This window comes from Heyndrickxia camelliae, assembly GCF_002844575.1.
Taxonomy (GTDB): domain Bacteria; phylum Bacillota; class Bacilli; order Bacillales; family Bacillaceae_C; genus Margalitia; species Margalitia camelliae.
In genome coordinates this window covers 519,042-634,384 of sequence record NZ_PIQO01000001.1, presented here as the reverse complement: position 1 = coordinate 634,384, position 115,343 = coordinate 519,042, and the positions used below count along the sequence as shown (strand labels likewise).

General features: G+C 36.3%; 114 protein-coding genes and 1 other annotated feature (2 of these 115 cut by a window edge). Of the genes, 3 read left to right on the top strand and 111 right to left on the bottom strand.

What is annotated here, in order from left to right; all coding sequences use genetic code 11:
- From fliR to CWO92_RS03020, 33 genes are all read right to left on the bottom strand, one after another.
- Positions 1-308 carry the 5' portion of a flagellar biosynthetic protein FliR gene (gene fliR / locus CWO92_RS03180; protein WP_101352719.1) on the bottom strand. 469 nt of this gene lie to the left of the window's left edge, so only the first 308 of its 777 coding nucleotides appear in the window; its start codon is at positions 306-308; its stop codon lies off the left edge, out of view.
- Between the two features lie 4 nt (positions 309-312).
- Positions 313-582, bottom strand: a complete 270-nt coding sequence (gene fliQ, locus CWO92_RS03175; protein ID WP_101352718.1) for a flagellar biosynthesis protein FliQ — start codon at positions 580-582, stop codon at positions 313-315.
- A 15-nt stretch (positions 583-597) separates the two neighbouring features.
- The gene (fliP, locus tag CWO92_RS03170) at positions 598-1,263 is read right to left on the bottom strand and encodes a flagellar type III secretion system pore protein FliP (protein ID WP_101352717.1); all 666 of its coding nucleotides are present in this window, start codon (positions 1,261-1,263) and stop codon (positions 598-600) included.
- Positions 1,256-1,930, bottom strand: a complete 675-nt coding sequence (locus tag CWO92_RS03165; protein WP_233269756.1) for a flagellar biosynthetic protein FliO — start codon at positions 1,928-1,930, stop codon at positions 1,256-1,258. The genes fliP and CWO92_RS03165 overlap by 8 nt, the downstream gene beginning before the upstream one ends.
- A gap of 67 nt (positions 1,931-1,997) precedes the next feature.
- Entirely contained in the window at positions 1,998-2,360 is a 363-nt protein-coding gene (locus tag CWO92_RS03160) for a response regulator (RefSeq protein ID WP_101352716.1), read from the bottom strand.
- A 20-nt stretch (positions 2,361-2,380) separates the two neighbouring features.
- Positions 2,381-3,565: a flagellar motor switch phosphatase FliY gene (gene fliY / locus CWO92_RS03155; protein WP_101352715.1), complete on the bottom strand. Its 1,185-nt coding sequence runs from the start codon at positions 3,563-3,565 to the stop codon at positions 2,381-2,383.
- Positions 3,552-4,550 carry a flagellar motor switch protein FliM gene (gene fliM, locus CWO92_RS03150; RefSeq protein ID WP_101352714.1) on the bottom strand — a complete coding sequence of 333 codons (999 nt, stop codon included), beginning with the start codon at positions 4,548-4,550 and terminating at the stop codon, positions 3,552-3,554. The genes fliY and fliM overlap by 14 nt, the downstream gene beginning before the upstream one ends.
- A 35-nt stretch (positions 4,551-4,585) precedes the next feature.
- Entirely contained in the window at positions 4,586-5,011 is a 426-nt protein-coding gene (gene fliL / locus CWO92_RS03145) for a flagellar basal body-associated protein FliL (protein WP_101352713.1), read from the bottom strand.
- Positions 5,001-5,222, bottom strand: a complete 222-nt coding sequence (locus tag CWO92_RS03140; RefSeq protein ID WP_101352712.1) for a flagellar FlbD family protein — start codon at positions 5,220-5,222, stop codon at positions 5,001-5,003. The genes fliL and CWO92_RS03140 overlap by 11 nt, the downstream gene beginning before the upstream one ends.
- A 47-nt stretch (positions 5,223-5,269) precedes the next feature.
- Positions 5,270-6,064, bottom strand: a complete 795-nt coding sequence (flgG, locus tag CWO92_RS03135; RefSeq protein ID WP_101352711.1) for a flagellar basal body rod protein FlgG — start codon at positions 6,062-6,064, stop codon at positions 5,270-5,272.
- 103 nt (positions 6,065-6,167) lie between these two features.
- Positions 6,168-6,566 carry a TIGR02530 family flagellar biosynthesis protein gene (locus CWO92_RS03130; protein ID WP_101352710.1) on the bottom strand — a complete coding sequence of 133 codons (399 nt, stop codon included), beginning with the start codon at positions 6,564-6,566 and terminating at the stop codon, positions 6,168-6,170.
- A gap of 14 nt (positions 6,567-6,580) precedes the next feature.
- Complete coding sequence (flgD, locus tag CWO92_RS03125; protein ID WP_101352709.1) at positions 6,581-6,994, bottom strand: flagellar hook assembly protein FlgD; 414 nt, start codon at positions 6,992-6,994, stop codon at positions 6,581-6,583.
- Between the two features lie 9 nt (positions 6,995-7,003).
- On the bottom strand, positions 7,004-8,323 hold the full coding sequence (locus tag CWO92_RS03120; RefSeq protein ID WP_101352708.1) for a flagellar hook-length control protein FliK: 1,320 nt from the start codon (positions 8,321-8,323) through the stop codon (positions 7,004-7,006).
- Positions 8,324-8,352: 29 nt separating this feature from the next.
- Positions 8,353-8,943, bottom strand: coding sequence for a MotE family protein (locus CWO92_RS03115; protein ID WP_101352707.1), 591 nt, complete (start codon positions 8,941-8,943; stop codon positions 8,353-8,355).
- A gap of 8 nt (positions 8,944-8,951) precedes the next feature.
- Positions 8,952-9,398: a flagellar export protein FliJ gene (gene fliJ, locus CWO92_RS03110; RefSeq protein ID WP_101352706.1), complete on the bottom strand. Its 447-nt coding sequence runs from the start codon at positions 9,396-9,398 to the stop codon at positions 8,952-8,954.
- On the bottom strand, positions 9,395-10,720 hold the full coding sequence (gene fliI / locus CWO92_RS03105; protein WP_101352705.1) for a flagellar protein export ATPase FliI: 1,326 nt from the start codon (positions 10,718-10,720) through the stop codon (positions 9,395-9,397). Before fliI ends, fliJ begins: the two co-directional genes overlap by 4 nt.
- Positions 10,717-11,478 (bottom strand): flagellar assembly protein FliH, encoded by a 762-nt coding sequence (gene fliH, locus CWO92_RS03100; RefSeq protein ID WP_158175631.1) that lies wholly within the window; start codon positions 11,476-11,478, stop codon positions 10,717-10,719. Before fliH ends, fliI begins: the two co-directional genes overlap by 4 nt.
- Entirely contained in the window at positions 11,471-12,484 is a 1,014-nt protein-coding gene (gene fliG, locus CWO92_RS03095; RefSeq protein WP_101352703.1) for a flagellar motor switch protein FliG, read from the bottom strand. Before fliG ends, fliH begins: the two co-directional genes overlap by 8 nt.
- A gap of 11 nt (positions 12,485-12,495) precedes the next feature.
- Positions 12,496-14,082 carry a flagellar basal-body MS-ring/collar protein FliF gene (gene fliF, locus CWO92_RS03090; RefSeq protein ID WP_101352702.1) on the bottom strand — a complete coding sequence of 529 codons (1,587 nt, stop codon included), beginning with the start codon at positions 14,080-14,082 and terminating at the stop codon, positions 12,496-12,498.
- Between the two features lie 70 nt (positions 14,083-14,152).
- Positions 14,153-14,482, bottom strand: a complete 330-nt coding sequence (gene fliE / locus CWO92_RS03085) for a flagellar hook-basal body complex protein FliE (RefSeq protein WP_101352701.1) — start codon at positions 14,480-14,482, stop codon at positions 14,153-14,155.
- A gap of 83 nt (positions 14,483-14,565) precedes the next feature.
- Complete coding sequence (flgC, locus tag CWO92_RS03080) at positions 14,566-15,012, bottom strand: flagellar basal body rod protein FlgC (protein ID WP_101352700.1); 447 nt, start codon at positions 15,010-15,012, stop codon at positions 14,566-14,568.
- Between the two features lie 2 nt (positions 15,013-15,014).
- Positions 15,015-15,407 carry a flagellar basal body rod protein FlgB gene (flgB, locus tag CWO92_RS03075; protein ID WP_101352699.1) on the bottom strand — a complete coding sequence of 131 codons (393 nt, stop codon included), beginning with the start codon at positions 15,405-15,407 and terminating at the stop codon, positions 15,015-15,017.
- A 377-nt stretch (positions 15,408-15,784) separates the two neighbouring features.
- Positions 15,785-16,564 carry a GTP-sensing pleiotropic transcriptional regulator CodY gene (gene codY, locus CWO92_RS03070; protein ID WP_101352698.1) on the bottom strand — a complete coding sequence of 260 codons (780 nt, stop codon included), beginning with the start codon at positions 16,562-16,564 and terminating at the stop codon, positions 15,785-15,787.
- Between the two features lie 113 nt (positions 16,565-16,677).
- On the bottom strand, positions 16,678-18,075 hold the full coding sequence (hslU, locus tag CWO92_RS03065; protein WP_165786594.1) for an ATP-dependent protease ATPase subunit HslU: 1,398 nt from the start codon (positions 18,073-18,075) through the stop codon (positions 16,678-16,680).
- 101 nt (positions 18,076-18,176) lie between these two features.
- The gene (gene hslV, locus CWO92_RS03060; protein ID WP_101352697.1) at positions 18,177-18,719 is read right to left on the bottom strand and encodes an ATP-dependent protease subunit HslV; all 543 of its coding nucleotides are present in this window, start codon (positions 18,717-18,719) and stop codon (positions 18,177-18,179) included.
- 184 nt (positions 18,720-18,903) lie between these two features.
- On the bottom strand, positions 18,904-19,806 hold the full coding sequence (gene xerC, locus CWO92_RS03055; protein WP_437177497.1) for a tyrosine recombinase XerC: 903 nt from the start codon (positions 19,804-19,806) through the stop codon (positions 18,904-18,906).
- 256 nt (positions 19,807-20,062) lie between these two features.
- Positions 20,063-22,135 carry a type I DNA topoisomerase gene (gene topA, locus CWO92_RS03050; protein WP_101352695.1) on the bottom strand — a complete coding sequence of 691 codons (2,073 nt, stop codon included), beginning with the start codon at positions 22,133-22,135 and terminating at the stop codon, positions 20,063-20,065.
- Positions 22,136-22,396: 261 nt separating this feature from the next.
- Entirely contained in the window at positions 22,397-23,269 is an 873-nt protein-coding gene (dprA, locus tag CWO92_RS03045; RefSeq protein WP_101352694.1) for a DNA-processing protein DprA, read from the bottom strand.
- 98 nt (positions 23,270-23,367) lie between these two features.
- Positions 23,368-24,270, bottom strand: coding sequence for a succinate--CoA ligase subunit alpha (gene sucD / locus CWO92_RS03040; RefSeq protein ID WP_101352693.1), 903 nt, complete (start codon positions 24,268-24,270; stop codon positions 23,368-23,370).
- A gap of 18 nt (positions 24,271-24,288) precedes the next feature.
- Positions 24,289-25,449, bottom strand: coding sequence for an ADP-forming succinate--CoA ligase subunit beta (sucC, locus tag CWO92_RS03035; protein ID WP_101352692.1), 1,161 nt, complete (start codon positions 25,447-25,449; stop codon positions 24,289-24,291).
- Positions 25,450-25,640: 191 nt separating this feature from the next.
- A complete protein-coding gene (locus CWO92_RS03030) occupies positions 25,641-25,934 on the bottom strand; it encodes an EscU/YscU/HrcU family type III secretion system export apparatus switch protein (RefSeq protein ID WP_101352691.1) in 294 nt (97 codons plus the stop codon).
- Positions 25,927-27,519 carry a TP0910 N-terminal domain-containing protein gene (locus CWO92_RS03025; protein WP_101352690.1) on the bottom strand — a complete coding sequence of 531 codons (1,593 nt, stop codon included), beginning with the start codon at positions 27,517-27,519 and terminating at the stop codon, positions 25,927-25,929. Before CWO92_RS03025 ends, CWO92_RS03030 begins: the two co-directional genes overlap by 8 nt.
- 17 nt (positions 27,520-27,536) lie before the next feature.
- Positions 27,537-29,423 (bottom strand): terpene cyclase/mutase family protein, encoded by a 1,887-nt coding sequence (locus tag CWO92_RS03020; RefSeq protein ID WP_101352689.1) that lies wholly within the window; start codon positions 29,421-29,423, stop codon positions 27,537-27,539.
- 247 nt (positions 29,424-29,670) lie between these two features.
- Between CWO92_RS03020 and CWO92_RS03015 the strand changes: the two genes are divergently transcribed.
- On the top strand, positions 29,671-30,834 hold the full coding sequence (locus CWO92_RS03015) for an iron-containing alcohol dehydrogenase (protein WP_101352688.1): 1,164 nt from the start codon (positions 29,671-29,673) through the stop codon (positions 30,832-30,834).
- Positions 30,835-30,867: 33 nt separating this feature from the next.
- Here CWO92_RS03015 and rnhB read toward each other — a convergent pair whose 3' ends face one another.
- The 24 genes from rnhB to CWO92_RS02895 all read right to left on the bottom strand — a co-directional run bounded on the left by rnhB (position 30,868) and on the right by CWO92_RS02895 (position 53,652).
- Positions 30,868-31,635 (bottom strand): ribonuclease HII, encoded by a 768-nt coding sequence (gene rnhB, locus CWO92_RS03010; protein ID WP_101352687.1) that lies wholly within the window; start codon positions 31,633-31,635, stop codon positions 30,868-30,870.
- A gap of 15 nt (positions 31,636-31,650) precedes the next feature.
- Positions 31,651-32,511 (bottom strand): ribosome biogenesis GTPase YlqF, encoded by an 861-nt coding sequence (gene ylqF, locus CWO92_RS03005; RefSeq protein WP_101352686.1) that lies wholly within the window; start codon positions 32,509-32,511, stop codon positions 31,651-31,653.
- Positions 32,512-32,532: 21 nt separating this feature from the next.
- On the bottom strand, positions 32,533-33,069 hold the full coding sequence (gene lepB, locus CWO92_RS03000; protein ID WP_101352685.1) for a signal peptidase I: 537 nt from the start codon (positions 33,067-33,069) through the stop codon (positions 32,533-32,535).
- Positions 33,070-33,300: 231 nt separating this feature from the next.
- The gene (gene rplS / locus CWO92_RS02995; RefSeq protein ID WP_101352684.1) at positions 33,301-33,642 is read right to left on the bottom strand and encodes a 50S ribosomal protein L19; all 342 of its coding nucleotides are present in this window, start codon (positions 33,640-33,642) and stop codon (positions 33,301-33,303) included.
- Between the two features lie 179 nt (positions 33,643-33,821).
- The gene (gene trmD, locus CWO92_RS02990; protein ID WP_101352683.1) at positions 33,822-34,553 is read right to left on the bottom strand and encodes a tRNA (guanosine(37)-N1)-methyltransferase TrmD; all 732 of its coding nucleotides are present in this window, start codon (positions 34,551-34,553) and stop codon (positions 33,822-33,824) included.
- On the bottom strand, positions 34,550-35,062 hold the full coding sequence (rimM, locus tag CWO92_RS02985) for a ribosome maturation factor RimM (RefSeq protein ID WP_101352682.1): 513 nt from the start codon (positions 35,060-35,062) through the stop codon (positions 34,550-34,552). The genes trmD and rimM overlap by 4 nt, the downstream gene beginning before the upstream one ends.
- A gap of 13 nt (positions 35,063-35,075) precedes the next feature.
- Positions 35,076-35,462, bottom strand: a complete 387-nt coding sequence (locus tag CWO92_RS02980; protein WP_101352681.1) for a YlqD family protein — start codon at positions 35,460-35,462, stop codon at positions 35,076-35,078.
- Positions 35,463-35,701: 239 nt separating this feature from the next.
- Positions 35,702-35,935, bottom strand: coding sequence for a KH domain-containing protein (locus CWO92_RS02975; RefSeq protein ID WP_101352680.1), 234 nt, complete (start codon positions 35,933-35,935; stop codon positions 35,702-35,704).
- A gap of 13 nt (positions 35,936-35,948) precedes the next feature.
- On the bottom strand, positions 35,949-36,221 hold the full coding sequence (rpsP, locus tag CWO92_RS02970; RefSeq protein WP_055740439.1) for a 30S ribosomal protein S16: 273 nt from the start codon (positions 36,219-36,221) through the stop codon (positions 35,949-35,951).
- A 174-nt stretch (positions 36,222-36,395) separates the two neighbouring features.
- A complete protein-coding gene (gene ffh / locus CWO92_RS02965) occupies positions 36,396-37,736 on the bottom strand; it encodes a signal recognition particle protein (RefSeq protein WP_101352679.1) in 1,341 nt (446 codons plus the stop codon).
- 12 nt (positions 37,737-37,748) lie between these two features.
- Complete coding sequence (locus CWO92_RS02960; protein WP_199256865.1) at positions 37,749-38,081, bottom strand: putative DNA-binding protein; 333 nt, start codon at positions 38,079-38,081, stop codon at positions 37,749-37,751.
- Between the two features lie 132 nt (positions 38,082-38,213).
- Complete coding sequence (ftsY, locus tag CWO92_RS02955; RefSeq protein WP_101352677.1) at positions 38,214-39,203, bottom strand: signal recognition particle-docking protein FtsY; 990 nt, start codon at positions 39,201-39,203, stop codon at positions 38,214-38,216.
- Positions 39,204-39,368: 165 nt separating this feature from the next.
- Complete coding sequence (gene smc / locus CWO92_RS02950) at positions 39,369-42,947, bottom strand: chromosome segregation protein SMC (protein WP_101352676.1); 3,579 nt, start codon at positions 42,945-42,947, stop codon at positions 39,369-39,371.
- 40 nt (positions 42,948-42,987) lie between these two features.
- Entirely contained in the window at positions 42,988-43,728 is a 741-nt protein-coding gene (gene rnc, locus CWO92_RS02945) for a ribonuclease III (protein ID WP_101352675.1), read from the bottom strand.
- 362 nt (positions 43,729-44,090) lie between these two features.
- A complete protein-coding gene (locus tag CWO92_RS02940) occupies positions 44,091-44,324 on the bottom strand; it encodes an acyl carrier protein (RefSeq protein ID WP_055740445.1) in 234 nt (77 codons plus the stop codon).
- Positions 44,325-44,451: 127 nt separating this feature from the next.
- Entirely contained in the window at positions 44,452-45,195 is a 744-nt protein-coding gene (gene fabG, locus CWO92_RS02935) for a 3-oxoacyl-[acyl-carrier-protein] reductase (RefSeq protein WP_101352674.1), read from the bottom strand.
- Positions 45,196-45,228: 33 nt separating this feature from the next.
- Positions 45,229-46,167, bottom strand: a complete 939-nt coding sequence (gene fabD / locus CWO92_RS02930; protein ID WP_101352673.1) for an ACP S-malonyltransferase — start codon at positions 46,165-46,167, stop codon at positions 45,229-45,231.
- Between the two features lie 20 nt (positions 46,168-46,187).
- Entirely contained in the window at positions 46,188-47,165 is a 978-nt protein-coding gene (gene plsX / locus CWO92_RS02925; protein ID WP_101352672.1) for a phosphate acyltransferase PlsX, read from the bottom strand.
- A gap of 7 nt (positions 47,166-47,172) precedes the next feature.
- Positions 47,173-47,769, bottom strand: coding sequence for a transcription factor FapR (fapR, locus tag CWO92_RS02920; RefSeq protein WP_101352671.1), 597 nt, complete (start codon positions 47,767-47,769; stop codon positions 47,173-47,175).
- A 92-nt stretch (positions 47,770-47,861) separates the two neighbouring features.
- A complete protein-coding gene (gene recG, locus CWO92_RS02915) occupies positions 47,862-49,910 on the bottom strand; it encodes an ATP-dependent DNA helicase RecG (protein ID WP_101352670.1) in 2,049 nt (682 codons plus the stop codon).
- Positions 49,903-50,790 carry an L-serine ammonia-lyase, iron-sulfur-dependent, subunit alpha gene (sdaAA, locus tag CWO92_RS02910; protein ID WP_101352669.1) on the bottom strand — a complete coding sequence of 296 codons (888 nt, stop codon included), beginning with the start codon at positions 50,788-50,790 and terminating at the stop codon, positions 49,903-49,905. Before sdaAA ends, recG begins: the two co-directional genes overlap by 8 nt.
- Positions 50,791-50,856: 66 nt before the next feature.
- Positions 50,857-51,519 carry an L-serine ammonia-lyase, iron-sulfur-dependent subunit beta gene (gene sdaAB / locus CWO92_RS02905; RefSeq protein ID WP_101352668.1) on the bottom strand — a complete coding sequence of 221 codons (663 nt, stop codon included), beginning with the start codon at positions 51,517-51,519 and terminating at the stop codon, positions 50,857-50,859.
- Between the two features lie 87 nt (positions 51,520-51,606).
- On the bottom strand, positions 51,607-53,271 hold the full coding sequence (locus tag CWO92_RS02900) for a DAK2 domain-containing protein (RefSeq protein ID WP_101352667.1): 1,665 nt from the start codon (positions 53,269-53,271) through the stop codon (positions 51,607-51,609).
- 18 nt (positions 53,272-53,289) lie between these two features.
- On the bottom strand, positions 53,290-53,652 hold the full coding sequence (locus CWO92_RS02895; protein WP_101352666.1) for an Asp23/Gls24 family envelope stress response protein: 363 nt from the start codon (positions 53,650-53,652) through the stop codon (positions 53,290-53,292).
- 458 nt (positions 53,653-54,110) lie between these two features.
- On the opposite strand from CWO92_RS02895, the gene rpmB reads away from it, so the two are divergent.
- Entirely contained in the window at positions 54,111-54,299 is a 189-nt protein-coding gene (gene rpmB, locus CWO92_RS02890; protein WP_101352665.1) for a 50S ribosomal protein L28, read from the top strand.
- 120 nt (positions 54,300-54,419) lie between these two features.
- On the opposite strand, the gene spoVM is transcribed toward rpmB, so the two are convergent.
- The 16 genes from spoVM to CWO92_RS02810 form a co-directional block, all read right to left on the bottom strand.
- Positions 54,420-54,500 (bottom strand): stage V sporulation protein SpoVM, encoded by an 81-nt coding sequence (gene spoVM / locus CWO92_RS02885; RefSeq protein WP_055740456.1) that lies wholly within the window; start codon positions 54,498-54,500, stop codon positions 54,420-54,422.
- 202 nt (positions 54,501-54,702) lie between these two features.
- A complete protein-coding gene (locus tag CWO92_RS02880) occupies positions 54,703-55,359 on the bottom strand; it encodes a thiamine diphosphokinase (protein WP_101352664.1) in 657 nt (218 codons plus the stop codon).
- 56 nt (positions 55,360-55,415) lie between these two features.
- Positions 55,416-56,063 carry a ribulose-phosphate 3-epimerase gene (gene rpe, locus CWO92_RS02875; RefSeq protein WP_101352663.1) on the bottom strand — a complete coding sequence of 216 codons (648 nt, stop codon included), beginning with the start codon at positions 56,061-56,063 and terminating at the stop codon, positions 55,416-55,418.
- 1 nt (position 56,064) lies between these two features.
- Positions 56,065-56,952 (bottom strand): ribosome small subunit-dependent GTPase A, encoded by an 888-nt coding sequence (rsgA, locus tag CWO92_RS02870; protein WP_101352662.1) that lies wholly within the window; start codon positions 56,950-56,952, stop codon positions 56,065-56,067.
- Between the two features lie 112 nt (positions 56,953-57,064).
- Positions 57,065-59,062, bottom strand: coding sequence for a Stk1 family PASTA domain-containing Ser/Thr kinase (gene pknB / locus CWO92_RS02865; protein ID WP_101352661.1), 1,998 nt, complete (start codon positions 59,060-59,062; stop codon positions 57,065-57,067).
- Entirely contained in the window at positions 59,056-59,826 is a 771-nt protein-coding gene (locus tag CWO92_RS02860) for a Stp1/IreP family PP2C-type Ser/Thr phosphatase (RefSeq protein WP_101352660.1), read from the bottom strand. The genes pknB and CWO92_RS02860 overlap by 7 nt, the downstream gene beginning before the upstream one ends.
- Positions 59,827-59,981: 155 nt before the next feature.
- Positions 59,982-61,313, bottom strand: coding sequence for a 16S rRNA (cytosine(967)-C(5))-methyltransferase RsmB (gene rsmB, locus CWO92_RS02855; protein ID WP_199256864.1), 1,332 nt, complete (start codon positions 61,311-61,313; stop codon positions 59,982-59,984).
- Positions 61,309-62,253 (bottom strand): methionyl-tRNA formyltransferase, encoded by a 945-nt coding sequence (gene fmt / locus CWO92_RS02850; RefSeq protein WP_101352658.1) that lies wholly within the window; start codon positions 62,251-62,253, stop codon positions 61,309-61,311. The genes rsmB and fmt overlap by 5 nt, the downstream gene beginning before the upstream one ends.
- Positions 62,250-62,735, bottom strand: a complete 486-nt coding sequence (gene def / locus CWO92_RS02845; protein ID WP_101352657.1) for a peptide deformylase — start codon at positions 62,733-62,735, stop codon at positions 62,250-62,252. The genes fmt and def overlap by 4 nt, the downstream gene beginning before the upstream one ends.
- Before the next feature lie 36 nt (positions 62,736-62,771).
- Entirely contained in the window at positions 62,772-65,177 is a 2,406-nt protein-coding gene (gene priA / locus CWO92_RS02840; protein ID WP_101352656.1) for a primosomal protein N', read from the bottom strand.
- Positions 65,164-66,381: a bifunctional phosphopantothenoylcysteine decarboxylase/phosphopantothenate--cysteine ligase CoaBC gene (gene coaBC, locus CWO92_RS02835; protein WP_101352655.1), complete on the bottom strand. Its 1,218-nt coding sequence runs from the start codon at positions 66,379-66,381 to the stop codon at positions 65,164-65,166. Before coaBC ends, priA begins: the two co-directional genes overlap by 14 nt.
- A gap of 295 nt (positions 66,382-66,676) precedes the next feature.
- Positions 66,677-66,889, bottom strand: a complete 213-nt coding sequence (gene rpoZ / locus CWO92_RS02830; RefSeq protein WP_101352654.1) for a DNA-directed RNA polymerase subunit omega — start codon at positions 66,887-66,889, stop codon at positions 66,677-66,679.
- Between the two features lies 1 nt (position 66,890).
- The gene (gene gmk / locus CWO92_RS02825) at positions 66,891-67,505 is read right to left on the bottom strand and encodes a guanylate kinase (RefSeq protein ID WP_101352653.1); all 615 of its coding nucleotides are present in this window, start codon (positions 67,503-67,505) and stop codon (positions 66,891-66,893) included.
- Positions 67,506-67,516: 11 nt separating this feature from the next.
- Positions 67,517-67,780, bottom strand: a complete 264-nt coding sequence (gene remA, locus CWO92_RS02820) for an extracellular matrix/biofilm regulator RemA (protein WP_101352652.1) — start codon at positions 67,778-67,780, stop codon at positions 67,517-67,519.
- A gap of 59 nt (positions 67,781-67,839) precedes the next feature.
- Positions 67,840-68,715, bottom strand: a complete 876-nt coding sequence (locus CWO92_RS02815) for a YicC/YloC family endoribonuclease (protein ID WP_101352651.1) — start codon at positions 68,713-68,715, stop codon at positions 67,840-67,842.
- 102 nt (positions 68,716-68,817) lie between these two features.
- Positions 68,818-71,496, bottom strand: coding sequence for a cation-translocating P-type ATPase (locus CWO92_RS02810; protein WP_101352650.1), 2,679 nt, complete (start codon positions 71,494-71,496; stop codon positions 68,818-68,820).
- 237 nt (positions 71,497-71,733) lie between these two features.
- Between CWO92_RS02810 and CWO92_RS02805 the strand changes: the two genes are divergently transcribed.
- Positions 71,734-73,443: an Rqc2 family fibronectin-binding protein gene (locus tag CWO92_RS02805; protein ID WP_101352649.1), complete on the top strand. Its 1,710-nt coding sequence runs from the start codon at positions 71,734-71,736 to the stop codon at positions 73,441-73,443.
- Between the two features lie 297 nt (positions 73,444-73,740).
- Here CWO92_RS02805 and pyrE read toward each other — a convergent pair whose 3' ends face one another.
- The 38 genes from pyrE to CWO92_RS02615 form a co-directional block, all read right to left on the bottom strand.
- Positions 73,741-74,361 (bottom strand): orotate phosphoribosyltransferase, encoded by a 621-nt coding sequence (pyrE, locus tag CWO92_RS02800; RefSeq protein WP_101352648.1) that lies wholly within the window; start codon positions 74,359-74,361, stop codon positions 73,741-73,743.
- A 1-nt stretch (position 74,362) separates the two neighbouring features.
- A complete protein-coding gene (gene pyrF, locus CWO92_RS02795) occupies positions 74,363-75,076 on the bottom strand; it encodes an orotidine-5'-phosphate decarboxylase (protein ID WP_101352647.1) in 714 nt (237 codons plus the stop codon).
- Complete coding sequence (locus CWO92_RS02790) at positions 75,063-75,986, bottom strand: dihydroorotate dehydrogenase (protein WP_101352646.1); 924 nt, start codon at positions 75,984-75,986, stop codon at positions 75,063-75,065. Before CWO92_RS02790 ends, pyrF begins: the two co-directional genes overlap by 14 nt.
- Entirely contained in the window at positions 75,983-76,762 is a 780-nt protein-coding gene (locus CWO92_RS02785; RefSeq protein ID WP_101352645.1) for a dihydroorotate dehydrogenase electron transfer subunit, read from the bottom strand. The genes CWO92_RS02790 and CWO92_RS02785 overlap by 4 nt, the downstream gene beginning before the upstream one ends.
- The gene (gene carB, locus CWO92_RS02780) at positions 76,759-79,971 is read right to left on the bottom strand and encodes a carbamoyl-phosphate synthase large subunit (RefSeq protein ID WP_101352644.1); all 3,213 of its coding nucleotides are present in this window, start codon (positions 79,969-79,971) and stop codon (positions 76,759-76,761) included. The genes CWO92_RS02785 and carB overlap by 4 nt, the downstream gene beginning before the upstream one ends.
- Positions 79,964-81,055: a carbamoyl phosphate synthase small subunit gene (locus CWO92_RS02775; protein ID WP_101352643.1), complete on the bottom strand. Its 1,092-nt coding sequence runs from the start codon at positions 81,053-81,055 to the stop codon at positions 79,964-79,966. The genes carB and CWO92_RS02775 overlap by 8 nt, the downstream gene beginning before the upstream one ends.
- Entirely contained in the window at positions 81,052-82,338 is a 1,287-nt protein-coding gene (gene pyrC / locus CWO92_RS02770; protein WP_101352642.1) for a dihydroorotase, read from the bottom strand. Before pyrC ends, CWO92_RS02775 begins: the two co-directional genes overlap by 4 nt.
- A gap of 1 nt (position 82,339) precedes the next feature.
- Positions 82,340-83,233, bottom strand: coding sequence for an aspartate carbamoyltransferase catalytic subunit (locus CWO92_RS02765; RefSeq protein ID WP_101352641.1), 894 nt, complete (start codon positions 83,231-83,233; stop codon positions 82,340-82,342).
- A gap of 143 nt (positions 83,234-83,376) precedes the next feature.
- The gene (locus tag CWO92_RS02760; protein ID WP_101352640.1) at positions 83,377-84,690 is read right to left on the bottom strand and encodes a solute carrier family 23 protein; all 1,314 of its coding nucleotides are present in this window, start codon (positions 84,688-84,690) and stop codon (positions 83,377-83,379) included.
- 155 nt (positions 84,691-84,845) lie between these two features.
- Entirely contained in the window at positions 84,846-85,388 is a 543-nt protein-coding gene (gene pyrR / locus CWO92_RS02755; RefSeq protein WP_165786593.1) for a bifunctional pyr operon transcriptional regulator/uracil phosphoribosyltransferase PyrR, read from the bottom strand.
- Between the two features lie 235 nt (positions 85,389-85,623).
- Positions 85,624-86,529, bottom strand: coding sequence for an RluA family pseudouridine synthase (locus CWO92_RS02750; protein WP_101352639.1), 906 nt, complete (start codon positions 86,527-86,529; stop codon positions 85,624-85,626).
- Positions 86,495-87,016 (bottom strand): signal peptidase II, encoded by a 522-nt coding sequence (gene lspA / locus CWO92_RS02745; RefSeq protein WP_437177504.1) that lies wholly within the window; start codon positions 87,014-87,016, stop codon positions 86,495-86,497. The genes CWO92_RS02750 and lspA overlap by 35 nt, the downstream gene beginning before the upstream one ends.
- A 97-nt stretch (positions 87,017-87,113) precedes the next feature.
- Positions 87,114-87,395, bottom strand: coding sequence for a hypothetical protein (locus CWO92_RS02740; RefSeq protein WP_101352637.1), 282 nt, complete (start codon positions 87,393-87,395; stop codon positions 87,114-87,116).
- Positions 87,396-87,528: 133 nt separating this feature from the next.
- Complete coding sequence (ileS, locus tag CWO92_RS02735; protein WP_101352636.1) at positions 87,529-90,291, bottom strand: isoleucine--tRNA ligase; 2,763 nt, start codon at positions 90,289-90,291, stop codon at positions 87,529-87,531.
- Positions 90,292-90,381: 90 nt separating this feature from the next.
- Positions 90,382-90,613 (bottom strand) — a binding site (T-box leader).
- Between the two features lie 95 nt (positions 90,614-90,708).
- The gene (locus CWO92_RS02730) at positions 90,709-91,215 is read right to left on the bottom strand and encodes a DivIVA domain-containing protein (protein ID WP_101352635.1); all 507 of its coding nucleotides are present in this window, start codon (positions 91,213-91,215) and stop codon (positions 90,709-90,711) included.
- Positions 91,216-91,407: 192 nt separating this feature from the next.
- The gene (locus CWO92_RS02725) at positions 91,408-92,184 is read right to left on the bottom strand and encodes a YlmH family RNA-binding protein (RefSeq protein WP_101352634.1); all 777 of its coding nucleotides are present in this window, start codon (positions 92,182-92,184) and stop codon (positions 91,408-91,410) included.
- Positions 92,185-92,235: 51 nt separating this feature from the next.
- Positions 92,236-92,496, bottom strand: coding sequence for a YggT family protein (locus CWO92_RS02720; RefSeq protein ID WP_101352633.1), 261 nt, complete (start codon positions 92,494-92,496; stop codon positions 92,236-92,238).
- Between the two features lie 5 nt (positions 92,497-92,501).
- A complete protein-coding gene (locus CWO92_RS02715) occupies positions 92,502-92,951 on the bottom strand; it encodes a cell division protein SepF (protein WP_101352632.1) in 450 nt (149 codons plus the stop codon).
- Between the two features lie 123 nt (positions 92,952-93,074).
- Positions 93,075-93,743 carry a YggS family pyridoxal phosphate-dependent enzyme gene (locus CWO92_RS02710; RefSeq protein WP_101352631.1) on the bottom strand — a complete coding sequence of 223 codons (669 nt, stop codon included), beginning with the start codon at positions 93,741-93,743 and terminating at the stop codon, positions 93,075-93,077.
- Positions 93,733-94,569 carry a peptidoglycan editing factor PgeF gene (pgeF, locus tag CWO92_RS02705; protein ID WP_101352630.1) on the bottom strand — a complete coding sequence of 279 codons (837 nt, stop codon included), beginning with the start codon at positions 94,567-94,569 and terminating at the stop codon, positions 93,733-93,735. Before pgeF ends, CWO92_RS02710 begins: the two co-directional genes overlap by 11 nt.
- A 102-nt stretch (positions 94,570-94,671) precedes the next feature.
- Positions 94,672-94,950, bottom strand: a complete 279-nt coding sequence (locus tag CWO92_RS02700; RefSeq protein WP_101352629.1) for a YlmC/YmxH family sporulation protein — start codon at positions 94,948-94,950, stop codon at positions 94,672-94,674.
- A gap of 168 nt (positions 94,951-95,118) precedes the next feature.
- Complete coding sequence (gene sigG, locus CWO92_RS02695; RefSeq protein ID WP_101352628.1) at positions 95,119-95,895, bottom strand: RNA polymerase sporulation sigma factor SigG; 777 nt, start codon at positions 95,893-95,895, stop codon at positions 95,119-95,121.
- A gap of 202 nt (positions 95,896-96,097) precedes the next feature.
- Complete coding sequence (sigE, locus tag CWO92_RS02690) at positions 96,098-96,817, bottom strand: RNA polymerase sporulation sigma factor SigE (protein WP_101352627.1); 720 nt, start codon at positions 96,815-96,817, stop codon at positions 96,098-96,100.
- 68 nt (positions 96,818-96,885) lie between these two features.
- Positions 96,886-97,818, bottom strand: a complete 933-nt coding sequence (spoIIGA, locus tag CWO92_RS02685) for a sigma-E processing peptidase SpoIIGA (RefSeq protein ID WP_321207751.1) — start codon at positions 97,816-97,818, stop codon at positions 96,886-96,888.
- 229 nt (positions 97,819-98,047) lie between these two features.
- Positions 98,048-99,181 carry a cell division protein FtsZ gene (gene ftsZ, locus CWO92_RS02680; RefSeq protein WP_101352625.1) on the bottom strand — a complete coding sequence of 378 codons (1,134 nt, stop codon included), beginning with the start codon at positions 99,179-99,181 and terminating at the stop codon, positions 98,048-98,050.
- Positions 99,182-99,465: 284 nt separating this feature from the next.
- Positions 99,466-100,749 (bottom strand): cell division protein FtsA, encoded by a 1,284-nt coding sequence (gene ftsA, locus CWO92_RS02675; RefSeq protein ID WP_101352624.1) that lies wholly within the window; start codon positions 100,747-100,749, stop codon positions 99,466-99,468.
- Positions 100,750-100,900: 151 nt separating this feature from the next.
- Complete coding sequence (locus CWO92_RS02670) at positions 100,901-101,263, bottom strand: small basic family protein (protein ID WP_101352623.1); 363 nt, start codon at positions 101,261-101,263, stop codon at positions 100,901-100,903.
- A gap of 74 nt (positions 101,264-101,337) precedes the next feature.
- The gene (locus tag CWO92_RS02665; protein WP_101352622.1) at positions 101,338-102,048 is read right to left on the bottom strand and encodes a DUF881 domain-containing protein; all 711 of its coding nucleotides are present in this window, start codon (positions 102,046-102,048) and stop codon (positions 101,338-101,340) included.
- Between the two features lie 20 nt (positions 102,049-102,068).
- Entirely contained in the window at positions 102,069-102,779 is a 711-nt protein-coding gene (locus CWO92_RS02660; RefSeq protein WP_101352621.1) for a DUF881 domain-containing protein, read from the bottom strand.
- Positions 102,754-103,536: a cell division protein FtsQ/DivIB gene (locus tag CWO92_RS02655; RefSeq protein WP_101352620.1), complete on the bottom strand. Its 783-nt coding sequence runs from the start codon at positions 103,534-103,536 to the stop codon at positions 102,754-102,756. Before CWO92_RS02655 ends, CWO92_RS02660 begins: the two co-directional genes overlap by 26 nt.
- 268 nt (positions 103,537-103,804) lie before the next feature.
- On the bottom strand, positions 103,805-104,902 hold the full coding sequence (murG, locus tag CWO92_RS02650) for an undecaprenyldiphospho-muramoylpentapeptide beta-N-acetylglucosaminyltransferase (protein ID WP_101352619.1): 1,098 nt from the start codon (positions 104,900-104,902) through the stop codon (positions 103,805-103,807).
- Positions 104,903-105,211: 309 nt separating this feature from the next.
- The gene (gene spoVE, locus CWO92_RS02645; protein WP_101352618.1) at positions 105,212-106,312 is read right to left on the bottom strand and encodes a stage V sporulation protein E; all 1,101 of its coding nucleotides are present in this window, start codon (positions 106,310-106,312) and stop codon (positions 105,212-105,214) included.
- A 133-nt stretch (positions 106,313-106,445) separates the two neighbouring features.
- A complete protein-coding gene (gene murD, locus CWO92_RS02640) occupies positions 106,446-107,801 on the bottom strand; it encodes a UDP-N-acetylmuramoyl-L-alanine--D-glutamate ligase (protein WP_101352617.1) in 1,356 nt (451 codons plus the stop codon).
- The gene (mraY, locus tag CWO92_RS02635) at positions 107,802-108,776 is read right to left on the bottom strand and encodes a phospho-N-acetylmuramoyl-pentapeptide-transferase (protein ID WP_101352616.1); all 975 of its coding nucleotides are present in this window, start codon (positions 108,774-108,776) and stop codon (positions 107,802-107,804) included. It lies immediately after the preceding gene.
- Positions 108,777-108,778: 2 nt separating this feature from the next.
- Entirely contained in the window at positions 108,779-109,231 is a 453-nt protein-coding gene (locus CWO92_RS02630) for a hypothetical protein (protein WP_101352615.1), read from the bottom strand.
- Positions 109,228-110,694, bottom strand: coding sequence for a UDP-N-acetylmuramoyl-L-alanyl-D-glutamate--2,6-diaminopimelate ligase (locus CWO92_RS02625; protein WP_101352614.1), 1,467 nt, complete (start codon positions 110,692-110,694; stop codon positions 109,228-109,230). Before CWO92_RS02625 ends, CWO92_RS02630 begins: the two co-directional genes overlap by 4 nt.
- Positions 110,695-111,171: 477 nt before the next feature.
- Positions 111,172-113,085 carry a stage V sporulation protein D gene (locus tag CWO92_RS02620; RefSeq protein ID WP_101352613.1) on the bottom strand — a complete coding sequence of 638 codons (1,914 nt, stop codon included), beginning with the start codon at positions 113,083-113,085 and terminating at the stop codon, positions 111,172-111,174.
- A gap of 114 nt (positions 113,086-113,199) precedes the next feature.
- A protein-coding gene (locus CWO92_RS02615) for a penicillin-binding protein (protein ID WP_101352612.1) crosses the window boundary here: on the bottom strand, positions 113,200-115,343 show its 3' portion. It continues 97 nt past the right edge of the window; 2,144 of the gene's 2,241 nt are visible here — the last part of the coding sequence; the start codon falls outside the window, past its right edge — the gene reads right to left on this strand; the stop codon is at positions 113,200-113,202.

The following is a 115,343-nucleotide window of genomic DNA, read 5'->3' as shown; positions in this document are numbered from 1 at the left end:
GAGAATCCCATTTGGAAATCTATAAAACCTCCGGCTATTTGAACTGCTGAAAAAATTAAATATGCGATAAAACCAATAAACAGGCCAACCATTGCTTCCTTTATAATCAGCATAAAGTACTTTCCATCGATCGCTAATGGATGAATATCTATAGAATAATACATTAACCACGCTAATACAGCAGCAAAACCAATGCGGTGCACAGCAGGAATCGTTTTATAAGAAAATAACGGCATAGTGACAAAAAAAGCCGAAACTCTCATGAATATTAATAAAAAAATCGAAAATGAAGGAATTAGATTTTCCATTTTCCTATCCTATAAACCTAGTTAAATTGGAAAAAATATCACTTGCATAAGATAATATGTGACTTAGCATCCACGGCCCAAAAAAGACTATGCCAACCAAAACCGCAACTATTTTCGGAACAAAAGCTAGAGTCTGTTCTTGTATTTGTGTTGTCGCTTGAAAAATACTAACAATTAAACCGACTAACAGTGCGATGATTAGTAATGGACCAACTGTAATTAATGTAATATAGATTCCCTTTTCTGCTATGGAGACAACCATTTCTTCACTCATAAATTTTCACCTACTCTAAAAGCTTTGTAACAATGATTTGACTACCAAGTACCATCCATCTACCAAAACAAACAATAAGATCTTAAATGGCAAAGAGATCATTACAGGCGGCAGCATCATCATGCCCATAGACATTAAAACACTAGCAACCACCATATCTATTACTAGAAAAGGAATAAAAATCATAAAGCCAATTTGAAACGCTGTTTTTATTTCACTTATTGCAAATGCCGGTACAAGTGCAGTCATAGGGATATCTTCTATTTTTTTCGGCTGTTTTGCATGGGAATAATCCAGAAACAACTGTAAATCCTTTTCCCTTGTATATTTGCTCATAAATTCCTTAAATGGTACAGAGGCTTTATCATATGCCTGTTCTAACGTAATTTTATTATCAAATAGTGGAGTGAGTGCTTGATCGTTCACTTGATGAAAGGTCGGCGCCATGATAAAAAAGGTCAAGAACAGAGATAAGCCAATAATTACTTGATTAGGAGGCATTTGCTGTGTAGCAAGAGATGTCCTCACAAACGATAAAACTATAACAATTCTTGTAAAGGAAGTCATTAATATTAGAATTCCCGGTGCAACAGAGAGAACGGTTAATAATAGAAATAATTTCACAGCCGTAGAAACATGTTCTGGTGAACTATTATTAAAAATACTCATAAACTCATTCATCTGAACGTTTCTCCTTTTTGTCCAATTCTCTCATCATATTCTTTCTATCTTTTTTAATATTTGATAATTGTTCCTTTAATAAGCTTTGAAAAGACTGCCCTTGCTGCGATGGTTCCGATTTCCTTTTTAAATCATTTATGCGTTTGGATAGTTTACTAACAATATCTCTTGGCTCCATAGACCTTTCCATTTCTGCATCATACTGCTGGATAAGATCATCTATTTCTTGTTGGTCATCAATTTCTTTAAGCAACCGAATATCTTCACCAACACCCAAAATTAATATCCGTTTCCCTGCTTTTACAATCTGTAAAGAACGGTTTCCACCAAGCGAGGTACCGCCAAAATTTTGTACAAACCTATTTTGCTGATAGGACCTACTTTTCTTATTAATAAATCTCAGTAAATAGTATAATAATGCGATAACAAGTATAAGTGCAAAAATCATTTTTACCACGTCCAGAAAGGATACTACTGGACTTCCGGAATCAGCCTTGGTTTGACTTTTCTTTTCAGTGTTGTTGTTGCTTTTTTGAGTTTGTTGTTCTTTATTTTTTTGAAACATTTGATTCACATAAGTTGTCTCTGCATGGACAGTTTGGTATTGTCCATACAGAGGAATAAAAAGAAAGATGACCATTAATATTTTTAATAAATTTCTAAACAATCTACTAGACACCTTCTTGTTTACTGGCATATTTATTTTAAAATGGATTGAATTAGGATTGTTTCTATTAAGCTAATGTTTTTTGAATTGCTTCAATTACTCGATCTGCCTGGAATGGTTTAACAATAAAATCCTTGGCACCAGCTTGGATTGCGTCGATTACCATTGCCTGTTGACCCATTGCAGAGCACATTATTACCTTTGCATTCGGATCAAATCCTTTGATCTCCTTCAATGCAGTAATACCATCCATTTCAGGCATAGTAATATCCATAGTTACAAGATCTGGTTTTAATTCCTTATATTTTTCCACTGCTTGTGCACCATCTGATGCTTCCCCAACCACATCAAAGCCATTTTTTGTTAATATATCCTTCACCATCATTCTCATAAATGCTGCATCATCAACGATTAAAATTCTGTTTGCCATTTTTCTTTCCCTCACTTACATCATTTTAATTTTTTTATTCTGTCTGTTTGACTAACAATTTCCGTAATTCTAACACCAAAATTCTCATCAATTACAACAACTTCCCCTTGTGCGATGAGTTGGCTATTTAACAATATATCGACTGGCTCACCAGCAAGCTTATCAAGTTCAATAATTGAACCTGAACCAAGTTCTAAAATATCTTTGACTGTTCTTTTGGTCCGCCCTAGTTCTACTGTTACTTGGAGCGGAATATCTAAAAGCATATTAAGATTCTTTGTATCCGGAGCTTGTACAGGTACCTCCTGGAAATTCGAAAAAACAGCAGGTTGAACATTTACATTACTTTGCGGATTTTCCTTTGTTTTACTTGGAGAACTCGCATATGATGTGTCCGACATAGGACTACTTTCAATAGAAGCTTGAGATACAGTACCCATAGATTCTATTGTTTCTTGTTTCATAGATTGAGATCCTTCGAGATTTGTATTATGCTGTTCGACATTTGCGCTTGTCTGATTAGTCTCATGATTCATCAAGTCATAAACTAGACTATTTGCAAAATCTAATGGAATAACTTGCATTATGGATGAATCAATTAATGTACCAATTCTTAATCGAAATGATATCTTTACTAATAAGTCTTGGGACGGAAGTGTTTCTGTTCCTGATCCAACTGCAAAATCAATTAAATCAACAAGTGGAGGTGAAATATCAACTCGTTTATTAAATACAGTGGACATTGAGGTTGCTGCAGAACCCATCATTTGATTCATTGCTTCCTGAACTGCACTAAGCTGGATTTCATCCATCATCTCACCTGGATTTTCACCAGTCCCGCCCAGCATTAAATCTGCAATGATGGCAGCGTCGGTTTGTTTTATAACTAATAAGTTCATTCCGGTGAACCCTTCTGTATACCTTACTTGTATGGCAACATGAGGGTGAGGAAACTCATCCTTTAAATTTTCCCGTTTAATAATTGTTACTTCTGGTGTGGTTATATCAACTTTTTGGGATAGCAGTGTTGAAAGTGCTGTTGCAGAACTCCCGAATGATATATTACCTATTTCACCTAGCGCATCTTGTTCCATTAAGGACAAATAATCTTCTACAATCATTTCCTTAACGTCCTCGCTATCGTCGGCAGTTCCTTTTAATAGAGCATCGATTTCTTCTTGTGATAGCATATTACTCACTGTCATCATCCCCCCCTCTAAATACTTCTAATATTTGGATAGCCATTTTCTTTCCCACAACACCAGGTTGTCCAAGAAACTTTGTGGTTCCTTCAATATTAATCTTGATTGGTTCATTAATCCCTTGAACTAAAGGGATAATATCACCTTTGTCAAGACTTAAAAAATCCTCAATCGTAATCTCAGATGACCCTAATTGTGCCACTAATGGAATGGAGGCACTCTTTAATTTTCTTTCCATCAATTCAGTCTGGGCAGGTTCCTTTTCCTTATTATTTGACTGCATCAAATAATGGACTGAAAGCTTTGGAATAATCGGTTCGAGAGCAACATGCGGGATACATAGATTAATCATTCCGCTTGCATCTCCAATTGTTGTATTCATTGAAATTACCACAACGGTTTCATTTGGTGATACCATTTGCAAAAATTGTGGATTCACTTCAAATTCAGATAAAAATGGTTCAATATCTACCATATTTGACCAGGCCTCCCGATAATTTTCAAATGCCCGGTCAAATAGATTGGACATAATCCTCTTCTCTATTTCCGTTAAGTTTTCTACCTTATTAACGCTAGTTCCTTTTCCACCCATGACACGATCCATCATCGCATAGGCAATATTAGGATTGATCTCCATTAGGATTCTACCTTCCAATGGAGGGACCTCGAAAACATTTAAAATAGTCATTTTCGGAATCGAGCGAATAAATTCTTCATACGGAATTTGATCGGCAGAAGCCACGCTTATTTGCACATAAGTTCTTAATTGCGCTGAAAAAAATGTCGTTAATAATCTTGCAAAATTTTCATGGGTCCTGGTTAAACTTCTAATCTGATCCTTTGAAAATCGCAATGCTCTTTTAAAGTCATATACTTTAACTTTTCTAGCTTCTTCTTCTTTCTTAATATCCTCCGCATTCATCTCACCAGTGGACAAAGCGGATAATAGAGCATCTATTTCGTTCTGTGACAATACTTCACCAGACAATGTTCCCACCTCCTTTATGTAAACTTTTCATCATTTTATTGAATAACATAAGAGGTGATGTATACATTAACGACTTTACCATCTTGCATTATTTTAGATATTCGATCTTTTAATGCCATTCTTAATTTGTCTTTGCCTTTTTGCCCTTGTAAATCGTTAGGACTCATTTCAGATAATTGATCTATAATAATATTTTTTACCTGAAAATCTCTTTTTGTAAGTTCTTCTTGTGCTTTCTTGCTATTTGTTTCAAGCTTAAAAGCAATTTTAATAAAGTTATTCCCCTTTAAGTTCGTGGTAATTTCAGGAACATCTACAGATTGTTTTATGACTTCATCAATGGAAGGTGCTTGATCTGCACTTGTATGATCTAATTTATAAATAACAATAATTGCAATTGCTCCTGCTAATAAAATAACTAATAATAATACAATCATGGTTGTCATCATTTTATTCTTCATTTGCAACACCTCCCATATTGGTTCTTCCAAGCATATTTATAGATTGATAGAACCGTATAATTTGTGTTTGAATCTGGTCTTCATTTTCAAGAACAACAAATTTATGACCATTTGTTAAAGTAATCGTCGTATCGGGAAAGGATTCGATCGTTTCGATATATAAAGCATTAATTTGAAATTTCTTGCCGTTTAATCTAGTAACAGTAATCAATTTATGTCAGGACTAAGGGGTAATCCTTAGCCCTGTCCCTCCCTATCTTAGTGTTTTAAGTTGATAAGTTCTTGAAGAATTTCATCGGAAGTTGTAATAATTCTTGTATTTGCTTGGAATCCGCGTTGGGCTACAATCATCTCTGTGAATTCTTCGGAAAGGTCTACATTGGACATTTCCAAATAACCCGCATTTACAGAACCACGTCCACCATTATTAGCAACACCATCTTGAGGTGTACCTGAGTTTTGATTATCCTTAAACAAATTCCCACCAACTTTTGTTAAACCAGCCGGATTATTAAATTTAACTATGCTAATAGTACCTATAGGAACAGATTTACCATCTGCACCTACACCAGTAACTACACCAGAAGAGTTAATATCAAAACTTGAGTAAGTATCACTTGGAATTTGAATATTTCCCCCACCAGATTGCTGTACAAAATACCCGTCACTATTCACAAGATTTCCCTGACTATCCAAGTAAAAATTCCCTGCACGAGTATAGTAGGTTTCGTTACCATTTTTGACAGCAAAGTATCCATCACCATCAATTGCAAGATCCAATGGTCGACCAGTAGTTTGCATACTAGCTTGTGTATCCACTGTATCAATGGAACCTAAGGTAGAACCTAAGCCTACTTGGGTTGGATTTTTACCGCCAAGTCCAGTGGTAGGGGCACTAGCTCCAGAGATGGATTGACTAATTGCATCTTTAAAAGTAACACGACCTTTTTTGAAGCCGTATGTATTTACATTTGCGATATTGTTACCAATTACGTCTAATTTTGTTTGAAAATTTTTCATTCCGCTTATTCCTGAGTACATTGAACGTAGCATTTGATTTTCTCCTCTCAAAAGAAAAAAGTAATTATTTTTTTGTGATACTAAGAACTGTTTCTATCATTCCACAGTTTCAGCTTCCTTTTAGGTCCAGCTGTATTTAATCAACAATAATTGCTCCTGTGATGTTAGTGAAAATTTGTGAGCTCGCTTCTTGCTTATTCATTGCAGTAATTACTGTTTGATTTTTGGCACTAACGATTAATGCTGCATCATTAACCAGTACTAATGAGTCATTTACACCCTTTTGCTTTGCTTCACTTACTTTTGAAGCAATTTTGTCCCAAAGTGGTTCTTCGATTTTAATTCCTCTTTGTTCCATTCTTAAGCTGGCATGTTTGCTAATTGTTAGCTTTTGCGAATTATTATGTAAAGCCTCGTTAAAATGCTGTGTAAATGGTGTACTTACACTTTTGTTTTGGTGTACTGATTGCGGTGGTAAAGAATTGTTTGACGTAATCGGTTGTAATGGAACCTTAGGAATGTACGGCCTTACCATTCAACCACATCCTTTTAATTTTCAATTTTTGTAATTTGATCTAATGATATGTTTTGATTATTATCGAGCGTTAGCCAGGTGTCTCCATTCTTTACAGATGCAGAAGTCACAGCTGCACTTTGCAATTCATTTTTATCATTTAACCATGTGACCTTTTTTCCAATTAGAGTACTTCCTTGGAGAAGCTTTTGAGTAGCTGCAAATTGCTGCATTGTCTGGTTAAGATTTGTCATTTGCTCCAATGAAGAAAAGGTAGCCATTTGCGCTATGAAATCTTTGTCTTGTAAAGGGTTCATTGGATCCTGATTTTGTAATTGAACCATTAAAATTTTTAAAAAGTCGTCTTTTCCTAAAATATCTGATCCGGTTTTTCTTTCCGTACTCTGATTATTGGTATATAGCAAACTTGGATCTATTGTATTTCCCATGTTTATCACCTATATTATCTTTTCTAGTAAATTCTCACTTAAAAAGCTGGAGAAGGTTGAATCATTCTCTTCCTCGTTTTCTTGATTAGGCGCCTCATTATTTTGGTTAGAGGATTGCTGTCGTGGATCTTGTTGTCCAAATTTTTGTGACTGTGTCTCGCCATACAGAACATCAATTTTATCTACCTGAATATTTTGCATAGTAAAAGCGTCTTTTAATTGATTGATCCCGGAATCCAATAAGTCTTTTGCTGTTCCACTGCTTGCAAACATTCTTGCGGTTATACTTCCTTTATCCTGCAAAAGCTCAATTCTGATTGAGCCTAAATGCTCAGGATAAAGCTTTATAAATAATTTATTTGTTCCGTCTAAACCTGTAGTAAGTTGTGATTTTGCCAAAATATTTGTAAACTCTTTGACAAACTCGCTATAACTTCCTGATGTTTCATTGCCTTTTCCAAGATGTAAAATAAATTGTTCGGTTTTTGACATAGGATTCATTAAATTTGACATTAAACTTGTTTGATTAAATTCATCTGTTTTGTTATCCAAGGATGCTTGAAATCCTACATTGTTGTTGTCTATAGATATTTGTGATTCCGTAATCTTTTGCTCTTTTGTAGTAGGTGCCAGACTTTGACCAGATTTCATTAGAGACGAAAAAGCTGTTTGAAGAATGGCATTTTGAGTCGATTGCTTATTGCTTTTTAGTAATAGTTCCATTTTGGCCATTATATTTTGTAATCCATGGTTTAACTGTGTTAGCTGTTTAATATCTCCCATCGTCAAATCCACTGTTTTAGCAAGTTGTTCAGTAGCCTTCACATTTTTCGCAAACGTTTGAAGTTGGTTTTCCGTTAACTGTCCGATTGTTTCAGGCGGTAGCGTTGAAAACACCGCTACCAACTCAGACATTCCTTTTAAAAGACTACCGTCATCTAAAGATTTACGGATTTCCTTAAGTTGGAATACAAGCGGTGACGAATTAGCAAATAAGCTTTGCAGACTTTCCAGTAAATCATTCATTTGTGACTTCCAATCATCTTTATTCATCTCTAATAAATTACTTATTTGGTCATCAGTAATGGTTGGATGATTCGTAAAACCTAACCCTTTAGAATTATTTATACCTTGCTTTAATATCTGCAATATCTCCTTTAAAACATTTGCGACATTTTCAGGTACTGTATCATTACCCTGATTTGCTTCTTTGCCTTGAACATGCATTAGGTTGGAGAAAACATTCTTTAAGTCTCCATTTTTTACAACTACCTTGCCTGTATTTGCAGCAGGAGAAATGGAACCAATAGGAAGCATCGCAACGTTCATATTTTCACCTCCTTTCAATTATAAATATATTAATTTGTAGTTCCGCCTAACAACTCTGTGTATTTTGCCGCACGGTCGGCAGGCATTTTTTCCAATATGTTTGCTAAAGAATCAGAGCTTAACTTAGATAAGATTTTCACTGCGTTTTCATCTTTCATTTGCAATATAATTGGGGCCGCGCTTTTAGGATTCATAGATTCGTATGAATTCACTATCTCTTTAAAATCCTTTGTGCTTTGTTCCTGTGACTTTTGTAAACTAGCAATCTGTTCTTCAAGTCTTTTTTGCTCCAGGAGCAATTGTTGTTTTTCATTGTCCTTACTGTCTAATTGCTTTTGCAGGTTTTCAATTTGTGTTTCTTTGTTTTCAATTTCAGCATTTAAATTGATAATTTTATCCTCATCGGCTTTGGATCCGCTGGAAACATTCTTATTGCTCGAAAGAATATGAGTCTTTTCACCAAGTTCTTTCGCCTTTTCAAATACATTGATTCCTGCAATGGTTGAAACAATTAAAGCAATTACTATTGCAAATAATAAAGGAATGACAATTACATATATAAACCATAAAAATTTACTGCCTGATTTCTCTTCTTCCAGTAATGCTTCCTCTTTTGCCATACAATCACCTAATTTCCTGTTCGATGAAAATATTGGAGAGTTGAAATTTCGTCTGTTTGCTTGTCTTCTTCAAGCTTTATTTGTTCCAGAAATTTTTCGTAATCTTTTATTTTCATTCTTTCATATTTTTTTACTTCAACATTTTTTTCGATAAGCTGTGTTTCACACCAATTCATACGATCTCTCGCGTTCATTACAAGTTCTTGATAATAGTTAATGGATTTATCCATATTTATAATGAAGCGCTGATAATGTCTTATTTCTTGAACCGAAGAACCAGTTTCCAATTTTTTTGCTTGAAATTGTTCTAATTCTTCTTTTTTCTTCAGCAAACGATATAATTCTTCTGCAACCTCTTCGAATGTTTTAACAGCATTTTGATAAACCGATAATGCCTCTTCTTTTTCCCGTTCTTTAAATGTTAAAACCTTCTCGAATTTATAATGGTAATTCATGATTGCTCACCATTTTCTGCAAGATTTATAATAGAGGCAATGCTTTCATTCATCGTAATTTTTTCATCTGTGCGTTGTTTCAAGAAAGAAATAATTTTCGGATACATTTGAATAGCTAAATCAATTTCCTTTGAGCTACCTCGTTTATATGCTCCAATATTTATGAGATCTTCAGCATTTAGATATGTACTCAAAAGATCTCTAATTTTTTCAGCTGCTTGCTTATGCATATCCGAAACAAGCTGATTCATTAATCGGCTGACGCTTTTTAAAATATTGATAGCAGGATATTGTCCTTTATTAGCTAACGCACGATCAAGAACAAAGTGTCCGTCTAGTATTCCACGAACAGTATCTGCAATAGGCTCGTTCATATCATCACCATCTACCAAAACAGTATATATTCCCGTAATGGTTCCATTTTGATTCGTGCCTGTTCGTTCTAATAATTTTGGCAAAATCGCAAATACCGAAGGAGTGTATCCTTTTGTTGCTGGAGGTTCTCCTACCGCCAGTCCCACTTCACGTTGTGCCATTGCGACACGGGTAACAGAGTCCATCATAAACATTACATTCAGCCCTTTTTCCCTAAAGTATTCCGCAATGGCAGTTGCTGTAAATGCACCTTTAATTCTCATTAATGCAGGTTGATCGGAGGTAGCACACACCACAATGGATCTTGCCAATCCTTCTGGTCCAAGATCCCGTTCGATAAATTCTCTCACCTCACGCCCACGTTCTCCAATAAGTGCTATTACATTCAAATCTGCTTTTGTATTCCTAGCTATCATTCCCAGCAATGTACTTTTCCCTACTCCACTTCCAGCAAAAATGCCGACCCTTTGACCTTTTCCTACTGTTAATAAGCTATCAATGGCGCGAACACCTAATTCAATTTCCTCTGATATAGGTGGTCGAGTTAATGGATTTGGGGGAGCTTGTTCCGTTGGTATTGCTTTTAACCCTTTAGGTAATGGTGTATCGTCCAACGGTCTCCCTAGTGAATCAATGACTTTTCCTATTAATGAATTACCTACTTTAATTTCAAGTGAACTTCCTGTTGCTTCTACTAAACTTCCAGGAGAAATTTCTTGAATTTCAGTATACGGCATAAGAATGACGTTTTCTTCTTTAAATCCAACCACTTCTGCCATTATCTTTCTGCCCTTTTTCTTTCCACCAACATGAATGATACATACTTCTCCAATTGAACTTTCGGGTCCGATGGATTCAATCATAAGTCCAACGACACGATTCACCTTGCCAAACCGCTTGTATGTTTCAATATTGGGAATGAAGGACAATAGTTCACTTGCTTTCATAAATGAGCACCTTCTAATATCTCATGCAGTTTCTCTTGTAAAATCCTCAACTGACTATCAATACTTGCATCAATTCGGCCATTTTCCGTTTCTACAACGCACTGATATTCCGATAATTGATCATCACCGTAAATATAAAATTGAACCTTACCTGCTAAAAGACCGTCCAATTCGTCTTTATGGGAGTTAATCAATGAGTATTTCGAAGGGTGTATCATAATTTTAATTTCCTGATTTTCTCTTACCTCTTTAATCGTTTGTTTTACTAGTGAAAGAAATTTTTCTGGTTGTTCCGATAATGTATCATACAGAATTTTTTCAGCAGCTTTGATACCCAAATCCAATATTACTTTTTCCGATTCTTCTATATGCTTTATAAATTCATTTTTCGTATGTTCAACCATTTGATTTGCTTCCTCTACTCGAGAGCGATACTCTTCCATTCCTTGATTTCTGCCCTCTATAAGACCTTTTTCAAATCCATCTCGTTTTGCCTCTTCAATCAAAGCTTGCCTTTCTTGCATCCATTGTGCTTTTTCCTGTTCGATTTGTTCTCTTATTGTTTGAGCATGACATTCTGCATCTTGAATCATTGTCTCTGCTTTATGTTGAAATTGACTTAAGTATTTCTCTTTTTCCTTCTCAAAAACTGGATCAATATCACCGTATTCAAGGGTATTTTTCAAATAAATCTCTTTTATTCCAATGATTTTGCCTGGAAGATCAGTATTTATAGAAGATTTAATTATCTTAGACAATGATGTCATCTCCTCCACCACGCGCTATGATGATTTCTCCGGAATCCTCCAGTTTTCTGATAATGGTCACAATTCGTGATTGTGCTTCTTCAACATCTCTTAAACGCACTGGCCCCATAAACTCCATTTCTTCCTTAAAGGTTTCAACCATACGTGAAGACATATTTCGGAATACAACATCCTTTACTTCTTCACTTGATACTTTAAGAGATAGCAATAAATCTTCATTATCCGCTTCTCGGATAACTCTTTGAATCGAACGGTTATCTAATGTAACAATATCTTCGAATACAAACATCCGTTTTTTAATTTCCTCAGCAAGTTCAGGATCTTGAATTTCAAGCGAATCCAAGATGGTTTTTTCAGTTGAACGATCCACCCCATTCAACACTTCCACTACTGCTTCAATTCCGCCTGTTTGAGTATAGTCTTGTGTTACCGTTGAAGAAAGTTTTTGTTCTAATATCGCTTCGACTTCACTTATTATTTCTGGTGAAGTGCGATCCATAATGGCAATCCGCCTTGCAATGTCCGCTTGTACATCTTGCGGCAATTCTGATAGTATTTGCCCTGCTTTTTCAGGCTCTAAATAAGATAGAATGAGTGCAATTGTTTGTGGATGCTCATTTTGGATAAAATTAAGAATTTGAGATGGCTCAGCGCGTCTAGCAAAATCAAAAGGTTTAACTTGCAAGGAAGAGGTTAGCCTGTTAATAATCGTAGCAGCTTGCTCCGGTCCTAACGCCTTCTCCAGAACTGTTTTTGCGTAACCAATTCCACCTTGGGATATATAATCCTGTGCTAGGGCTATATTATGAAATTCATCTAATATTTCTTCTTTTGTTTCTGCTGCAACTTTTTTTACACCTGATATTTCTAAGGTCAGCTTTTCTATCTCTTCTTCTGATAAGTGCTTATACACGGATGCAGAAACATCAGGGCCTAAGGAAATAAGAAGGATAGCGGCTTTTTGTTTTCCAGTCAAACCTTTTTCTCTACTTGCCATTTCCTACCCCCCTATTCTTCGGATAACCATGTACGTAATAATTTGGCAAATTCATCCGGTTTATCTTTTGCCATTTTTTCTAATTGTTTCTTGCGAAGAGAAGTTTCTGTTTCATGTTCCTCATTCACATCAGCAATCTTAATTGGCTCTTCTGTAATAAAAGTATCTTCTTCTACTACTCTTCTTCTAGATCGCAACATAAAGAATACCAGTAGTCCGATTATTAATAGTAATACTCCACCAATAACATATACCCACCACGGAATCTTCGATTGGCTTACCGCAGTATTTGTTGCCTTTCCATTAAACGGTTGAACCGATACGGCAATTTTATTTTGAATAGCCTGATTGGATAAATTAGTTCCACTGCTTTTATCAATGGAGGTGCTAATAATAGTTGATAAAATTTTGTTAATATCCTGAATCCTGCTTTGTGGTAATGAATTCGTATTTTTCGGGTTTGGCGGCTCTACCATTACTTGAATTCCTAAATCACGAATCTTATATGGACTTTGTACAATTTGATTATGAATTTTATTTACTTCATAATTCATTGTTTCTTGTATTTTTTCATAGTCACCATTTCCATTTGAGCTGTTTTGGACATAAGTTGTCCCAGAACCAGTATCCGATGAATTTGTTCCTGGCACCCCACCTGCTGCGGCCCCATTTCCGGAATATGTCTCTGTAATTTTTTGCGCACTTACCGCAATCCCCTTCATGTTTTGCTTATCAACAGGTTGAACTAAGTGCTCATCTGTATTTTCTTGAGTAAAATCAACATCTGCTGTAACGCTTGTTACAACCTTGTCATATCCCATTAAGGTTCCCAGCATGGTTTGAACTTGTCTTTGAATATCTCTTTCAATCTGATGTTTTATATCCATTTGTTCGGCAAAAGTGCTTCCAGTAGAATTTTTATCATTATTTAAATCGAAATACTCAAAATTTTGATTCATAATGACGATATTATCTGTAGGAAGATTCGGAACACTTTTGGAAACCAAATTATAAAGAGATTTTATTTGTTTATCTGTAAACTCATATCCAGGCTTTGTCGTCAATACAACGGATGCAGATGCTTGTTGGTTTGAATCGTTAACAAATATCCCTTTATCAGGCATATTAATCATGACTTTAGCATCTTCAACGCCATCTACTTGTTTAATGAGATTAGATAATTCTGTTTGCATCGCATCTAATTTAATGACATTAAATTCATTATCCGTCATACCAAAACTAGCATTTTGACTAAAAAAGGAATAATCAATACTTCCTGTCTTTGGAATCCCTTCTGATGCCAATTCCACCTTAAGATTATCTACATCCTGTTCTGGGACACTAATCGTCTTGCCATTATCACTAATGACAGACTTTATTCCTTTTGCATCTAAGCTCTGTTTTATGGAACCCGTTTCAGATGGCTCAAGATTGCTGTACAATGGTACCATTGTAGTTCTGGTGGTAAAATAAGTAATTCCAGAAATAAGTAAAAGAATAATTATAAATGCCGATATTCCTGTAATTTTTTGTTTTTTTGATCTGCTGTTCCAGTAATCTTTTATTCTATTAAAGAATTTTTTTATATTCTCATTCATTTCTTTCCCCCGAATCACATATCACTTTTATCTTTTTGTCAAAATCGAAGGTATAGGTCTAAGCGAAGAATTACACTTGCATTCTCATTGTTTCTTGATAAGCTTCAACAACCTTGTTTCGAATTTGTAACGCTGCTTGCAATGTAATATTGGCTTTTTGCGCAGCAATCATTACATCATGCAAATCTACATTTTCGCCATTTGCTAATTTTTGTGTTAATACATCTGATTGAAGTTGATCGTTATTTACTTCAGAAATCGACTTTTTTAGTATATCTGCAAAACTAGTTTTCGTTGGACTTACATTTGTTGTTTGTCCAATATTATTTTGATTAAAATTTATTTGGTTGGACGGTCGTAAAATATTAGAAGCAACCGAATTAATATTTTGAAGAGCCATAAATGTTCCTCCATCTATAAGTTTATTTACAGATTCATAATTTTTTAAATAAGTAGCAGTAAGCTTTAATAGGCGTATATGTATTATTTACCTATTTCCAACGCCTTCATTAGCATCGCTTTATTAGAATTAAAAACAGTAACATTTGCTTCATAGGATCTAGTTGAACTCATCAGGTCTACCATTTCTTTTAATGGATCAACATTTGGCATTTGAACATATCCATTTGCATTTGCATCTGGGTTCTGTGGATCATACACAAGCTTGAATGGCGTTTGATCTTCGACAATTTTAGAAACCTTAACACCGTTTCCGGTCGTATTTCCGGAAGCCTCTTGTAAAAAAGAGTTAAAGGAGTTGGACATTGGTTCAAGAACAACTTCTTTACGTTGATATGGCTGCCATTTACCATTTACCATTTTACCCCTTGTTGTATCAACGTTTGCCATATTGGAGGAAATTACATCCATACGAAGTCTTTGTGCCGTTAAAGCGGACGCCGTAATGTTCATACTATTAAATATTGACATGCTTAATTACCACCTTTAATGACAGTTTGCAAAGTAGAAAACATACCATTGATACGGTCTGTTAATGCACTATAATATATTTGGTTTGTAGCTAGATTTGACATTTCTTTATCTATATCTACACTATTGCCATTATCGTTATATTCCACATTTTGCTGTGTAATAATAGCTGAATTACCAGAGACAGCTCGGAAAGGAATATGCCTTTGATCTGTCATTTTAGCGGCAAAACTTTCATTAATAGAATTGTTTAACATAGCCCCAAACGAAACATCCTTCGCTTTATAATTCGGAGTATCAACATTTGCGATATTATCAGCTATTACCTTTTGTCTTAATGAAGAATAATTTAAGGCATTCTCTACTGTGGAAAAGGTATTATTAAATAACTTCAAAATTTCTACACCTCTATCTAAGATACGACATATTTTTATCCATTACGACACAATATTCTATCAACTATTTTAATGTTTTCATAACTTAGTGTCCATGCACATATTTTGAATTTTAATTATTTATATATCTTTTTTTAACAAATTAGTTCTTTTGGATTATAAATATTACGCAATAACAACAATATATACAAAGATACGACAAAATTATCAATGAAGTTTTTTGCTGTTCTAATTTTAACAAGCGATGAAATTTCAAACTAGTGGATAATGTTGGATGAATCGAGGCATTTATATTAAGAAATGAGAAAAAGCCGTCAATTGTATGCATTGACGGCTTTTTAAAGATATTGACTTCTTCTATTCCAAATATTTGTCGTTTAGTTTGCCTTTAATTTATCAAGTTCCACTAAGAATTTATCGTTCAACACTTTAATATAAGTACCTTTCATCCCTAATGAACGTGATTCAATAACACCGGCACTCTCAAGCTTTCTAAGTGCATTCACAATAACGGAACGTGTGATTCCAACACGATCAGCAATTTTTGATGCTACAAGTAAGCCTTCCTTCCCGTTGAGTTCCTCAAAAATATGCTCAATTGCTTCTAACTCACTGTATGATAGTGAACTAATCGCCATTTGTACAACCGCTTTACTTCTTGCTTCTTCTTCAATTTCTTCAGATTTCTCACGTAAAATTTCCATACCTACAACTGTAGCACCGTATTCAGCAAGAATTAAATCATCATCATTGAATTTTTCCTGTAGTCTAGCAAGAATAAGTGTACCTAATCTTTCTCCACCACCAATAATTGGTACAATAGTAGTTAATCCACTTACAAATAAATCTTTATTTTCAACTGGAAATGCAGTATAAGCACTTTCAATACCAATATTTGATGAAGTTTCGTTAATGTTAAACAAACTATTTGTATACTCTTCTGGAAATTGACGTTCCTCTAACATATGAGACATGCGTTCATTTTCAATTTGTTGATTGATAGCAAAACCAAGTAATTTTCCTCTGCGGCTTACCACAAAAATATTCGCCTCAATTACTTCGCTTAGTGTTTGTGCCATTTCTTTAAAATTTACCGGCTTTCCGGCAGCCTTTTGTAACATCGCATTAATCTTTCTAGTTCTGTCTAATAAATTCATTTTTCTTCCTCCTAGGTATTTAATCATTGCATATTTTGTTCTAAAAATTAAGCTGAAATTTTTCACTATTCGATGCTAAAATTTAAGGAATAATGCTTAACAGAATTATTCGTCTATAATATAAATTGACTCAAGTCCTTGTTTTGCGAAATAGCACCAAGTTTTTCGTTTACATATTGAGGTGTAATTGTGACCTTTTCCAAAGTAATTTCAGGAGCTTCAAAAGATAAATCCTCCAGAAGCTTTTCCATGATTGTATGAAGTCGTCTTGCACCTATATTATCTGTATTTTGATTCACTTCAAATGCAATTTCAGCAATTCTAACAATAGCTTCGTCAGAAAATTCAATTTGTATACCTTCTGTTTCTAATAATGCAGTATATTGTTTAATTAATGCATTATCGGGTTCCACTAAAATTCGGTAGAAATCGTCTACCGATAGTTTTGTTAGCTCGACACGAATCGGAAAACGTCCCTGTAGCTCAGGTATTAACTCTGATGGCTTTGCCATATGAAATGCGCCTGCAGCGATGAATAAAACATGATCCGTTTTTACCGATCCATATTTCGTAACCACTGTAGAACCTTCTACAATTGGCAGGATATCGCGTTGGACACCTTCTCTTGATACCTCGCCAGAAGATGAACTTCCACTTTTGCTAACGATTTTATCTATCTCATCAATAAAGATAATACCCGTTTGTTCAGCGCGATAAACGGCCTCCTGTGTTACGTCATCCATATCTATTAGTTTTTGAGCTTCATCATTTGTTAATACTTTACGAGCCTCACTAACGGTTAACTTTCTTTTTTTCTTCTTCTTTGGCATAAGATTGCTTAATGCATCTTGCATATTCATTCCCATTTGTTCCATTCCGGACCCTTGTAGCATATCAAACATAGATGGAACTTGCTCTTCTATTTCAACTGATACTAGTTCATCTTCGAGTTCTTTATTCGCAAGCTTTGTTTCAATGATTTTTTTTCTTTCCTTCATTGATACATCTTCTTGGGAATCATTATCTAAGTCTTGCTCTTGATCATTTCCGCCGCCAAAAAGCATTTCAAATGGGTTCTTATAATTATTTGCTTTCTTTTTAGTGGGTAATAATAGCTCCACTAAACGACGGTTTGCATTTTGCTCTGCTTGGTCCTTCACATCATTAATTCTCTCTTCTTTTACAAGTCTCACTGATGTTTCTACCAAATCTCGAACCATTGATTCTACATCGCGCCCCACATACCCAACTTCCGTAAACTTTGTCGCTTCAATCTTTACAAACGGCGCACCTACTAATTTCGCAATTCTTCTTGCAATTTCCGTCTTACCAACACCAGTAGGTCCAATCATTAATATATTTTTAGGAATGATTTCCTCACGAAGTGCTTCGGTTAAAAGGCTTCTTCGGTATCGGTTTCTTAATGCAACTGACACTGCTCTTTTTGCATCTTTTTGCCCAATGATATATTGATCAAGCTTTTCAACAATCTGTCTAGGCGTTAAACTCATCGCTTTATTGATTTTATAAGCCAAGATACCCTCACTCCTTCTTTTCATTATGAAGAGACAAACTTACATCACTGCAATTTGCAAATTAAAAGAAGTTAAAATTATAATTCTTCCACAATAATATTCGAGTTCGTATAAACACAAATATCAGAAGCAATTTTTAGAGCCGCCTCTGCCATTTCTTTCGCTGTTAAATGCTCTCCACTGAATTGCTTAAGCGCACGGCCAGCAGCCAACGCATAATTGCCACCGGAGCCTATTGCTAATATGCCATCATCTGGTTCAATGACTTCACCCGTACCCGAAACAAGTAAAAGATTATTTTCATCCATTACAATTAACATCGCTTCTAATTTTCGCAAAACTTTATCGCTTCTCCATTGCTTTGCTAATTCAACTGCTGCACGTGTTAAATTCCCATTATATTCATGAAGTTTCCCCTCAAACATTTCCGATAAGGTAAATGCATCTGCAACCGAACCGGCAAAGCCAGCTAGCACCTTTCCGTTAAAAAGCTTTCGAACTTTTTTCGCCGTATGTTTCATCACTACAGCATTTCCAAATGTAACCTGACCGTCTCCAGCCATGGCGCTTTTGCCTTTATGTTGAATAGCAAAAATAGTAGTTGCATGGAAATCACCCATTTCGAACACCTCCAGAAGACTTAGCATATATTTAATTCCTTCACGGAACCTTAGTTACTCCATCATACAGTTTAAATTTGGAAATATAATATCTTTTTATTCCCATAAATTATACATATTTACTCATATTTTTATACCTTTATTTCACATACAATAAATAATTTAAAATTTTCCAATGCGTCAATTATGCTCTTGGATGATGTGCAATATATGTTTTTCTAAGATGCTCTTTTGTAACATGGGTATAAACTTGTGTGGATGATAAGTATTCATGACCCAAAAGCTCTTGAACCGTTCTTATATCTGCACCATTATCCAATAAATGAGTAGCAAACGTATGTCTAAGCATATGAGGATGCATTTTTCCGGTAAGTGCTGCTTTGTCAATTAAGTTATTCAGTATATGTCTAATGCCCCTAACAGTCAAAGGGCTTCCCTTATAGTTTACAAATAATTGATCATGAGATATGGCATTTTTCATCAATTGGTTTCTTGCAGTGTTTATGTAATCCTGAAGGGCATTACTCGCAAATGAACCGAATAGAACAATGCGCTGTTTGCTCCCTTTACCATTCACAAGAATAGCGTCGTAATCAAAGTCGATATCCTTCAATTGAATGCTTGCACATTCACTAACACGGATCCCAGTAGAATATAATATTTCTAACAATGCCTTGTTTCGCTTATCCAAAGGGCTTTGCCCTTCACAAGCCTCAAATAACTTCTCCATTTCTTCTTGATAAAAGAACTTTGGTATTCGAAGCTCTTTTTTGGGCTGAATTAAGAGTGCAAATGGATTTTCAGAAACAATCTTTTCTCTCATCAAATATTTGTAGAAACTACGCAAGGAAGATATTTTACGTGCTAAACTCGCTCTCTTGTATTTACCCGAATATAATTGAGTTAAATAGAGTCTTGCATCAAAGTATTCCACTTTACTTACATCAGATATACTTTGTTCAGACATGAACATAAAGAAGTGTTCAATATCTTGACGATAAAATTTAATAGTATACTCCGAGTAATTCTTTTCAATTTGAATATACTCGATATATGAATTTAAACAGTTTTCCAAGCCTTTATTCACGTTTAACACCTCACAAGGGCTACTAAATAGTATCATAATTTAGTAACCCTTGCAACGAATAATACAAATTTTTCACAAAGTTTCGAATTGTTTCGTGAATTATTATTGTATTGAATGAATTACCCTTAAGCATTTTACAATACAATGTGAAAGAAAGAAAGGAAAAGGGACTTCGAAACAAAAATTTCACAAAATCCTCATTATTTTTACTTTATCTGTAAGAGAAAATTAGAAAGAGTAAGCATCCGCTTACTCTTTAACTCTCGGTCTTTTCCTTATAATCACAATTCGTACACTGAACTTGAATTCCCTTTTTCAATTTTTTCTCCACTAGAACATGATCACATTTAGGACATTTTCGTTCGATTGGTTTATCCCAGGATATAAAATCACAATCCGGATAGCGGTCACAACCATAGAATGTTCTTTTTTTCTTTGTTTTACGTTCGATAATATTTCCTTTTTCACATTTAGGACATTTTACGCCAATTTCTTTTACAATTGGTTTTGTATTGCGGCAATCCGGAAAATTGCTGCATGCCATAAATTTACCATAGCGCCCCATTTTAAATACCATAGGGCTCCCGCATTTCTCGCAATCTTCTCCGGCAAACTCGTCTTTAATTTCAACCTTTTCCATTTCTTCTTCTGCTTTTTTTAATTTCACTTCAAAATCTTTGTAAAATTCATCAATAATCTTAACCCACTCAACATGACCATCCTCGATCTCATCCAAATTATTCTCTAGTTTTGCGGTAAATTCGACATCGAGAATTTCTGGAAAAAACTCTAACATGAGTTCAATGACAATTTCTCCAAGTTCAGTTGGCACAAAACGTTTATTTTCAAGCGCAACATAACCACGTTTTTGTATTGTATCAAGAGTCGGAGCATATGTTGATGGTCTACCAATCCCTAGTTCTTCTAAAGTTTTTACAAGTCTTGCTTCGGTGTAACGTGGAGGCGGTTGTGTAAAATGCTGTTTTGGATCGATATCCGTTGATTTTACATTATCTCCTGTCTTAAGATCCGGCAATAGATTTTCCTTCTCCTCTTGCCCGTCATCTGTTCCTTCTACATAAACCTTCATAAACCCAGGAAACTTGATTTTTGAACCAGTCGCCCTAAAAACTACTTCTCCATTTAATATATCAACACTCATTGTATCCATGATAGCAGGGGCCATTTGACTGGCAACAAAACGCTCCCATATTAGCTTATATAGACGCAACTGATCTTTGCTTAAGTATTCTTTTAAGGAGTTGGGGTCTCTAAATGTGCTTGTTGGTCTTACTGCCTCATGAGCATCTTGAGCATTTGTTTGTTTTTTATCCTTTCTTTGCTCGGTTCTAGCAAATTCAGTTCCAAAATTTTCTTTGATATATGACGCTGCTTCAGTTTGAGCAACTTCAGAAACACGTGTCGAATCTGTTCTCATATAAGTAATTAAACCGACACTTCCATCTTTGCCAAGATCGATTCCCTCATAAAGCTGTTGCGCTAACATCATTGTTTTCTTTGCTCTAAAATTAAGCTTTCTTGCAGCTTCCTGCTGTAAAGAAGATGTAGTAAATGGTGGTGCAGGATTTCTTTTTCTTTCTTTTTTGGAAACGGAAGAAACCGTATACTTATCAATTAACTTTGATAGTACTTCTTTGACATCTGCTTCGGATGTTAATTCAAGTTTTTTACCTTCTATACCATAAAAAGCAGCTTGAAAAGTCTCTTTGCCAAATTCAAAATTGGCTGTAATAGACCAATATTCTTCGGGAATAAAATTCTTTATTTCATTTTCACGATCGATAATAAGTCTAACGGCCACTGATTGTACCCTTCCAGCACTTAATCCTTTCTTTACCTTTTTCCATAGTAATGGACTGATATTATAGCCGACTAAACGGTCGAGAATTCTCCTCGCTTGTTGAGAATCAACCAAGTCCATATTTATTGGCCGAGGGTGCTTAAAAGATTCTTTAATGGCGTCCTTCGTTATTTCATTAAAAACAACTCTGCAATCAGAATGAATATCCACATCCAAACTATGTGCTAAATGCCATGCGATTGCTTCCCCTTCTCTATCGGGGTCGGCCGCAAGATAGACTTTTTTCGCTTTTTTTGCGGCTGTTTTTAAATCTTTTAAAATTGGACCTTTTCCTCTAATCGTTATATATTTCGGTTCGTAATTATGTTCAACATCAACACCTGTTTGACTCTTAGGTAAATCCCTAATATGCCCCATAGATGCTTTCACTTTATATTTTTTTCCAAGATATCGTTCAATGGTTTTCGCCTTCGCCGGCGATTCCACTATTACTAAGTAGTCTGACATCAAAAATCCTCCCCAGAGGTGTTATATAAATTTCTTAAGATGATTATTACATCTGTTAATTTTTACACATACTGAAATCAAGTGTACATAATAGACCTGATTTTCATATTTGTCAATTATTCCTTTTAAAAAACAATATATATTAGACTCCTATCTCACTCATTCCTCTTGAAATTTAATCATTTCCAATTTACCACGATGATATAATGAAAAAATTAACTTCCTTAACTTTTTAAAAAAACTAGTGCTCTGCAGATACAGTTAATAGGCGAACTCTTCCAAGATATCTTCCCCTGACTGAACCAGTTTAGCACCTTGTTGTATCAGTTTATTAGTACCTTGTGAAAGAGATTCATCAATATTTCCAGGTACAGCAAATACTTCCCTGCCCTCTTGAAGTGCATAATCGGCGGTGATAAGAGAACCGCTCCTTTGTTCTGCTTGAATCACTACTGTTCCTTTTGAGAGTCCACTAATGATACGATTTCGCATCGGAAAATTCCACTTTTGCGGCTTGGTATGCGGAGGGTATTCCGATATAATTAAATGCTCTTTCTTCATATTCTCTACTAATCCAATGTTTTCCTGCGGATAAATATGAAAAAATCCACTTCCTAATACTCCAATCGTTTTACCCTTACATTGTATGGAAGTTTTATGTGCCATTGTATCTACCCCCTTTGCTAGTCCGCTAATAATCACAAATTCCTTTTTGATTAAAGCAGGCATTATCTTTCTAATTGCTTTCATTGCATCAAAATTAGCTTTTCTGGATCCTACAATTGCAATCGAAGGGAATTGTAATAGGCGTGAATCTCCAATGGAATAAAGTACTAAAGGAGGGTTATATGTCTGTTTTAATAGATTAGGATAGGTATCGTCGAAAATCGTATGGCATTGAATGTTGTGTCTTTGATAGTTTAAAAGTAATGCATCGATGGATAAATGATGCAGGTCATAGTAGATTCTTTCTATTTGATTCATTTTTCCTAAAGTGATGGACTTTAATGCAGTGAGGGATAAAGTATATAAAGAATGTAAATCGGGGTCTTTTTTTAGCATCTTAAGGATGACACTAGATGTAATGCCTTGGCAATGATGAAGATGAATAAGTCTTTTTTTAAATTCTTCCATAAAGTCCTCCTAAATCTAGTTTTTCACTTCTTCCTTTGAATATATGGTAAATAGCCCCTCTTCATCAGAGGGACTATGCCTTTATATTTTTATATTAATTAGTGAGTTTTACACTTTTCGTAAAGACCTTTTTCTTTTAAGACACTAATTAATGTTTCACCCATTACAGATGGTGTTTCTGCGACTTTAATTCCACATTCATTCATTACACGGATTTTTTCTGCCGCAGTACCTTTACCGCCAGAAATAATGGCACCCGCATGACCCATACGTTTTCCTGGAGGTGCTGTTACACCGCCGATGAAACCAACAACTGGTTTTGTCATATTAGCTTTAACCCAGCGTGCTGCCTCTTCTTCTGCTGTTCCACCGATTTCACCAATCATAATAACAGCTTCTGTTTCTGGATCTTCATTAAATGCTTTGAGAACATCAATAAAATCTGTTCCGTTAACAGGGTCTCCACCGATACCAACAGCAGTTGTTTGACCAATACCTGCTTGTGAGAGCTGATGAACAGCTTCATAAGTTAATGTACCAGAACGAGATACAACACCTACATGACCTTTTGTATGAATGTAACCAGGCATGATACCGATTTTACATTCGCCTGGAGTGATAACTCCTGGACAGTTCGGACCAACTAGGCGAGTTTTCTTGCCTTCCATATAACGTTTCACTTTAACCATATCTAGTACTGGAATATGCTCAGTGATACAAATAACTAGATCTAATTCAGCATCAACTGCTTCTAAAATAGCATCTGCAGCAAATGGAGCTGGTACATAGATAACAGAAGCGTTAGCACCAGTTGCATGTACAGCTTCTTCTACCGTATTGAATACAGGAACGCCTTCCACTTCAGTACCGCCTTTACCAGGAGAAGTACCACCTACAATTTTTGTTCCGTATTCTAACATTTGTTTTGTATGGAAAAGAGCTGTTTTACCAGTAATACCTTGGACGATTACCTTTGTGTCTTTATTAACAAAAACGCTCATTTTATTCCCCTGCCTTTCTTAGCCTACTAGTTCAACGATTTTTTGTGCGCCGTCTGCCATTGATTCAGCAGCAACGATGTTTAATCCAGATTCATTAAGGATTTTCTTACCTAATTCAACATTCGTTCCTTCTAAACGAACTACTAATGGCAATTCAAGTCCAACTTGTTTAGTAGCTTCCACGACACCTTCTGCAATAATGTCACACTTCATAATTCCGCCAAAGATATTTACGAAGATACCCTTAACATTTTTGTCAGAAAGGATGATTTTGAATGCTTCCGTAACTTTCTCCGCTGTAGCACCGCCACCAACATCAAGGAAGTTGGCAGGATCTCCACCGTAATGCTTGATGATATCCATAGTAGCCATTGCAAGTCCGGCACCGTTAACCATACATCCAATTTTTCCATCTAGTGCGATATAACTTAAGTCATATTTAGATGCTTCGATTTCTTTTGGATCTTCTTCTTCCAGATCACGATATTCTAAGACATCTTTTTGACGGTATAATGCATTAGAATCAAAGTTTAATTTCGCATCAAGTGCCATTACATTTCCATCACCTGTTACAACAAGTGGGTTAATTTCAGCGATAGAGCAATCTTTTTCGATGAACGCTGTATATAAGCCCATCATGAATTTAACAGCTTTGTTTACTAACTCAGCAGGAATATTAATATTAAATGCAATGCGGCGAGCTTGGAATGCTGTTAACCCAACAACTGGGTCAATCGTTTCTTTGAAGATTTTTTCTGGCGTCTTTGCCGCAACTTCTTCAATTTCAGTACCGCCTTCTTCTGATGCCATCAAAGTAACACGAGAAGTTGCACGATCTAATACTAGTCCTACATAATATTCTTTTTTAATGTCGCAACCTTCTTCAATTAGAAGACGTTTTACTTCTTTTCCTTCTGGTCCAGTTTGGTGTGTAACTAAAGTTTTTCCTAAGATTTCGTTTGCATATGTACGAACTTCATCTAAGTTCTTAGCAACCTTAACACCGCCAGCCTTACCACGACCTCCGGCATGAATTTGTGCTTTTACTACACATACTTGTGTACCAAGTTGTTTCGCAGCTTCCACTGCTTCATCAACGGTAAAAGCAACCTTTCCATTTGGTACCGCTACCCCGTATTTTCTGAGGATTTCTTTACCTTGATACTCATGGATATTCATTTTCCATCCTCCTATCAAACAATGACAAAAATTTAACTGCGTTTTCATTGTATATAAAGGTAGAAAATATGTCTAGCTTTATGAAGAAATTATATAATTTTACAATTTATTTTAAACTATCGGAATTATAGAGCTATTCCTTTAATCTATTAAACTAAAAAAGACATTAAAAACATCTATATATTAGATGCCTAATGTCCTTTACCTGTTTGTTGATCAACCCTATAAATAAATGCAAATACTTCTGCAACAGCTTCATAAAGCTCTTCGGGAATTGTTTCATTGATATCCAGGTTTCCAAGCAATTGTACTAAGCTTTGATCCTCCTGTATAGGTATGTTGTTTTCCTTGGCTTTTTCAATAATATTTTCAGCTACATATCCTTTTCCTTTTGCCTTCACTATTGGAGCAGAATATTTTTCAGAATGATAGCTTAAAGCTATTGCTTCTCTTAGTTCTGGAGGATTTCGTTTTTTTTTATACACGTATATCCACTCCCGTATAAATCTGAGATACAGAATTATTGTTCTCTTTTTTATTCACTTCCAATAATGATGACTTTCCCATGAAATGAACAGCGGATAATTGATAATGAAGTTCCTCTAGGTTCTTTTTTAAAACAGGAACTATCTTCAAAGCTACTTCCTTTATTTCCGGCAATTCATTATAGACATTCACATTGATTACACGATTCTGTACCTTCATTTCTACAATGGTTTCTTGAAGATGTTCTAAATGTAAATAAAAAAGAATATGACAATAGTTCGGGTCAATTTTCCCATCTTCCTTTTTCTTTCCTGACCATTGCATAGTTAAATTTGTTTGATATCCAAATAATTGAATAGGAATCTCATAAAATAAATGCTGAAGAGGGCCATTATCATACATCTGGATTTGCTGTCCATTCATTTTATTGACCATACCTTCCACTGTATCCCTTACCTCAAGAACATGATCAGATTCTTGCAAAAATTTAACTAACAACGGTTTTAATAGATCCTTCACTTGATTATTTTCCGCATGAACAGAAACCTGATATTCATAAAATAATCCTAATGATTTTGTTGCTTCCTTAAATTGATGCAAAAATTCTTTCCCGTTAACCGATTGTTTCATATTGGTTACAATTCCCTTTAAAAAATCCTTTTCCTGTTGGGTAAAAGAAGGTAGTTCATTTGTTAGTTCCTTTGAATTTATTTGATTAATAACATTTAACAAACGATCCACTAGTTTTTGTGTGTTGGATGGGTTATGAATATCCGCTAGTTCTCTTAACCCTTCCAGTTGATTATGTATTGTATTAGATTGGAATGTTGGTTTTGAATCAAGGAAAGGAGACTCTATCTCCTTTCCTAGTTTTTGTAATATAGAACTGGATATCTTTTGCCAATTCTTATTATCAGAAACTGCTCCATTTTTTAAGTCTTGAATTAAATTGGCAACGATTTGTTTATTTTGAATGTTTGTAATAGAGTTGATAACAGCTTGTATTTCCTTAACAGTTGGTGTCTGAGCTTCCTTTGAAAGCAACTGCTGGAGATTTTGTAGTTGATAGTGAATAGGTTCCTTACGTTCCCCCGCCAAAAGTGATTTGAATATGGATTCATTTAAGGGCAAATCATTTTCCAGCATTTGCTTGACAATCTTTATATCTTGTTTTATATCTGTTGATTGTGATAGCCATCCACTTATTTTGCTGATGGATTCCTTTGTAAAAGGAATTTGCTCTTTTGATAGAAAATATGCTATTTCCAGATTTGTTTTCGTTGCAGGCAAAGAAAGCTGCTTTAAAATAGTAGTCATATTGTTATTGCTTTGTTTATTTGATAGAAGTTTTAGCTGAATCGCTCCGTCATCCGAATCCACCTGAAACCAATATGATTCTCCATTTGTCAATGGTACTTCAAGTTTTGCAATAAGACTTTGATTTCCAATTTGCAAGAGGGCAAAATTATTTGGATATATATTTTTCACCTGTCCAAAGAAAATCTTTCCCTTTTGAAAGGAAAAGGTGTTATCTTGACTTTTTATATTTAATGGTTGAAATCCTTTTATTATCGAAGACAACATAATATTATTCCTTTCAACTAGTATTCTTTATAAAATTTATGAATAAAATGCGAATAGGTTAGTAATGGCCAAATATAATTGTAGCTATGATAATGAATATAGAATAAGCCAGCTGCTCCCTGCCCCATAGGATAAGTAGTTCTCCAATTATTTATATCGGCATTATGGCATAGAAAGTTAATTCCTTTTTGAATTTGTGGGGTAATTTTATCCGACACGGCAATTAGCGCATCTACCGCCCATGCCGTATGTGTTATAGTACTAAAACCCAAAGGAACATATTCTTCTTCGATATCACTGTTGCAAGATTCTCCCCAGCCACCATCATCATTTTGTATTTTGTTCAACCAACTGATTGCCTTATGGATTGAAGGATGTTCTGCCTCTACCCCTGCCGCGCGCATTCCTGTGAGTGCCGCCCAGGTTCCATATATATAGCAAATTCCCCATCTGCTATTCCATGATCCATCTTCTTCCTGATGTTTCCACAGCCATTTTATCCCTTTTTTGATAGGAGGGTATCGCTTATTTAAATTTGTATGTTTTCCAAAAAACTCTATCGTTCTTCCAGTTAAATCTGCACTTGACTCATCTAATAATAAATCTTCACCTCCAGGCAAAATCGTTAAGAGAGGGTTATCAATATTTCGCTCAAAGGCCGGCCAGCCACCATCATCATTTTGCATGGACAAAACCCACTCCACTCCACGATCCCATATAGGTCGAAAGTGATGATTTTGAATGGATTGTCTTCGAATAGCCCTTAAAGCAGCTGTGGTATCATCTACATCAGGATTTAGTGTATTAATGTTTGAAAAACCCCAACCTCCTGGTTTTGCATGCTTATTATGAATAACCCAGTCACCGTATTTATAATGTTGTCGAGATAAGAGGTATTGATTTGCTTTCTGTATCGTATTGGCGTTTTTGGAAACCCCAGCTTCTTGCAATGCATAGCTGATTAATGTCGTATTCCATACATTTGCCGTTGTATATTGGCAGTGCGGAAGATTATCAATTTCACAAATCATCGATTTTAAACCATTCACTGCATTAACGATTATTTTATCCTCTTTCGTCTTACCTCTTGCCATAAGGGCAAATATCATTAAGAAAGTAGCACTAAAATAACTATAAAAGGTTCCATCCGCTTCTATTCTGTTCAACATATACATTTCTAATTTATTTATTGCCTTTTCATGTATATCTTCCTGTATACCTACTAGACTATCAATCCCTTTTTTTATATAATCCAGTAAGGAACGTAAATCTCTCGTTTGTCGTAAAGTAAAGGAACCTGCTTCTCTATCTGTAAAAAGATCTGATAGATCTGGACTCCGATTTGTTATCTTTGTATACCTTGTATCACTCAGAATTAAAATCGGTGCAATATTTGCTCTACCAAATACGGAAATGTCATAAAAGTTAATGGGGAATTGATTTGGAAGGAGCACTGCCTCAACAGGAATAGGAAATGAACTTGGCCAATCCATTTGTCCACCAATTGCTAATAATATTTGCGTGAACATTTGTGATTTTTCCAATCCCCCATGCTTCAATATAAACCCCTTCGCTGCCATCATCTGGCTTTCCTCATTTGATACATATCCCGAATATCTTAAAGCATATATAGCTTCAATAGTAGTAGTTAAGTTTCCCGTCTTTTCATCGTGAAAAAGCTTCCATGAACCATCCTGCGCCTGTTTGCTTAAAATACGTTTAACAAGCCCTCTAATTAAGTCTTCTTCCTCCAGTTCTAACATTCTTAAAAGAATTATCATATAGGCATCTGTTTTAATACCTGTTTCAAAAGGATAGTCCCATGATCCATCTGGCAATTGATCTGTCCTGAGTTTTTCAATCAACCGATTCATTTCTTCCAAAACTTGTTTTTTTAATGCCATGAATCTCACTCCTTTATCAAACCTTTATGTCTTATTCATATTCTGTTTTATTAGGGAGTATGGTTGAATTATATAAAAACTTACATAAACATCGGTACGAAGGACCACTATATGTATTAAGGAATAGTATAAAATAGTTATAGAAGTGGTTTAACTAAAGTTATTTTACACATAAGAGAAGCAGGGCAATTTTTTTGCTTTTTCATTTTTTATCTATCATAATACATACTGAAGGAGGCTGAAAAAAATGGATAACTTTACTTTCTTAAATCCGACAAAATTAATTTTTGGTAAAGATCAGCTTGAACAATTAAAAACAGAAATTCCTCTGTATGGAAAAAAGGTATTACTTGTCTATGGCGGAGGAAGCATTAAAAAAAGCGGTTTATATGATAAAGTAATCAATCAATTAAATGAAATAAATGCAGAAGTGTTTGAACTTTCTGGAGTGGAACCAAATCCTCGTGTCTCCACTGTGCGTAAGGGAGTAGACATTTGCAAAAAAGAAGGCGTTGAATTTTTATTAGCTGTTGGTGGCGGCAGTGTTATTGACTGTACAAAACTGATTGCAGCTGCATCCAAATATGATGGAGATGCTTGGGATCTAGTTATTAAAAAGGCTTTCGCAAAGGATGCACTTCCATTTGGAACGGTTCTTACCCTTGCAGCTACTGGTTCGGAAATGAATTCAGGATCTGTCATTACAAATTGGGAAACAAATGAAAAATATGGTTGGGGAAGCCCGCTCACATTCCCTAAGTTTTCAATTTTAGATCCTGTAAATACATATACTGTCCCAAGAAATCAAACCGTATACGGCATCGTGGATATGATGTCACATGTATTCGAACATTATTTCCATCTAACAGAAAATACAGAGTTTCAAGATCGGATGTGTGAAGGATTATTAAAGACAGTTATGGAAACGGCCCCTAAACTGTTAAATGATCTTGAAAATTATGAATATCGTGCTACCATCCTTTATTGTGGAACAATGGCATTAAACGGAATATTAAATATGGGCTATCGCGGAGATTGGGCAACACATAATCTAGAGCATGCTGTTTCTGCCGTTTATGATATTCCACACGGCGGAGGATTGGCCATATTATTCCCTAACTGGATGAAGCATAACTTACATGTTAAGCCTTCTCGTTTCAAACAACTAGCTGTTCGTGTATTTGATGTAAATCCAGATGGAAAAACAGATGAAGAGGTTGGACTTGAAGGAATTGAGAAGCTTCGTGATTTCTGGAACAGTATTGGTGCGCCATCACGATTAGCAGATTATGATATTGACGACAGCAAATTAGATGTTATGGCAGATCGAGCAATGGCCAATGGTGAATTTGGTACTTTCACTAAATTAAATCGTGAGGATGTACTTTCCATTTATCGTGCTTCTTTATAATGTAAAAAACTCAACCGTTACAGGTTGAGTTTTTTATATTATATCTTTAATAGGTGCAAATGATTTACGATGAATAAGACAGGGACCATATGTATTTAATGCCAGCAAATGTTCCTGAGTTCCATATCCCATATTTTTCTCAAAATGGTATTGGGGGTACTGATTGCTATATTCTTTCATCAATCTATCACGGGTAACTTTTGCAACGATAGATGCTGCTGCAATGGAAACACTTTTTGCATCTCCTTTTATGATGGAAGTTTGCGGAATGGGTAATGCTAATTTCATTGCATCAATTAAACAATAATCCGGGAATATACTAGAATTATTTATTGCGGTGTTCATAGCCTTCTTCGTTGCCTCATAAATATTGATATGATCAATTTCTTCTGCAGAAACAATTCCAATCCCCACTGATTTAGCTTCCCTCATAATAAACTCATAATAGTCTTCTCGTTTTTGTTCAGAAAGTTGTTTCGAATCATTTATCCCAGGTAAATAAAAGCTGTCAGACAATATGACAGCAGCAGCTACTACTGGACCCGCTAACGGTCCTCTCCCAACTTCATCAATGCCAGCGATCAATTTAAAGCCTTCTGCCTTTATTTCATTTTCATATTTCATCATTTCCAGGAAATGTTCCCGTTCCAACTCTTCCTTATTTAATGCATTAACCTTTTTCTTCCATAAGTTTTGTACACCTTTACGGGTATCCTTTTTGATTTCTTCAAGAAAAGAATCCTTCAAGCTATTTACTTGTTCCAATTTTAATGCTATTTCTTTAATTGTATAACTTTCCATACTTAGCCTCACCATTTAGGATTGATCTGTTTGATCGGGAAAATCAAAAGTAATTCTTCCGATTTTTAACGAGCGCAAATCACGAATAATCGTTTCCGCAGTCTTATCATAATCTATTTCTCCGCGTGCCATAAGACAGCCTCTTAATTTTCCGATATGATTAAACACTTCCACGATTTCATCGGGCAAATGCTCAAACTGATATCGTTCCTTTAATTGGTTAGGATAATGCTCCTCTAAAAATCGAATACCAAAAACGGCAATATCTTGTAAGTTTAATATCGTATCTTTTATTGCTCCGGTTAACGCTAATTTATACCCAACGATCTCATCCTCAAATTTCGGCCATAAGATTCCTGGGGTATCTAATAGTTCTAATTGCTTACCGACCTTAATCCATTGTTGTGATTTGGTAACACCCGGTGTATTGCCGGTCTTTGCGATATTTTTATTAGCAAGTCGATTAATCAGAGTCGATTTTCCAACGTTAGGGATGCCAATAATCATTGCACGTATGGCTCTTGGCTTCATACCTCTGGATTTCATCCTGTCAAACTTAGACTTTAACAACTCTTGAGCAGCCTTTACTATTGAATCCATCCCACTCCCTGCTTGAGAGTTAATAGCCAAAGCCTTTTGCCCATTATCAGCGTAAAATTGTATCCACTGTTTTGTCCTATTTGAATCAGCCATATCTGCTTTATTTAATAAAATTAATCTTGGCTTTTGCTGCACAATTTCATCCAGCATAGGATTTGCGGACGAAACGGGAATCCTTGCATCTACTAATTCAAAAACTATATCAACCAGCTTTAATTTTTCAGATACTTCCCTGCGTGCTTTCGCCATATGACCTGGGAACCATTGAATGGTCATGTATCTCAACTCCAAAAACAATTATTTTACTATACGGATATCTTTCATTGGCCAATAAATTAGTTTCGTATCACCAATTACCTTTGTTAAAGGCACTGGGCCAATAATTCTGCTGTCCTTGCTTTGCCTGCGATTATCTCCCATAACAAAAATCTCACCCTTTGGAACTGTGTCTCGCCCAATTAAATCCTTTAATGTGAAATCTTCTGTTAATGGTCCTTGTGTTATTTTTTTGTATTTATCTAAATAAGGCTCTTTATATGCCTTTCCGTTAATATACAAAACATCATTTTTATATTCGATTTTATCGCCTGGCAAGCCAATAACTCTTTTTATGTAATCCTTTTTCTCTGGGGCATGGAAAACGACAATGTCGAACCGATTTGGTTTTCCTAACTTATTTACAATCATTCTATCCCCGTTATGTAAGGTAGGCATCATGGATAACCCATCTACCACAATTGGTGCAAATAGAAAATAACGAATAATTACTGCAAGTCCGACCGCAATGAGAAGGGCTTTAGTCCATTCCCACAATTCATTTTTACGTTTTGCCATATCTCCACCACCCAGATTTTTTCTTTAGAATATAAATATGTGAAAAAAGAAGGAAACTCCTTTTTATTTTATATCCATTTTTCCGTTGGATTAATCTTCTATAAAAAGAATACTTTATGTATATGAAAGAAAAGGGGCTTGTCTCCAAGCCCCTTTTCCAAACGGTTTTCATTGATAAGTATGATAACATTGTAGAAAATAATTTCTACTAAAAGCCACCGACACTTACAATTAGCGAATTTCTTTAATACGAGCGGCTTTACCACGTAAATTACGTAGATAGTAAAGTTTCGCACGACGAACTTTACCGCGACGCACTACTTCTAGTTTCGCAATCTTAGGAGTGTGTAATGGGAAAGTACGTTCCACACCTACACCATAAGATACTTTACGAACTGTGAAAGTTTCGCTGATTCCACCACCGCGGCGTTTAATAACAACACCTTCAAATAACTGAATACGTTCACGTGTACCCTCGATAACTTTAACATGAACACGTACTGTATCTCCAGGACGGAAGTCAGGAATATCACTGCGAAGTTGATCTTTTGTAATTTCATCAATAATGTGCATCGTTTTCAACTCCTTCCAACAGATGCTCATACATGGCTTTCATTGTAGCGGAACATCGTTTTAACGTGACCTGAACTAGCTCAAATCACAAAATTAATCTTAACATATCGCTATCTATTATGCAATAAAAATTGTAGTTATGTTACATTGCTAGTAACCTGACTCTTAAATAAAACTATCTACTTATCTTTTTCCCATTCCAGGATCCATTTTCTTTGTTTCTCTGTTAATGGAAATCCTTCTAATAAATCTGGCCTTCTTAAATAAGTTCTTCTTAATGATTCCTTTTCTCTCCACTCCTCGATTTTTCGATGATCGCCAGAGAGCAGAATATCGGGTACCTTCATTCCCCTAAAATCTGCTGGCCTAGTATAATGTGGATGTTCCAACAAACCTGTAGAGAAAGAATCCAGTACAGGTGAATCATCATTTCCTAAAGCTCCAGGTAACAAACGAACGATGCTGTCAATCATGACCATTGCACCTAATTCTCCGCCAGTTAAAACATAATCACCGATGGACACTTCATCTGTTACAACAAATTCCCTTATTCTTTCATCATAACCTTCATAATGACCGCATATGAAGATTAAATGATCTTCGCGAGAAAACTCTTCTGCTTTTGATTGTTTGAACGTTTCCCCTTGCGGACAAAGTAAAATAATCCGCGGTTTACCTTCGCCTTTCTTTAAGTTCTCTACCGCATCAAATATAGGCTGTGGTTTTAAAACCATACCGGCACCGCCGCCGTATGGATAATCATCTACAGTTTGATGCTTGTTATCAGCAAATTCTCGGTAATTGACAATATTGTACTCGACAATCTTTTTTTCTTTTGCCTTATTTAGAATAGATGTACCAAGAACACCTGTAAACATTTCGGGAAACAAGGTCAAAATATCAATTTTCATGATAAAAGTCCTTCCATTGGTTCAATAATAATTCGTTTTTCCATAACATTAATCTGTTTCACAATTGGTTCAATATAAGGAATTAAATATTCCTTACCCTTATCTCCTTTTACTACCCATACATCATTTGCGCCTGGAGTAAGAATTTCTTTTACAACTCCTACTAATTCATTATTGGTTGTAAATACTTTACATCCAACAATCTCATGAAAATAAAATTCCCCTTCTTCAAGCTCCCCTAGTTGTTCCTTAGAAACCTTTAGAATACCGTTTTTCCATTTTTCCACTTCATTAATGCTGTTATACCCCTCAAATGTGAGCAAATCAAAATTTTTATGTACTCTGTGACTTTTTACTACTAACTCCGTTGGTTCTGTTTGATTGGGAATGAATAAATAAAGAATACTGCCGACTTTAAATCTTTCTTCTTTAAAATCCGTTATCGATATAACACGGACTTCGCCATTTAAACCATGAGTATTGACGATTTTACCTACATTAAACCACATTCAATTTTCACCTCTAACGTATTTCTTTGATGATTCCATCTTTCACGATAATCATTCGCTCATTGGATAACTTATTCCAATCATCCCCGACATTTATTTCGACGATAGATTGAATATTTTGTTCCGCTAATTCGCTTCCAAGTGGAAGAATCTCTAATTGCTCTATTTGAAAATCAATTAATTTTACTTTTTCCTGTCTAATATTAATTTCTTTTTCAAAATGAGTTTTTAAACTTGATGAAGGAAATTTTTTTGTTCTTTCGAGTTTTTTAAGCTCAAAACGAAGTTGATCGCATTCTTTTTGTAGCATCTGCTTTTTTCCTTCATAGGAATACAGCAGTTTTTCTTTACTATTCTCGGTTAAAACCTGCTTTACTACTACAGATTGCAATATTTTCATCATCTACCTCCATTTATGTAGGCTTTTTGATGTTCATTTATTGGATACATTTATCATTAAGATACTTACAAGTGCAAACGTCTGGTTCGGACACTTATCTTGGCTTTTGGTTGCATTTTCCCATCATGAAGCTTTCCATTTTTCTATTTTTAGATATGGAAAAAGGGAGGCTTTGTCTCCTCCCTTTTTCCTTGGTGATTTTCCTATCCAATTCATTGCTGTATTCTTATTTGGGCTATCTAGTCAACAATATCCAAATAAATTCTCTTATGTTGTTGTACACCAGCACACGAATAGACAACAGTTCGTATTGCTTTAGCAACACGGCCCTTTTTCCCAATCACTTTTCCGATATCCTCCTGATGAACAGAAAGGTTATACGTAATTTGATGGGATTCCTCGACCATTTCAACCCGAATATCTTCCGGATGGTCTACTATGGGCTTAACAATTTGAATAATCAAATCCCGCATGGCAAGTCCACAATTACTTGCTATATTTTACGTTGTGGAATTTTTCCATGATGCCTTGTTTAGAGAATAGGTTACGTACTGTATCAGATGGTTTTGCACCATTTTGTAACCATTTAAGCGCTAGTTCTTCATCAATTTTTACTTCAGCTGGTTGTGCAACTGGATTGTAAGTACCAACTGTCTCGATGAAACGTCCATCACGTGGTGAACGAGAATCTGCAACTACAATACGATAGAAAGGAGATTTTTTTGCTCCCATACGTTTTAAGCGAATTTTTACTGCCATTTTAAATAGCACCTCCGAATAGTTTTACACAAGATAGTATAATATCAAAAAAGTATTTTGTTTGTAAAGTGTTTTTTCTTAACACTTTTATATATTGGTAAAAGGAACACATACATTGCTGTCCTATAGTTCTAAAACAGCCTGCCTTGGTTACCTTATTACTAACAAATCAACTTACATAAATGGGAATTTGAAGCCTTTCTTTTTCCCTTTGGTCATACTTGTCATTTGCTTCATCATTTTTTTCATTTCTTCGAATTGTTTAAGCAGTCGGTTTACCTCTTGTACAGTTCTTCCGCTACCTTTGGCAATCCGTTTTCTGCGGCCGGAATTAATGATTTCCGGATTAATTTTTTCCGCTTTTGTCATGGATTTAATAATAGCTTCAACATGACTTATTTGCTTATCATCTATTTGTAGATTATTTAGGCCTTTAATTTTGTTAGCACCTGGCATCATTTTTAAAAGTTCATCCAATGGTCCCATTTTTCTAACTTGGCTTAACTGTTCAAGAAAATCATCAAAAGTAAATGATGCTGTACGCATTTTCTGTTCAAGTTCTCTTGCCTTTTCTTCATCTACATTCGCTTGAGCTTTTTCAATTAAAGTTAGGACGTCACCCATTCCAAGAATTCTAGAAGCCATTCTTTCCGGATGAAATGCCTCTAAGGCATCCAATTTTTCTCCCATACCGACAAATTTTATCGGTTTTCCGGTTACGGATCGAATTGAAAGGGCTGCACCACCGCGAGTATCGCCATCTAATTTTGTTAAGACGACTCCCGTTATTCCTAATTGCTCGTTAAAGCTTTCAGCAACATTTACTGCATCCTGCCCAGTCATGGCATCTACGACTAAAAAGATTTCTTCAGGGTTGGACAATTCTTTAATTTCCTTAAGCTCATTCATCAATTCCCCATCAATATGGAGACGACCTGCTGTATCAATGAGAACATAATCATGATGATTCTCTTTTGCTTTTTCAATCGCTTGCCGTGCAATTTCTACTGGGCTAACTTGATCTCCAAGAGAAAAGACAGGCATACTTAACTGTTTTCCTAGCGTTTCTAACTGTTTAATAGCTGCAGGACGATAAATGTCAGCTGCTACAAGTAAAGGATTACGATTATGTTTTTTTCTTAAAAGATTAGCAAGTTTACCTGTGGTTGTGGTTTTACCAGCACCTTGCAAACCAACCATCATAATTACAGTTGGTGGACGCTTGGCAACAGCAATTTGACTTTGTTCTCCACCCATAAGGTTGGTTAGTTCTTCCTTTACAACCTTAATGACTTGTTGACCAGGAGTTAAGCTTTTCATTACTTCTTGACCAACCGCACGTTCACTTACTTTTTTAATAAATTCTTTTACAACTTTGAAGTTTACGTCTGCCTCCAATAACGCAAGACGCACTTCACGCATCATTTCCTTTACATCGCTCTCCGAAACTTTTCCCTTGCCGCGTATTTTCTGTATCGTATTCTGCAGTCGGTCGGCTAATCCTTCAAATGCCATACATGCCGCCTCCTAATCTAATTTCTCTAGCGCATCAATAAAAGGTAATATTTTCTTTGATAACTCATCTGTTCCAAGATTATCTCTTATCGTGTTTAATATTTTCGTGCGCTCTTTGAACTTTTGGAATAATAATAATTTCTCTTCATATTCCTCAAGCATATTTTCAGTACGTTTGATATTATCGAAAACCGCTTGCCGGCTAACTTCAAATTCTTCGGCAATTTCACCAAGGGAAAAATCATCTAAATAGTAGAAGGACATATAGCTTCGTTGTTTTGGAGTTAACAACGATTGATAAAAATCAAACAAGTAATTCATTCTTGTTGTTTTTTCAAGCATGATTATCCTCCCCTTGTTAAGTGAAAAAGCTTTACATATGAAGAATACATAGTTTTTTTAAATTTGTCAAGAAAAAATCTTTACACATCCAAAAGCAAAGGCGCTTAAAAGTAAGACCAAAACCAAAATTCCCTACTACTCTGCCTCTTTATCTATAATCGTAGAGAATAATCCATACACATATTTTTCTGCATCGAATTCTTGCAAGTCATCCATTTTTTCACCTAGACCTACCAATTTAACTGGAATATTTAGTTCATTGCGGATAGCAAGAACAATACCGCCTTTTGCAGTTCCATCTAATTTTGTTAACACGATCCCAGTAACATTCGTTACTTCTTTAAATGTCTTAGCTTGAAGCAGTGCATTTTGCCCAGTAGTGGCATCTAGTACGAGCAACACTTCATGCGGTGCACCTGGAATTTCTCTTTCAATCACACGTTTTACTTTTTCTAGTTCATTCATTAAATTAACTTTGTTTTGCAGACGACCAGCTGTATCACAAAGCAATATATCCGCTTTCTTTGCACGTGCCGATTGAATCGCATCGAACATAACTGCTGCTGGATCAGATCCCTCACTATGCTTTATAACATCTACTCCAACTCGGTCGCCCCAAACTTCTAATTGATCAATAGCGCCAGCTCTAAACGTATCACCAGCAGCTAAAATAACATTTTTCCCTTGTTGTTTATACATATGAGCCAGCTTTCCAATTGTAGTGGTTTTCCCTACCCCATTCACCCCTACGAATAAAATGACTGTTAAATTATCTTCTTGAATGTTAATATGAGAAGTAGTTTTTTCACCGGCTTCATATATTTCCACAAGTTTTTCTGAAATAACGGATTGAACCGCTACTGGATCCGAAATATTCTTCCTTTTTACCTCCATCTTCAATTCATCGATTAATTCCATTACTGTACTAAAACCTACATCTGCTTGTATTAAGATTTCTTCTAGTTCTTCAAAAAAGTCTTCATCTACTTTTCGATACCGCGCAACGAGATCATTTACTTTACCAGCAAAACTATTTCTTGTTTTGGTTAAACCATCTTTAAATTTTTCTGTAACAGTATCCGTGGATTTTGAAAACTTGTCCTTTAATTTCTGAAAAAAACTCAATTGACTCACTCCCTTTATTAATGCAAAAAAATTTTCCTCTACAAAGTACTTTATATTCTAACAAATTATGAACGAATAATCATCCTGTTTTAACACCTCAAAATACTGTTAAGTTAAGGATTAAAAAAGTGCCCCATTTTCAAGACTTTTGGGGCACTAACTGTATTAAACAGATGCGACAGGACCCACCAGCTCTTTCGTATCTTCTAATTTTACTGATACAAGCTTCGAGACTCCTGATTCTTGCATGGTAATACCATATAATACATCTGCTTCTTCCATCGTGCCTTTACGATGGGTAATGACAATAAATTGTGTTTCTTGACTAAACTTTTTCAAATATTTACTGAAACGAAAAACGTTAGCCTCGTCCAAAGCGGCCTCTACTTCATCAAGAATACAGAATGGAACAGGGCGAACCTTTAATATCGAGAATAAGAGTGCGATGGCTGTTAGAGCTCTTTCTCCTCCAGATAATAGACCAAGATTTTGGAGTTTTTTCCCTGGAGGTTGTGCCACAATATCAACACCCGTATTTAATAAATCATTTGGTTCTGTTAGTTTAAGCTCTGCCCTTCCACCGCCGAAAAGCGCCTGGAAAGTTGGCTCGAAATGCAGACGAATTGCCGTGAATGTTTCTTCAAATCGCCGTTTCATCTCATCGTCCATTTCATCTATTACTTGAAATAATGTTTCTTTTGCTTCTAACAGATCGGTTTGCTGAACCTTCAGGAATTCATAGCGTTCTGAAACTCTTTCATATTCCTCGATTGCGCCAATATTAACCGTTCCAAGCTCATCGATTGCAAGTTTTATGAGTTTAACCTTTTTCCTCGCATCCTCTAATGTAATTTCGAGAGGGAATTCTTGTTTTGCCGCTTCAAAGCTTAATAAATATTCCTCCCGAAGACGTGTTAGTCGATTTTCCAATTCAACATCCAAACGATTAATTTTAACTTCTTCATCTTTTAAAATTTCGACAATCCCTTTATGCTGTCTCTTTAATTCTTTTAAATTCAATTCCATATCCTCTAGCTTAGTTTGCAACTGAATTCTCTCTTCTCTTCTCATCGAGATCAAGTTAGTTGTTGCGAGCTTGTCCATCCGCTTCTTTTCCGCAGCAACAGAAAGTTCCTCTTCACCACTATGACTATTGGACATTTCATTTTCAAACCAGTTCAACTCTTCGGTGTATTGACTATATTTTTTATAAGTATCATCATATTCCGATTGCACACGTTCAAGATTGTCCCGACTCGATACGAGCTGTTCATTCTTTACTGCAAGCTTTGCTTTTAAATCACTAATTTCATTTAAGATTTCATCCTTAGATAAAATATCTTGATTTTTTTTCTTAGTTAAATCCTCTATTTCTTTTTCTAATTCTGTTATTTTATCAGCAATATGTTTTAATTGAGCTTCCAACTCGCGGACTCTTGTCTCGACAGCCTCAGAAGTTGTTAATGACTCTTCCTTCTCCATATCATACATCATGAGCCGTTCATTCATATTTTTTTCTGCTAATTCAATTTGTCTTAGCTCCGCTTTCCATTCTTGCTCCATAAAGCGAAGCTGTTCGCCATGCTCTCTCATTTCTTCGAGTGCTTGTTCTTCGTTGGAGACATCTTGTTTAATGGTTTTAACAAGATTTTCAAGATGCAGCGTTTTTTCTTCCATTGTGAGAAGCTTCTCTTTTAACTCCTCCAATTCTCCTTTGCGAGAAATTAAGGAATTACTAGTATGCTTAGCCGTACCTCCTGTCATGGACCCTCCTGGATTAACAACATCGCCATCTAACGTGACAAGACGATAGCGATATTGAAGGAGTTTTGCAATACGATTGGCACCCTGTAAATCCTTTGTTATTACCACATTCCCAAGCAGATTAGAAATGATAGATTGATATTTTGAATCTATATGAATGAGGTCAGCAGCAACTCCCACAAATGCAGGATCATGGCTAATCATTTCCATTTGTACAGACGGAATCGATTTTCCTTTTATTACATTCAACGGTAAGAAAGTAGCACGTCCATATCGATTTTTCTTCAAATATTGAATTGCATCGCGGCCATTCTCTTCAGTTAAAACGACAATATGCTGCATTGCTCCTCCCAATGCTGTGTCAATTGCAGCCTCATAGCCTTTAGGGACTTGAATTAATTCTGCAACAGCCCCCTCAATTCCGTTAAGAATGGTATTCTTTGCTTTGAGTACTTCTCTTACGCCTTGGAAAAAGCCAGTATAATCCTCTTCCATTTCTTCCAGTGTTTCTTTTCTTGATTTCGCTTTTTGCAAGAATTGATATGCCTGATAAAGTGTGGATTCTTGCTTTTGATATTGACTTTTAAGATTTTCCAGCTTTTGTTGTTTATCTCGATATTTGTGTATATGTTCCTCTAATTTCTTAGCTGCTCCGTCGAGCTGGTTTACTACCTTCTGCTTTTCCTCTAAAATAATTTTTCGCTGTTCTATATATTTTTTATTATCTTCATCTAATTTACTCTTTTTAGAAGAATGGACCTGTAACTGTTGTCTTAAAAGATTTAATTCGTTTTTCCCAGAGGCTTGTTCATTTAACAATTCAATATAATCGCCTTTTAATGATTCGATTACTTCATCCAAATTAATATTAAATTGGTTCAATAAAGCATTTTTTTCCTTCAATCTTGTTTTTAAAAGGGAAGCCTCCGCTACATTTTTGTCATATTCTTCTTTCAGAATTGCTTTTTGTTCTTCTAATTTTTTTATTTTATCTGTTGCTTCCTCTATATTTTTTTGCAACTGATCTTTATTATGGTTAGCATTTTTCTTTCTTTCTTTCAGTACCTCTTTACGGCCTTCTAATTTTTCCAATTCCTCTGTTGCAGAAACTAAAACATTTTGCAAATCACTAATCGATTCATCTAAAGCAGATAGCTGATCCCGCATTTCTGTTAGGTTGGCTTCCTCTTTTTGCAGCTTTGCTGACATAGCCATTTCCTGATCTTGATGCAGTTCCAGCTGTTTATGTAACTGCTCCCAGTTTGTGTTTAAAGCTTCAATTTCCTTTACGGTCAGCCCCACTTCAACGTTCTTCAATTCTTCTTTCTTGTCTAAATAATCCCTTGCTAACGAGGCTTGAATTTTTAATGGTTCTACCTGATTTTCAAGCTCATGAAGGATATCATTCACCCTATTCAAATTTTCTTGTGTCTCGTTCAGCTTTGCTTCAGCCTTTTTCTTACGGGTTTTATATTTCAAAACACCAGCTGCCTCTTCGAAAATGGTACGGCGTTCTTCCGGTTTACTATTTAATATTTCCTCTACTTTCCCCTGGCTGATGATAGAGAATGCCTCTCTTCCCAAACCGGAATCCATAAATAAATCAACTATATCCTTTAAACGACAGCTTTGTTTATTTATATAGAATTCACTATCACCTGAGCGATACACCCTTCTAGTAACACTTACTTCGTTATAATCTAACGGTAACTGATGATCTTCATTATCCAATGTAAGCGAAACCTCTGCGAAATTTAAAGATTTTCTAGTATCGCTCCCTGCAAAGATGACATCCTCCATCTTCCCTCCACGAAGAGATTTTGCTGATTGCTCCCCTAATACCCACCTGACAGCATCAATAATATTACTTTTCCCACTCCCATTTGGTCCAACAACTGCTGTCACACCTGTTACAAAATCAACAGAAATTCTTTCGGCAAACGATTTAAAACCGACTATATCTAAACGTTTGAGGAACAATAGGTTCTCCCTCCCTAAGATTGCTTATTCTTATTAATATCTAAAGCTTTTTATTTAATGTACTGAGTGCAATTTGAGCTGCATGCTGTTCAGCTTCTTTTTTGGAACGCCCTACACCAATCCCCAGCTCCATGTTATTTAAAGAAACTCTTGAAACAAACTCTCGATTATGTGCTGGCCCTCGCTCATCTAGTACAGTGTATTCAAGTACACCTGACGAGTCTTTTTGAACAAATTCTTGCAATTGGCTTTTAAAATCCATTACATGAGAAAAGGCGCCTTCATTCACTTTCGGAAAGACCACCTTCTCGAGAAAATGAATAACGGGTTCAAGTCCTTGGTCTAGATACAGTGCCCCAATAAATGCTTCAAACACATCTGCCAGAAGTGCAGGACGAGTACGACCTCCTGTCATTTCTTCTCCTTTTCCAAGCAAAATATATTCACCAAAACTCAATTCATTGGCAAATGTAACAAGCGAAGGTTCACAAACTATAGCCGCCCGTAATTTTGTCAATTTCCCCTCACTTATTGTCGGATATTGCTTATAAAGATACTGTGATACAGTTAACTCTAAAACAGCATCACCTAAAAATTCCAACCGTTCATTATCTTGATGAGTTTTTTTTCTGTGTTCATTCACATAGGAAGAATGTGTAAAGGCTTGCATTAATAACTTTGTATTTGAAAAATGGATATTAATTCTTTCTTGGAATTGCTTGAATTTTTCCATTACAAGTGTCGCTGCAATTTTTTCTTTCTCTCTATTTATTTTACGCATTACGTTCTCCACCTTAATTTAAAGTAAAATTTCAATTTACATATAAAGTTTATAAAAAAATGCAGGCAAGCGCAAAGGAGCCCAAATATTTTTTTATTCTTTGGCTCCAGCACCTAGTAGCTAGCAGACAGGCGTCGGAGCCTTTCCTCTTTGTATCCCGATAAGCAAATGCCGCCCCCAAACATTTTGCATGATTAGAGGCGCTATTTGATTTCGCGGTACAGTTAATTATGTTTACAAACAAGTGGAACTTTCCAATTCACATTATGAGATATTTTGCGTTGAATCATTCACTGTATTTTTTTGTTTTCTAACAGAAAAGCCCCGTTTAAAATAAACGGGACATTGTAATTAGTGAACGATTATTGCTGACTTTCTATGTATTTAACAGCGTCTCCAACTGTTGCAATCTTTTCAGCATCATCGTCAGAAATTTCCATATCAAACTCATCTTCAAGTTCCATAACAAGTTCAACAACATCTAGGGAATCTGCTCCAAGATCATCCTTGAAAGAAGCTTCAGGTTTCACTTGTGACTCTTCAACACCAAGACGATCTACGATAATTTTCGTAACTCGTTCTAAAACATCTGACATTTGGTTCACCTCCCCTCAAGACATTATAGAGGATTTTGTCCTAATAATAAAGTGAAACTTCCATTTTTTAAATTATCGGTATTTAGGCAATTCTATACAAAACTATTTGTATCAATTAAGGTATTTATTACATTACCATACCGCCATCAACATGGATTGTTTGACCAGTCACGTAATTCGAGTCCTCGGAAGCAAGAAACAGCGCTACTTTAGCAACTTCCTGTGGTTGACCTAGACGAGCTAGAGGGATTTGTTTGAGCATTTCCGCTTTTAAATCCTCAGGTAACTTATCTGTCATATCGGTTGTAATAAAGCCTGGTGCAATAGCATTTGTAGTAATCCCTCTTGAAGCGAGTTCCTTGGCAGTTGTTTTGGTTAATCCGATTACGCCGGATTTAGCTGCAACATAATTAGCTTGACCAGGATTTCCACTTATTGCAACGATGGAGGCAACATTAATAATTTTCCCTGATCGCTGTTTCATCATTTGACGTGTAACAGCCTTAGTTGTTAAAAACACACTCCTTAAATTTGTATTAATAACATCGTCCCACTCATCATCTTTCATTCGCATCAGCAAATTATCTCGGGTTATCCCAGCGTTATTTACAAGTATATCCAACTTACCAAAATGTCCAATTGTATGTTTTACCATATTTTGAACTTCTTCACTATTCGCTACATTACATTGATAGACAATGGCACTACGCCCCATTGCTTGTATTTCTTCTGCAACTTCCTTTGCTTTTGCTTCACTACCTGCATAATTAACGACAACATCTGCCCCTTCCCTTGCAAACTCTAGTGCAATTTCGCGGCCAATACCGCGCGAAGCTCCCGTAACTAGTGCTACTTTCCCTTCTAATTTCATCCAGTTTTCCTCCTTTTATACGAACATCAAATATTAAGCTTTCAGTTCTTGCACTACCTGCGCACAACTTTCCATATCTTGGATGGAGTAAATTTTAACTTCCTTGTTAATCTTTTTAATTAAACCAGATAATACTTTTCCTGATCCGATTTCGATAAAAGTATCAACACCAAGATCTATCATTTTTCTTACTGAATCTTCCCATTGTACAGGCGAATATAATTGTTCAATAAGTTTCTCTTTAATTTCATTGGCATCTGTCATTGGTTCAGCTGTCACATTAGCAATTACCGGAATCTGTGCATCAACAATATTGATTTCATTTAAAATTCGAGTAAATTTTTCAGCAGCAGGCTTCATGAGCTGAGAATGAAAAGGACCGCTAACTTGCAAAGGCAGTGCACGCTTAGCACCTCTTTCCTTAGCAAGCGCTGATGCTTCTTCAACACCTTTAACCGTTCCTGAAATGACGATTTGCCCAGGGCAATTAAGGTTGGCTAACTGTACAGAGTTACCGTTCGCTGTTACCTCATCGGTCACCTCTTTTAATATTTGACGATCCAACCCTAAGACAGCAGCCATCGTTCCTTCCCCGTTGGGAACTGCTTCTTCCATATACTCTCCTCGCTTATGTACAGCATACACAGCATCTTCAAATGAAATTGCGCCAGCAGCTACTAATGCTGTATACTCCCCTAGACTATGTCCTGCAGTATAGTCAGGTTTTATTCCAGAAGTCTGCAAACATTGCATAATCGCAATACTTGTTGTTAATAATGCTGGCTGTGCGTTAGTTGTTTGTGTCAATGTTTCAATTGGACCATTAAAAATTATATCTGAAAGAGAATATCCTAACCGACTATCCGCTTGTTCAAATATTTTTTTTGCGTTGGAATCTTCTTCTGCAACAGATTTCCCCATCCCTACTGCTTGTGAACCTTGACCTGGAAATACAAAAGCAATTTTATTCATCTTGAACTCTCCTTTAATTTCTAGTTAATAGCATTTTTAATCGTGGTTGTAACGTCATGAAGCACCATTTCTCGAGTTTGCCGAACTGCGTTATATAATGCATTTGCATTTGACGAACCATGTGCCTTAATGACAGGGGCTTTTATTCCAAATAATCCTGCTCCGCCATACTCAGAGTAATCCATCATATTTTTAAGTTGAAGTAAATCTGACTTTACTAAAAGGGCTGCGATTTTACTTTTGAAACTACTTGTTAAAGTCTTTTTTAATAGTGAAAAGACAGATGAAGCTGTACCCTCGATTGATTTTAAAACCATATTTCCTGTAAACCCATCTGTCACTACAACATCTGCAGGACCATTCAGTAAATCACGCGATTCGACATTTCCTACAAAATTCAAATCCGCTTGTTTCAATAATTCAAATGCTTTTTTTGTTAGTTCATTGCCCTTTTTTTCTTCCGTTCCAATATTGAGTAGCCCCACTCTAGGATTTTGAATTCCACGTACCTTATTAGCGTAAATAGACCCCATTATGGCATACTGAACAAGATGCTCTGGTTTCGCTTCGGCATTTGCACCGAGATCTAGCATAACAAAACCTTTTCCATCTATAGTGGGAAGAGTTGGGGCAAGTGCAGGGCGATCAATCCCTTCAATTCTTCCAACAATAAAAAGACCAGAAGCCATTAAAGCACCGGTATTTCCTGCAGATATACAGGCATCTGCTTCTCCGTTTGCTACAGCCTGTGCCATTAATACCATGGACGCATTCTTTTTTCTTCTTACTGCCTTAACTGGTTCATCTGAACCTGATATTACTTCATCTGTATGTATAACTTGCACTCTCGAATTTGGCTGTAAATATTGCTTAATTTGAGATTCATCCCCATATAGAAGAATTTCAATATCTCTAAATTCCTCAATTGCTCTATTAATACCCAAAACAATCTCCTTTGGGGCATGGTCTCCACCCATAGCATCTATTGCGATCTTCATCTTACATTCATCCTTTTTCATTCGATTTCATTGGCGAATCTTCATTTAAACTATTTCGATACATTTCAAAATCACCTGTAAATACAAGCCTATTTCCTACAAAACTCTTCACTTCAACAATGGTTCTGTCACTGCCTTTTTCTTCTCGAACTTTTGCTTTAGCGATGACTCTCTCCCCCTCTTTTACAGAGTGAGTAAAATGAATATTTGCCTTGCTTGTTAAGGCTAACTCATCGTTAATGACTGCCACAGCTAAAGAATTAGCCTGAGCAAAAAGATGATGTCCACGTGCAATCGAATTTCGTTTAAACACATGTTCCTTTCGAACATCAAATATAGAAATTGCACTTTTATCCAATTCAATATCGATAATTTCGCCAATCACTTCATCTATAGGAAGAGCCTTTACTTCATCTCCGAATTGTTTTTCGGCGACGTTTTTTATTCTTTCCCTAAGCTCCGGTATTGATAATTCTAGGCGATCCAAACGAATAGTTTGCACACTCACACTGAATTTTTCCGAAAGTTCTTCATCTGTAATGAATGGATTTTCTTTTATTGTGATCAACAGCTGTTTTTGTCTCTCTTTTTTTGCCAATCTCATTTATAACACCACACGATATTAGGACTTGGTACTAATAGTAGTATATAAAAAGGGAGAGAAGATTGCAAGAATCACCTTCTACTCCCTTCCTCTTAATCTAGTTTTTCTCCATCCATTATTCCCGAATGTTCTAAAAATGTCTTTAAACTTTGATATTCTGGATTCGTCCAAAAATCTTCAAGATGAATTATGTCCATGGCATCTTTTCTTGCTGTTTCTAAGGTTCGATAGTCGTGAACCATATCTGCAACTTTAAATTCCGGTAACCCACTTTGTTTTTTTCCAAAGAAATCACCTGGCCCTCTTAATTCCAGATCCTTTTCACTTAATACAAAACCATCATTGGTTTCGGTCATGATTTTCATTCTTTCTTTCCCTATTTCTGTTTTCGGATCTGCCAGCAAAATGCAATAAGATTGGTCACTTCCTCTGCCAACACGACCTCGAAGTTGATGGAGCTGCGATAATCCAAAGCGTTCTGCATCATATATCACCATTATAGTTGCATTCGGTACATTTACTCCAACCTCGACTACCGTTGTGGAAACAAGAATTTGAATCTCATTTTCACTAAATAGATTCATTACTTCATCCTTTTCCTTGGAAGGAAGTCTCCCATGCATAAGTCGTACTCGATAGCGATTCCCGTAGTAATTCGAAAGCATATCATATACATCAATTGCGTTTTGGACATCTAATTTATCTGATTCTTCAATCAAGGGGCAAATAATATAAGCTTGTCTACCTAGTGATAATTCCTTATCGACAAACCCAAGTACACGCTCTAAAACTTCATGTTTCACCCAATAGGTTTCAATTGTTTTTCTTCCTGCTGGCATTTCATCAATGATTGAAACATCCATCTCTCCAAAAGCAGTAATGGCTAAAGTTCTCGGTATAGGTGTTGCCGTCATGAAAAGAACGTCTGGTGTTTCCCCTTTTTCCCTTAAAATTTTTCGTTGTTCCACACCAAAACGATGTTGTTCATCTGTAACTACAAGACCTAGTTTACGGAAAGAGACATCATGCTGTATAAGTGCATGTGTACCAATTAGAATATCAATTTCACCGTTTTTTAGCCTTTCTAAAAGTTCATTTCTTTTCTTTCCTTTCACAGAGCTGGTTAATAATGCAATATTAATGCCCATAGGCTGAAGTAATTGAAATAAAGAGTCCGCATGCTGTTCTGCCAATATTTCTGTTGGTACCATTAACGCGCCTTGGTATCCAGCCGTAACACTGGCATAGAGGGCAATAGCAGCAACAGCTGTTTTTCCTGAACCGACATCCCCCTGAAGCAACCTATTCATTCTAATAGGTGACTTTAAATCTGCACAAATTTCATTTACTACTCTTTTTTGAGCATTTGTTAACGAAAATGGCAAAGAGGATATAAATTCTTTTAGTTTCATTAAATCATAATTATGAGAAATTCCGCCTGAATTCTCTCTTTCAAACTTTCGCAATGCTTGCATTTTTAACTGAAAAAATAAAAATTCTTCATAGACAATCCTTCTTCGTGCCTGCTTTACATCAGCCTGTGATTTTGGAAAGTGTAAAGAAAAGATAGCATCCTTCCTATCCAGCAGTTTATATTTTAATCTGAGTGAGGCTGGGATATTTTCTTCTATTTCACTACTATATGCTTGGTAAGCCTGCTTTATATATTTTCTTAGTTGTTTTACAGACAATTTCCCCCGGACCGAATATACAGGTTCAAATTCAGTTGGTAATTGGTATGGACCTATTTTCAATTCTTGTGCCGTAATTGTTTGTCGATGCTGGTCCCATTTTCCCGTAACCGTAATGGTATCTTGAACATTTATTTTCTTTTTTAAATATGCCTGATTAAAAAAGATAACCTTTATGAGATATCTGCCCACCAATAAATGAACGGTTAATCTGGAACGTTTTCGATTATAAAAGATAAGAGAAGGCTCACTATGAACCTTCCCTTCTACCGTTATTCTTTCCTCGTGTTTAACCTCTTGTAGATCTCTTAAACGATAGTCCTCATACCGATAAGGGAAATGCTCTAGTAAATCCTTAACAGTAAATATTCCCATTACCGCTAAGTTACTTGCTACTTCCTCTCCTATTCCTTTTATAACAGATACAGAATCCTGCAATGATTTACTCATCAGATTTCAGCGGCATCCCAAAAATCTTAGCTTCTAATCTTCGACCCGTTGGTGTATCCGCTAATCCTCCCTCAGCTGTTTCCTTTAAAGCTGTAGGCATTCTTTGACCTATCTTGAACATCGCGTCAATTACTTCATCACAAGGTATTCTACTTGTAACACCAGCTAACGCCATATCTGCAGCTACCATGGCGTTAGCTGCACCCATTGCATTACGTTTAATACACGGCACCTCAACTAGACCAGCAACAGGATCACATACAAGTCCTAACATATTCTTTAATGTTATCGCCATGGCATGTGCACATTGAGAAGGAGATCCTCCTGCCATTTCTACAATAGCAGCTGCTGCCATTCCAGCAGCAGATCCTACCTCTGCCTGACACCCACCAGCAGCGCCGGAGATGAATGCGTTGTTTGCTACAACAAAGCCAAAAGCGCCAGACGTAAATAAGAAATGGACCATTTCCTCTCTAGTTGGATTAAGCTTATTTTTAACAGCAAATAATGTACCTGGTACAACTCCAGCAGAACCTGCAGTCGGAGTAGCGCAAATAGTTCCCATTGCAGCATTTACTTCATTTGTCGCAACCGCTTTGCTCACCGCATCAAGAATTGTTTCCCCAGATAAAAAATTTCCTTTTTCAATATATTTTTGAAGTAAAACAGCATCTCCACCTGTTAAGCCGGAATGTGACGTAACTCCACGTATTCCGCGCTCTACCGCTTCTTCCATAACTTGTAAGCTTTTTTCCATTTGGTTAAATATCTCTTCACGGGTTCTTCCCGATACTTGCATTTCTTGTTCAATCATAATTTCCGATATTTTTTTATTTTGGGATTCAGCTATTTGAACTAATTCTGCAACATTTCGAAACATGGCAGAACCCCCTTTCCAGTTGTGTTGAAAACGTTACCACAAATTTACTTCTATTAAACTAACAGCCTACTCTACAATTCTTGCTACTTGTGTAACAATTGGCAACGCCTGTATTTCATCTATAATATCTTGACCAATATTTTGATCGACTTCTATTGTCATTAAAGCCATTTTCCCTTTTTCTTTACGAGAAACATCCATATGACCAATATTAATTTCATATTTCGATAGTATGTTAGCAACAGCTGCAATTGCACCAAAACGATCATTGTGTACAACTATTATAGCGGGATGATGACCAGACAATTTTAGTTCAAAACCATTAAGTTCTGTAATTTCAATTTTTCCGCCGCCTATTGAAATGCCAACAAGCTCTAATTCACTAGTATCATCACCAATGATAATTTTAGCTGTATTGGGATGGTCAGGCACTTCATCGGATTCGATAAATTCTACCAACATTTCTCTTTCTTTTGCAATCTCCATTGCAGAAATAATCCGTTCATCGAATGTATCAAAATCCAAAAGTCCCCCAACGATTGCTACGTCCGTTCCATGGCCTTTATAGGTTTTTGCAAAGGAGCCGTAAAAATAAATTTTAACCCACTTTGGCTCCTTTCCAAATATTGTCCGAGCAACTCTGCCTATTCTGGCAGCACCCGCAGTATGAGAACTTGATGGCCCAATCATTACAGGCCCTATTATATCAAAAACACTTTTATACTTCATCTTTAGACTACTCCCCTCTATAGGAAGACATATTTCTCCTTTATCTTATGCAAGGATTGTATAAACGATATACTTCTATTTAACCACTTACTCGACTGCAAAGATATATGAATATATTGGTTGTTTTCCATTATGGACTTCCACTTCTAAGTCTTGATAATTTTCGTGGATATATGCAATAAGCTGGTTAAGCTGCTTTTCCTGCACATCCTCTCCATATAAGACGGTAAGAATTTCGGCTTCCTCATCTAGCATTTGCTCTAGTAGACCTTTTGCAGCCATGAACTGGTCCTGATTGATTTCGACAATTTTACCTTCGAATATTCCCATAAAGTCATTTTTATTAATCGTTTTCCCATCAATACTTGTATCACGAACTGCATACGTAATTTGGCCAGACTTTACATGTTGCAACGCTTGAGTCATAGAAGTTTTATTTTCCTCCATTGTAAAAGACGGATTAAATGCAAGGAGCGCCGCCATACCTTGAGGCACTGTCTTGGAAGGAATGACAATTACTTCCGAATCTGCAACCTGAGCAGCCTGTTCCGCAGCCATTATAATGTTTTTATTATTTGGAAGAATAAACACTTTATTTGCATTTGTCTCTTTAATGGACCTTAATAAATCCTCTGTACTAGGATTCATTGTTTGTCCACCTTCAATTACTGAAGAAGCGCCAATGCTTTTAAATACTTGCGCTATACCTTCTCCCATCGAAACCGCTACAATCCCGAATTCCTGTGTTTCTTTTTCCTGTTGGGAAGCGTTTAATGTGTTATGTGTTTGCTCAACGATGGAACTATGTTGTTCCCTCATATTTTCTATTTTAATTTTTATTAAACTTCCATATTTTTGTCCATAGGAAAGAACTTCTCCTGGTGTTTCCGAGTGAACGTGAACTTTTACAAGTTCATCATCCGAAATAACTAAGAGAGAATCTCCCAAACGACTTAAATCATTACGGAATTTCTCTTCTGAAAATGGCAGTTTTTCCGGTTCTAATTTCACCATTATTTCCGTACAATATCCGAATTTTATATCTTCCGTGTTCATGAACCCTTGAACACTTTTATGATGTTCTGTACTGACTAATTCTGTCATAGAAGGTGTTGCAGGAACAGAATTGACAGGTTCACCTTTTAATTCTGCCAAAAAGCCTTCATACACACAGACTAAGCCTTGCCCGCCACTATCAACAACTCCAACTTCCTTTAATACAGGCAGCAGATCCGGTGTTCTATTTAACGAAGCTTTTGCCGCTTTCACTGTTTCTTCCATCATGAGAATAAAATCATTGTGCTTTTTTGCGGTTTGTACCGCTTGTTTTGCAGCGTCTTTTGCAACTGTCAATATAGTCCCCTCTACTGGCTTCATAACCGCTTTATATGCGGATTCTACACCAGCTTCTAAAGCAGCAGCAAATTCTAAGCTTGAAATGGATTCCTTAGATTCAATAAACTTACCAAAACCTCGAAATAGCTGAGACAGGATTACCCCTGAATTTCCACGCGCCCCCATAAGTAAGCCTTTGGATAGTGCAGATGCAACATGCCCAATATGATCTTGCACGTTTTTTTGAACTTCTTTTGCGCCAGTTGTCATAGATAAATTCATATTCGTCCCAGTATCACCGTCAGGAACTGGAAAAACGTTCAAAGCATCTACCATTTCAGCATGTGCTGATAAGTTATTAGCTCCACTAATGACCATTTCAGCAAAACGTTTTCCATCCAATGATGTCATTAACACAAATAGTATCCTCCCTTATTACGGGTTCGTAACCCGAACTCCTTGAACATAAATATTTATTGACTCTACGGATAAGCCTACTGTTTTATCCAATGTATATTTAACTTTGGATTGTACATTATGTGCAATCTCAGAAATTTTTGTACCGTAGCTTACTATTATATACATGTTAATATGTACTTCATCATTTTCCTGGCGAACAATTACACCGCGAGAGAAGTTTTCCTTACGCAAAATGTCTGTAATGCCATCTTTAATCTGATTTTTCGAGGCCATACCAACAATGCCATAACAATCCACTGCCGCACCACCTGCAATTGTAGCAATAACATCATTTGAAATATCAATTTGACCATAAACCGTTTTCATTTCAATGGACATTATTCGTTCCCCCTAATTGAATATAAACTGTTTCTGATTTGATTGTTGCTATTCGTAAATGATTATAAATCTTAAATACAGACTTATTTTCGGGCATCTTTCTTAAATAGATTAACCTACTTTTTTAACAAGTAGTAACCTAAAGAGTTCATTTTCAAAATCACAAAGTATAAGAACAGAGCCATATATATCACGAAATATTGAAGCTAACGTCATTTTACTATACTATATGCTTTTTTTAAAGTCGAATATCTCTTAATGACAGTAAATCAGCATAGTTCTTCATGAACATTCGCTTTCGCTTTTTGTTTTTGTCAAGAATTTTTCCTTGAAAGTGTATTGTTGAAGTGTTGCATTATTACAGGTTGTATGATAAATTATTAAGGTATCTTTAATGACGAATATTGAAGTGATGAAACAAATGATATGTTTACTTCAGTAGTAAGGAGGGGAATTATATGCCAAAAAAATGTGTAGTGACTGGACGTAAGACTCGTTCTGGAAATTCTCGTTCTCATGCGATGAATGCTAATAAACGTACTTGGGGAGCAAATCTTCAAAAAGTTCGTATTCTAGTTGATGGTAAGCCTAAACGTGTTTGGGTTTCCGCAAGAGCTTTAAGATCAGGTAAAGTAGAACGTGTTTAATAAAATGTAAAAACATCCATGCATTAGTATGGATGTTTTTACATTTTATTGACACTTTATCTTAAAAATAAATGCACCCATTAGGGTGCAAATAACAAATGATTATGTCAGTTTTAATAATTAGCCTTTTTTAAAAGTACCTAACATCGCTCGGACGATGCCGCCAATAAATCTAGGCAATTTAATCGTATAAAATTTCATTTATTTCCCTCCTCATCCATCTGAACGCAAACAATGATTCACAGTCAGCCCTCTTAAACAGCAAGGGGTATTTATGTTAATTCTAATACTACAAAACTAGCCTAACAGGAACTGTGAATTTAGCTATTCTCTAGTTTTTGGTACTATTATATTCAATAATAAAACAATAAGTACGATACCCATAAAAAATCGGGCGCGGGGATTAAATGTCTTTACTTCTTATCATCAATAATATGCCTGAATGAAAAGAAAAAGTACCTGAATCTTCAAGAAGTTCATTACTTATACAAAGGGTACTTCCTTGTTTAACATTTTTATTTTCAAGAGGATATTTGAATCCTAATAAAGTAATTTTCTCCACTTCAGATGTTAAAGGAAGAAAAGAAATATATTTTAAATCATCGACTTTTTTAACCTTATATGTACCAGGTAAGTGAGCAGTAATCCTGTTTTGGGTGTCTAATATTTCTATTTGACAATCAGCATGTAAAAATTCCTTGCGAATTAACAAAAAGGCGTTAGCAAAATAGTGATCTGCTCGTCCACCAGTTGCACCAAAGATTATTATTTTTTGAGGATTTTCAGTTATGGCCCATTGTAACGCAAGTTCTAAATCAGTTTCATCCTTTTCAGGAATATACTCCATAATTTTTCCAGATTTCTCCCTGATTAATTTCCACTCATGTTCAGATACAGAATCAAAATCACCGAATGCAATATCCGGATTAATCCCGTTCTTGATTAAATGATATACTCCATAATCTACTCCTACCCAAATATGTCCATCCCCCGTGTAGTCGTTTAAATTAGGAATATAGAGGGAAGGTCCTCCAGCTACTATATGTATTATTTTTTCCATAATTTTCATCACCCATTTATATTATGAAAAAAGCCAGCCTTTAAGCTGACTTATCATTAAAATTTTTTTAGAGCTTCGATAGCTTTTTTTCTATTTTCATGGTTATAAATTGCAGAACCAGCAACCAAAACGTTCGCCCCTGCATCTACACATAATTTTGCCGTTTCAGAATTTACTCCGCCATCGACTTCTATTTCAATATTTAAACCGTTCTTATCAGCGATTTCCTTTACTTTTTTAATTTTAGGCAAAACAGATGGGATAAAGCTCTGTCCTCCAAATCCTGGATTCACGGTCATCAATAATACTAAATCTACATCATTTATAATGTGCTGAATCATATCCACCGGTGTTGCTGGATTTAAAACCACTCCTGCTTTCACACCAAGAGATTTAATATGTTGGATGGTTCGATGAAGATGCGGACTAGCTTCTACATGTACAGATATATAATCAGCACCAGCTTTCGCAAATGCTTCAATATATTGGTCAGGATTTTGAATCATTAAATGTACATCTAGAGGAAGTTTTGTAATCGGACGAATCGCTTCAACAACTATTGGTCCCATTGTAATATTTGGAACAAAATGTCCATCCATAACATCTATATGAATATAATCTGCACCACCATTTTCAACATCAATAATTTCCTTCGCTAACTTTGAAAAATCAGCGGATAAAATAGATGGAGCAATTTTAAACATTTTAATACCTCGGCTTTCTGTCTTTAATTTCTTGTAAGAACTGTAAATAATGCTGATAACGATAATCAGGTATTTCCTTTTTTTGCACTGCCATCTTTACAGCACACTTAGGTTCATTAAGATGGAGACATCCTCGAAATTTACAGTCGGATTTCCGTGACTCCATTTCAGGAAAACAATTTCCTAATTGTTCTGCATCAAGCTCATCAAAATCCAAGGAGCTAAAACCTGGTGTATCAGCAACAAGACCTTCCCCATTTGCAATTTCTATCAATTCCACATGTCTTGTGGTGTGTCTCCCACGCCCTAAATGGGTAGAGATATCATCAGTTTTTATAGAAAGATCAGGATTAATTGCATTTAAAAGGGAGGATTTCCCTACACCTGACTGGCCGGCAAATACACTTGTTTTGCCTTTTAATTTTTCAAGGATAATATTTACGCCTTCATGCATTTTCGAAGATGTTAGAAACACCTCATATCCAATATTCCTATAATCATTTACATAGGATTCAATTATATCTATTTCATTATTTTGTAAAAGGTCCATTTTGGTAACACAAATGACAGGAATGATTCCACTTCCCTCTACCAACACTAAAAAACGATCTAATAAAGCTGTACTAAAATCCGGTTCTTTAGCAGAGAACAACAAAATTGCTTGATCCACATTGGAAATTGGCGGACGAATTAACTCGTTTTCTCTTGGCAATATTTCCATAATATATCCTTCACGGTCATTTTCCGCTTGATATTCAACATAATCACCAACTAAAGGGGTTATTTTATTTTTCCGAAAAACTCCCCTGCCGCGACATTGAATTAATTTTTTTTCGTCAAGAACATAATAAAAACCACTTAACGCTTTAATAATTTTTCCCTTCGGCATTGCATCACTCCTAACCATTTTTCTATTGTGATAACCAGAGTATTATTAATCTTCCTTTCCATTTTAATCAAGTGGAGCAGCACGCATTTTGTCCCTATGTTCCATTTTCAAATTAATCTCCAGGGTATGGAACTATATCCTCTTCTATTGCAGTCCCATCACGTACAACCCTATATGATGCTTGTTTCCCCTTTTCAACTCTAAATTCAAAGACCTTTTTTGTATCTTCTGTAATTTCAAATGTATCAGCTGGTGTCGTCATTGTATGATCCAAATCATCTATATAAATTTGTACCTTTTGAGGCTTGCCTTCCTCTGTTGGTTCGTATGGGATATCAATTTCCTTTTCTACTGTTTTCGGCGGAATGGGTTTTGGGCCTTTAGAGATAACCACTTTGACTTTATCTCCTTTCAAAAGCTCTGTACCAGCGTTTGGAGACTGACTAATGACGTTACCTTCCGGTGAAGTATCAGAATAATCCTGTTGTGACATATCAATATTTAAGCCCGTTTCCTCAGCATAATCCTTTAAACTTTTTTCATTATAATCGGTTAAATCTTTTAAAGTGATTTTTGGTTGACCTTTGCTTACAGTAAATGTAATCACCGTATCTTCTGGAACTACCTCAGTGTCTGGGGATATATCCTGATCAATAATGGTTCCTGCGTAACTATCATCGTATACTTCATTCTCACGAATATCCTTAAAGCCTTCATTTTTTAACAATTGCAATACGGAATCGTATTGTTGCCCTTTATAATCGGAAAGAGTGTATTTTTCTTTACCAGTGCTCACATAAATATTAATGGTCGTACCTTCCTTAACGGATTCTCCTGACTTCGGATCCGTTTTAACGATATGGTCCTCTGCAATCTCTTCATTAGGTATTTTAATTGTATCTCCAATCTCAAACCCTTTATCCTTTAATATAGAGATAGCATCTTCAATAGATTTATTTGTAACATCCGGAACCCCTACTTCTTTGGGTCCCAGAATATCTGGTAAATAGGCAAAAGCCAAACCCGCAAAAACAAGTAATAAAACGATAATCGAGCTTAAAACCCAAGGCCATTTTCTTTTTTTCCTTTTTTGCTTCTTATTATTTCCTTTTTCCTTACTATCACTCGCATTATCCTGCACATCATTCTTTTGAGAGTCAGTTCCATTTCCATGAATCATCGTTTTATCGTCGTTTCGAGTATGGACAGAATTCAAATCGGTAATAACTGGGATGACTTTAGTTACATCATCATCTTCAGGTACAGTAAATTTTGGTTCGTTTATTCTTTCTGGATTTAAGGCAGTTCTAATGTCTTCTTCCATTTCCTCCACATTCTTGTAGCGATGAAACGGATCTTTCGCAGTAGCTTTTAAGATAATATTTTCTACACTTTGTGGAATAGATGGATTCCATCTTCGTGGTGAAGGTGTTTCTGATTGCAAATGTTTTAATGCAATCGATACAGCAGATTCACCTGAAAATGGTAATCTCCCGGTTAGCAATTCAAACATGACTATTCCTAGTGAATAGATATCAGATTTTCGGGTTGCCATACCGCCTCTTGCTTGCTCAGGAGACAAATAATGCACAGTTCCTAAGACAGAATTTGTTTGTGTAATAGCAGTCGCAGATAACGCCATCGCTATGCCGAAATCTGTAATTTTTACAACTCCGCTATGGTCTATTAAAATATTCTGCGGTTTAATATCACGGTGTATAATATGATGCTGATGTGCGTGTGATATTGCCGAAGTTAACTGCTGCATAATATCTAATGCCTTATCTATTGAGATAGGATAATATTCCTGTATGTACTGTTTCAAAGTCATACCATCAATAAATTCCATGACAATATAATTTATATCATCCTCTTCCCCTATATCATATATATTTACAATATTAGGGTGTGCTAAACTTGTCGCAGATTGAGCCTCTCTTTGAAAACGATGTATAAATTCCTGTTCATTAGCAAAATCTAAACGTAGTATTTTAATTGCAACATCGCGATCAAGTATCATATCATGAGCTAAATATACATTCGCCATTCCCCCGCCGCCAATCATCTCTTTGATTTTATAGCGGTCATTAATCCTTCTGCCGATCAGCATTTATGACACCTGCTTTCATCAGGTAGGGGGAAATCAAGAAGCAGGATTGTTATATTATCCTCACCACCGTTTTCATTTGCTAAATCGATCATAGCTTGTGCTTTCTCTTCCATGGTCAGGCCATCCTTACATAACATATCTTTCATTTCCAAATCTGTCACTTTATCATATAAGCCATCAGAACATAATAACAAACAGTCACCATTATCTATCATGATGGTCTTAATATCTACCTCAACCGTTAACTCTGTACCAAGCGCTTTTAATATTAAATTTTTCCTTGGGTGATGCTGTGCATCTTCTTTGGAAATTTGACCGGTCTTAACCAATTCGTTTACAAGAGTATGGTCTTCTGTTAACTGCTGAAATCCATTTTCGTTTAAAAGGTATCCCCTGCTATCTCCAATATTTGCAATCGTAATAAATTCATTCGTACAAATGGCTGCAACTAAAGTTGTCCCCATTCCATCCAAATTACTATCTGTCTGCGCATGTTCATACAATCGAGTATTGACATCCATTATAGTTTCTCTTAACCATTTTTCAGCGATAGCTGCATCGATTTCGTTGTCTTTAAACGAATTCATCCAGTATTCTCTTAAAATATCTACCGCCATTTCACTTGCAACATCCCCTGCATTATGTCCGCCCATCCCATCGGCTACAATTGCAAGATATGCTCCAGATATATTCGTTAACATATCACCATTGTCTTCATTATTAAGTCGAACCTTCCCAGTATCTGTTTTTACTACATATCCCACTATCCGGTCACCTCGTTTCTTCAAATTGCTTTTTAATTCACGTAATCGCATACTGATAATCGTAGTACTTTGTGTTACTTTTACGACTTTTGTAGTTATTTTTCCTGCTAAATGTTAAGATTCACCCTACTAAAGTGCTATATTCCGATAAAATATCATCTTTTTTTAAAGCATGCAATGAAGAATCCGTCACTTCCAAAATCTTGTGGAAAGATTTGCAAGCAATTATTTTGAACAAACGGTTGAATAGTGGCAGGGACATGAAGTGAATACGCCTCAAAATCCGGGAAATTCTCTAGAAAATATTGAACAGTTCCTTCATTTTCTTCTTTATCCACCGTACAAGTACTATAGGTCAAGATACCACCAGGCTTAACCAGCTGAGCTGCTTCTGTCAAAATGGAGTGCTGAATAGTTTGTAATGCTCGAATATCGTGAATTGTCTTCACATATTTTATATCCGGTTTCCTTCTTAAAACACCTAAACCGGAACAAGGTGCATCCACAAGTACTCGGTCAAATATTTCACTTTGATAATGCTCTCCAATTTTTCGACTGTCCATTGCAATAGTCTCAACATTTTGTAATCCGAGGCGATCTGCATTTTCTTTTATAAGCTTTACTTTATGCTCATGTAGATCATGTGCGATTACTTTACCCGTTCCATTTAATTTTTCAGCAATATGAGTTGTTTTTCCGCCGGGAGCTGCACAGCAGTCCAATATTAATTGATTAGGTTCAATTTCCATAACATTAGCTACTATCATCGAGCTTTCATCTTGAATAGAAATGAGGCCCTTTTGATAACAATCTGAATGAACTAAGTTTCCTTTTAAAGATTGAATTGCTTCGACTAAAATAGGGCTTTCTTGTACGAGGAAACCTTCAGATTCTAATTGTTTTATGACCTCTTCCCGTGTCGTTCTTGTTAAATTCACTCTTGCCGTTTGTAATGGCGCCATTAAATTAGTTTCACACATTTTTTTGGTTTTCTCAAATCCGAATTGGTCTGTCCACCTTTGTACTAGCCATTGGGGATGACTCGTCTCGATAGACAGTTTTTCAACCGCATCCTTAATTTTATCTAATGATGGAACCCCTTTTCGTTGAATTGCCCTTAATACTCCGTTAACCATCCCTGAAACTCCTCGATGACTGCGGCGCTTCGCAATTTCCACCGATTCAAAAAGAATAGCACGATCAGGAATCTTGTCTAAATATAACATTTGATAAAGTGACAATCTTAAAAGATTTAACACCCACGGTTCTACTTTTTTTTGTAAAAATGGTTTTAAATAATAGTCTAATGTTAATTTCCTTTGTAATGTGCCATAAGTAAGCTCCGTAAGCAATCCTACGTCCGGACCTGTAATATGATTTTTTTCAATCACTTTATTCAATAACAGATTGCTATAGGATTGATGTTTTTCTATTGCTTCTAGTATATCCAATGCTGCTTCTCTGACATTTTTCTTTGGCATATTAATCTCCTAATACTTTTCCTAATAAAGATTCCTTGCCTACACCATTAAGAAATTGAACGGCGGACATTTTCTTTTTTCCAGATGGCTGAAGCTCTGTTATCTTAATCGCTGTATGATTTCCAGTGCTTACAACGAAACCATCCTTTAGGATATCAACGATCGTTCCAGGGCGGCTGTTTTTATCAAAATGAAATTTTTCTCCCCACCACACTTTTAATACTTCACCATCTAACATTGTGTATGCTACTGGCCACGGATGGAGTCCGCGGATTTGATTATAAATAACCTCTCCATTGCGTGACCAATCGATTTTTTCTTGTTCTCGTTTTATGTTCGAGGCAAAAGTTGCTAACTCTTCGACCTGTTTTATTGGATGGATTTCATTTTTTAAGAGTTTCGGTAAGGTTTCCGACAAAATTTGTGCACCAGCCTTACTCAACTTCTCATGTAGACTCCCAACATGATCCGTTTCAGAAATTGGGACTTCAACTTGACTAATAATGTCCCCTGCATCTAATTTTTCCACCATATACATAATCGTTATTCCAGTCTTCTCTTTCCCTTGTAAAATGGCATAATGGATTGGTGCACCACCTCGCAACTCTGGCAATAGAGACGCATGGACATTGATACATCCAAGTTTTGGGGCCTCGAGGAGTTGTTTAGGAAGTATTTGTCCAAATGCTGCTGTAACAATTAAGTCTGGTTTTAATGCTAATATTTTTTCAAGTTCTTCAGGCTCTTTTATTTTTTCAGGTTGGTAAACAGGCAAATGATATTTTTGTGCTGCAACTTTTACTGGTGGAGGAGTTAATATACGCTTTCTGCCAACTGGACGATCTGGCTGAGTTACAACAGCTACTACATCATATCCATCGCTTATTAATCTTTCGAGAACAGGCACCGAAAAGTCCGGAGTTCCCATAAAAATAATCTTTGTCATTCGTTTTCCATCTCCTCTAGCTCTTCCTCACTTACATATTTTAAAACTTTGGAAGTAAACAGGACACCATGCAAGTGATCAATTTCATGTTGAATAGCGCGTGCAAGAAACTCTTCCGCTTCGATTATAAATGTCCTGCCTTTGATATCTTGTGCTTGGACTTTAACATAATTTGGCCTTGATACTGTTCCGTATAATCCTGGAAAACTTAAACAGCCTTCTACATCTGTTTGTTCGCCGCTTGTTTCTAGGATGACAGGATTAATTAAGTCAATTCTGCCCAATTCATCTCCAACATCTACAACTGCGATTTGAACATCTAGACCGATTTGCGGAGCTGCTAAACCAACGCCATCTGCATCTAGCATCGTTTCGTACATATTTTTTACTAATGTTTTCAATTTACGATCAAATTGTTTAACTGGTTTACATTCCTTTTCAAGAATATCTGCAGGATGTTTTACGATTTCGAGTATTGCCATTAGATGTTTTCCTCTCTTCAAAAATATCTATTTTCTTTACATCATCATATAAGGATTGACATCAATTGAGATTGTTAATCCTTCCGACTGCTTTTGCTGACTGAAATGTTCCAATACCATACGAAGGTTTTTAGCTAAGTCTGGTTCCCGCTTGTATTTTATCAGACATTGATAACGATATCTATTATTTATTCTAGGAATTGGGGATGTAACAGGCCCCAGAATAATGGATTCCTTGGAAATTTTCGAGCGAATATATTTCGATATTTTATCGGTTGTCGATACAACTTTCATTAAATCTTCATGGCTTACTGTTATTAATGCTAAATAATAGAATGGAGGATATGAGCCGATTTTACGCATCATCATTTCTTGTTTATAAAAGCGATTATAGTCTTGGATACCTGCAAGTTCGATACTATAGTGTTCTGGTGTGTACGTTTGGATTACCACTTCCCCCTCAAGCTCATGTCTCCCTGCTCTTCCGCTTACCTGTGTTAGTAGTTGAAATGTTTTTTCCGATGAACGAAAATCTGGCAGATGAAGCATTGTATCCGCGCTTAACACCCCAACTAACGTGATATTTGGAAAATCCAGACCCTTAGCTATCATTTGGGTTCCTAGCAGTATATCCGCTTTTCCTTCTTGAAATTGCTGCAACAATTTTTCGTGGGCACCTTTTCTGCTTGTTGTATCGACATCCATGCGGATTACTCTTGCTTCAGGCAATAATTTACCGATTTCCTCTTCAACTTTTTGTGTTCCCGTTCCAAAATAGCGGATATGTTCACTATTACATTCCGGACATATCGTTGGCACATGATCCTCATAACCGCAATAATGACATTTCATTTGATTTGTATGTCGATGATAAGTTAAAGAAATATCACAATGTGGACATTGGATAACAAAACCGCAATCCCTGCACATGACGAACGAGGAATATCCGCGACGATTTAAAAAAAGTACAGATTGTTGCCTTTTTTCGATACGATCTTGCAACTTGGAAAATAACTCTCTTGAAAAGAGGGAACGGTTCCCTTCGCGAAGCTCTTCCCTCATATCTACTATTGAGACCTTAGGCAAGTCCTTATTATTCATCCTTCTTTTCATAGAAAGGAGCGTGTAAACGCCTTTTTGCGCTCTGGCAAAGGATTCAAGAGAAGGAGTTGCACTTCCAAGAATAACCGGACACTTGTGATAGTTTCCACGAAAAATAGCTACATCTCTTGCATGGTAACGGGGATTTTCTTCTTGTTTGTAACTTGTTTCATGTTCTTCATCAATAATAATGATTCCTAGATTTTCAAAAGGAGCAAAAATAGCGGATCTTGCTCCTACTACCACTTTTACTTCTTTCCTTTGGATTTTTCTCCATTCATCATAATGTTCACCTACTGATAAGCCACTGTGCAGAACCGCAACATCATCACCGAATCTTCCTTTAAAGCGATGAACCATTTGCGGCGTTAAAGAAATTTCCGGAACAAGAACAATTGCCTCTTTTCCATTGTTTAACACTCTTTGTATTGATTGCAAATAAACTTCCGTCTTGCCGCTGCCTGTAACTCCATATAATAGAAAGGTTTCATGGCGTTTGTCATCAATAGAACGCACAATAGGAGCCATTACTTCCTCTTGTTCATCTGTCAGCTTTAAAGCTTCCGTTCGCTTAAATACCCTATTTTCATAAGGATCACGGTAAACTTCCTCTTGTTTCTCCTGCAAATAACCTTTTTGCACTAAAGATCTTGCTGATGCAAGGGTGGCACCTGTACCTTCTGTTATTTGATTTATTGATAATTGATCTTTTCCTGTCTTTTGAAAATATTCTAAGATACATTTCTGTTTAACCGCGTTATGTGGGAAGTCTGAAAGTACCGTTTCTAGTTCCTTCCATGAAAGAAGGAGATGAAAGGAGCGCACCCATTTTTTATTCCCTTTGTTTTTAACAACATATCGTACTTCTACGTTTCCTTTTTTTACTTCCTTTTGTAATAAGGGCAGTACCTTTCTTTCTTCAGCTTCTTCCCATGATAATTCTTCTTTTTGACCAAAGATTTCTCGCAAATTTGTATCATGAGTATCGGATACAAGATGAAGTATTTTTTTATATTTTGCTTTCATCGCAGACGGAAGCATCGCCTGATATGCGGAAACCTTTAAACATAGTGTAGTTTCGGTTAACCAATGTCCTAACTGCAATAATTCCTCATTTAAAACAGGAGTAAGATCGAGCGGTTCAATTATTTTCTTTAATTTAGTTATTTCAGAATGATCCCGAATATCCAAAACAAAACCTTGGATGGAACGTGGCCCAAATGGGACAGCAACCCTTGTACCAATATTAATTTTATCCGTCCATTCCTCAGGAATGATATAATCATATGTTTTATCCGTACGCATTGTTGGAACATCAACAATGACGCTAGCTATTTGCATTCCTAACTCCTTCTTTCAAATCCCTGTGTATCTCTAATAATATTTCTTTAGCAGTTTGATTTTTGCTTAGCAACGGAAGCTCCTTTTTAGTATGGTTCTTTTTATAAAGAGTAACGATATTCGTGTCCCCTTCGAATCCCGCTCCTTCTCTGCTTACATCATTAGCCACGATAATATCAGCATTTTTTCGTTCTAATTTGCTCCAGGCATATTCATCTATATTTTCTGTTTCCGCTGCAAAGCCAACTAAAAATGGCTTGTCCTCTTTCTTCCCAAGTTCTAACAAAATATCCTTCGTTCTTTCGAATTCTATGATTAAGTTGCCATCTTTTTTCTTGAGCTTTTGTTGGGAAATTTGTTTAGGACGATAATCCGCAACAGCTGCACTTTTAATAATAATGGTCGCCTGTTGATATTTATCCATTACAGCTTGATACATGTCTTCAGCACTGGTAATTTTTATTAACTGTACATCTTTTGAAATCGGCAAGGAATCTACACTTGATACTAAGATGACCTTTGCCCCCATTTTAACCGCTTCTTCAGCGAGCGCATAACCCATTTTACCAGAAGAGCGATTGGTCAAAAATCGAACAGGATCTATCATTTCCTTTGTTGGTCCAGCTGTAATAAGAATTGTTTCTCCTGATAAGGTATTCGTTTGCGTTTGAAAATAATTTGTCACAAGAGAAACGATCTTCTCCGGTTCCTCTAATCTTCCTTTTCCTACATAACCGCATGCTAAATATCCTTCTTTTGGTTCCACAAATTGATATCCAAAGCTTGCAAGAGTCTCTATATTTTTCATTACGGCAGGATGGCTATACATATGTACATTCATGGCAGGAGCAATCCAAACTGGAGCAGTTGTCGCTAACAATGTAGTTGTGATCATATCATCTGCAATACCGTTCGCTAATTTCCCAATAACATTAGCAGTGGCGGGAGCAACTAAAACCAAATCCGCCCAATCAGCCAAATCAATATGCGCAATTACTTCCGGATGTTTTTCATCAAATGTATCGATGTACACATCGTTTCTGGAAAGCGCTTGAAATGTTAAGGGAGTGACGAACTGACAGGCTGATTTTGACATAATCACTTTTACCTTTGCCCCTGATTGAATCAGCTTACTTGTTAAAGCTGCCGCCTTATAAACAGCAATGCCGCCAGTAACACATAATAGAATATTTTTATTTATCATGTTAACCTCCGAGATTTTTTCTTTATATTTGTCTAGCTACAGTGCCTATCGACTGCTAACTTCCAGTCTCCTCCCTAGGATAAGTGAAAATGGCAGTTCAATTTTCAATTGCTCGTGAACTACCTCGTCATGTTTCCTTTATCTCAGACGAAGACTCCGAAGGTGAAATTATACTTCAAATTTCACTCATCCATACGCCCATGAGCAAGGCACTTGCGCTTTTCTTTCTATTATGAGGCATTTATAGTCAGGTTAAAAGAAAAAACAACCTATTTTTTCATAGGTTGTTTCTAGCTTATCCTTGGACCTTTTCGTCATCTGTTTTAATAACCAATTTCTTTGCATAAATTTCTTCTAGAGCTTTGCCAACATATTTTTGAGAAACAAAATGATCTAATAATCCATTGTCAACTTCTTGGAGATTTCGCGCTCTTTTAGCTGCAACAGTTACTAACGAATATTTTGAATCAATTATTTTAAGCAGTTTGTCAATAGATGGGTATAACATATTACTCAACCTCCAGCATTTTTTGATATCTTGGTGCTACACGAGTCGTTCTACAATGCTCTGCTTGAACAATTGCTTTAATTCGATTACAGGCTGCTTCTACTTCATCGTTTTCAACCACATAATCATAAAGGCTCATGAGCTCAATTTCTTTCCTTGCCTCTTTCATCCTGTTTTGGATTAGTTCGTCTGTTTCTGTGCCTCTTGTTACAATTCTAGATTGTAATTCATTTAAGCTTGGCGGGGCAAGGAAAATAAATAATCCATCAGGAAATTTATCTCTAACTTGTTTGGCTCCTTGCACTTCAATTTCTAAAAATACATCTTTCCCTGCTTCTAATGTTTCCTTTACATAGTCAACAGGAGTTCCATAATAATTCCCAACATACTCTGCGTATTCTAATAGCTTATCCTGGGCGATTAATTCCTCAAATTCTTCCCTAGTTTTAAAAAAATAATCTACTCCGTTTACCTCTCCTTCGCGGGGCTTTCTGGTAGTCATGGAAATAGAATATTCAAATTGAGTATTACCCTGTGAAAATATCGCTTTCCTTACAGTTCCCTTTCCAACACCTGACGGACCGGAAAGTACAATTAACAACCCTTTTTCTTTCATCAAACAAAATCCTACCCTTCTTCTCCATTGTCATCCTTATTACTCAAACGATGTGCTACTGTTTCAGGCTGTACAGCAGATAATATTACATGATCACTGTCCATTATAATAACAGCCCTCGTTCTTCTCCCATACGTAGCATCAATTAAGGTTCCACGGTCTCTAGCATCTTGAACGAGGCGTTTAATTGGCGCCGATTCAGGACTTACAATGGATATCATTCGGTTAGCTGAAACAATATTGCCAAACCCAATATTAATAAGCTTTATAGTCATAACAATCCCCCAACTACCAATAATCTATTTTGACCTTTTCATATAGGAAATAATCAATTTTACTCAATATTTTGAACCTGTTCCCGCATCTTTTCTAATATTGTTTTCATCTCTATTATTTGTGCAGCAATATTGGAATCATTAGCTTTGGAACCGATAGTGTTTACTTCGCGATTCATTTCTTGAATCATAAAATCTAATTTTCGTCCCACCGGACCTTCCAGTAAAAGGCTTCTTTTAAATTGGAGCAGATGACTTTTAAGTCTTGTAATTTCTTCATGTATATCGGATTTATCTGCAAAAATAGCAATTTCTGTTAGAATTCTGGATTCATCAAATTGACCTTCCGTATAGTCCTTTATTTTCTTCTCTAAGCGGTTTTTATACTGTTCGACTACTGTTGGTGCATAATCGAAAATTTTATCAAGATATTCTTTAAAAAGGCTTAACTGATTCTCCAAATCCTTTTGCAGTTGCTCCCCTTCTACCATCCGCATTTCTATTACTTTATGTATTGCATCTTTTACTGTCAGTAAAACGAGGTTTTCCAACTCTTCATTTTCTTCCTCTACTTCTTCCATTGTTACAATATCATGATGGGTTAAAAGGTCTTTCAAATCTATTTGCGAATGTAAATCATACTTATTTTTTAATTGACCAATAAATTGATAATAATCATCTAACAAGTTCCAGTCAATATGAAGCTTGCGTTTTGCAATACCGTTTCCCGAAAGAAGAATAAAAACCTCAACCCTTCCTCTGCGGACAAATTCACTAATTGTCCTTTTCACTTTTTCCTCTAGTTTCAACAGATTTCTTGGCATTCGCACATTAATTTCGGAAAATCGATGATTTACTGTTTTGATTTCAACTACAGCTTCGCAATCTTGCCCTTGTGTTTTGCTTCTTCCAAACCCGGTCATGCTTAGTACCATAATTATATCACTTCCATTTCCGACTAAGGAGAATTGTGTACATTTTTGTACAAAAAAAGAAGTAACAGGATAATCCTATTACTTTTTTTAGTATATCATACTTTATTCCTTTTTTCTTATAAAAAGTGATCCTGCTAACATAAAAGTTGGAATAGAACTCATACCTAAAATTAATAACCAATCCCTTGGAATGATTGGGACCGTGTGGAAAATCGGCTGCAATGATGGAATATAAATTACCCCTACCATTAAAATTATGGAGGATAGGACAGCACCTACTAGAAATAAATTGCCAAATGGATTTCTCGAAAAGATCGATCGTTCACTTCTGCAGTCAAATACATGGATGAGCTGAGCTAAAACAAGGGTCGCAAACGCAATTGTTTGAGCATATGCAAGATTATCTGGATGCTGGTGGTATACAGTAATAAAAGCAATGATCGTTGCAATTCCAATTAAAAATCCTCTAGAAATTACCTTCCATCCCAATCCTCTTGCAAATACTCCTTCTTTAGGATGACGAGGTTTTCGCTTCATCACATTATCTTCCGGTTGATCAAGTCCAAGAGCCATTGCCGGCAGACCATCTGTAACTAAGTTAACCCATAAAATCTGAATTGGTACTAGTGGTAACGGCAAGTAAAGAATCATGGCAAATAACATAACCAGTATTTCACCAACATTGGAAGCTAGCAGATAGCGGATGAACTTACGAATATTTTCGTAAATATTACGCCCTTCCTTTATTGCCGCTTTAATGGTTGCAAAATTATCATCCAATAAAATAAGGGAAGAGGATTCTTTAGCTACATCCGTGCCGGTTATTCCCATCGAAATACCGATATCTGCTGACTTGATTGCTGGTGCATCATTAACTCCATCACCTGTCATTGCCACGATATGTCCGCGATTTTGAAGTGCTTTTACAATTTTTAGTTTATGTTCTGGTGATACTCTAGCAAAAACGGACACATCATCCACTATGTTTTCCAATTCTTCTACATTCATATTATTAAGTGCTTGACCGTCCAATACTTTTGAATTACTTTGGAGTATCCCAAGTTCCTTCGCGATAGCTTTTGCGGTAATCACATGATCTCCTGTAATCATTACCGTTTTTATTCCAGCTTCCTTACACTCTTGAATCGCCTGCTTCACTTCTGGTCTTGGCGGATCAATCATCCCTTGCAGACCAATAAAGATTAGATCTTTTTCAGCCTCTTCCTCACTCAAGATTTGAGTTTGATTATCTATTGGTTTAAAGGCAATTGCAATATTTCTTAAAGCCTTACCAGCAAGCATCTCAATGGTCTTTTGCGTCTCATTCTTATATTCATGGTGAAATAAAACTTGTTTTCCTTCCCAAAGAATAGATTCGCAAAGTCCTATTAATACATCAGGTGCTCCTTTTGTTATAACAAATCTCCGATTATTCTTATCACGAACAACAACACTCATCATCTTACGGGTAGAATCAAAAGGAAATTCCTTTTCTATTGTAAATTGTCCGAGTAAGGATTCCCTTGTTAAACCCGCCTTCATTGCTGATACTAGTAATGCACCATCAGTTGGATCCCCATCAAGGTAAAAGTCTTTTTCTCTCATTTTCAGTTCTGCATGGTTACAAAGTAGACCGAATGTTAATAGCTGATACAAGCTCTTTTCACTTTGAGGTTTTATTTCGTTTTCCTTTTCATAAAACCCACCTTTTGGATTATACCCTGTCCCGGTTACACTCCATGATTTGCCTCCGCTCCAAATATGTGTTACTGTCATTTTATTTTGAGTCATGGTCCCAGTCTTATCAGAACAAATAACAGATGCACATCCTAGTGTTTCGACTGCTGGAAGTTTCCTAACAATAGCATTTTTTCTTATCATGCGTTGTACCCCAAGCGATAGTGCAACGGTGACAATTGCCGGAAGTCCTTCCGGAATTGCTGCAACCGCAAGCGATACACCAGCTAAAAACATGGAATATACATCATGCCCGTGAACAACCCCTACCACTACAACCAATAAGGTCAAAAGTAAAGCTACAATAATCAGGATTTTCCCTAATTGCTCTAATCTTCGTTGTAAAGGCGTTTCCATCACATCAGCATTTTGAATCATATGGGCGATTTCACCCATAGCTGTTTTCATTCCAATACCTGTTACAATTCCAATTCCATTTCCCCTAGTGACCATCGTCCCCATGAATGCCATGTTGTTCATATCACCAAGGCCGACATCTTTTTTAGTAATAATTTCTGTACTTTTAACTGATGGAATAGATTCACCCGTTAGAGCGGATTCCTCTATCTCTAAGTTGTTAGCTTGAATGATACGTAAATCTGCACCTATTCGATCCCCCGATGAAAATCTTAATATATCTCCAACAACTACTTCACGTGACATAATTTTCAACCATTTACCATCACGCAAAACGGTAACTTGGGGTGCTGACATCTCTTTTAATGCCTGTAATGATTTCTCAGCCTTCCTCTCTTGAAAATATCCCAAAAAACCATTGATTAACACAATCGCTATAATGGCGATTGCATCAATATACTCTCCTAAAAAGCCGGATACCAGTGTAGCTCCAAGCAATACAAGGACCATAAAATCCTTAAACTGACTAATAAAAAGTAGTAAAGCTGATTGCTTCTCCCCTTCGTCAAGCTCATTCCAACCAAATTGCTTCCGCTTCTTCTCTACTTCTTTTGGTGTTAAACCGAGTTTTGCATTAGTGTTTAAAACCTTTTCCACATCTTTTTCGTTCATTTCATGGAACATCATTCAAATCACACTCTCCCCTAACTGAACAGAAGTTGTCTTTTACGTGTTCAATAAGAATTAGAAATGCTGATGGCTGGCTCTAATACTGTGGAGCAATGTCCAGAAACCTGCGCTTGATGCAAGCATAAAAGGAATTGTTTTTTCTTTTTGAACAACCTCTCCTAGCAAGCATATTCAGACTCGTCCAAAAAAATGATATAATAAACTAATAAAATTATTGGTAGAGGAATGTTAACAATGTCATTTGACGGATTATTCACAAGGGCAATGACGAAAGAACTTGCTGAACTATTGCAAGGGGGACGAATAAACAAAATTCATCAACCTTTTAAAAATGAACTTATTTTGGTTATACGATCAGGAGGTAGGAACTACAAACTATTACTTTCCGCACATCCTAGTCATTCCCGGATTCAAATAACAGAAGAACAATATGATAACCCAGCGGAGCCTCCAATGTTTTGTATGTTTTTACGGAAACATCTTGAAGGTTACAGTATTGAAAAGATCGAACAAATTGGATTGGATAGGATTGTTGTATTCGAAATAAAGGGAAAAAATGAAATTGGTGATATTTCATATAAAAAATTATATGTAGAAATTATGGGAAGGCATAGCAATATTATACTTGTTGATAAAGAACGCAACATGATTTTGGACAGTATTAAACATGTCTCCTCCAGCGTAAACAGCTATCGCGTTGTTTTACCAGGTACAGAATATAAACTGCCGCCTGCGCAAAATAAACTCAACCCTTTTGAAGCAAGTGAAGAGGATATTCTGAGATTCATTGATTTTAATAGCGGAAAACTGGACAAACAAATTGTTCAACACTTTTCAGGAATCTCACCTCTCCTTGGCTCTGAAATTATACATAGGGCGAAAATCGCAAACCGTCTGACATTGCCTCCTGCATTTATAGAGATAATGTCGATGCTGAGAAAACACGATTATCAGCCTTCTATCATAACGGGGAAAGAAAAGGAAAGTTTCTATCTCTTTCCTATAACCTTTATGAATGGAGAAATAAAAACATTCTCCACATTAAGTAGGCTGTTAGATCATTTTTATTTTGGAAAAGCGGAACGAGACAGAGTAAAACAGCAAGCACATGATCTTGAACGTTTTATTAAAAATGAAATCTCAAAAAATGAAACGAAAATCAAAAAACTACAGGATACTTTGAAAGATGCGAAGAATGCGGATCAATATCAATTATATGGCGAATTATTAACAGCTAATCTGTATTTAGTGTCCAAGGGCATGGAAAACATTGATGTAGTTAATTATTATGACGAAGAGGGAAAAACGGTACAAATTGCGCTAGATCCTAGAAAAACCCCTTCTGAAAATGCCCAAAGCTATTTTTCAAAATACCAGAAAGCGAAAAATGCTTTAATTGTCGTACAAGAACAAATAGAGATAGCAGAAAAAGAAATCCTTTATTTTGAAAACTTATTACAGCAAATAGAATCTGCAGCACCGAGAGATATTGAGGAAATAAGAATAGAACTAGCAGAAGAAGGATATATGAAACTTAAGCAAAAAAGAGGACAAAAAAATAGACCTCAAAAAATTTCTTTAGACAAATATTACTCATCCGATAATACAGAAATACTAGTTGGTAAAAACAATAAACAAAATGACTATTTAACTAATAAGGTGGCTGCAAGAGATGAAATATGGCTGCATACGAAGGACATCCCCGGTTCACATGTTGTCATTCGCAGTAAAAATCCGACCGAAGAAACCATTATGGAAGCGGCTGTGATTGCGGCATATTTTAGCAAAGCAAAAGACTCCAGTTCTGTACCAGTTGATTTCACGAAAATCCGATATGTCAAAAAACCTGCTGGAGCAAAACCAGGATTTGTAACTTACGATCACCAGCAAACGGTATTTGTTACCCCAGACAGTGAAAAAGTATTGGAAATGCGAAAAGCGTAAGCACCCTGTTCATCGGCGTATGGATGAGTGAAATTTAAAGTGTAATTTCACCTTTGGAGTCTTTGACTGGGATAAAGGAAACACGGCTAGGCTGTTCACAAGCCATTGAAATTGGTACTTCAAATTTCAACTGATGTTCGTATGGAGAAGACAGCGAAATTCCACTAGGCGATGGCAGCTTGCGCTAGACAATGATCAATCTGTAGAAAATTTATTTGATAAAAAACTATCCTTTCTAAATATGTTAAAAAAGGTGAAAAGGCTGAAGATAGCCTTTTCACCTTTTTTATATCTATTTTATCCCCATGAACTTGGATCCTCTCTCCATGCCTTTAAAGTATCCAAATCATTTTCAGTAATAATGTTTCTTTCTAATGCTACATTTAATAATGTGGAATAATTTGTTAAAGAGTAGTATTCTATGTTATTCTCTTCTAACTGTTGTTTTCCCTTTTCTAGCTCATATGTAAAGATGGAAACTACCCCAGCTACTTCGCATCCAGCCTCACGTAGTGCTTGAACTGCAGTTATGACACTTCCTCCTGTCGAGATTAAATCCTCTACTACAACAACTTTCTGACCCTCTTTTACCTTCCCCTCAATTTGATTCCCTTTACCATGACCTTTAGCTTTGGAACGCACATAACACATAGGCAACTCCATCAAATCACTAACCCATGCAGCATGAGGGATTCCAGCCGTAGCAGTTCCGGCAATGACATCAATATGCGGGAAATGTGTATTAATCTTTTCCGCTATTGCCTTAGCAATTTCTTTTCGCAAGTGCGGATAAGACAATGTTAAACGATTATCACAGTAAATAGGGGATTTAATTCCAGAAGACCATGTAAACGGTTCATTAGGACTTAGAAAAACAGCTTCAATATCAAGTAATTGTTGCACTAAATATTTATCCATATTATTTTGCCTCCCAAATGTTCTTTATACTCATATAAGTTTCATAAGGATGTTCTGATTTCGTGATAGATCTGCCCACAACAATGGCACTCGATCCAAATTCACGAGCCTCTTCAGGGGTCACAACCCGTTTTTGATCATTCACTTCATCGCCTTTAAGTCTGATACCGGGTGTTATTTTCAAAAACGGATAGGCAATATGCTGATCGATTAATTTTGCTTCTAGCGCTGAACAAACAACCCCATCCAATCCAGAATCAAAAGTAAGTCTGGCATACTGGAGAATAGACTCATTTAAGGAAGTATTGATTAACTGTTCTTTCTTCATTTGTTCCTCGGACGTACTTGTCAGCTGTGTAACAGCAATTAATAGCGGGCGCTTTTTCCCAGATTCGGTTCCTTCCTCCAAACCAGTAAGGGCAGCCTTCATCATACTAGAACCACCTGCAGCATGCACGTTAACCATATCAACACCTAATTTCGCTAACCCTTTCATCGCACTGTACACAGTATTGGGGATATCATGCAGCTTTAAGTCTAAAAAAATCTGATGTCCCATATCCTTTAATTGGGCTATTAAACTCGGACCCGTTTGATAGTAAAGCTCCATTCCTACCTTTACATAAAGAGATTCTTCTTGAAATTGGTTTAAAAATGAAATTGTTTCTACTTCTGTTGGAAAATCAAGGGCTATAATCGGCTTAAAGATATTCATTCTTCCAACTCCTTCCGACTATTTCTGAAATATGATCTATTTTTAACTCCGCTAGTTTTTCCGGCAGTTCCTTTATTAATGTAGGACAAATTAGGGGATCCACAAAATTTGCGGTTCCAATAGCTACAGCACTTGCTCCCGCATAAAAATACTCAATAATATCATCCGTATGTTGGATTCCACCCATGCCTATTATCGGGATATTAACCTGCTGACTTACCTCATATATCATTCGGATTGCAACAGGCTTAATAGCTGGTCCTGATAATCCACCCGTTCGATTAGCCAGTATAGGCTGACCGGAACGGATATCAATCCTCATCCCAAGCAAAGTATTAATCATTGTTAACCCATCTGCACCTGCATCTTCCACTGCTTTGGCCATTTCTACAATATTTGTCACATTCGGCGATAATTTAACGTAAACTGGAACTTCCGAGACATTCTTTACCTTTTTAGTTAACTCCTTGGCGACCTCTGGGATTGTACCAAAAGCAATTCCCCCTGTTTTAACGTTAGGACATGAAATATTAAGTTCAAGAGCTTTTACATTCGGGGCTTTCGAGATTTCCTTTGCCACTTCTACATAGTCTTCGACTTGTGAGCCTGCCACGTTTGCGAAGATGGGAACATCAAATTTCTCCAGCCAAGGTAATTCATTTGTTAAGACGCCCTTTAGCCCTGGGTTTTGTAATCCGATTGCATTCAACATACCAGCTGGAGTCTCCGCTACCCTTGGTGTTTGATTCCCAAACCTCGTTTCAAAGGTGGTTGCCTTTATCATGATCGCACCAAGGACGCTCAAATCATAAAATTGGCTAAATTCTCTTCCGAACCCAAAACAACCTGATGCTGGCATAACGGGGTTTTTTAGAGAAAGACCCGGTAATTCAATTTGTAATGGATTCATATAATCACCTCTCCCATTCTGAAAACAGGTCCATCACTGCATGCTTTTCGATATTTCTTTTTCGTTGGGTCGTCTGCAACATGACAAACACACGCTAGACATGCACCAATTCCGCATGCCATTCTTTGCTCTAAAGATATATAACCTTGTTTGGAAGCATATCTTTCTTCTAATGCTCTTAGCATTGGGAGAGGACCACATGTGTAAAGACAATCAAAATTGATTTGTTCTTGTTCTATTGCATCTGTAACAAACCCTTTTGTTCCGAGTGATCCATCAACAGTCGCGACATAGGTTTTTCCTAACTCAGAGAATTTTTCAAGATAAAATGATTTTTCCGCTGATTCAAATCCTAGCACATGAATTACTTCTATGCCTTTGCTTCTTAATTGCAGAGATAATTCATATAAGGGAGGGACCCCTATCCCTCCTCCTACCAACAAAGCGGTTTGTCCTTTCCTTAAGTCATCCGTTGGAAATCCATTTCCTAATGGTCCCATCACATTTATCTTTTCACCGCTCTTTTTTTCTGCTAAAAGTGATGTTCCTTCCCCCTCAGCGCGGTAAATTAAAGTGATAGTTTGCAAATCCTGCCGAACAGTTGCGATGCTAATTGGCCTTCGTAATAGAGGTGCAACCTGTTGATTTACTCGAATATGAACAAATTGGCCTGGGTGCTCCATTTCGTTAACCAGATTACCTTTTAATATAAGTTCATAAATCCCTGTTGCTATTAATTTTTGCGAAATAATCGTCATATCCTCTTGTCTAATCATACAAGTACACTCTCTTTCTCCTTTTGACCTGACAACATTTGCTCAGTAGAGAAATTCATAGATTCTAAAACTCGTAAGATTGCTTCTGCTGTATCCAAGGATGTAAGACAAGGTATTCCGTTTTCTACCGCTTCCCTGCGGATACGGAATCCGTCACGCTCAGGCTGTTTGCCTTTTGTTAAGGTATTAATGACAAGCTGTACTTTACCTGTCTTAATCACATCAAGAAGTGTTACCCCATCAGAGCCGATTTTATCCACAACATCCACTTTAATCCCATTTTCCTTCATAAATGCTGCTGTTCCACTTGTAGCAAGCAATGTATATCCGATATTTGCAAACCGTCTTGCCAACTCTAAGCTTTCTTTTTTATCTTTATTGGCTACCGTTAATAGAACCGAACCGTAATTTTGAATTTTTATTCCTGATGCAACAAGACCTTTGTATAATGCTTTTTCTAAAGTCGTATCTTTCCCCATTACTTCTCCAGTTGATTTCATTTCCGGTCCAAGCGTAATATCCACTCTTCTAAGCTTTGCAAAGGAGAAAACTGGAACTTTTACATAGACACCCTGCTTTTCCGGCACTAATCCAGTTCCATAATGTAAATCAGGTAACGAAATTCCTAATATAACTTTTGTTGCTAGATTTGCCATTGGTACGTTTGTTATTTTACTTAAAAATGGCACTGTGCGGCTTGATCTCGGATTAACTTCTATTACATAAAGCTCATCGCCAGAAATTACATATTGAATATTAAGCAATCCATTTATTTTTAATCCCTTTGCAAGTTTTGTCGTATAATTTACGATTCGCTCTTTCATTTTTTCTGAAATGCTTTGTGAAGGGTAAACCGCTATAGAATCACCAGAATGGACACCTGCCCGTTCAATATGCTCCATAATACCTGGAATCAATACATTTTGTCCGTCAGAGATTGCGTCGACTTCTATTTCCTTTCCTACTAAATAACGATCCACAAGGACTGGGTGCTCAGGATTTACTTTCACTGCATTTGTCATGTAATGCATCAATTCTTCTTCATGGTATACAATCTCCATTGCACGGCCACCGAGAACATAGGATGGACGTACTAATACTGGATAACCGATTTCGCTAGCAATTTTCACAGCTTCTTCAACAGAAAATGCCGTCTTACCCAGAGGTTGCGGAATGTTTAATTCTTTTAGTGCATGTTCAAATTTATCGCGATTCTCTGCTTGGTCAAGACTTTCTAATGATGTACCTAAAATTTTTACGCCACGCTCCACTAATGCCTTGGCTAGATTAATAGCCGTCTGACCGCCAAATTGAACGATAACTCCTTCTGGTTTTTCTAAATCAACAATGTGCATGACATCCTCTATTGTAAGAGGTTCAAAGTATAATTTATCCGATATACTAAAGTCAGTGGAAACCGTTTCTGGATTATTATTGATGATAATGGCCTCATAACCAGCTTCTTGAATAGCCCATACAGAATGAACCGTAGCATAATCGAATTCCACACCTTGGCCAATACGAATTGGTCCAGATCCAAGTACAATGACACTTTTTCGATCGGTTACAATCGATTCATTCTCTTCCTCAAATGTTCCATAATAATATGGGGTTTCTGATTCAAATTCTGCAGCACATGTGTCTACCATTTTATAAACTGGCATAATATGATTATCTTTTCTCCATTTGTATATGTCTTTTTCTGATGAATTCCACCATTTCGCTAGAATATAGTCTGAAAAGCCCATTTTCTTTGCTTCAAGCGCTAATTCAGTATCGTATGGTTTTTGCTGTAACAAGTTTTCAAATTGAATCATCTTTTCAATTTTATTTAAAAAGAAGAGATCAATTTTGCACCAAGCATGTATTTCATCAATGGTTACTCCCCTGCGGATGGCTTCTGCAATATAGAAAAGCCTTTCGTCTCCAGCTTTCCTAATGCGCTTTTCAATCACTTCCATATCAAAATTTTCTGCATTAGGAAGCTCAATATGATAAACATTGCTCTCAAGCGAACGAATCGCTTTTAATATAGATTCTTCAAAGTTTCTGCCGATGGCCATAACTTCTCCAGTCGCCTTCATTTGTGTTCCGAGATGGCGGTTTGCGGATTCGAATTTATCAAATGGGAAGCGAGGAATCTTAGTAACAACATAATCAAGTGCTGGCTCAAAGCATGCATATGTTTTTCCTGTTACGGGATTCATGATTTCATCTAAAGTTAATCCGACTGCGATTTTTGCTGCCAGCTTAGCAATAGGATAGCCAGTTGCTTTAGAAGCGAGGGCAGAAGATCTACTTACCCGAGGATTAACTTCAATAATGTAGTATTGGAAGCTTTTAGGATCTAAAGCAAGCTGAACATTACAGCCGCCCTCTATTCCTAACGCCCTAATAATTTTTAAAGAGACATTCCGAAGCATATGATATTCGCGGTCGCTTAAAGTTTGACTAGGAGCAACTACGATAGAATCCCCTGTATGTACCCCTACAGGATCAATGTTTTCCATGTTGCAAACAACAATTGCATTATCATTCGCATCACGCATAACTTCATACTCAATTTCTTTGTACCCAGCAATGCTTTTTTCTATTAAACATTGATGGACTGGGCTATTTTTTAATCCACTTAATACGATTTCTTCTAAGTCATGCTCATTTTCGCAAATACCGCCACCAGTTCCACCTAGTGTATACGCCGGTCTAACGATGATAGGATAGCCAATTTTCTCTGTAAAAGCCTTTGCTTCCTCTAATGTATGAACTATATCACTTTCCGGTACTGGTTCTTTCAAATCATTCATAAGCTTACGGAATAATTCTCTATCTTCTGCTTGCTCAATGGCAGATAGTTTCGTTCCTAAAATTTCCATTTTACACTCTTCTAATATTCCAGCTTTATTAAGCTCCATAGCCATGTTTAGTCCTGTCTGTCCTCCAAGAGTCGGAAGAATGGCATCTGGTCTTTCTTTTCGGATGATTCGGCTTACAAATTCAAGTGTAAGTGGTTCAATATAGACTACATCAGCAATTTCTGTATCTGTCATAATAGTAGCAGGATTGGAGTTTACAAGGATAACACGATATCCTTCCTCTTTTAATGCCAGACAGGCTTGTGTACCTGCATAATCAAATTCTGCTGCTTGACCAATGATGATCGGACCGGATCCGATTACTAGTATACTGTTGATGTCTGTACGTTTAGGCATGTTGTTTCTCCTTTCCTTTCCACTGATTCATTTCATTTAGGAATTCATCAAAAAGCTGATTTGAATCTTCCGGACCAGGTGATGCTTCTGGATGGTACTGAACTGTAAATGCACTGTATTTCTTATGTTTAAGGCCTTCTACTGTTTGATCATTTAAATTTATCTGGGTTATCTCCAAATCAGAATATGGAATCGATGTTTCATCGACAGCATATCCATGGTTTTGCGAAGTAAAAACCACTTTACCAGTTCTTAAATCTTTCACAGGATGATTAGCACCACGATGTCCAAACTTTAATTTATAGGTATCTGCACCACATGCCAATGCAAATAATTGATGACCTAAGCATATTCCGAATAAAGGCACCTTCCCTAATAAATCCCGAACCATCTTAATAGCTTCTGGGACATCTTTTGGATCCCCAGGTCCATTAGATAACATAACTCCGTCTGGATGAAGGGAAAGAATTTCCTCGGCAGATGTATGATATGGAACTACCGTTACATCACAATCACGATTATTTAATTCTCTTAAAATACCATGTTTAGATCCGAAATCAACTAGGACTACTTTATGCCCTCTTCCCGGACTAGGATATGGATTTTTAGTAGATACTTGTTTTACTTGATTTGTTGGAAGCTCTATTTGTTTTAAACGTGCAATAACTTCTTCAGGATTTTCCTTAATAGAACAAATCGCACCCTTTAATGTTCCATACTTGCGAATAATACGAGTTAGCTTTCGAGTATCAATTCCCTCAATACCTGGAATACCTTTTCGTTCTAAAAACTCATGGATACTTATATCACTGCGCCAGTTTGAAGGATATGTTGCTGCTTCCTTTACAATCAATCCCTTTATTGCGGGATTAATCGATTCAAAGTCTTCTCTATTCACACCGTAATTACCGATTAGAGGATAGGTTAATGTTACAATTTGGCCACAAAAAGAAGGATCGGTAATGGTTTCCTGATATCCAGTCATCCCTGTAGTAAAAACAACTTCTCCCACTGTTTCGATTTCACTGCCAAATGCATTCCCTATAAAAACTGTTCCATCCTCTAAAACTAATTGCCTTTTCATGCAAATACACCTCCGACAGACCATTTTATTTCTCCATCAACAAATGTTGCTACTGGCCATCCTTTACAAGACCAGTTTGTAAATGGCGTGTTTTTCCCCTTTGATAAAAATTCCTCCGGATCAATTGTTTTTTCATGTTGTAAATCTAGCAATACAATATCTGCTTTACTGCCAATCTTTAATGTTCCAAATGGCAGCTTAAAGCTTTCTGCAGGTTTAATAGTTAACCAATCTACCAGTTGTTTAAGGGTAAAAATTCCTTTTTCTACAAAGTTTGAATATAGTAAAGGAAAGGCTGTTTCTAATCCTACAATTCCAAACGGGGCAGACTGCAATCCTTTGGCTTTTTCCTCTGCGGCATGTGGAGCATGATCAGTTGCAATAAAATCGATTGTTCCATCTAATAACCCTTCTATCAACGCTTCTTGATCCTCTTTTCCTCTTAGTGGCGGGTTCATTTTATAATTTGTATCTAAAGACGGAATATCTTCGTCACAAAGCAATAAATGGTGTGGCGTAACCTCTGCTGTTACCTTAATTCCAGCCTTCTTCGCATCCCTAACTACTCTGACAGATTCTTTTGTACTAATATGACATACATGATAGTGGCACCCTGTTGCCTCTGCTAACAGAACATCTCGGGCTATTTGTACCGATTCACAGATAGAAGGGATTCCAGATATACCATGTTTTTGTGTGAAAGCTCCTTCATGAAATGCACCGCCATAGATTAAGGAGTTATCTTCACAATGGGCAACAATTGCCATATCAAGTGCAGCTGCACGTTTCATTGCTGCATGCATAACAGAAGCGGTTTGAACTCCCACTCCATCATCCGTAAAAGCAAATGCCCCCGCTTTCTTTAATGCGCCAAAATCGGTTAGTTCTTCACCAGCTTGGTTCATGGTTATTGATGCGTATGGTAATACACGGACATGTGCTGTTTCCTCTATCCGTTTTTGCAGCCATTCCATTTGTTGCGGGGTGTCCGGAACTGGTTTTGTATTAGGCATTGGCGCAACAGTGGTGAACCCTCCTTTTGCCGCTGCTATCGTACCTGTAGCTATCGTTTCTTTATGTTCTCCACCAGGTTCACGTAAATGAATATGTAAATCTAGAAATCCAGGAGTAACTATATAAGATTCTGCAGAAATATTTTCTTCTCCCTGATTCTCTAAGTGTAGACCAATTTCAGCAATTATACCGTTCTTAATCCGAATATCACTTTTCTGCAAATCCCCATTTTCTGTTAATAAGGTTCCATTTTTAAGTAAGTAATTCATTTTATAGTCCTCCACATTCAAGTATTTTTTTCAGTACAGCCATTCTTACAAAGACACCATTTTCCATTTGCTTGAAAATTCGGGAGCGATCGGCTTCCACTAATTCATCTGCAATTTCCACATTGCGGTTAACAGGAGCTGGATGCATAATAATACTATTACGTTTCATTCTGCTTTCTCTTTCCAATGTTAAACCATATTGCTGGTGATACTCTTTTGCACTCATGTTGGATGTGGATTGATGTCGCTCATTTTGAATTCTTAAGAGCATTACAACGTCCGCTTCTTCAATAGCTTTGTCTATATTCACATAATCACCATTGTTTAAGAAGGATTTATCAAACCATTCCTCTGGTCCGGAAAATACTACATTCGCGCCTAACTTACTGAGGGCATCCTTATTGGATCTTGCAACACGGCTATGACTAATATCACCGATAATGGCAACTTGAAGATCCTTAAATCCGCCAAATTCTTGTTGTATCGTATAAAGGTCGAGGAGACATTGAGTTGGATGCTGTCCACAGCCGTCCCCTCCATTTATAATAGGGATTCTTACTTTTCCTACTAGAGAATCATAATAACGGTCTTGTGAATGCCTTATTACCGCAATATTGCTTCCGATTACTTCAAACAGCTTTACTGTATCGTAAAGCGATTCACCTTTCGTTATACTTGAGAAATTTACATCAAAAGGGATAACCTCTAGTCCTAATTTCTTCTCTGCAATATCAAAGCTGCTTTTTGTTCTTGTACTTGGTTCAAAAAACATATTGACTGCAAAGGTTTGCTGTTTTGGCCTCCATATTTCACCTTTTGAGAAATATTCAGCCTCTCTTAATATCTCTCCGATTTCCTCTATTGTTAGATCCGAAATAGTTAGTAAATTTCTCAATATGATCGCCTCCCATATAAAAACACCCTGTCTCATTCATGAGCAGGGTGCTATAAAAATGCGAAAATGCTTAATTAGATCATTTGCATAATCACATTTAACACCCTTTTAAGTCTCTCTGAACTTATTTAAAAGGTGATTCCTTATTCTGTTTCTTGTTCAAACATGTTAATATCTTCTTTCGGTCTTCCCGGTAAAACAAGGTTTAAAATTACTCCCACAATCGCTGCCAATGCCATACTGGAAAGTTCTAAATTCTGTGTAAGCTTTAGGTAAGCTCCACCGATTCCAATTACCAGGATGACGGAAGATATAATCAAGTTTCGATTCAAACTGAAATCGACTTTATTATCTACCAGCATTCTCAAACCGCTGGAAGCGATAATTCCAAATAGAAGAATAGATACTCCACCCATCACACAAGTAGGGATAGTACTTAACAACGCACTAATTTTACCTATAAAGCTAAAGCAGATAGCAAAGACTGCAGCTCCTCCTATTACATAAACACTGTACGCCCTAGTAATTGCTAATACACCAATATTCTCTCCATACGTTGTGGTTGGAGGTCCTCCGATGACAGATGCAATAACAATCGATACACCATCTCCAAGAATAGATGGCCCTAATCCTGGTTTTGCAATTAAATCTCTGTTAACAACCTTACTTAATACAAGCTGATGTCCGATATGTTCTGATAAGGTTACGATTGCAACAGGTACCATTAAGAAAAAGATGCTCCAGGAAAATGATAGTTTGTAAGAAACGAACGGGAAAACCAAATCCGGTAACGCAAGCCAATGGGCTTTTATTACTGGTGTAAAATCTACAATTCCCGCGAACACAGAGATAATATATCCACCAATAATTCCAATTAATATAGGGATGATGCGAAAAAAACCTTTAAAGAAAGCAGAACTAATAATAGTAATGGCTAAAGTACATAATGCAATAACGATATGCTTAGTGCTATAAATCAGGTCTTGGGATGCTGCACCATAGTTTTTATACATTGCCATTCCACAGGCAGTTGTTGCAATCCCAAGTCCAATTACAATAATGACAGGTCCAACGACAACCGGCGGAAGGAGTCTCATCAGCCACTTATAACCTGCTCTTGATATAATTAATGCTACAATTCCATATACAATACCTGCCAAGAAGGTTCCCATCATGGCAGCACCAGGTCCACCAGCGGCTTTGGCAGCAAATAGAGGTGCAATAAATGCAAAACTTGATCCAAGGTAAGCTGGTACCTGCCCTCTCGTAATCAAAATGTACGCTAATGTACCTAAACCACTTGAGGCAAGCGCGACTGCGGGACTTAAACCTACTAAGATTGGAACAAGTACAGTAGAACCAAACATTGCAAATAAGTGTTGGATACTTAAGCTAATCCATTGCGTAAATTTTGGTTTATCGTGAATATCTAATAAAATGTCTTGGTTTTTCCCCATTATTGCTCCTCCTCGAGTAATACACTAATCTGATCAAAAAAACCCTCTTTATAGCTGTGAAGCCACAAAGAGGGTATAGATAGGCAATTACTGGTCGCCATTTACATTCCCACCTTTGTCAGCCTCACAGGACTGTCTTTAAAAGGATGGATTATTTAGTTTTCATATATACTTACTTTATCTAATTCGTCTACTTCTGCTAACTCTACAACAATTTTTTCTGAACTAGAGGTCGGTATATTTTTTCCGATAAAATCTGCACGGATTGGAAGTTCTCTGTGACCTCTATCCACCAATACAGCAAGTTGAATTTGTGAAGGTCTGCCAATATCCATCAATGCATCCATAGCAGCTCTTACGGTTCGTCCAGTGTATAGAACATCATCGACGAGTATAACCTTCTTATTTGTGATATCTACCGGAATATTAGACCCTTTCACTTCCGGTTCGGCATCTTTCGTTTTAACCGATAAGTCATCCCGATATAGTGTGATATCAAGATCACCTACTACAATTGGACGCCCTTCAATTTTTTCAATTCTTTCCGCTAGCCTTTTTGCAATATGAATGCCTCTTGTTTTGATGCCAACAAGGACACAGTTATCAATACCTTTGTTTTTCTCGATGATTTCATGTGCAGTTCTTGTCAATGATCGGCTGATGGCTTGTTGATCGAGCACGACTGCTTTTTGAATCAATACAATCACCTCATTAGAAAAGGGTAGGCGCCTCTGTTTAACGGCGGACTATCTAGTGTACCTTGCCCGCTAGTGTTTGGCGCAGCAAAAAAAAACCTCTCAACCAAAGATTGAGAGGGCATACTTAAACAGTTTCAATTGCAACTTTGCGTATCCTTCTCAGCCTCTCTGGACTGGATTAAAGGGCTTATTTAACTATTAATAGATTAATCTTTTTATCGAAACATGTCAATCATTATTTTTGAATATCATGCAAAAGCTTTGAGAAGTATTCTGGCAATGGAGCCTCGAATTCCATATACTCATCGGTCCGTGGATGAACAAAACCTAACACTCCAGCATGAAGTGCTTGTCCATTGATATTCAAGGTCTTTTTTGGTCCATATTTGGGATCTCCCACAAGTGGATAACCAATATATTTCATATGAACACGAATCTGGTGAGTTCTTCCTGTTTCCAATTCACATTCAATATAAGAGTATTGATGGAATCTTTCTAATACTCGAAAATGTGTAACCGCATGTTTTCCATTATCGACCACGGTCATTCTTTGACGGTCTTCAGGGTCTCTTCCTATTGGAGCATCAACAGTACCAAAATCATGAGGAATGATTCCATGAACAATTGCAAAGTATTTACGAGTCACCGATTTCTCTACTAATTGATTAACAAGCTTTTCATGGGCCATATCATTTTTCGCAACCATTAACAGTCCTGAAGTGTCTTTATCGATTCGGTGAACAATCCCTGGTCTTAAGATACCATTTATTCCCGATAAATCCTTACAATGTGCCATTAATCCGTTTACTAATGTTCCTGTTAGATGACCTGGAGCAGGGTGTACGACCATCCCTTTAGGCTTATTCACAACTAATACATCGCTATCTTCATAATAAATGTCAAGATCCATTTGTTCAGGAATGACATCCAAATTTTCCGGTTCAGGAATTTTAATTAGTATCCTGTCACCAATATTGCATTTATAATTTGATTTGATTTGTTTTTCATTAATAGTCACATTTCCTTCTTTAATCCATTGCTGTACCTGTGACCTGGACCATTCTTCATTTATAGCAGATAAAACTTTATCAATTCTTTCGTCTTTTTCATTCTCCTGAATGATGTGTTCCATTATTTCCATATGTTTTCTCCTTTGACCTGAACTCTTCAAGCAGCATGTAGATAATCAATAGAATCACACCAATTGTTAGCGCAGAATCGGCGATATTAAAGATTGGAAAATCATAGCCGAAAATGTAGGTATGGATAAAATCAACTACTTGTTTTCTAAATATTCGATCGATAAAATTACCGATTGCTCCACCAAGCATAAAGCCAAGGCTTACTCCTAATAGAACTTTTCCTTTGGCATATTTTTGTATATAATAGACGATTCCAATAACAACTACTACTGTAATCAAATAAAAGAGCCACATTTGTCCTTGTAAAATTCCCCATGCAGCACCTTGATTCCGGTGTGATGTAATATAAAATAAATTTTTGATAATAGGGATGCTTTCACCAAATTCCATATTTTTCACTACAAGCCATTTGGTAAATTGATCTAATGCGATAATAAATAATGCGATAATGTAAAATATCACAGAAAGTACAACCCCCGAATCCATATGTATTATGTTCATTCGATTAAACATTTCAAATGAACATGTTTCTTTAGAATTTTAGCATACTACATGGACGTTAGGGAAGATTTTGTATTTTTTCTTAATTAAATGGAATGGATACTTTAGCATAATTTCTTAATTCATACCAATCCGCTGAGCTTTTTAAAGTTGGTATAGTATGAAGCCAACTACTAGGTATTTCTTCACCACTTTGTTCACATGTGCCAAAATTACCATTATCCCATTTTAATAATGCAGTATTAATATCACGTAATTCTTCTTGAATGAGGGTTTGAATCATTTCATTATTTGTTTTGTGTGCCGTTAACTCTTCTTTTAACGATTGCAGCAAACAGAATAATTGATCTTTTTGATTACTCATATTCATCCCTCCAATGTTTAGTTATCCATTAGTGTACCCATGAATAAAAAGATTTTCGGGAGTAACTGTTGCAAATTGTACTAAACATTGGAAAACAAGGTGCCTGACACCATTTTGATGTCAGGCACTCATTTTATACGTATTCTTTTTCTACAACAGATGCACATCGTAAACATAAGGTCGGATGCTTCTCATCTTTTCCTACCTCAGGTGTTACAACCCAACATCTTTCACAAGTTTCTCCATCTGCTTTTTCTACAACAATTGCCGCATGTTCAAGCTTAACTGCGTTTTCAGGTGCTTCTTCATATGCACCTGCTACATGATAACCAGATACAATAAACAATTGCTTCATGTTTTCAGAAATACTATTAAGCAATTCTTTTGTATCTTTGTTAACATACAATGAAATTTTGGCGGATAAAGATTTACCAATAACTTTTTCATTTCTTGCTTCTTCTAAAGCTTTTAATACATCATCACGTAATTGTAAGAATTTGTCCCATTTTGCTTCTAATTCTTTGGCATTTTCAAGTTCTTTAACCTCAGGCATATCCGTTAATTGAACACTGTCTTCCACTACACCTGGAATGAATGACCAAACTTCATCAGCGGTATGCGGCAAAATTGGTGACAATAACTTTGTCAAAGAGGTTAAACATTCGTACAATACTGTTTGCATAGCACGACGTTCAACATTATCCTTTGCCTCAATATACAGAACATCTTTAGCAAAGTCTAAGTAGAAAGAACTTAAATCAAGAGTACAGAAATTATTAACAGCATGATAAATGCTGGCAAACTCATAATTTTCATATGCATCGCGGACATGCTTAATTAAATTATTTAATTTGACTAGCAAGAATTGATCTACTTCACGTAAATTTTCATAAGAAAGACGGTCCACGCTCGGATTAAAATCATTTAAGTTTCCAAGTAAGAATCGGAAGGTATTACGGATTTTGCGATACACTTCTGATACTTGCTTCAAGATTGCATCTGATACACGAACATCTGATTGATAGTCAACGGAAGCAACCCAAAGTCGGACAATATCAGCACCTAATTGATTAATTACCTTGCTTGGCAAAATAACATTTCCTAAAGATTTACTCATCTTTCTGCCTTCACCGTCTAAAGTGAATCCATGACTCAAAATACCTTTATATGGTGCTTTTCCACTTACTGCAACAGAAGTAGTCAGTGATGAATTAAACCATCCGCGATATTGGTCAGAGCCCTCTAAATATAAATCTGCCGGACGCTGTAATTCATCTCTTTCCACTAATACTGCTTGATGGGAAGACCCAGAATCAAACCACACATCCATAATATCTGTTTCTTTTGTAAAGATTCCATTCGGGCTGCTTGGATGAGTAAATCCGTCAGGCAATAGGTCTTTTGCATCTCTTTCAAACCACACATTAGAACCATGTTCACGGAATAAGTTTGAAATATGTTCAATGGTTTCATCGGTAATAATCGGATCCCCATTTTCCGCATAAAATACTGGTATTGGAACACCCCATGCACGCTGACGGGAAATACACCAATCTCCGCGATCACGAACCATATTAAATAGTCTGGTTTCACCCCAAGCGGGAACCCATTTTACCTCTTTAACAGCTTCAAGAAGTTCGTCACGGAAAGCTTCAATAGAAGCAAACCACTGTGCTGTCGCACGGAAAATAACCGGTTTCTTTGTACGCCAGTCATGAGGATAGGAGTGAGTAATGAAGTTTAATTTTAATAATGCTCCAACCTCTTCTAATTTTTGTGTAATTGGTTTATTAGCTTGATCATAGAATAGACCTTCAAATCCTGGAGCCTCTGATGTCATATATCCTTTATCATCAACAGGACAAAGAACATCAAGGTCATATTTCTTTCCTACGATAAAGTCATCTTCCCCATGTCCAGGAGCTGTATGCACACATCCCGTACCAGACTCAGTTGTAACATGTTCTCCTAACATTACTAAGGAATCCCTACCATATAAAGGATGACTTGCAATTATATATTCTAAATCTTTACCTGCTACTGTTTTAACAACCTGTGGATGATTCCATTCCAGTACAGAAGTAACTTCTTCAAGAAGTGCCTCCGCTACAACATATTTCTGTCCATTTACCTCTACAACAACATATTTTAAATCAGGATGAACAGAAATACCAAGGTTTGCTGGTATGGTCCACGGAGTTGTAGTCCAAATGATAATTTTCGTCTCATTATCAAGTACACCTTTACCGTCTTTCACATCAAAAGCAACATAAATAGAAGCTGAACGTTTATCTTTATATTCAATTTCTGCTTCTGCCAGTGCAGATTCACTGGACGGGGACCAGTAAACAGGCTTCAATCCTTTATAGATGTAGCCTTTTTTCGCCATCTCACCAAACACTTTAATTTGTTGTGCCTCATATGCAGGCTTTAAAGTCAGATATGGGTTCTCCCAATCTCCGCGAACACCTAGTCGCTTAAAAGCAGTACGTTGATTGTCAACTTGTTCATAAGCATATTCAGCACATAATTTACGGAATTCCGCAACAGACATTTCCTTTCTTTTAACACCTTTATTGGTTAAGGCCTGTTCAATTGGCAGTCCATGTGTATCCCAGCCAGGAACATAAGGTGCATGATAGCCTGTCATCGATTTAAAACGAACAATTATATCTTTCAGTGTTTTATTTAAAGCATGCCCCATATGAAGATCTCCATTTGCATACGGAGGACCATCATGAAGTATGAACAAAGGTCTTCCCTCTGTACGCTCTTGAACCTTCTGATAAATGTTCATACTTTCCCATTTTTCCTGAATTTCAGGCTCTCTTTTAGGCAAATTTCCTCTCATTGGGAAATCTGTCTTTGGCATTAATAATGTATCTTTATATTCCACAATTTTTCCTCCTCCAAAAAAAATTCACGGTGACATTTTTAGTTCTTATTAATCCTTTCCAAATAGACAACAAAAAAACCCTCTCATCCCAATAGGGACGAGAAGGTTTTCCCGCGGTACCACCCTGCTAGACAATGAATCCACTGTCCACTCTTGCATTCGTAACGTGAATGAACGCCCTCATTTACTTGCGCGGAATTCTACGCTTTCAAATCGGGAACTCGAGGGTGATCTTCCAGCTACTACTTATACCAAGCTTCCACTATCCTTGGCTCGCTTCAATAAGCTAAAATAACTTTACTGTCCCTGTCATCGTTTAAACTATTATTTTTCTATTATATGTGACAAATTTTTAATCCGTCAAGATTAATTGAGGCTCTTTTCGTAAAACTTGCTGTTTTGGTTACGAAAAAGCTCTTATTTAACTTCCTCTTGCAGATTTAATTCTGTAGCGTCAATTTCCAATTCCATTAATTTATCCCAATCGTCATTTTTTAGTAAATCTAGCTGAGCTTCAATTAACATTTTAAATCGGGTTCTAAATACTTTCGATTGTTTTTTCAGCTCTTCGATTTCCATTGCGATTTTTCTTGCTTTAGCAAGTGCTTCATTGACAATTCGATCCGCATTTTTTTCGGCTTCACGGATGATTAACTTTGCTTCTTTTTGTGCATTTCCTTTAACTTCCTCAGCCGCTTCCTGGGCAACAATGATTGATTTATGCAATGTTTCCTCGATATTAGTAAAGTGGCCGAGCCGTTCGTTAGAAGACGATAATTTCTCATCTAACTCTTTCTTTTCACGAATCAGTAATTCATAGTCCTTAATAATTTGGTCTAGGAATTCGTTCACTTCGTCTTCATCATAACCTCGAAATCCTCTGCTAAACTCCTTATTATGTATGTCTAAAGGCGTTAAAGGCATAATTGCCACCTCCACTTATTGTATCTGTATCTTAGTTTAGCGTAAGCAGTGATCGGTGGGATCACCATAACGCTTATACTTTACTTCTATTATACTGAATTTCGACAGAATTAGGGGAATTTCCTGCATATTTTTCATTTAAATGAAAAGAATGTATTAGTTTTATCAAAAAAATAATCGCTTAATCTATTCTTATTTTAATAATCCAACTATTAGACGCCATTTTTCCTTTTTCGTTTGGCCGTCCATGGTAATGATTTTACAGCGCCCAAATCCACGTACTGAAATGACATCCCCCTCTTCACAAACAAACGATACTTGTTCTACTTCTTTCCAATTTACTTTCACAAGCTTATGCTGAATCATTGTTTGTGCTTTTTGTCTGGAAAGAGGAAAAACGGTGGATAAAATGGCATCTAAGCGCAAAGAACTAACCGTAACCGATTGTTCCTTCCACTCTTCATCAGCAGTAATCAATTCATGATATGCTACTTCTTTTAACTGGATAGTTGTTTTTCCTATTTGTTTTAATTCCATCTGAATATAATGCAACATTTCAGTAGGAATAATAAATTGGATTCGATCTTGTTGGATTAAGATATCTCCAAATTTTTCTCTTTTTAAACCTATGGACATTAATGATCCTAAAACATGACGATGGCTTAGAGTTATAAATTTACTAGGATAATCAATTTCAAGAATGGATATTTGAAAGTCCTTTATCTCCGGTACTAAATAATCTGGAAATAGTAAGACTCTTTTTCTTTCCGCCCCTTCATATCCGCCAAATTCAAGATATTTTACTTGTGAATGGGTACCAATAATAGATTTTATAATATGTATTTGTCTAGGATCTAGAAAGTCCGTTAGTTTTGGAGCATAAGAATCCTCCACATATTCCTGCCAATTTAGTACTTGATCGATAAATTCTTTCTCATCTGCTCTAAAATGCTGATAAATATTGCTCATAATTATCCTCTCAATGTTGAAAATAAAAAGGGTGCATAAAGTAGCAGCCCTTTAAATTAACCAATATTGTATCTGACGAATTCCACCACGTGCTAATTGTAGTACTAATAAGGCGACAATCGGTGAAATATCGATCATCCCCAACGGAGGAATAATACGTCTGAATGGTTCTAAATATGGTTCGCATATTCGAGCAAAAAAATTCCCCAACGAAGTTTGCTGCGCATTAAACCATGACATAAATATATAAATAATTATTATATAAGAATAAATTGTTAAAACCTCGACAAGCAGAGAAAATAAAAGGCTCATTTATTTCAGGACCACCTCGAATCAAAATTATTATCTTGAATTAAATCTGAAATATTACCGGATACCTCAACATTATCAGGAGTGCATAAAAAGATATTACTGCCTACTCGTTGAATATCTCCTCCAATTGCGTAAACAGTACCACTTAAAAAGTCAATGATCCGTTTAGCTTGGTCATGTTGAATGCGTTGCAAATTTACTACTACAGATCGGCGATTCTTTAAGTGATCTGCAATTTCTTGAGCTTCCGCGTATACCCTTGGCTCAATTAATACCACTTTAGAACCTTTCGTAACACTTTGTAAACTAACAATATTTTGCTTTGAAGAAGACTGGTTATATCTTGGGGCAGGTTCAGGATTATGTTCTACCTCATGTCCCATTTTCTCTTCTTCCATATCATCATATTCATCATCCAGTAAAAAAAATGTTTTAATTTTTGATTTTAATCCCATTTCGTACACCCCCTAAAATATTATGAAAGGATCTTTATACATGATAATTACTTTATATTTAACATAGTTGTCCTATTATTAAAGGAGTTTCACTCTTTATTAGCCCTTGTATAGTTGGACTGCTTATCCTACAAGTGAAGTTCCAATTCTTACGAAGGTAGCCCCTTCTTCCACTGCTATTTCATAATCATTCGACATACCCATAGAAAGCTCTTGACAAGGAGCATATTCTAATTTCAAAGCCTGGATATCTTTCTGGAGCTGCTTTAAACCGCGAAAGGTATCACGAATAACATTTTCATCTTCTGATAAAGGTGCCATTGTCATTAAGCCGACAACTTGAATATTTTCGAATGATTTTAATTCTTGAATAAAGTTTATTACAGAATCAGCAGAAATTCCATGCTTAGATTCTTCTTTTGATACATTCACTTGAACAAAGCACGGAATTTTCCTTGTAGCTCTTTTATTAATTTCAACCGCTAAAGAAATTCGATCGAGTGAATGGATATAAGACACCTTATCAATAATGTTTTTTACTTTCCTAGACTGCAAAGTACCAATAAAATGCCAAACCGGCTGTTCATGTAAAGCGTTCCATTTTTCTAACAAGCCCTCATCCCGATTTTCTCCAAGATGAATAATCCCTGCATCAAGAGCTTCCTGTGCTCTTTGAATAGTTACATATTTTGTTACGGCAATTATTTTTACTTCATTGGGATTTCGTCCCGCCCTCATACATGCCTGTTCAATATTTTGCTGTATTATTGTTAGATTGTCTCTAACCTTCACTTACATCATATCCTTTCAAACCAATAAAGCCAATCATTCTTCCTGTTTTTCCTTGATCGCGCCGATGAGAATAAAACTCTTCATGGTCGCAACTTGTACAAAGATTTGTTATATAAATATTTTCAGAAGGAATACCTGATTTTTCAAGTATCATTTGATTTAATTTTCTTAAATTTAATTGATATTGTCCAGTTGAAATTTCGTGATAAGGTTTGCTCTCTTCAGAATTAATCCATGTATCAACATCTTTAATTACTCTATCATCAACAATATAACATTTTTCACAAATTGATGGTCCAATTGCTACCATAATATCTGAAGATCTAATTCCTTTTCCATGCCATGCAGCAATCATTTCCTTGGCAATTCCATTGACTGTGCCTTTCCATCCCGCATGTGCAATACCAATCATATCATGTTTTGCGGAAAAAAAGTAAATTGGTACGCAATCTGCATAACATAAAGTTAAAAAGGTATCCTGTAAATTCGAATATAAACCATCTGTATCTTTAATACTACTATCATAATCAAAAGAACCTTTTCCATGTTGACCACGCTTAACTTGCACAATGCGAGTTCCGTGCGTTTGTTCACAGCATACCCATGAGTTAATAGGAAAATCGAGTTTATCAGCTAAATGCTTTCTGTTCGATCTCACCGCCTCTAGATCATCTCCGACATGAAATCCGCAATTTAAAGTACCATTAAACTTTTCACTGAAGCCGCCATTTTTTGTTGTAAAACCAGCAATAACATGTGGAGCGATTTCTGTCCATTCCTTTATATAAAAATATTCTTTATCTTGTTTTATAAATGGTTCCGTCATTATGAAACACTCCATATATATTTTTCAAATAAAAAAGAAGGTACTATTTACCTTCACTTTCCAATAGTGTACCATATAAACATTGAACGCGCTCGATGATTTTTAATTTTTTGGCTCTTGAAGCTGTTGTTGTCCCATAAATTTTTGATCTTTAAATCTTACAAGTATAACATCCTCCCCAATCTTCACGATATTATTCCATGGAATAACCAATTCCTCCTCCTTATTGAAAAAGCTAAGTAATTTACCATTTCCCCCAACAACAATACTCTCAATTTTCCCATTATCTAAATTAATATCGATATCCGTAATGTTGCCTAATCTACGTCCATCCGAAATGCTTACTACGTCCTTTATTTGAAAATCAGATATACGAACCATCGCTATCCTCTCCTTAAAAAACAATTATCCAATTATTAAAATATATGCAAGGACAATAGAAATAATAATAAAAGTCGGATATCCTGCAGTACAGAATACCCGACTTTTTCCTGGTTTTACGCATGATGCCTTATTGGCTAGCAGTTAATCAAGGTGAAAATTCACTTTTTATTGAATATTTTTATTCATAGACTTAATGGCAGCTTTTTCTAACCGTGAAACCTGTGCTTGAGAAATACCAATTTCTTCTGCCACTTCCATTTGTGTTTTCCCTTGAAAGAATCGTTTACGAATAATTAATTTCTCACGGTCGTTTAATCTTCTCATACCTTCTTGCAATGCTATTTCTTCAATCCAATTACTATCCCGATTCCTTTCGTCACTTAATTGATCCATTACAAAGATAGGATCACCGCCATCATTATAAATCGGTTCGAATAAAGAAACTGGATCTTGAATAGCATCTAGAGCAAATACAATTTCTTCATGGGGCACTTCTAACACTCTTGCAATTTCTTCTGCAGTTGGTTCCTTAGATGTTTCACTAATTAGCCTCTCCCGTACCTGAAGAGCTTTATAGGCAATATCACGGAGCGAACGCGAAACGCGGATTGGGTTATTATCCCGCAAGTACCGGCGTATTTCTCCAATAATCATTGGAACTGCATAAGTAGAGAATCTCACATTTTGACTTAAATCAAAATTATCAATGGATTTCATAAGTCCGATGCAGCCAACCTGAAACAGGTCGTCCACATATTCGCCGCGATTGTTAAACCGTTGGATTACACTCAATACGAGTCGTAAATTTCCATTAACTAGCTTTTCTCTAGCCTGCATATCACCGGCATGCATTTGTTTAAGTAATTCTCTCATTTCCTCATTCTTCAAAACAGGAAGCTTTGATGTATCAACACCGCATATTTCTACTTTATTTCGCTTCAAGTCATTTCCCTCCTTACAGGAGCTGCTGTACAAAAATAAGTATCTCCGTAGGTGGGAAATTTATGCACTATAAGAATGGTGAAATCTTCCACAGATTAGCCAAAAATGGTTGATTTTTATAGATTTTCCTGACCGAAAAAAATTTTTATTTAGGCTTTAATGATTAACTATCTTATAATTACAAAACCGTAAAGGAGGAAGATTAAACCATTTTATTAAATTCTTTACGAAGTCTTTTAATGATTCTCTTCTCCAGTCGAGAAATATAGGATTGGGATATTCCCAACATATCAGCTACATCCTTTTGTGTTTTCTCTTCACCGCCTTGCAATCCAAAGCGAAGCTCCATAATTTGTTTTTCCCGATCTGTAAGTTGGTGGAGGGCATTAAATAAAAGATTTTTATCGACATTTGCTTCCAAATCCTTTGTGATGATATCTTCTTCCGTCCCTAAAACATCAGATAACAATAATTCATTTCCATCCCAGTCGATATTCAACGGTTCATCAAAAGAGACCTCTGATCTGATTTTATTATTTCTTCTTAGATACATGAGAATTTCATTTTCAATACATCTTGATGCATAAGTAGCTAATTTGATTTTTTTCTCCGGATTAAATGTATTCACAGCCTTTATTAAACCGATAGTACCAATGCTGATTAAATCCTCAATATTGATTCCAGTATTTTCAAATTTTCGTGCTATATAAACGACTAGTCTTAAGTTACGCTCTATTAATAAAGATCGTGCCGCTTTATCACCGCTAGGAAGCTTTTTTAGAAGTAGCTCCTCTTCATCTTTTGTTAACGGTGGTGGAAGCGCCTCACTTCCTCCTATGTAATATATTTCATCTGTCTTTAGGCCAAGTTTGATTAATAACTTATACCACATATAGGACAATTTAATTTTTAGATTTTTCATTGGATGTCCTCCTTCTAAAATGAATGATTCGAGAGTATAGTAATAATAAAAATATTGGTATTTTAAAATTAAGAAGCATTCTGTATTGGGATACCAGTTAACATTTTTGGATGAACGATGCATTGGAAGACGTCATCACTAGATAATTTTTGGTTTGTAAATGAAATCAGTGATTTTTGTACATTCCAACTGCCTTCTTCATTTTGAATATGAAGGGTGTCCGGTTTATAGGCAACAAGTAGCTGATTGTTTTTCCCCACTGCTTTAGCTGGGATTAGACGAATTTTATCGTACCATTCAGAATCCAATTGAATAGAGCCATCCATTAGCCTTTCATGATTTTCGGATAACTCGATAATCTGTGCTGGTAATTTCTCGAGTAAACTTTGGGTGGATACTATCATGACTGGAGCTTTTGATATTGGGTCATGCAATTGATTACCACTATCAATAAGTCCAGGCAATATAATATGTACACCATTTATATTTATCTCCACTTTAACAATTTGATCGTATTGGATTTTGGTCACTTCAAAGGTGTCAATCCTTTGCTTTGCAAAATACCAGGCAATCGGCAGTCCAAAAATAACGAACATCCAACTTATTGGATCACCAAATCCTCGAATACTTGCAAGCGCTACTGCATTATTCATTTCTAAATCAAAATTGAGGAAATAATGGATACCAATCAACATGCCACCTGTTAAGAAAGTCATAAAGTAAAAAGTTAATAAGTTGGAGAAATAATATTTCAAACGTTTAAAGCCAAATACGGAATAAACCATTATTATTGAGAATCCAAGCTTAACAAGAGGTTTTCCAGCATAATGAGCTAATGGTGTAATACTCAATATAATAAGGATGGAGCCGATAAGTCCTCCAATTAATATTTTCCAGATAGTTACATGACGTTTTAAAATGATGGCTGTCAGCCAAAGGAGCATGCTATCTACTAACAAATTCAGTAGCCATACTACATCCATGTAAACGACCAATAACATATCCCCCCTTATATAATCACGTAAAACTATAATAACGACAGTATATCGTACATCCCTATTAAAAGTGTGTCATTTCTTGTAAGTGAAAAAGAAGAACTTTTCGAAGTTTCATTCGAATTTTGTCAGTATCGAGTTGGGGTTAATGGTGAAGTGAAGGAGCTATAATATTATATAGAATGAAAAGAACCAGATGATTGACTCATCTGGTTCTTTTCATTCTATATAATATTTATCTGCGATTTCTATTACGTAAGAACGTTGGAATATCAAGCGTATCCTCAACATGTTGAGTTGTATTACGTACAGGTTCTTGCTGCACTTCTTCCCGCTTTGGTTCACGTTTAAAGGATTGGCTTGGAGCTGGTTTAACTTGTCCAAATCCTTGGCGCTGTGGCTTAATTTGAGGTGCTTCCTCATTAAACCCAGTAGCGATAACTGTTACTACAATTTCGTCTTTTAGATCTTCGTTAATGACAGATCCAAAAATCATGTTCACTTCTTGATCAGATGCCGAAGCCACAATATCTGCTGCCTCTTGCACTTCGTATAGACTTAAATTCACTCCTCCTGTGATGTTCATTAATACCCCTTGAGCACCATCAATGGATTTTTCAAGAAGCGGAGAGGAAATAGCCTTTTTAGCAGCTTCAGCGGCTCTATTCTCACCTGTTGCAACACCAATTCCCATTAGTGCAGAACCTTTATTAGTCATGATCGTTTTCACATCAGCAAAGTCGAGATTGATGAGTCCTGGTGTAGCAATTAAATCTGAGATACCTTGAACACCTTGACGTAAAACATTATCAGCCTCGCGGAACGCTTCCAACATAGGAGTGCTTTTGTCCACAATTTCCAATAAACGATCATTTGGAATAACAATTAAAGTATCAACTGCTTCCTTCATTGCCGTGATACCGCCTGTAGCCTGTGTTGAACGTTTACGTCCTTCAAATGAAAATGGACGAGTTACAACACCAACTGTCAATGCACCAAGATCCTTTGCAATTTGTGCAATCACAGGTGCTGCACCAGTACCAGTCCCACCGCCCATTCCAGCAGTCACGAATACCATATCGGCACCCCTTAGTGCCTCTTCAATTTGCTCTTTGCTTTCTTCTGCTGCTTTCTTGCCTACTTCAGGATTCGCACCGGCACCTAATCCTCTCGTAAGCTTTGCACCAATTTGCATTCTTAATTCTGCTTTAGACAGATTCAATGCCTGTGCGTCAGTGTTTACTGCAATAAATTCTACACCCTGTACATCATTTTCAATCATTCGGTTTACAGCATTATTTCCGCCGCCACCTACGCCAATTACTTTTATCGTTGCTAAAGAATCTAAATTCGTATCGAACTCCAACATGACAAATCCTCCTAACTCGTCGATATTCCACAAGACACAATTTTTACTATAAAATCCATAATAAGAATGAAAGAGTAGAAGAAAAAAGCAACGTCTCTCATACTTATTACAATGGTTAATCTTCTTTTTACTCAAGGCATTTTCTTATGTATTGTTGTTTTTGTTTTAAATCCTAGTTAAGCTCTGCTTCAGAGTTTCTTTTCTTCAAAAGATACCAGTCTACAGATTGGGGAAGAAGTTAAAGGATTTTCATTTACAAAACAACAAAGTGTAAGTAAAGAACCTTACTCAAAGAAGTATCCAAAGAATTTCTTCATCTTTGCGGAAATTTTCTCTTCTTGTTGCTTTTCCGTTTTTGGTTTTGGCTGTGTTTTCTTCACAGGTCTCTTTTCTATATGTTCCATTTGTACAGGTGCTGCACTTACATTTCGACCCTGTAATCTAGCATTTCGATATGCATATTTAATTAATCCTATTGCTGTAGTATATTGAGGTTCACGAACCCCAATATAATCCGGAATTGCTATTCGAACACGATTTTGAAAGACCGATTGGGCAAGTTCTAATACACCTGGTATATTTGCTGTTCCGCCAGTCAAGACAATACCTCCTGGCAGATCATAGATATTCATACGCTTTAACTCTTGTAATACAAAATCAAAGACTTCTTCCATTCTTGCTTCTATGATATCAGCGATTTCCATTTGATTAAATTGTTGGTGTTGGTCACTACCAATTATTGGAACACTGAACACTTCATCCTCTGATGCATCATTTCGAAAAGCATGCCCATGTTTTACTTTAATCTTTTCAGCATCTTCTGTAGAAGTCCTTAAAACAATCGATAAATCCTTTGTAATATGATCGCCGCCAATAGGTATGACACTAGTACTTCTAATATTTCCATTTTCAAATACCGCTAGGGTAGTAGAACCTCCGCCGATATCTACTAAAATAGCTCCTAAATTTAATTCATCCTTTGACAGGCAAACTGCTCCTGCTGCCAATGGCTGCAATACTATTTCAGTAATATTCAAACCTGCTCGTTCTACACATCTAAGAGTATTATGTAAGCTAGTCTTTGAGCCTGTAACAATCGTACCCTCCATCTCCAACCGAACACCTATCATACCGCGAGGGTCATTTATCTCATCCAAGCCATCTACTATAAATTGTTTTGGAATTACATTAATGATTTCCCTCTCTGGTGCGATTGAAATTACCTGAGCTGCATCCATAACTCTAGCCACGTCTTCATCAGATATCTCACGATTTTCACTAGCAACCGCTACTACACCATGACTTGGCTGCAGCATAACATGGTTGGCAGCAATACCGACAATAACATGGTCGATATTCATTCCTATCATTCTCTCTGCTTGTTCTACTGCCTTTTTAATCGAATGAACTGTTTCATCTATATCGACAATGGATCCTTTGCGAATTCCTTCAGACTTTACATTGCCTACACCGATGATATTTAATGAATCATTAACCATTTCGCCAATTATTACTTTAACGGTGGACGTACCGATGTCTAGACTTACATATATTTCATTGTTGTTCATACACTGGCACCTCCCTTTGCCTAAAAAGTAGTTCTCTTTATCAAATCTAGGAAATCACAAAAACTATTTATTATATTTACTATTTTATCATCTATTAGTATATATACTATACAAATATTCGTCGTAAGTGAATATTTCCCTTTTAAATTGTTTAATTTTTTTTAGTTTTTTCACTTTTCGCAGACCATTTTGCTAAAATGATTCTTCTAATAACTGCAATATTTTGAAATAGACGGACACCAAAGGCAAAAACTGCAGCCAAATATAAGTCTACACCAAGATGGACACCTAGAAAAGCTAAACTTGCAGCTAATATTATATTAAAAAAGAATCCTGAAACAAATACTTTAGAATCGTATATATTCTGTAATAAAGCTCTAATACCACCAAATAAAGTATCTAATCCAGCTAAAATAGCAATTGAAAGGTAGTTTGCGTATTCATCAGGTATTTGAATATTCGACAATAATCCTAAGGAAATACCTATAATTAACCCAAGAACTGGCAGCCACATGTTTACAACTCCTTTTTATTATTCAAGACCTCCTATAACGAGCTGCACACCCAAAATAAGAAATTACCCTAACACTATTTTGCTAATTGCAAATCACGAATTTTAATTGAATTTTCGTAGGCCGGAACATGTATGACTTTCTTTGGTTTTGATAGGCTTACTTTAAGATTATCGACAAAAAATTCATCAATTGTAGAAGAAAATTGCATTTGATTATATAATTTTTCTGCCGAATGATAATCTTGGGTAATAAGTTTCAATTCTACAGGAAATCGGTTTAAGGAATGACCATTTACTTTTGTAACTCCATTAATATCCCGTATGACAGTAGTATTGATGATTCTTTCGCTATTTACAGAAATATCCTTAGCACCATACATATTTAATTCATTCATTAATTTCTTAAGAAGGTCTGGAGAAACAGTGGAAACTTTCTCTCCCATTAATTCTGCTTCTGTAACAGGAACAATGGAAATCACCACACCGGGACCAGTAACTTCCGTTTCGCCTGCTTCAGTCTTTAATTCTTGCAAGGTTTCTTTTAAGGCAGTTTCTTTGCTGTCTTTTATTTTAGTTTGATATTTTTCCAGCTTTTCTTCATTCGATCTTATTTCATTTAATAGTGTCGAGTGGAGTTTTTGTTCTTTTATTAATGCATCTCTAAGCTCCCATATATCCCGTGTATCTCTATTCTTTGGTGTTTTTATGGTTTGAAATTGAATCGCCAACATAAAACCAATAATAATCGTGATTACAGTAAAACTAATTTTCACTTTATGGTTCACAGCCTTTTCACCATACCTGTCTAAGATTCACCTAAGATAGGATCCATCATTATGTTATCGTTTCTCTCCATTGAAAACAAAATATTGTCATTCACAAGCTGATCTTTAATACCACCTGTAATAGTTAAGGCTGCTGTCAATACATTTGGATCTCCTATTGCTGATATTTTAAAAGGGGCTGGAAATTGAATACCATCCACAGTAATAACAGGACCATTGCAAATAATATAAGAATCATGTTTGATTCTCTGACCATTAATGGCAACCGCAGATGCACCAGCTATATATAGTTCATTGATCACTTTGAAAACTTGATAATCATGCACCAGATAGTTATGGATATTTTCATTATTTGGATCGTATTCCCCATCTTGAAGCGTTACAATTACACCTTTACCTTTTACCTTTACTTTTCCTAGGTACATTCTATATTTTTCAGCATCCTCTGCTAAATGAAAAAAAGATTTCTCCTCTTTCGATAAATCTTTTTCCATCGCACGCACTTTATTTTGCTTTGAAAATAGCTCCTCTTGTAATGCTCTATTTTCTTTTTGCTGTTGAATTAATTCATTACGTAATTCATTCTCTCTTGCAAACTGGGGATCTGATATTTTGGTACTTACTGGTTGCTTCTTATTTGCCAAATTATAAGAGAAAGCGAGCATGAATCCTAATACAAGCATGACAAGTGTAAGGATGATATTCTTACCCTTCGCTGTCTTGGTTCTCATCCTTCTGCTCCCCTTTCGATTTAAAAGGTGTAAAATAAGACCCTACTTCAAGATCAATAATCCCTTTTACATTAGGAGTCAGTTGACTAATAATAGAAGGGTAGTGAACCATCTTATCAGCGAGTGTCCTCATGGTAGCAGATACTTCATAACCATCATTCATAAATAAAAGAATATGATAAGAATCTGTTTTATTCGGATCGTAATGAATTTCAGAAATGGAATTTGTAATTTCTGAAGGCAATTGCTGAAGTTGCTCAGCCATATGCTTTAGATATTTTCCTTTTTGGAAATTTGTTAATATAGGGCCATTTAAAGCCTTTATACTGTTATTTCGAAGAACAACACCGTTTTCCAGAACAGGGGAAAAGCTTGTCCCAGTTGCTAAGGTTGCAATTTGCTTATACTCCTTAATTTCAATATTAACTTTATTTGGCAGATTTTTTTTTATGGTAACCGATTTTATTTGAGATAACTGTAATAGCTTTTTTTCAATATCCTCATTTTTCATATTCCATATATTTGTTTGTGAGGATATACCACTTTTCTCGATAATTTCCTTTTTAATTAAGGATAAGTTACCTTTAACACTTATTTTTCCAACATGGCTTAAGGGTGATTGGAAGTAGATTACACATATAATGAGTAAAAAGAATACAGATATCAGTAAAACTAACCTGCGATTGGTCTTCCTTTTTCTCTGTTCCTTTAATTTTGGGATGCGATCCTCCAAAGATACTACTTTTCCTTGTCCCATTACACTATCCCCCCTCCCTTTGAAAAGCATATCTCTTTGTCGAATTATTATGTAAAGTTTTTTACTTATAGGTACTGCACACATATCGAAAAGCGTACCTGGCGGGGCTTCTTCCCAAAGCATAAGATGCGATTTCTTTGAAGCCCCTTGCTATTTCCATAGTCCGAGTGTCGATGTCCATGCACTCAATAATTACCATTATTTTATAATAGTATATTACAAGTGGAAAGAGCGAATTTGCATCCAAGTTTATCCTTTTTTAGGAAACTTAATTTTTGTTTGCAAGCTCATTCATTACTTTAAATAATCTATTTGACGCATCTGGAATGCCTAGTTTTTTTGCAGCGTTTTTCATTTTGATTCGATTATCTGAATCCAACAGTATGTCATCTATCGATTGCAAAAGTTTTGGTCCGGATAATTCATTCTCCAATACAAGTGTTGCAGCACCGTTATTTGTAAGGGATCTGGCGTTCTTTTCCTGATGATTATTCGTTACATAAGGACTTGGAATCAGTATACTAGGAAGTCCCAATGCCGTTAGCTCAGCCAATGTCGTTGCTCCCGCTCTAGAAACAACTAAATCAACTGCCCTGAGCACTTCCGGCATGTCATGGATAAATGGGACAACTGAAATATTGTCTGGTCTGCCCACTAATGTAACTTCCTTTTCCACTTCATTATAATGAACGTCTCCAGTAACATACAGAACTTGATAAGATTTCTGCGAAAAATGGGCAAGATTTCTTATTACAGCTTCATTAATCGGCCTTGCACCTCTGCTTCCTCCAACTATCAAAACAGTGGATTTATTAGGCTGTAAATGGTACTTTTTAAGAATTTCAGGATTATTTTCACCCAGTACTTCTGAAGCGCGTGGATTACCTGTTAGTACAACTTTTTGTTTTGGAAATAATTCACCTGCTTCCTCAAAACATATGGCAACTTTATTTACATATTTGCTTAAAAATTTATTTGTCAGTCCGGGTACACTGTTTTGTTCATGAATAATGGTTGGTACCTTTTGTTTTGCTGCAGCATACACTACAGGACCGCAAACATATCCTCCAGTACCTATTACCACGTCTGGCTTAAAAGATTTTATTACTTTTTTACACTCACGAACACCCTTTAAAAAACGAGTAATGGTTTTGAAATTCTCCAATGATAAGGACCGTTTGAAACCTGTTATATGTATAGATTTAAATGGAATATTTTCTCTTGGTACGATTGTTGATTCTAAGCCTTTTTGCGTTCCAATATATAAAAATTCTGTATCAGGATGTTCTTTTTTTATTGTTCGAATCAGGGCAAGGGCAGGATATATATGGCCCCCTGTTCCACCGCCACTAATAATGATTTTCATTTTTCCACCTCATGTTGTATGACAATTTTACTATAGAGCGGTAATGTATCTTCATGTTGATTATTTTTACCGCTTAGACTATCATACTATATTCTAAACCAGATAACAGTAACAGTAAAAGAATATTTACAGGAATGATAAAGAACTGTATTAAAAGTAAAATTTGAAGACAGAATTATAGTTTCATACATGTCTAGCATTCATTTTTACAATATAAATGGATAATCGATAGCGAACATGAATAATGTCTCGGTTTCTATGAGTCAATATACTTAAGAATTCAAAAAAAAGAAACCCTTTAAAGGGCTTCTAAATTCGAGAATATCTGCTGATATTCAATAGTACGCCTACAGCAAATAGCATTAAGGTTAAGGATGACCCTCCATAGCTTAAAAATGGAAGAGTAATCCCAGTAACAGGCATTAACCCTGTTACTACCCCGATATTAATCATGACCTGTATAGCTATCATCGAAATAATCCCCACTGCAAGAAAGCTTCCATAAAGATCAGGAGCACCGAGCGCAATTCGGATACCTCTCCAAAGCAATAGAGCAAATAATAACAATACTAAGGTGCCCCCAATAAATCCAAGTTCTTCAGCTAATATTGCAAAAATAAAGTCTGTCTGTGGCTCTGGTAAATAGAAGAACTTTTGACGGCTTTGCCCTAAGCCCAATCCAAATAATCCGCCAGGTCCTATAGCATATAAGGATTGAATAATTTGAAATCCCGTCCCCAATGGGTCCTTCCATGGATCCATAAAGGATGTAATCCGATCCATTCGATATGGCGCAGATAAGATTAAAGCGACAAAACCAGCTACTCCCATTAATCCTAATACCACAAAATGAGCAATCCGTGCTCCTGAGATAAAGATCATAATTATACAAGTCCCTAACATTACCGTGCCCGTTCCAAGATCAGGCTGTAACATTATCATTCCAAAAGCAAGAAATACAAGTGCAAGTGATGGTGCCAAACCTTTTTTTATGGTAGTAATATATTTTTGGTTTTCAGAAAGAAATTTTGCTAAAAAAGCTATCATGGCAAGTTTTATAAATTCCGATGGCTGGATAGAGAATGCCCCTACGCCTATCCAACTCCTAGAACCATTTCTTTCCATTCCGATTCCTGGAATCAAAACAAGTACTAACAAAGCAAAACAAACAATTAAAAGAAGCTTCGCCCAATTTCTCCATGTCCAATAATCGACATTCATGATAAAAAGCATACCAATAACACCGACACCGGCAAATAATAGCTGCCTCTTCGCAAAATAAAAGGAATCGTCAAATTTATAGTTGGCCCAAATCGCACTTGCACTATATACCATAATTAAGCCGATTGCTAAAAGCGATAATGTCACAATAATGAGGATAAGATCAGGATTTGATTTTTTTAACGGCAACTTTAACACCTCGGGCAGTGAAATATTAGAGCTTTTTAGGTTTAATAGAAACCATTAACCGAGCTTCATTTATACACTGAAGGTGCTGATCTTGCTGTAAGTACATAATAGCTCATTAATTTTGTACAAGCTCTTATACTAACTTATGCACGGCATCAATAAAAATATCACCCCGAATTTCAAAACTTTTATATTGATCCCAACTTGCACAAGCAGGCGATAGTAATACGACATCACCCGGACTGGATAATTGATATGCCACAGGTACTGCCTTTTCAACATTATCGACACGTATGATAGATTCTATTCCCGCTGCGTGACCTGCTTCTTCTATTTTTCCAGCAGTTTGTCCGAAGGTAATCAGTGCTTTTACATTTTTTAAATATGGGACTAGCTCATCAAAGCTGTTGCCGCGATCAAGACCTCCAGCAAGCAAAATGACAGGCTGATGAAAAGCATTTAATGCACTTCTGGCAGCTAAAATATTCGTAGCCTTTGAGTCATTATAAAATTTCCGTCCTTCAATCTCCATGACAAATTGAGTGCGATGCTTAACACCTTTAAAGGTTGTTAATACTTTCCGAATAGCTTCATTGGATGCTCCCATTAACTTAGCCGCAGCAACTGCAGATAAAATATTTTCTAAGTTATGTGAACCAGGAAGCACAATTTCACTTTGTTGGATGATAGTTTCACCAAGAAATACTATCTCTCCATTATGTAAGCTGCATCCTTCCTTAATATATCTGGTTGTTGAAAACGGAATGATTCTAGCCTGTGAAAAGGACACTAAATCCATAAGTTCACTTTGATCATCATTTACGATTAAATAATCATGCTTAGTTTGGTTTTTAGTAATATTGGCTTTGGCCTTAGCATATTCTTCTTTTGTTCCATGATAGTCTAAATGGGCTTCATATATATTTGTAATGATGGCAATATGCGGTCTGAATTCTTTTATCCCCATTAATTGAAAAGAAGATAATTCCACAACCATCTGATTGTTTTCCGTAGCTTTTTGGGCAACTTCAGATGCAACAGTACCAATATTTCCGGCAATTAAAGGAGCTTTATTTTCGTCTGCATTTAATATTTCATAAATTAATGTTGTGGTAGTTGTCTTCCCATTGGTACCTGTAATGGCAACAATCTCTGCCTCTGAAATTTTATAAGCTAATTCTACCTCCGTAATCACAGGAATCCCGCGCTCAAGCGCTCTGGAAACAAGAGGATTACTATATGGAATCCCCGGATTTTTTACAATTAATTCAAAGCCTTCATCTATAAGTTCAATTGGATGGCTTCCGCAAATAACCTTAATACCTTCCTGAAGCAACCCTTGAGCTTCAGGATTTTTTTCTAACGGTTCCTTGTCATTAACGGTAACAAAAGCACCTAATTTATGTAGAAGGGAAGCTGCACTGACCCCGCTTTTCGCTAGCCCTAATACAAGTATTTTTTTATGCTGATAATCTTTAATATTTTTCAATTACAACCACACCTCAATATAAATTCCTAATATAGCGCATAATAACCCTACAGACCAAAATGTTACAACCACTCGCCATTCAGACCATCCGACAAGCTCATAATGATGGTGCAACGGGCTCATTTTGAAAATTCGTTTCCCAGTCGTTTTAAAAGATATTACCTGTAAAATAACTGATAAGGTTTCCATTACAAATACAAAACCAATAATAATCAGCAATATTTCAAGCTTTGTTAGGATGGCAACAGTCGCCAAAGCTCCCCCTAATGCTAAGGAACCGGTATCACCCATAAATACCTTTGCAGGATGTGCGTTAAAGACCAAAAATCCCAACAGGGCACCTACTACCGCTACAGAAAATACAGCAATATCATACTGTGATTGATGCCATGCTATGATTGCCATAGCTCCAAAAGCAATGGCTGCTGTTCCAGAAACTAAACCATCTAATCCATCTGTTAAATTAACTGCATTTGAGAAGCCTACCAACCAGAAAATAATCATAATGAGATAGAACCAACCAAGATCAACGGAGGTATGTACAAATGGAATCGAAATATCTGTCGGGATATGAGATTTTTTTAAAATAATATAAAATATAACCGATATGATAATTTGACCTAATAACTTTTGCTTGGACGTTAACCCAAGATTCCGCTTTAATACCACTTTAATAAAATCATCTAAAAAACCTAAAATCCCAAATCCTATAGTAACAAGTAATAGTAAATACGTTTTAACCGAAGGCTCTGAGTATTTTCCTGTCATTACTAAAGTAGTTACTAATATAGAAAGTAAAATGACAATTCCACCCATTGTCGGGGTACCAGTTTTCTTTTGATGGGATTTAGGACCTTCCTCACGTATACTCTGCCCGAATTTAAGCCTTCTTAAAAAGGGAATAAAAATAGGCGAAAGTAAGGCTGTGATAAGAAATCCCATTAAAATTGTAAAGAAAATAACTTGCGACATCATTTTTATCCCCTCTCCTTTCTGTTTATTATTTCCATAATAGTTTTTTGTAATTGTTGTCCTGTACCTTTTTTTGATAAATCATATGAATATGGATGATGATTAAGAAGTTCAGGACTAAATAAAATAAATTTAGTCATTTTTTCACACTCTTCTTGTTCAATTTTATTAATATAATATTTACATAGTTGTTGCAAAGCAAATATTGGACTTTCCACTATAAAAATCGGAAAATGATTGGGAGTATAGAAAGGAATTTCTAGCTCTTGCGGCCAAAGAGCTGCAATAGCACCAGCTTCAATTGCTCTATCTAGTTTTTGATCTTCAGATATTGGAATGAATAACCCCTTTTTTAAATCTCCATGATCAAAAATGGATACGACATCAAATGTAATCGAATCAGCCTTAATCCCACGATTATGCGGAAAAAGATTATACAAATCATGAATGTTAATCATTTTTTACACTCCTGTACCGCTTCGCTTGCGACTTTACGGTCATCAAAATCATTGATCTTATTTCCGATAATTTGATATGTTTCGTGGCCTTTCCCAGCAATCAACACCACATCACCTTCTGAAGCATGCTGTATTGCATATTTGATTGCTTCCTTGCGATCAACAAATGTAACATATTGAAGCCCCTTTACTCCAGCTTCCATTTCCTTAATAATGGCCTCCGGATCCTCGCTTCGAGGATTATCTGAAGTAAATATAGGGTCTGTTCCATACTGACATGCAATCTGTGCCATTATCGGTCGTTTCGTCCTATCACGATCACCTCCGCAGCCAACTACCACGAAAATTCGTTTTTTAGCAAATTGCTGGACAGTCTTTAAAACATTTTCCAAGCTGTCCGGTGTATGGGCGTAATCGACGACAATTGGGAATTGCTGTCCAGCTTGAACCAACTCAAATCTACCAGGCACACCTTTCACATTTTCAACCGATTGAAGGATAGAATCGAGCGGAATATTTAATACATATCCAACTGAAATTGCAGCTAAAATATTATAAATGCTGAATTTCCCAATCAGTTGAAGATGGACTCTTCTTTCACCAGCAGGAGACACTAGGGTAAAAACAGTTCCCTTGGCGTTCATGTCAATATCTTTGGCTCTGAATTGAGCTGTCTGATTGTCAATTCCATATGTAACAATATGTGCAGCAGTTTCTTTTTGAATCTGCTTAGAGCCTGAATCGTCTATATTTAAAACAGCAAATTTAGGATGTTCATGATTATACGCATTTCCAAGTTGTGCAAATAGCAGACTTTTTGCTCGCAGATATGCTTCCATAGTATGGTGATAATCTAAATGATCTTGAGTAATGTTAGTAAATACTGCAACATCATAATCACATCCAAATACTCTTCCTTGGTCAAGTGCATGGGAGGACACTTCCATCACTGCTGAACTTACCCCTTCATCTAACATTTGTTTGAAGGTGCTTTGTAAGGTCAAACTATCCGGTGTCGTATTTTTCGTTTCTAATGTGTTATTTCCTATTTTCATATACATAGTGCCAATTAAGCCTGTTTTTTCTCCTGCATCACGAAGGATTTGTTCGACTAAATGGCTTGTGGTTGTTTTTCCATTTGTACCAGTGATACCAATTAGCTTCATTTTTTTCGTTGGCTGTCCATAAAAGGAATCGGCTAGGATCGCCATCGCTCTTTTAGTGTCAGGGACAATAATAACGGGAATATCTACATCTAATGGTTTTTCAGATAAGATAGCCACAGCCCCTTTATTAGCAGCATCTTCTGCAAATCGATGCCCATCTACTGTAAGTCCCTGTATACAAATAAATAAACTTCCAGGTGTAACTTTTCGATTATCTTGAACAATATCCTGAATTTCAGGGTTATCGTTCGGAAACTTTACGAATGGTAATACTTTCAAAAGTGTATGTAATTTCATATTTTCATCTCCTATTCCAAAAGCGTAAGCGCCTTGCCCTCCCGCTAGCTTTACCGCTCATGCAACTTAGTCTTAGAATTAAATCGGCGTTTCCCAAACTTTTTTACATGGTAAGCCTTAGATTTTGATTCTTTATCTTAAATCTCCATACTAAAATAAACAATCGTTTCTATTTTACTAAAAAAATGATCATGAATCTATGCAGCTTTGCGATTAATTCATGATTTTATGATATAAATAATATTTTTCTTATGCTCTTTTCTTAAACTTTGTATAAAATGAAAAAGCCAATTTTAATCTGTTGCTATTTATATATGAGTAAAAATCGGCAGTAGGATGTTTACGGGAGTTTCCTAAAAATCAAATGAATAACGGAATGTAGAAAAAAAGAATTATATACTTATACGAAAAGCACAATCTTTGTGAAAACAGCCTTTTCTTAAAAACAGGCGGCAATCCATGTTTGCCGCCTACTCATTAATGCATATATACCCTTATGGTTGACCCAATTTCTACTTTCTTTCCTGGTGCTGGATCTTGCCTCAGCACTGTGTCTCCTTTGCCGCTGATATCAAGTTTTAAATTTACATCGACACCAAGAAAGTCTTTTTTACTTGTCCCAACTAAGTTTGGAACTTCTACAAGCGGAACTTGCGGATAAGTAATTTCTTTTTCAATTTGATTTTTTCTAGGTTTTACACCCATAGCCCTTAAACTGTCTCCAATGATATTTCCTGCTATCGGTGCTGCTACTTGACCACCAAATTGCACTGTATTTTTCGGATTATCTATTGCAAAATAAACAACAATTTGCGGATCATCCGCAGGTGCAAATCCTACAAAAGACAAAACGTAGTTATTTTCTAAATACCTTCCGTTTTTCGCCTTTTGAGCCGTACCTGTTTTACCACCAACACGATAAGAATCAACATAAGCATTTTTTCCTGTTCCCTGTGCAACAACTGTTTCCAAGGCATGACGTATTTCTTTGGATGTTTTTTCAGAAATCACCTTTCTTTTTGCAACTGGAGTTTTTTTCATCATCACTTTGCCGGTAGCTGGATCATCTAATTCTTTCGCTATAAAAGGCTGGTACAAGGTCCCGCCATTGATTGCTGCAGAAACAGCTGCTACCTGCTGTATTGGTGTCACAGACACCCCTTGTCCAAATGCAGTTGTAGCCAATTCAACAGGACCAACTTTATTTAAGTTGAATAAAATTCCCGAACTTTCACCAGAAAGGTCTATTCCGGTTTTTTGTCCAAAACCGAAATCACGAATATATTTAAAAAGTGTATTTTTTCCTAAACGTTCACCTAGCTCCACAAATCCTGGGTTACATGAATTTTGAACTACCTCAAGGAATGATTCACTGCCATGTCCACCACGTCTCCAACAATGAAGAGTGGCTCCTCCCACTTTAACATAACCCGGATCGTAGAAGCTGTCCTTTTCTAAGTCAACCTTTCCTTCTTCCAGCGCAGCTGCAAGTGTTATTATTTTAAATGTAGATCCCGGCTCATACGTACTCCAGATTGGTAAGTTACGGTTATATACTTCCTGTGGAACATTCTTATATTCTGCAGGATTAAAAGTTGGACGGCTGGACATCCCTAATATCTCACCAGTATTCGGATCCATCGCAATCGCGATAATGCCGTCGGGATTATATTTCTTTTCCGCATTATTCAATTCACGTTCTATAATGGTTTGAATTTTTGTATCAACCGTTAATTTCAAATTTAAGCCGTTCTCAGGCGGAACATAGTCATCAGACATATTAGGCATTCTCTTGCCTTTTGCATCTGAATAAAATTGTACAGAACCTTGTTTTCCTTTCAATTCATTATCATACGTTAATTCAAGTCCTGTTAATCCCTGATTGTCTATACCTGTAAATCCTAGCACTTGAGATAGATAACTGCCAAATGGATAGTACCGTTTGGAGTCCTCTGCTATATATACACCTTTCAAATTTAACTTTCGTACTTTATTAGCTGTTTCAGGGGAAATTTTCCTCCCTGCTTTAAGTCGCTCTTTACTTGATTTCTTTGTTATTTGTTCATATATTTTTTCCTTGGATGCATTTAGAGCAGCTGCAAGCTTTTCAGCTGTATTTGCGGGATCTTCTATTTGTCTTGGAATAACATAGATTGTCGGTGCACTTTGATTAGAAGCAATTGCAACCCCATTCCGATCGACAATTTTCCCTCTTTCCGGTTCAAAGGTAATATCCCTGCTCCACAAATTTTTTGCTCTTGCCGTTAGCCAATCACCAGAAAAGAATTGAACATATCCAAGTCGTGCATCAATTACCCCAAAAACTAAAAGACCGATAAGAAGCGTTACGACCAATCTCTTCCTAACTGTTACATTGGATACTCGTTTCAATGACACGATCCTCCTCTAATTCAGCTCTTCCTCCCCACTGGAATGCCATTTTTCCATAATATATATGCTTGTACCAAGAAAAAAAGAACAGCCCTTCCATTGAAGGGCTGCAAGTTAGTCGAGCGGCGGCGAACTATTATTAGAACTTTGCTTATTTTGAGTTTGTCCCTTATTTACTTGTGTTTTCTTTTTTGCCTGTTCCTCCACTATTTTATCCATTGGTAATAGATTCACAACTAGAGGATCCCCTTTTTGAATTGGAGAATTTGGCGTTATACTTTGCTTCCAAACGTAGCCGTCACCAGTCAAATTAAGTTTCAAATCTAATAAATCAGCAACATTCATTACATCCCTCTTGGACCAATTTGCCATATCAGGAACAGAAGGACGGCCATCTGTTTTTAAGAATATTCGCTCCCCTTGTATAAGGGTTGACCCTTGCTTCGGAAGCTGATTTACTACTTTTGTGCCTTTCCCTAACACTTCAACCTGAAGCCCCATATCCTTAAGCTTTGCTTGTGCCTCACTAACATTCATATTCGTAGCATTCGGTACTTTAGTTACCTTTGTTTCCACCATTTTAGCAGGTTTTATATTTAAATATTGTAAAGTGTTTTTCATTACTGGGTTAAAAATCATTTGAACAGGTATCGATTCTCTTTCATTTTCACCTAGTTGCGGCTGTTGAACAGCTACGTAGACGATTAATTTAGGATTGTTTTTGGGAGCCATTCCTAAAAATGAAAAGATATAATTATTTCTACCTTTCAAATATTTGCCGTCTGAACCAGGAATTTGTGCAGTTCCCGTTTTACCTGCGACATCATAACCAGGAATGTCATACCAACTTCCTGTACCGTTTTTGGCGGTCACTACCGTACGAAGATAGTCACGTACTTGTTTAGCCGTTGCTGCACTTACTGGTTTTCCAACTACCTCTGGCTTTGTTGTTTTAACTACATTTTTATTAGGGTCGACAATTTTATCCACTACATACGGCTTCATCATTTTTCCATCATTCGCAATCGCTGTAGCAGCTTGAATCATTTGAACACCTGTTACAGTTGTCCCTTGACCAAATGTAGTAGTGTATTTTTCAATTGGCCAATTGTATAATATTTTTCCTGAAGCTTCGTTAGGAAGCCCTATGTTTGTCGGCTGTCCAAAATGAAAGCGATCTAAGTAAGTTCGAAAAGTGTCTTGGCCAATCTTGTCAAGTAATGTGGCAAAGGCAACATTCGAAGACCTTTGAAGTCCTTGTAAATATGAAATGGAACCCCATCCAGCTCCATTATTCCAATCCCTAATTGGATTCGGGACCCCTTTCACATAAAAGGTACCAGATTTATACAGTGCATTGGGGTTAAACACTCCCTCTTGAACTGCAGCCGCTAATGTAAATATTTTCATCACGGAGCCTGGCTCATATGATGTCTCCACCACTTGATTACTCCAACCTTTTTCGATTCCTTCTCTCGTTGTTGGATCAAAAGTGGGTCTTTGTCCCATTCCTAATATTTTCCCCGTTTTTGGATCGGCCACAATAGCAATCATATTTTTCGGCTTATATTTTTCCTCTACCTTGGACATAGCATCTTCTATGAAAATTTGAATCTTTTTATCTATGGTCAGATAAACATTGTCACCATTTTTTGGCTCTTGTACATCCTTTTTAGCGCCTGGCAATAAATATCCCCATAAATCACCTTCAAAGGATACCTTGCCATCCGTCCCTTCAAGGTATTTATCAAGACTTTTTTCTAATCCCATTTTTCCGACCAGTTTTGAATTAACATCATTCTCATTTTTTTGAGCATAGCCAATTAAGTGAGAGGCAAAGATGCCATTTGGATAAAACCTCTTGGAATCAGGCATAAAAATAATTCCAGGTAGCTTAAGTGCCTCTATTTTTTTCTTTGTATCATAAGAAATATCTTTCCCTGCCTTGCCGAATTCAACTTGTTTTGGTCCTTTTTTAGTTAAAATCTTATAAATATCCTCTTCAGGCATATTAATATAGCGAGATAATTTTTCAGCTGTCATTTGCGGATTGACGACATGATGGGGATTTTCAGGATCAGTAGTCATTTTTTTATCTAACACCGCTGCAAGGGTATAGGAAGCAACATTTTCTGCTATTACCTCCCCCTTATCATCATAAATCGTACCTCGTTTTGCCTCCAAGATATTCGTTCGCAAATATTGCTTTGCAGCTTGTGCAGCAAGAACCACTCCATCTGCCTGTCCCGTAACCTGAA

Bases quoted from the DNA above. Each gene is read 5' to 3' on its own strand.
- fliQ (WP_101352718.1), bottom strand. From the start codon at position 582: ATGAGTGAAGAAATGGTTGTCTCCATAGCAGAAAAGGGAATCTATATT.
- fliP (WP_101352717.1), bottom strand. From the start codon at position 1,263: ATGAATGAGTTTATGAGTATTTTTAATAATAGTTCACCAGAACATGTT.
- CWO92_RS03160 (WP_101352716.1), bottom strand. From the start codon at position 2,360: ATGGCAAACAGAATTTTAATCGTTGATGATGCAGCATTTATGAGAATG.
- fliY (WP_101352715.1), bottom strand. From the start codon at position 3,565: ATGACAGTGAGTAATATGCTATCACAAGAAGAAATCGATGCTCTATTA.
- fliL (WP_101352713.1), bottom strand. From the start codon at position 5,011: ATGAAGAATAAAATGATGACAACCATGATTGTATTATTATTAGTTATT.
- flgG (WP_101352711.1), bottom strand. From the start codon at position 6,064: ATGCTACGTTCAATGTACTCAGGAATAAGCGGAATGAAAAATTTTCAA.
- CWO92_RS03130 (WP_101352710.1), bottom strand. From the start codon at position 6,566: ATGGTAAGGCCGTACATTCCTAAGGTTCCATTACAACCGATTACGTCA.
- flgD (WP_101352709.1), bottom strand. From the start codon at position 6,994: ATGGGAAATACAATAGATCCAAGTTTGCTATATACCAATAATCAGAGT.
- CWO92_RS03120 (WP_101352708.1), bottom strand. From the start codon at position 8,323: ATGAACGTTGCGATGCTTCCTATTGGTTCCATTTCTCCTGCTGCAAAT.
- CWO92_RS03115 (WP_101352707.1), bottom strand. From the start codon at position 8,943: ATGGCAAAAGAGGAAGCATTACTGGAAGAAGAGAAATCAGGCAGTAAA.
- fliJ (WP_101352706.1), bottom strand. From the start codon at position 9,398: ATGAATTACCATTATAAATTCGAGAAGGTTTTAACATTTAAAGAACGG.
- fliI (WP_101352705.1), bottom strand. From the start codon at position 10,720: ATGAAAGCAAGTGAACTATTGTCCTTCATTCCCAATATTGAAACATAC.
- fliG (WP_101352703.1), bottom strand. From the start codon at position 12,484: ATGGCAAGTAGAGAAAAAGGTTTGACTGGAAAACAAAAAGCCGCTATC.
- fliF (WP_101352702.1), bottom strand. From the start codon at position 14,082: ATGAATGAGAATATAAAAAAATTCTTTAATAGAATAAAAGATTACTGG.
- fliE (WP_101352701.1), bottom strand. From the start codon at position 14,482: ATGGCTCTTCAAAATATTAATTCGGTTGCTTCTAATATTTTACGACCG.
- flgC (WP_101352700.1), bottom strand. From the start codon at position 15,012: ATGTCAATATTTAATAGTATGAACATTACGGCGTCCGCTTTAACGGCA.
- codY (WP_101352698.1), bottom strand. From the start codon at position 16,564: ATGAATTTATTAGACAGAACTAGAAAGATTAATGCGATGTTACAAAAG.
- hslU (WP_165786594.1), bottom strand. From the start codon at position 18,075: ATGAGTTTAACGCCTAGACAGATTGTTGAAAAGCTTGATCAATATATC.
- hslV (WP_101352697.1), bottom strand. From the start codon at position 18,719: ATGGGTGATTTCCATGCAACTACTATTTTTGCTATTCAACATAAAGGC.
- topA (WP_101352695.1), bottom strand. From the start codon at position 22,135: ATGTCAGACTACTTAGTAATAGTGGAATCGCCGGCGAAGGCGAAAACC.
- dprA (WP_101352694.1), bottom strand. From the start codon at position 23,269: ATGGAAGAATTTAAAAAAAGACTTATTCATCTTCATCATTGCCAAGGC.
- sucD (WP_101352693.1), bottom strand. From the start codon at position 24,270: ATGAGCGTTTTTGTTAATAAAGACACAAAGGTAATCGTCCAAGGTATT.
- sucC (WP_101352692.1), bottom strand. From the start codon at position 25,449: ATGAATATCCATGAGTATCAAGGTAAAGAAATCCTCAGAAAATACGGG.
- CWO92_RS03025 (WP_101352690.1), bottom strand. From the start codon at position 27,519: ATGTTGTCTTCGATAATAAAAGGATTTCAACCATTAAATATAAAAAGT.
- CWO92_RS03020 (WP_101352689.1), bottom strand. From the start codon at position 29,423: ATGGCATTAAAAAAACAAGTTTTGGAAGAAATGAATCGGTTGATTGAA.
- CWO92_RS03015 (WP_101352688.1), top strand. From the start codon at position 29,671: ATGGATAACTTTACTTTCTTAAATCCGACAAAATTAATTTTTGGTAAA.
- rnhB (WP_101352687.1), bottom strand. From the start codon at position 31,635: ATGGAAAGTTATACAATTAAAGAAATAGCATTAAAATTGGAACAAGTA.
- ylqF (WP_101352686.1), bottom strand. From the start codon at position 32,511: ATGACCATTCAATGGTTCCCAGGTCATATGGCGAAAGCACGCAGGGAA.
- lepB (WP_101352685.1), bottom strand. From the start codon at position 33,069: ATGGCAAAACGTAAAAATGAATTGTGGGAATGGACTAAAGCCCTTCTC.
- rplS (WP_101352684.1), bottom strand. From the start codon at position 33,642: ATGCACATTATTGATGAAATTACAAAAGATCAACTTCGCAGTGATATT.
- trmD (WP_101352683.1), bottom strand. From the start codon at position 34,553: ATGAAAATTGATATTTTGACCTTGTTTCCCGAAATGTTTACAGGTGTT.
- rimM (WP_101352682.1), bottom strand. From the start codon at position 35,062: ATGTGGTTTAATGTAGGTAAAATCGTCAATACTCATGGTTTAAATGGC.
- CWO92_RS02980 (WP_101352681.1), bottom strand. From the start codon at position 35,462: ATGAAAATATTGCAATCTGTAGTAGTAAAGCAGGTTTTAACCGAGAAT.
- CWO92_RS02975 (WP_101352680.1), bottom strand. From the start codon at position 35,935: ATGCGGGATTTGATTATTCAAATTGTTAAGCCCATAGTAGACCATCCG.
- rpsP (WP_055740439.1), bottom strand. From the start codon at position 36,221: ATGGCAGTAAAAATTCGCTTAAAACGTATGGGAGCAAAAAAATCTCCT.
- ffh (WP_101352679.1), bottom strand. From the start codon at position 37,736: ATGGCATTTGAAGGATTAGCCGACCGACTGCAGAATACGATACAGAAA.
- rnc (WP_101352675.1), bottom strand. From the start codon at position 43,728: ATGCGTAAAATAAATAGAGAGAAAGAAAAAATTGCAGCGACACTTGTA.
- CWO92_RS02940 (WP_055740445.1), bottom strand. From the start codon at position 44,324: ATGTCAGATGTTTTAGAACGAGTTACGAAAATTATCGTAGATCGTCTT.
- fabG (WP_101352674.1), bottom strand. From the start codon at position 45,195: ATGAAATTAGAAGGGAAAGTAGCACTAGTTACGGGAGCTTCGCGCGGT.
- fabD (WP_101352673.1), bottom strand. From the start codon at position 46,167: ATGAATAAAATTGCTTTTGTATTTCCAGGTCAAGGTTCACAAGCAGTA.
- plsX (WP_101352672.1), bottom strand. From the start codon at position 47,165: ATGAAGATCGCAATAGATGCTATGGGTGGAGACCATGCCCCAAAGGAG.
- fapR (WP_101352671.1), bottom strand. From the start codon at position 47,769: ATGAGATTGGCAAAAAAAGAGAGACAAAAACAGCTGTTGATCACAATA.
- recG (WP_101352670.1), bottom strand. From the start codon at position 49,910: ATGAGTAAATCATTGCAGGATTCTGTATCTGTTATAAAAGGAATAGGA.
- sdaAA (WP_101352669.1), bottom strand. From the start codon at position 50,790: ATGTTTCGAAATGTTGCAGAATTAGTTCAAATAGCTGAATCCCAAAAT.
- sdaAB (WP_101352668.1), bottom strand. From the start codon at position 51,519: ATGAAGTATAAAAGTGTTTTTGATATAATAGGGCCTGTAATGATTGGG.
- CWO92_RS02895 (WP_101352666.1), bottom strand. From the start codon at position 53,652: ATGTCCATTGAAATGAAAACGGTTTATGGTCAAATTGATATTTCAAAT.
- rpmB (WP_101352665.1), top strand. From the start codon at position 54,111: ATGCCAAAAAAATGTGTAGTGACTGGACGTAAGACTCGTTCTGGAAAT.
- spoVM (WP_055740456.1), bottom strand. From the start codon at position 54,500: ATGAAATTTTATACGATTAAATTGCCTAGATTTATTGGCGGCATCGTC.
- CWO92_RS02880 (WP_101352664.1), bottom strand. From the start codon at position 55,359: ATGGAAAAAATAATACATATAGTAGCTGGAGGACCTTCCCTCTATATT.
- rpe (WP_101352663.1), bottom strand. From the start codon at position 56,063: ATGTTTAAAATTGCTCCATCTATTTTATCCGCTGATTTTTCAAAGTTA.
- rsgA (WP_101352662.1), bottom strand. From the start codon at position 56,952: ATGCCGAAGGGAAAAATTATTAAAGCGTTAAGTGGTTTTTATTATGTT.
- pknB (WP_101352661.1), bottom strand. From the start codon at position 59,062: ATGCTGATCGGCAGAAGGATTAATGACCGCTATAAAATCAAAGAGATG.
- fmt (WP_101352658.1), bottom strand. From the start codon at position 62,253: ATGACAAAGATTATTTTTATGGGAACTCCGGACTTTTCGGTGCCTGTT.
- def (WP_101352657.1), bottom strand. From the start codon at position 62,735: ATGGCAATACTCGAAATCGTAAAACATCCTGCAGATATTCTTGAAAAG.
- priA (WP_101352656.1), bottom strand. From the start codon at position 65,177: ATGCAAATAGCTAGCGTCATTGTTGATGTTCCAACAATGCGTACGGAT.
- coaBC (WP_101352655.1), bottom strand. From the start codon at position 66,381: ATGATAAATAAAAATATTCTATTATGTGTTACTGGCGGCATTGCTGTT.
- rpoZ (WP_101352654.1), bottom strand. From the start codon at position 66,889: ATGTTATACCCATCTATTGACAAACTGCTTAAAATAATTGATTCAAAA.
- gmk (WP_101352653.1), bottom strand. From the start codon at position 67,505: ATGAAAGAAAAAGGGTTGTTAATTGTACTTTCCGGTCCGTCAGGTGTT.
- remA (WP_101352652.1), bottom strand. From the start codon at position 67,780: ATGACTATAAAGCTTATTAATATTGGGTTTGGCAATATTGTTTCAGCT.
- CWO92_RS02815 (WP_101352651.1), bottom strand. From the start codon at position 68,715: ATGGTACTAAGCATGACCGGGTTTGGAAGAAGCAAAACACAAGGGCAA.
- CWO92_RS02810 (WP_101352650.1), bottom strand. From the start codon at position 71,496: ATGATGTTCCATGAAATGAACGAAAAAGATGTGGAAAAGGTTTTAAAC.
- CWO92_RS02805 (WP_101352649.1), top strand. From the start codon at position 71,734: ATGTCATTTGACGGATTATTCACAAGGGCAATGACGAAAGAACTTGCT.
- pyrE (WP_101352648.1), bottom strand. From the start codon at position 74,361: ATGGATAAATATTTAGTGCAACAATTACTTGATATTGAAGCTGTTTTT.
- pyrF (WP_101352647.1), bottom strand. From the start codon at position 75,076: ATGAATATCTTTAAGCCGATTATAGCCCTTGATTTTCCAACAGAAGTA.
- CWO92_RS02790 (WP_101352646.1), bottom strand. From the start codon at position 75,986: ATGAATCCATTACAAATTGAATTACCGGGTCTTTCTCTAAAAAACCCC.
- CWO92_RS02785 (WP_101352645.1), bottom strand. From the start codon at position 76,762: ATGATTAGACAAGAGGATATGACGATTATTTCGCAAAAATTAATAGCA.
- carB (WP_101352644.1), bottom strand. From the start codon at position 79,971: ATGCCTAAACGTACAGACATCAACAGTATACTAGTAATCGGATCCGGT.
- CWO92_RS02775 (WP_101352643.1), bottom strand. From the start codon at position 81,055: ATGAAAAGGCAATTAGTTTTAGAGGATGGAACAGTTTTTATAGGGAAT.
- pyrC (WP_101352642.1), bottom strand. From the start codon at position 82,338: ATGAATTACTTACTTAAAAATGGAACCTTATTAACAGAAAATGGGGAT.
- CWO92_RS02760 (WP_101352640.1), bottom strand. From the start codon at position 84,690: ATGGGGAAAAACCAAGACATTTTATTAGATATTCACGATAAACCAAAA.
- CWO92_RS02750 (WP_101352639.1), bottom strand. From the start codon at position 86,529: ATGGAAATAATGGAACACATCATTCAGGAGAATGAAAAAGACGAAAGA.
- lspA (WP_437177504.1), bottom strand. From the start codon at position 87,016: ATGGATTCGGGGGTTGTACTTTCTGTGATATTTTACATTATCGCATTA.
- CWO92_RS02740 (WP_101352637.1), bottom strand. From the start codon at position 87,395: ATGAGTAATCAAAAAGATCAATTATTCTGTTTGCTGCAATCGTTAAAA.
- CWO92_RS02730 (WP_101352635.1), bottom strand. From the start codon at position 91,215: ATGCCTTTAACGCCTTTAGACATACATAATAAGGAGTTTAGCAGAGGA.
- CWO92_RS02725 (WP_101352634.1), bottom strand. From the start codon at position 92,184: ATGAGCAATATTTATCAGCATTTTAGAGCAGATGAGAAAGAATTTATC.
- CWO92_RS02720 (WP_101352633.1), bottom strand. From the start codon at position 92,496: ATGAGCCTTTTATTTTCTCTGCTTGTCGAGGTTTTAACAATTTATTCT.
- CWO92_RS02715 (WP_101352632.1), bottom strand. From the start codon at position 92,951: ATGGGATTAAAATCAAAAATTAAAACATTTTTTTTACTGGATGATGAA.
- pgeF (WP_101352630.1), bottom strand. From the start codon at position 94,569: ATGACGGAACCATTTATAAAACAAGATAAAGAATATTTTTATATAAAG.
- CWO92_RS02700 (WP_101352629.1), bottom strand. From the start codon at position 94,950: ATGGTTCGTATATCTGATTTTCAAATAAAGGACGTAGTAAGCATTTCG.
- sigE (WP_101352627.1), bottom strand. From the start codon at position 96,817: ATGAAAAATCTAAAAATTAAATTGTCCTATATGTGGTATAAGTTATTA.
- spoIIGA (WP_321207751.1), bottom strand. From the start codon at position 97,818: ATGTTATTGGTCGTTTACATGGATGTAGTATGGCTACTGAATTTGTTA.
- ftsZ (WP_101352625.1), bottom strand. From the start codon at position 99,181: ATGTTGGAGTTCGATACGAATTTAGATTCTTTAGCAACGATAAAAGTA.
- ftsA (WP_101352624.1), bottom strand. From the start codon at position 100,749: ATGAACAACAATGAAATATATGTAAGTCTAGACATCGGTACGTCCACC.
- CWO92_RS02670 (WP_101352623.1), bottom strand. From the start codon at position 101,263: ATGTGGCTGCCAGTTCTTGGGTTAATTATAGGTATTTCCTTAGGATTA.
- CWO92_RS02660 (WP_101352621.1), bottom strand. From the start codon at position 102,779: ATGAGAACCAAGACAGCGAAGGGTAAGAATATCATCCTTACACTTGTC.
- CWO92_RS02655 (WP_101352620.1), bottom strand. From the start codon at position 103,536: ATGGGACAAGGAAAAGTAGTATCTTTGGAGGATCGCATCCCAAAATTA.
- murG (WP_101352619.1), bottom strand. From the start codon at position 104,902: ATGAAAATCATTATTAGTGGCGGTGGAACAGGGGGCCATATATATCCT.
- mraY (WP_101352616.1), bottom strand. From the start codon at position 108,776: ATGATGTCGCAAGTTATTTTCTTTACAATTTTAATGGGATTTCTTATC.
- CWO92_RS02630 (WP_101352615.1), bottom strand. From the start codon at position 109,231: ATGATTAACATTCATGATTTGTATAATCTTTTTCCGCATAATCGTGGG.
- CWO92_RS02625 (WP_101352614.1), bottom strand. From the start codon at position 110,694: ATGAAATTACATACACTTTTGAAAGTATTACCATTCGTAAAGTTTCCG.